This is a genomic window from Paenibacillus sp. B2(2019), assembly GCF_008370385.1.
GTDB lineage: Bacteria > Bacillota > Bacilli > Paenibacillales > Paenibacillaceae > Paenibacillus_AQ.
The window spans coordinates 346,030-461,372 of sequence record NZ_VTZR01000013.1 but is presented as its reverse complement, the minus strand read 5'-3'; the positions used below and the strand labels follow the sequence as shown (position 1 = coordinate 461,372).

106 protein-coding genes and 2 riboswitches (1 of these 108 running past the window's edge) are annotated in these 115,343 nt (G+C 43.6%); of the genes, 72 read left to right on the top strand and 34 right to left on the bottom strand.

The annotated features are described in order from the left end of the window. Positions 1–152: 152 nt before the first annotated feature. Both PAENI_RS12800 and PAENI_RS12795 read right to left on the bottom strand, forming a co-directional pair. Positions 153–767: a LysE/ArgO family amino acid transporter gene (locus PAENI_RS12800; protein WP_149645494.1), complete on the bottom strand. Its 615-nt coding sequence runs from the start codon at positions 765–767 to the stop codon at positions 153–155. Between the two features lie 29 nt (positions 768–796). Beyond that, positions 797–1,258, bottom strand: a complete 462-nt coding sequence (locus PAENI_RS12795; RefSeq protein WP_262495590.1) for a DinB family protein — start codon at positions 1,256–1,258, stop codon at positions 797–799. Positions 1,259–1,422: 164 nt separating this feature from the next. Here PAENI_RS12795 and PAENI_RS12790 point away from each other — a divergent pair, with 164 nt between their 5' ends. The 8 genes from PAENI_RS12790 (at position 1,423) to PAENI_RS12755 (ending at position 10,549) form a co-directional block, all read left to right on the top strand. Then, positions 1,423–2,601 (top strand): outer membrane protein assembly factor BamB family protein, encoded by a 1,179-nt coding sequence (locus tag PAENI_RS12790; RefSeq protein WP_149645493.1) that lies wholly within the window; start codon positions 1,423–1,425, stop codon positions 2,599–2,601. Between the two features lie 188 nt (positions 2,602–2,789). After that, entirely contained in the window at positions 2,790–4,577 is a 1,788-nt protein-coding gene (locus PAENI_RS12785; protein ID WP_149645492.1) for a helix-turn-helix transcriptional regulator, read from the top strand. 196 nt (positions 4,578–4,773) lie between these two features. Next, positions 4,774–5,370, top strand: coding sequence for a sensor domain-containing protein (locus tag PAENI_RS12780; protein WP_149645490.1), 597 nt, complete (start codon positions 4,774–4,776; stop codon positions 5,368–5,370). A 29-nt stretch (positions 5,371–5,399) separates the two neighbouring features. Next, positions 5,400–6,002, top strand: a complete 603-nt coding sequence (locus PAENI_RS12775) for a YkoP family protein (protein WP_149645489.1) — start codon at positions 5,400–5,402, stop codon at positions 6,000–6,002. Then, positions 6,002–6,766, top strand: coding sequence for a polysaccharide deacetylase family protein (locus PAENI_RS12770; RefSeq protein ID WP_149645488.1), 765 nt, complete (start codon positions 6,002–6,004; stop codon positions 6,764–6,766). Before PAENI_RS12775 ends, PAENI_RS12770 begins: the two co-directional genes overlap by 1 nt. A 44-nt stretch (positions 6,767–6,810) precedes the next feature. Then, positions 6,811–8,448, top strand: a complete 1,638-nt coding sequence (locus PAENI_RS12765; protein ID WP_149645487.1) for a methyl-accepting chemotaxis protein — start codon at positions 6,811–6,813, stop codon at positions 8,446–8,448. 110 nt (positions 8,449–8,558) lie between these two features. Then, entirely contained in the window at positions 8,559–9,782 is a 1,224-nt protein-coding gene (locus PAENI_RS12760) for an amidohydrolase (RefSeq protein WP_149645486.1), read from the top strand. 20 nt (positions 9,783–9,802) lie between these two features. Continuing rightward, positions 9,803–10,549, top strand: coding sequence for a uracil-DNA glycosylase family protein (locus PAENI_RS12755; protein ID WP_149645485.1), 747 nt, complete (start codon positions 9,803–9,805; stop codon positions 10,547–10,549). A 117-nt stretch (positions 10,550–10,666) separates the two neighbouring features. Here the strand turns inward: PAENI_RS12755 and PAENI_RS12750 are convergent, their stop codons facing one another. Then, positions 10,667–11,581, bottom strand: a complete 915-nt coding sequence (locus tag PAENI_RS12750; RefSeq protein WP_042192888.1) for a phosphatidate cytidylyltransferase — start codon at positions 11,579–11,581, stop codon at positions 10,667–10,669. 95 nt (positions 11,582–11,676) lie between these two features. On the opposite strand from PAENI_RS12750, the gene PAENI_RS12745 reads away from it, so the two are divergent. Together PAENI_RS12745 and PAENI_RS12740 are read left to right on the top strand one after the other, a co-directional pair. Beyond that, positions 11,677–12,219 carry a hypothetical protein gene (locus PAENI_RS12745; protein ID WP_149645484.1) on the top strand — a complete coding sequence of 181 codons (543 nt, stop codon included), beginning with the start codon at positions 11,677–11,679 and terminating at the stop codon, positions 12,217–12,219. 14 nt (positions 12,220–12,233) lie between these two features. Continuing rightward, positions 12,234–12,989: a class I SAM-dependent methyltransferase gene (locus tag PAENI_RS12740; protein WP_149645483.1), complete on the top strand. Its 756-nt coding sequence runs from the start codon at positions 12,234–12,236 to the stop codon at positions 12,987–12,989. Between the two features lie 206 nt (positions 12,990–13,195). Here PAENI_RS12740 and PAENI_RS12735 read toward each other — a convergent pair whose 3' ends face one another. Further along, positions 13,196–13,762, bottom strand: coding sequence for a TetR/AcrR family transcriptional regulator (locus tag PAENI_RS12735; protein ID WP_076285078.1), 567 nt, complete (start codon positions 13,760–13,762; stop codon positions 13,196–13,198). A 266-nt stretch (positions 13,763–14,028) separates the two neighbouring features. Between PAENI_RS12735 and PAENI_RS12730 the strand changes: the two genes are divergently transcribed. The 3 genes from PAENI_RS12730 (at position 14,029) to PAENI_RS12720 (ending at position 16,735) form a co-directional block, all read left to right on the top strand. Beyond that, positions 14,029–14,790, top strand: a complete 762-nt coding sequence (locus PAENI_RS12730; protein WP_042131593.1) for an SDR family oxidoreductase — start codon at positions 14,029–14,031, stop codon at positions 14,788–14,790. A gap of 120 nt (positions 14,791–14,910) precedes the next feature. Continuing rightward, on the top strand, positions 14,911–15,705 hold the full coding sequence (locus PAENI_RS12725) for an alpha/beta fold hydrolase (RefSeq protein ID WP_149645482.1): 795 nt from the start codon (positions 14,911–14,913) through the stop codon (positions 15,703–15,705). A 40-nt stretch (positions 15,706–15,745) separates the two neighbouring features. Continuing rightward, positions 15,746–16,735: a sensor domain-containing diguanylate cyclase gene (locus PAENI_RS12720; RefSeq protein WP_149645481.1), complete on the top strand. Its 990-nt coding sequence runs from the start codon at positions 15,746–15,748 to the stop codon at positions 16,733–16,735. 15 nt (positions 16,736–16,750) lie between these two features. Here the strand turns inward: PAENI_RS12720 and PAENI_RS12715 are convergent, their stop codons facing one another. Beyond that, positions 16,751–17,602, bottom strand: coding sequence for a leucine-rich repeat domain-containing protein (locus tag PAENI_RS12715; RefSeq protein ID WP_149645480.1), 852 nt, complete (start codon positions 17,600–17,602; stop codon positions 16,751–16,753). Between the two features lie 135 nt (positions 17,603–17,737). Between PAENI_RS12715 and PAENI_RS12710 the strand changes: the two genes are divergently transcribed. The 6 genes from PAENI_RS12710 to PAENI_RS12685 all read left to right on the top strand — a co-directional run bounded on the left by PAENI_RS12710 (position 17,738) and on the right by PAENI_RS12685 (position 27,646). Continuing rightward, the gene (locus PAENI_RS12710; protein ID WP_149645479.1) at positions 17,738–18,421 is read left to right on the top strand and encodes a Crp/Fnr family transcriptional regulator; all 684 of its coding nucleotides are present in this window, start codon (positions 17,738–17,740) and stop codon (positions 18,419–18,421) included. Between the two features lie 49 nt (positions 18,422–18,470). Further along, entirely contained in the window at positions 18,471–19,460 is a 990-nt protein-coding gene (locus PAENI_RS12705; protein WP_316502820.1) for an EAL domain-containing protein, read from the top strand. A gap of 115 nt (positions 19,461–19,575) precedes the next feature. Next, positions 19,576–20,142: a hypothetical protein gene (locus tag PAENI_RS12700; RefSeq protein WP_149645574.1), complete on the top strand. Its 567-nt coding sequence runs from the start codon at positions 19,576–19,578 to the stop codon at positions 20,140–20,142. Positions 20,143–20,299: 157 nt separating this feature from the next. Next, a riboswitch (cyclic di-GMP riboswitch) is annotated at positions 20,300–20,386 on the top strand. 258 nt (positions 20,387–20,644) lie between these two features. Continuing rightward, positions 20,645–26,458, top strand: coding sequence for an NPCBM/NEW2 domain-containing protein (locus tag PAENI_RS12695; RefSeq protein ID WP_149645477.1), 5,814 nt, complete (start codon positions 20,645–20,647; stop codon positions 26,456–26,458). Positions 26,459–26,673: 215 nt separating this feature from the next. Further along, the gene (locus PAENI_RS12690; RefSeq protein ID WP_188114543.1) at positions 26,674–26,955 is read left to right on the top strand and encodes a LemA family protein; all 282 of its coding nucleotides are present in this window, start codon (positions 26,674–26,676) and stop codon (positions 26,953–26,955) included. Positions 26,956–27,010: 55 nt separating this feature from the next. Further along, the gene (locus PAENI_RS12685; protein WP_149645475.1) at positions 27,011–27,646 is read left to right on the top strand and encodes a response regulator; all 636 of its coding nucleotides are present in this window, start codon (positions 27,011–27,013) and stop codon (positions 27,644–27,646) included. A 98-nt stretch (positions 27,647–27,744) separates the two neighbouring features. On the opposite strand, the gene PAENI_RS12680 is transcribed toward PAENI_RS12685, so the two are convergent. Then, positions 27,745–29,604, bottom strand: a complete 1,860-nt coding sequence (locus tag PAENI_RS12680) for a patatin-like phospholipase family protein (RefSeq protein WP_149645474.1) — start codon at positions 29,602–29,604, stop codon at positions 27,745–27,747. A gap of 203 nt (positions 29,605–29,807) precedes the next feature. Between PAENI_RS12680 and PAENI_RS12675 the strand changes: the two genes are divergently transcribed. Together PAENI_RS12675 and PAENI_RS12670 are read left to right on the top strand one after the other, a co-directional pair. Next, entirely contained in the window at positions 29,808–34,886 is a 5,079-nt protein-coding gene (locus PAENI_RS12675) for an AAA family ATPase (RefSeq protein WP_149645473.1), read from the top strand. Next, positions 34,883–35,536 carry a response regulator transcription factor gene (locus PAENI_RS12670; protein WP_149645472.1) on the top strand — a complete coding sequence of 218 codons (654 nt, stop codon included), beginning with the start codon at positions 34,883–34,885 and terminating at the stop codon, positions 35,534–35,536. The genes PAENI_RS12675 and PAENI_RS12670 overlap by 4 nt, the downstream gene beginning before the upstream one ends. 12 nt (positions 35,537–35,548) lie before the next feature. On the opposite strand, the gene PAENI_RS12665 is transcribed toward PAENI_RS12670, so the two are convergent. Together PAENI_RS12665 and PAENI_RS12660 are read right to left on the bottom strand one after the other, a co-directional pair. Next, on the bottom strand, positions 35,549–35,854 hold the full coding sequence (locus tag PAENI_RS12665; RefSeq protein WP_262495595.1) for a DUF2752 domain-containing protein: 306 nt from the start codon (positions 35,852–35,854) through the stop codon (positions 35,549–35,551). 85 nt (positions 35,855–35,939) lie between these two features. Then, a complete protein-coding gene (locus PAENI_RS12660) occupies positions 35,940–36,278 on the bottom strand; it encodes a DUF4234 domain-containing protein (RefSeq protein ID WP_052404459.1) in 339 nt (112 codons plus the stop codon). A gap of 219 nt (positions 36,279–36,497) precedes the next feature. Here PAENI_RS12660 and PAENI_RS12655 point away from each other — a divergent pair, with 219 nt between their 5' ends. Next, complete coding sequence (locus PAENI_RS12655) at positions 36,498–36,839, top strand: zinc ribbon domain-containing protein YjdM (protein ID WP_042131582.1); 342 nt, start codon at positions 36,498–36,500, stop codon at positions 36,837–36,839. Between the two features lie 73 nt (positions 36,840–36,912). On the opposite strand, the gene PAENI_RS12650 is transcribed toward PAENI_RS12655, so the two are convergent. Beyond that, the gene (locus PAENI_RS12650) at positions 36,913–38,568 is read right to left on the bottom strand and encodes a histidine kinase N-terminal 7TM domain-containing diguanylate cyclase (protein WP_149645573.1); all 1,656 of its coding nucleotides are present in this window, start codon (positions 38,566–38,568) and stop codon (positions 36,913–36,915) included. 48 nt (positions 38,569–38,616) lie between these two features. After that, a complete protein-coding gene (locus tag PAENI_RS12645; protein ID WP_149645470.1) occupies positions 38,617–40,338 on the bottom strand; it encodes a putative bifunctional diguanylate cyclase/phosphodiesterase in 1,722 nt (573 codons plus the stop codon). A gap of 228 nt (positions 40,339–40,566) precedes the next feature. Between PAENI_RS12645 and PAENI_RS12640 the strand changes: the two genes are divergently transcribed. From PAENI_RS12640 to hmpA, 9 genes are all read left to right on the top strand, one after another. After that, on the top strand, positions 40,567–41,625 hold the full coding sequence (locus tag PAENI_RS12640; protein WP_149645469.1) for an LLM class flavin-dependent oxidoreductase: 1,059 nt from the start codon (positions 40,567–40,569) through the stop codon (positions 41,623–41,625). 76 nt (positions 41,626–41,701) lie between these two features. Beyond that, complete coding sequence (locus PAENI_RS12635; protein ID WP_262495589.1) at positions 41,702–42,157, top strand: RidA family protein; 456 nt, start codon at positions 41,702–41,704, stop codon at positions 42,155–42,157. 153 nt (positions 42,158–42,310) lie between these two features. Further along, a complete protein-coding gene (locus PAENI_RS12630; RefSeq protein WP_149645468.1) occupies positions 42,311–43,345 on the top strand; it encodes a C40 family peptidase in 1,035 nt (344 codons plus the stop codon). A gap of 67 nt (positions 43,346–43,412) precedes the next feature. After that, positions 43,413–44,093, top strand: a complete 681-nt coding sequence (locus PAENI_RS12625; protein ID WP_262495594.1) for a YdeI/OmpD-associated family protein — start codon at positions 43,413–43,415, stop codon at positions 44,091–44,093. Positions 44,094–44,272: 179 nt separating this feature from the next. Beyond that, on the top strand, positions 44,273–44,968 hold the full coding sequence (locus tag PAENI_RS12620) for a response regulator transcription factor (RefSeq protein WP_042192843.1): 696 nt from the start codon (positions 44,273–44,275) through the stop codon (positions 44,966–44,968). Between the two features lie 124 nt (positions 44,969–45,092). Beyond that, positions 45,093–45,947 (top strand): M15 family metallopeptidase, encoded by an 855-nt coding sequence (locus PAENI_RS12615; protein WP_149645466.1) that lies wholly within the window; start codon positions 45,093–45,095, stop codon positions 45,945–45,947. 29 nt (positions 45,948–45,976) lie between these two features. Continuing rightward, positions 45,977–46,468, top strand: coding sequence for a VanZ family protein (locus PAENI_RS12610; RefSeq protein WP_188114542.1), 492 nt, complete (start codon positions 45,977–45,979; stop codon positions 46,466–46,468). A 45-nt stretch (positions 46,469–46,513) separates the two neighbouring features. After that, positions 46,514–47,350, top strand: a complete 837-nt coding sequence (locus PAENI_RS12605) for a YitT family protein (RefSeq protein ID WP_042192837.1) — start codon at positions 46,514–46,516, stop codon at positions 47,348–47,350. Positions 47,351–47,556: 206 nt separating this feature from the next. Then, positions 47,557–48,762 (top strand): NO-inducible flavohemoprotein, encoded by a 1,206-nt coding sequence (gene hmpA, locus PAENI_RS12600; protein WP_149645464.1) that lies wholly within the window; start codon positions 47,557–47,559, stop codon positions 48,760–48,762. Between the two features lie 61 nt (positions 48,763–48,823). On the opposite strand, the gene PAENI_RS12595 is transcribed toward hmpA, so the two are convergent. Both PAENI_RS12595 and PAENI_RS12590 read right to left on the bottom strand, forming a co-directional pair. Next, positions 48,824–49,930, bottom strand: a complete 1,107-nt coding sequence (locus PAENI_RS12595) for a PdaC/SigV domain-containing protein (protein ID WP_149645463.1) — start codon at positions 49,928–49,930, stop codon at positions 48,824–48,826. Between the two features lie 182 nt (positions 49,931–50,112). Further along, positions 50,113–50,964 (bottom strand): metallophosphoesterase, encoded by an 852-nt coding sequence (locus PAENI_RS12590; protein ID WP_076298020.1) that lies wholly within the window; start codon positions 50,962–50,964, stop codon positions 50,113–50,115. A 91-nt stretch (positions 50,965–51,055) separates the two neighbouring features. Here PAENI_RS12590 and PAENI_RS32945 point away from each other — a divergent pair, with 91 nt between their 5' ends. From PAENI_RS32945 to PAENI_RS12575, 3 genes are all read left to right on the top strand, one after another. Beyond that, positions 51,056–51,892 (top strand): methyl-accepting chemotaxis protein, encoded by an 837-nt coding sequence (locus tag PAENI_RS32945; RefSeq protein ID WP_443189833.1) that lies wholly within the window; start codon positions 51,056–51,058, stop codon positions 51,890–51,892. A gap of 78 nt (positions 51,893–51,970) precedes the next feature. Next, positions 51,971–52,249: a hypothetical protein gene (locus PAENI_RS12580; RefSeq protein ID WP_076284951.1), complete on the top strand. Its 279-nt coding sequence runs from the start codon at positions 51,971–51,973 to the stop codon at positions 52,247–52,249. A gap of 148 nt (positions 52,250–52,397) precedes the next feature. Beyond that, positions 52,398–53,510 (top strand): nitric oxide synthase oxygenase, encoded by a 1,113-nt coding sequence (locus PAENI_RS12575; RefSeq protein WP_076285075.1) that lies wholly within the window; start codon positions 52,398–52,400, stop codon positions 53,508–53,510. A 58-nt stretch (positions 53,511–53,568) separates the two neighbouring features. On the opposite strand, the gene PAENI_RS12570 is transcribed toward PAENI_RS12575, so the two are convergent. Next, positions 53,569–54,210: a TetR/AcrR family transcriptional regulator gene (locus PAENI_RS12570; protein ID WP_081382675.1), complete on the bottom strand. Its 642-nt coding sequence runs from the start codon at positions 54,208–54,210 to the stop codon at positions 53,569–53,571. 188 nt (positions 54,211–54,398) lie between these two features. Between PAENI_RS12570 and PAENI_RS12565 the strand changes: the two genes are divergently transcribed. Together PAENI_RS12565 and PAENI_RS12560 are read left to right on the top strand one after the other, a co-directional pair. Next, positions 54,399–55,151 carry an SDR family NAD(P)-dependent oxidoreductase gene (locus PAENI_RS12565; protein ID WP_149645462.1) on the top strand — a complete coding sequence of 251 codons (753 nt, stop codon included), beginning with the start codon at positions 54,399–54,401 and terminating at the stop codon, positions 55,149–55,151. Between the two features lie 200 nt (positions 55,152–55,351). Next, on the top strand, positions 55,352–56,767 hold the full coding sequence (locus PAENI_RS12560; protein WP_149645461.1) for a hypothetical protein: 1,416 nt from the start codon (positions 55,352–55,354) through the stop codon (positions 56,765–56,767). A 62-nt stretch (positions 56,768–56,829) separates the two neighbouring features. On the opposite strand, the gene PAENI_RS12555 is transcribed toward PAENI_RS12560, so the two are convergent. Next, positions 56,830–58,320, bottom strand: coding sequence for a peptide MFS transporter (locus tag PAENI_RS12555; RefSeq protein WP_149645460.1), 1,491 nt, complete (start codon positions 58,318–58,320; stop codon positions 56,830–56,832). A gap of 361 nt (positions 58,321–58,681) precedes the next feature. Here PAENI_RS12555 and PAENI_RS12550 point away from each other — a divergent pair, with 361 nt between their 5' ends. The 4 genes from PAENI_RS12550 to PAENI_RS12535 all read left to right on the top strand — a co-directional run bounded on the left by PAENI_RS12550 (position 58,682) and on the right by PAENI_RS12535 (position 62,029). Next, on the top strand, positions 58,682–59,038 hold the full coding sequence (locus PAENI_RS12550; protein WP_042192814.1) for a nucleotide excision repair endonuclease: 357 nt from the start codon (positions 58,682–58,684) through the stop codon (positions 59,036–59,038). A gap of 127 nt (positions 59,039–59,165) precedes the next feature. Further along, positions 59,166–59,828 carry a glycosyltransferase gene (locus PAENI_RS12545; protein ID WP_143759242.1) on the top strand — a complete coding sequence of 221 codons (663 nt, stop codon included), beginning with the start codon at positions 59,166–59,168 and terminating at the stop codon, positions 59,826–59,828. A gap of 177 nt (positions 59,829–60,005) precedes the next feature. Then, entirely contained in the window at positions 60,006–60,728 is a 723-nt protein-coding gene (locus PAENI_RS12540) for a hypothetical protein (RefSeq protein ID WP_042192810.1), read from the top strand. 5 nt (positions 60,729–60,733) lie between these two features. Then, a complete protein-coding gene (locus PAENI_RS12535) occupies positions 60,734–62,029 on the top strand; it encodes a polysaccharide deacetylase family protein (protein WP_149645459.1) in 1,296 nt (431 codons plus the stop codon). A gap of 23 nt (positions 62,030–62,052) precedes the next feature. On the opposite strand, the gene PAENI_RS12530 is transcribed toward PAENI_RS12535, so the two are convergent. Then, on the bottom strand, positions 62,053–63,114 hold the full coding sequence (locus tag PAENI_RS12530; RefSeq protein ID WP_149645458.1) for an endonuclease/exonuclease/phosphatase family protein: 1,062 nt from the start codon (positions 63,112–63,114) through the stop codon (positions 62,053–62,055). Positions 63,115–63,270: 156 nt separating this feature from the next. Here PAENI_RS12530 and rlmN point away from each other — a divergent pair, with 156 nt between their 5' ends. The 4 genes from rlmN to PAENI_RS12510 all read left to right on the top strand — a co-directional run bounded on the left by rlmN (position 63,271) and on the right by PAENI_RS12510 (position 66,484). After that, a complete protein-coding gene (gene rlmN / locus PAENI_RS12525; RefSeq protein WP_042192804.1) occupies positions 63,271–64,341 on the top strand; it encodes a dual-specificity RNA methyltransferase RlmN in 1,071 nt (356 codons plus the stop codon). 77 nt (positions 64,342–64,418) lie between these two features. Next, positions 64,419–64,706, top strand: coding sequence for a DUF6509 family protein (locus tag PAENI_RS12520; RefSeq protein ID WP_042192802.1), 288 nt, complete (start codon positions 64,419–64,421; stop codon positions 64,704–64,706). Between the two features lie 217 nt (positions 64,707–64,923). Further along, on the top strand, positions 64,924–65,403 hold the full coding sequence (gene greA, locus PAENI_RS12515; protein WP_149645457.1) for a transcription elongation factor GreA: 480 nt from the start codon (positions 64,924–64,926) through the stop codon (positions 65,401–65,403). Positions 65,404–65,554: 151 nt separating this feature from the next. Further along, a complete protein-coding gene (locus PAENI_RS12510; protein ID WP_149645456.1) occupies positions 65,555–66,484 on the top strand; it encodes an AEC family transporter in 930 nt (309 codons plus the stop codon). A gap of 76 nt (positions 66,485–66,560) precedes the next feature. Here PAENI_RS12510 and PAENI_RS12505 read toward each other — a convergent pair whose 3' ends face one another. The 4 genes from PAENI_RS12505 to rpiA all read right to left on the bottom strand — a co-directional run bounded on the left by PAENI_RS12505 (position 66,561) and on the right by rpiA (position 70,575). Continuing rightward, positions 66,561–67,403 carry an aldo/keto reductase gene (locus tag PAENI_RS12505; RefSeq protein ID WP_149645455.1) on the bottom strand — a complete coding sequence of 281 codons (843 nt, stop codon included), beginning with the start codon at positions 67,401–67,403 and terminating at the stop codon, positions 66,561–66,563. A gap of 57 nt (positions 67,404–67,460) precedes the next feature. Next, the gene (locus PAENI_RS12500) at positions 67,461–68,669 is read right to left on the bottom strand and encodes an MFS transporter (protein ID WP_076284942.1); all 1,209 of its coding nucleotides are present in this window, start codon (positions 68,667–68,669) and stop codon (positions 67,461–67,463) included. Between the two features lie 235 nt (positions 68,670–68,904). Beyond that, positions 68,905–69,873 (bottom strand): Gfo/Idh/MocA family protein, encoded by a 969-nt coding sequence (locus PAENI_RS12495; protein ID WP_149645454.1) that lies wholly within the window; start codon positions 69,871–69,873, stop codon positions 68,905–68,907. Between the two features lie 33 nt (positions 69,874–69,906). Further along, positions 69,907–70,575, bottom strand: coding sequence for a ribose 5-phosphate isomerase A (gene rpiA / locus PAENI_RS12490; RefSeq protein WP_149645571.1), 669 nt, complete (start codon positions 70,573–70,575; stop codon positions 69,907–69,909). Positions 70,576–70,717: 142 nt separating this feature from the next. Here rpiA and PAENI_RS12485 point away from each other — a divergent pair, with 142 nt between their 5' ends. From PAENI_RS12485 to PAENI_RS12475, 3 genes are all read left to right on the top strand, one after another. Beyond that, a complete protein-coding gene (locus PAENI_RS12485) occupies positions 70,718–71,665 on the top strand; it encodes a sugar-binding transcriptional regulator (protein WP_149645453.1) in 948 nt (315 codons plus the stop codon). Positions 71,666–71,781: 116 nt separating this feature from the next. Next, positions 71,782–71,885: riboswitch (purine riboswitch) on the top strand. Between the two features lie 171 nt (positions 71,886–72,056). Beyond that, positions 72,057–72,671: a xanthine phosphoribosyltransferase gene (locus tag PAENI_RS12480; protein ID WP_076284939.1), complete on the top strand. Its 615-nt coding sequence runs from the start codon at positions 72,057–72,059 to the stop codon at positions 72,669–72,671. Further along, positions 72,665–73,984: a nucleobase:cation symporter-2 family protein gene (locus tag PAENI_RS12475; RefSeq protein ID WP_042192787.1), complete on the top strand. Its 1,320-nt coding sequence runs from the start codon at positions 72,665–72,667 to the stop codon at positions 73,982–73,984. Before PAENI_RS12480 ends, PAENI_RS12475 begins: the two co-directional genes overlap by 7 nt. A gap of 126 nt (positions 73,985–74,110) precedes the next feature. Here PAENI_RS12475 and PAENI_RS12470 read toward each other — a convergent pair whose 3' ends face one another. The 3 genes from PAENI_RS12470 to PAENI_RS12460 all read right to left on the bottom strand — a co-directional run bounded on the left by PAENI_RS12470 (position 74,111) and on the right by PAENI_RS12460 (position 77,881). Beyond that, complete coding sequence (locus tag PAENI_RS12470) at positions 74,111–75,247, bottom strand: glycerate kinase (RefSeq protein ID WP_149645452.1); 1,137 nt, start codon at positions 75,245–75,247, stop codon at positions 74,111–74,113. Positions 75,248–75,285: 38 nt separating this feature from the next. Next, positions 75,286–76,554, bottom strand: coding sequence for a GntP family permease (locus PAENI_RS12465; protein WP_076284937.1), 1,269 nt, complete (start codon positions 76,552–76,554; stop codon positions 75,286–75,288). Between the two features lie 160 nt (positions 76,555–76,714). Next, positions 76,715–77,881, bottom strand: coding sequence for a sugar diacid recognition domain-containing protein (locus PAENI_RS12460; protein WP_149645451.1), 1,167 nt, complete (start codon positions 77,879–77,881; stop codon positions 76,715–76,717). A 282-nt stretch (positions 77,882–78,163) separates the two neighbouring features. Between PAENI_RS12460 and PAENI_RS12455 the strand changes: the two genes are divergently transcribed. The 17 genes from PAENI_RS12455 to PAENI_RS12375 all read left to right on the top strand — a co-directional run bounded on the left by PAENI_RS12455 (position 78,164) and on the right by PAENI_RS12375 (position 96,326). Next, positions 78,164–79,519, top strand: a complete 1,356-nt coding sequence (locus PAENI_RS12455) for an MFS transporter (protein ID WP_262495588.1) — start codon at positions 78,164–78,166, stop codon at positions 79,517–79,519. 67 nt (positions 79,520–79,586) lie between these two features. Continuing rightward, positions 79,587–79,802: a hypothetical protein gene (locus tag PAENI_RS12450; RefSeq protein WP_042192779.1), complete on the top strand. Its 216-nt coding sequence runs from the start codon at positions 79,587–79,589 to the stop codon at positions 79,800–79,802. Positions 79,803–79,829: 27 nt separating this feature from the next. After that, on the top strand, positions 79,830–80,516 hold the full coding sequence (locus PAENI_RS12445) for a hypothetical protein (RefSeq protein WP_149645450.1): 687 nt from the start codon (positions 79,830–79,832) through the stop codon (positions 80,514–80,516). Then, entirely contained in the window at positions 80,513–81,715 is a 1,203-nt protein-coding gene (locus PAENI_RS12440; RefSeq protein ID WP_149645449.1) for a glutathionylspermidine synthase family protein, read from the top strand. Before PAENI_RS12445 ends, PAENI_RS12440 begins: the two co-directional genes overlap by 4 nt. Positions 81,716–81,754: 39 nt before the next feature. Continuing rightward, positions 81,755–82,348: a hypothetical protein gene (locus tag PAENI_RS12435; protein WP_188114552.1), complete on the top strand. Its 594-nt coding sequence runs from the start codon at positions 81,755–81,757 to the stop codon at positions 82,346–82,348. Then, positions 82,345–82,737: a DUF350 domain-containing protein gene (locus tag PAENI_RS12430; protein WP_149645447.1), complete on the top strand. Its 393-nt coding sequence runs from the start codon at positions 82,345–82,347 to the stop codon at positions 82,735–82,737. Before PAENI_RS12435 ends, PAENI_RS12430 begins: the two co-directional genes overlap by 4 nt. Before the next feature lie 153 nt (positions 82,738–82,890). Beyond that, entirely contained in the window at positions 82,891–83,874 is a 984-nt protein-coding gene (locus PAENI_RS12425) for a potassium channel family protein (protein WP_316502819.1), read from the top strand. 384 nt (positions 83,875–84,258) lie between these two features. Beyond that, entirely contained in the window at positions 84,259–85,416 is a 1,158-nt protein-coding gene (locus PAENI_RS12420) for a glycosyl hydrolase family 8 (protein ID WP_262495587.1), read from the top strand. A gap of 31 nt (positions 85,417–85,447) precedes the next feature. Then, a complete protein-coding gene (gene wsfD, locus PAENI_RS12415; RefSeq protein WP_188114541.1) occupies positions 85,448–86,998 on the top strand; it encodes a glycan biosynthesis hexose transferase WsfD in 1,551 nt (516 codons plus the stop codon). Next, a complete protein-coding gene (locus tag PAENI_RS12410; RefSeq protein ID WP_149645445.1) occupies positions 86,995–88,551 on the top strand; it encodes a hypothetical protein in 1,557 nt (518 codons plus the stop codon). The genes wsfD and PAENI_RS12410 overlap by 4 nt, the downstream gene beginning before the upstream one ends. Positions 88,552–88,579: 28 nt before the next feature. Then, positions 88,580–89,830 carry a glycosyltransferase family 2 protein gene (locus tag PAENI_RS12405; RefSeq protein ID WP_149645444.1) on the top strand — a complete coding sequence of 417 codons (1,251 nt, stop codon included), beginning with the start codon at positions 88,580–88,582 and terminating at the stop codon, positions 89,828–89,830. Positions 89,831–89,882: 52 nt separating this feature from the next. Continuing rightward, positions 89,883–91,979, top strand: a complete 2,097-nt coding sequence (locus PAENI_RS12400) for a cellulose biosynthesis cyclic di-GMP-binding regulatory protein BcsB (protein WP_149645443.1) — start codon at positions 89,883–89,885, stop codon at positions 91,977–91,979. Beyond that, positions 91,969–92,823, top strand: coding sequence for a diguanylate cyclase domain-containing protein (locus PAENI_RS12395; protein WP_149645442.1), 855 nt, complete (start codon positions 91,969–91,971; stop codon positions 92,821–92,823). The genes PAENI_RS12400 and PAENI_RS12395 overlap by 11 nt, the downstream gene beginning before the upstream one ends. A 207-nt stretch (positions 92,824–93,030) precedes the next feature. Then, positions 93,031–93,279 carry a type B 50S ribosomal protein L31 gene (locus tag PAENI_RS12390; RefSeq protein WP_042131530.1) on the top strand — a complete coding sequence of 83 codons (249 nt, stop codon included), beginning with the start codon at positions 93,031–93,033 and terminating at the stop codon, positions 93,277–93,279. 132 nt (positions 93,280–93,411) lie between these two features. Next, positions 93,412–93,933 carry a YcxB family protein gene (locus tag PAENI_RS12385; protein WP_042192757.1) on the top strand — a complete coding sequence of 174 codons (522 nt, stop codon included), beginning with the start codon at positions 93,412–93,414 and terminating at the stop codon, positions 93,931–93,933. A 92-nt stretch (positions 93,934–94,025) separates the two neighbouring features. Further along, positions 94,026–95,600, top strand: a complete 1,575-nt coding sequence (locus tag PAENI_RS12380) for a sensor domain-containing diguanylate cyclase (protein WP_149645441.1) — start codon at positions 94,026–94,028, stop codon at positions 95,598–95,600. A gap of 18 nt (positions 95,601–95,618) precedes the next feature. Beyond that, positions 95,619–96,326 carry a DNA alkylation repair protein gene (locus tag PAENI_RS12375; RefSeq protein WP_081382694.1) on the top strand — a complete coding sequence of 236 codons (708 nt, stop codon included), beginning with the start codon at positions 95,619–95,621 and terminating at the stop codon, positions 96,324–96,326. 76 nt (positions 96,327–96,402) lie between these two features. On the opposite strand, the gene PAENI_RS12370 is transcribed toward PAENI_RS12375, so the two are convergent. Then, positions 96,403–97,443 carry a copper amine oxidase N-terminal domain-containing protein gene (locus tag PAENI_RS12370; protein ID WP_149645440.1) on the bottom strand — a complete coding sequence of 347 codons (1,041 nt, stop codon included), beginning with the start codon at positions 97,441–97,443 and terminating at the stop codon, positions 96,403–96,405. A 158-nt stretch (positions 97,444–97,601) separates the two neighbouring features. Between PAENI_RS12370 and PAENI_RS12365 the strand changes: the two genes are divergently transcribed. Beyond that, positions 97,602–100,169 carry a DUF2339 domain-containing protein gene (locus PAENI_RS12365; protein ID WP_149645439.1) on the top strand — a complete coding sequence of 856 codons (2,568 nt, stop codon included), beginning with the start codon at positions 97,602–97,604 and terminating at the stop codon, positions 100,167–100,169. 15 nt (positions 100,170–100,184) lie between these two features. Further along, complete coding sequence (locus tag PAENI_RS12360; protein ID WP_262495586.1) at positions 100,185–100,916, top strand: HAD family hydrolase; 732 nt, start codon at positions 100,185–100,187, stop codon at positions 100,914–100,916. 86 nt (positions 100,917–101,002) lie between these two features. On the opposite strand, the gene gdhA is transcribed toward PAENI_RS12360, so the two are convergent. Next, positions 101,003–102,388, bottom strand: a complete 1,386-nt coding sequence (gene gdhA / locus PAENI_RS12355; protein WP_042192743.1) for an NADP-specific glutamate dehydrogenase — start codon at positions 102,386–102,388, stop codon at positions 101,003–101,005. Between the two features lie 239 nt (positions 102,389–102,627). Between gdhA and PAENI_RS12350 the strand changes: the two genes are divergently transcribed. From PAENI_RS12350 to PAENI_RS12340, 3 genes are all read left to right on the top strand, one after another. Then, positions 102,628–102,906, top strand: coding sequence for a hypothetical protein (locus PAENI_RS12350; RefSeq protein ID WP_042192741.1), 279 nt, complete (start codon positions 102,628–102,630; stop codon positions 102,904–102,906). 257 nt (positions 102,907–103,163) lie between these two features. Next, a complete protein-coding gene (locus PAENI_RS12345) occupies positions 103,164–103,364 on the top strand; it encodes a cold-shock protein (RefSeq protein WP_019914790.1) in 201 nt (66 codons plus the stop codon). Between the two features lie 118 nt (positions 103,365–103,482). After that, on the top strand, positions 103,483–103,713 hold the full coding sequence (locus PAENI_RS12340; RefSeq protein WP_042131520.1) for a cold-shock protein: 231 nt from the start codon (positions 103,483–103,485) through the stop codon (positions 103,711–103,713). Between the two features lie 104 nt (positions 103,714–103,817). Here the strand turns inward: PAENI_RS12340 and PAENI_RS12335 are convergent, their stop codons facing one another. From PAENI_RS12335 to PAENI_RS12310, 6 genes are all read right to left on the bottom strand, one after another. Beyond that, on the bottom strand, positions 103,818–104,279 hold the full coding sequence (locus PAENI_RS12335) for a VOC family protein (protein WP_076297992.1): 462 nt from the start codon (positions 104,277–104,279) through the stop codon (positions 103,818–103,820). 44 nt (positions 104,280–104,323) lie between these two features. Beyond that, positions 104,324–104,791, bottom strand: a complete 468-nt coding sequence (locus tag PAENI_RS12330; RefSeq protein WP_076297991.1) for a VOC family protein — start codon at positions 104,789–104,791, stop codon at positions 104,324–104,326. Beyond that, positions 104,788–105,351: an NADPH-dependent FMN reductase gene (locus PAENI_RS12325; protein ID WP_149645437.1), complete on the bottom strand. Its 564-nt coding sequence runs from the start codon at positions 105,349–105,351 to the stop codon at positions 104,788–104,790. The genes PAENI_RS12330 and PAENI_RS12325 overlap by 4 nt, the downstream gene beginning before the upstream one ends. 151 nt (positions 105,352–105,502) lie before the next feature. Then, on the bottom strand, positions 105,503–106,195 hold the full coding sequence (locus PAENI_RS12320) for a response regulator (protein ID WP_149645436.1): 693 nt from the start codon (positions 106,193–106,195) through the stop codon (positions 105,503–105,505). A 16-nt stretch (positions 106,196–106,211) separates the two neighbouring features. After that, the gene (locus PAENI_RS12315; protein ID WP_149645435.1) at positions 106,212–107,888 is read right to left on the bottom strand and encodes a GAF domain-containing sensor histidine kinase; all 1,677 of its coding nucleotides are present in this window, start codon (positions 107,886–107,888) and stop codon (positions 106,212–106,214) included. Between the two features lie 147 nt (positions 107,889–108,035). After that, a complete protein-coding gene (locus PAENI_RS12310) occupies positions 108,036–109,427 on the bottom strand; it encodes an MATE family efflux transporter (protein WP_149645434.1) in 1,392 nt (463 codons plus the stop codon). Positions 109,428–109,690: 263 nt separating this feature from the next. On the opposite strand from PAENI_RS12310, the gene hxlA reads away from it, so the two are divergent. The 3 genes from hxlA to PAENI_RS12295 all read left to right on the top strand — a co-directional run bounded on the left by hxlA (position 109,691) and on the right by PAENI_RS12295 (position 111,351). Beyond that, the gene (gene hxlA / locus PAENI_RS12305) at positions 109,691–110,323 is read left to right on the top strand and encodes a 3-hexulose-6-phosphate synthase (protein WP_149645433.1); all 633 of its coding nucleotides are present in this window, start codon (positions 109,691–109,693) and stop codon (positions 110,321–110,323) included. Positions 110,324–110,330: 7 nt separating this feature from the next. Continuing rightward, positions 110,331–110,888, top strand: coding sequence for a 6-phospho-3-hexuloisomerase (hxlB, locus tag PAENI_RS12300; RefSeq protein ID WP_076284915.1), 558 nt, complete (start codon positions 110,331–110,333; stop codon positions 110,886–110,888). Positions 110,889–110,973: 85 nt separating this feature from the next. Continuing rightward, entirely contained in the window at positions 110,974–111,351 is a 378-nt protein-coding gene (locus tag PAENI_RS12295; RefSeq protein WP_036682121.1) for a winged helix-turn-helix transcriptional regulator, read from the top strand. Positions 111,352–111,446: 95 nt separating this feature from the next. Here PAENI_RS12295 and pepT read toward each other — a convergent pair whose 3' ends face one another. The 4 genes from pepT to PAENI_RS12275 form a co-directional block, all read right to left on the bottom strand. Beyond that, positions 111,447–112,679, bottom strand: a complete 1,233-nt coding sequence (pepT, locus tag PAENI_RS12290; RefSeq protein WP_042192723.1) for a peptidase T — start codon at positions 112,677–112,679, stop codon at positions 111,447–111,449. A gap of 96 nt (positions 112,680–112,775) precedes the next feature. Continuing rightward, the gene (locus tag PAENI_RS12285) at positions 112,776–113,429 is read right to left on the bottom strand and encodes a sortase (RefSeq protein ID WP_149645432.1); all 654 of its coding nucleotides are present in this window, start codon (positions 113,427–113,429) and stop codon (positions 112,776–112,778) included. Positions 113,430–113,460: 31 nt separating this feature from the next. Then, positions 113,461–114,564: a hypothetical protein gene (locus PAENI_RS12280; RefSeq protein WP_149645431.1), complete on the bottom strand. Its 1,104-nt coding sequence runs from the start codon at positions 114,562–114,564 to the stop codon at positions 113,461–113,463. Between the two features lie 475 nt (positions 114,565–115,039). Then, positions 115,040–115,343 carry the 3' end of an LLM class flavin-dependent oxidoreductase gene (locus PAENI_RS12275; RefSeq protein WP_149645430.1) on the bottom strand. 710 nt of this gene lie beyond the right edge of the window, so only the last 304 of its 1,014 coding nucleotides appear in the window; its start codon lies beyond the right edge, outside the window; it ends in the stop codon at positions 115,040–115,042.

Sequence of the window (115,343 nt, the reverse complement as noted above, 5' to 3'; positions counted from 1 at the left end):
TCAAAATTCTAGTACATTATGGTGTAAATTGGACTTAATTATACGACGATTTGGTGTACGGGTAATGATTCATATAGTGAACTGAATGTAGGGACAAGAATATGTATAGATATTAACAAAAGGCCATCCCTATAGGGATGGCCTTTCTTCTATTACATCTGAAAAAGCTTGTAAGCAATATATGCTGCAACGACCCAAATGATAATCGCAGAGATCTTATTAATGATCAGCATGATTTTGCCGCTTGAATCTATTTGTCCTACGGTCTTTCCTGCTACAGCAAGCCCAAAGAACCAAATCCAAGAAACAAGGATAGTCGAAACGGCGAATGTAACTTTGTCTATGCCCGTGTAACTAAGGGAGCTGGTGCCGATAACCCCAATCGTATCCAGGATCGCGTGTGGATTTAATAAAGAAACGGACATCGCCAATAAGATCTGTTTTTTTGAAGATAGAGGTGCTGCGTCTTGGGATGAAGAGGTAGGTGTGCTTCTCCAGATGGACCATCCCATATACAAAAGGAATACAAGTCCTACTGCAAATAAAGCGGTCTGCAGAACAGGGATGGCAAACACAAGAACGGAAACACCTAACACGGCTAATAAAATAAGAAGGGTGTCACATAAAGCAGCCGTAATAATAACTGGGAGGGCCTTTTTAAATTGTGGCTGTGAAGCTCCTTGGTTAAATACAAAAACATTTTGTGCGCCAAGCGGAAGAATTAATCCAAAGGCTAAGGCGATTCCGTGAAGTAGTGCGGCTAACATAGTTGTGTCCTCCGATGATGAGTAATGCGTTATAAAATTTGCTTTTGAATATGGTGCTCCATATGTTCTAGATAGTCTTGAATCAACCATTCAAAAGTCATTAGTTGGTGATTTCCTAGATCACAGAGGTAGCTCAGTTTGTCGTTAGGAATCGTGGCAATGACTTTGACGATTCGTTTATTTAAGCTGCTCCATAAAAGCACGATTTCTTCGATAGAGGTATTCTGATAATCCTGTAGATCAACCCACTTCTCTTGATTATATTTCTGCAGGACGTATGGTTGCTCCTCATATTGAATTTTGATGAATCGTTCAAGATTATTGATCGCGGAGTCACATAGATGGCCTAATATTTCTTTTCGTGACCATTTATGCGGCTGGGGCCGTTCTGACACTTCTGCTTCTGACATAATGTTGAACTCTTGAGGTAATTTAATGAGCCATTTGTTTAATTGATCCATTACATTTTGTATCTGGATATTCTCGCCCATTGGTTATCGACCCCTTCATCTATAATTTCTGGCTAAATAATATGTACTATCATACAATTTATGCCTTTATAAAAAAAGATGATTAATATAATCTTGTTGTCCCTTAAAAAAGGTAGTAAAGTAACATGATACATACTATTTATGGAAAGAAAGGTTGATATTTTTTGAAAAAAGGAATATTTACAGGTCTTCTTGCGCTCTTGCTGATTACCGCCAGTACGCTATCTTTTAATGTCGTAGAGGCCGCTGGAACAGTAACGAAATTACCTAGCCCCCAATGGAGTCAGCTGAATGTTGTGGGAGCATTAGAAAGCATAGAAGGGGGTCCCGTGGAACTTCCATCATTAAATACAGTCTATCTCCACACTAAGGAAGAGCATGCTACCCAAACTAAGGTATGGTTGGTTGATACGCTGAAATCTTATGATACACAGACAGGGAAGCTAAAGTGGTCAGTTAATTTTGCAGATCCTGGCACAGCGATGTTTCGTGAATCGAAAGATTATTTAGTGGCGCCGGATGGAACGGTATACATAACCTTTACAGATAATCTTTCAACTGACGCAACTCAGATCTATGCGGTGGGACCAGACGGAAGACGGAAATGGAAAGTGAATTTGTCTCAGACAGAGGGATACTTATATAGACTTGATAACGGGAGTTTAGTCTTTGCATCCCAAGGTAATTTTGATAACAATGGGAATTATAACGGGTCACTAACTTTAATTAATAAAAGTGGTACCAAAGTAAAAAATATTTCTTATAAAGGAACGGTATTGGCGCAAGGAAATCGTGTCTTAATTCAAACGAATTACGGTGGTGGGAAAGGCTCACGTATCCAGGCACTCGATTCTTCCTTAAATTCAGTGTTTACATATCAAATGCCAGCCGATTCGTACACTGAAGTGTCTTACAATCAGGTGCTTTCCGATGGAACAGTATTAATCCGTACTAATATACCAAAGACAGGGAATCGGTTATTCGGATTCAACTCTAAAGGTAATCTACTGTGGGGAAGAGATATCGCAGGTGATGCTGTCGTATCCTCACTTGGTGAAGTTTATGGGGTTTATGCCAATGGCAAGCTGTCTCTATATAATGTCAAAGGATTGGTTAAGTCGGTAGTTCTTAAAGATGAGACAGAATTTTTTGTATCGTTGGACCGATTACAGGATGGTAATATTGAGCTTGGCTTCCCGGGTTCCGCCACATATGTTTTAAATCCTAAAACGCTCGCAGTAGATTATACTTTTAAGCTGAAGGATGATTTTAATTTCAACTATGTAGGCAATGGCGTGGGGTATGTAATGACAGACAATGGATTTTCACGAATTAAGTTTTAATTTGTGATATGAATAGAGGATGGATCAAGGGATGCTGCCCCTAAAGGGATGGTATCTTTTTTTCTATTCTGTAATTACACCCCTAACATAAATGTCATCCCATCTCATGACCTTTTGTAACTAGTAAGGCCTCAGGGGGTTACACTATAATAAGGGTCTAGTCAGCAGAATTTATAGGGGGCAATGTCTTGTTTAATCTGGTCAAACAGTGGTTCTGGTACGATTGGCTCGTCCTCCTGTTTCGGATTTGTTTTTCTACTTCTTTTATAGTTACGATGTGTTACCTCTCGGAGGATTTTACGATTCCTTTCTGGATCGTGTTTGTTTGGGGTGTGATCTCTTTTTCAGTGCCTTGGTTTTGTTTGCAGCTGCATTATAAGTATTATCTGATGGCGGAGATCCTCCTTTCAGGTGGTCTGTGCTTATATTTGGCTGCTCTGTTTCCTGATTCGTATGTAACTTTTCTGCCAATTGCTTTTATGATTGCCAGCAATAGTGCACAGAAGTCCTATCGTTGGTCAGCTCCGATCACGGTGATCTTTATTCCAATAATGCTATCTAGATTGTCACAACAAATGGATGCTATATCGATGATTGTGAACTTTGGCTTGGTGTATACGATTGGCTTCGCTTTTCACTTGCTGGTGGTGAATCATAAGCAGAACGGGATTATTAAGAACCAGAATGCTGTCCTGGAGCAGTATATCTCACAAGTCGAGCGTATGACCCTTCTGGAGGAAAGAGATCGATTATCCAAAGATTTGCATGACACTGTCGGGCATTCTTATACTTCCATTCTTATGGGGCTAGAGACTTTACGTACGGAGGTGAATACCTCTGAAGGAGAGCAAAAGATAGATTCCTTATTAAAGCTAACTCGCAATGGCTTGGATGATGTGCGTAAATATTTGCACCATGTGGGCTCTTCGCAGGATTCATTGACGCTTATGCAGTCCCTGCAGAAATTAGTAGATGATTTCCAGACCTTTTCGAAGGTTAAGGTTCGTCTAAGAACGTTCGGAGAGGCTTATACAATATCCAAGCAGGCTAAAATGACCTTATATAGATGTTTGCAAGAGTCGATAACCAACGCTGTTCGTCATGGTCAAGCCAGTGAAATTGTCATCACCCTGCATTACGAAGAGAAGTTAATTCGACTGGAAGTGCAGGATAATGGATTAGGCACTGAAGATTTAAAAGCAGGATTTGGTGTGAACGCGATGAAGGAACGTGCTTCTAACCTGCAAGGCCAAGTGTATCTCTACTCTAAGCCAGGGGAAGGAACCTTAGTGACCTGTAGTTTACCAAGGCTTGAAGAGATACAGGAGGAAATGATTCGCTTATTGCTGGTCGATGATCAACCTTATATCCGGGATAGTCTGCGAATTATTTTAGAGCAGCAGCCCGATTTTGAGATCATTGGGTTAGCTGAGAATGGTGAACAAGCAGTAGGCTTCTGTGAGCAGGAACAGCCTCATGTGGTGCTGATGGACTTAAATATGCCTGACATGGACGGTGCGGAAGCAACGAAGCTTATTAAGCAAAAGTGGCCAGGAGTACGAGTGCTGATCCTGACTACTTTTCAAGAAACGGATTTGGCAGTCGAAGCACTGCAAAACGGGGCAGATGGCTACTTGTTAAAGTCTACTGAACCACAGGAGCTATTCGAAGGGATACGTCTCGTACATCGGGGTGTGAAGATGATAACACCAGCTATTACGAATGTATTAATTGATCATTATGAGATGCATCCAACTTCTGAAGCGCAGACTGAGCAGAGTAATGAGTATGGGCTGACCCCGCGCGAGCTGGAAATTCTAGAATGCCTGTCAAAGGGCATGCGTTATAAATCCATTGCAGCTAAATTGTATTTGTCTGATGGAACGGTGAGAAATTACGCTTCTACCATCTATGCTAAGCTGGGTGTACGGAATCGCGAAGAGGCTGTTGAGAAAGCCTTTGGCACTTTGGAATAACTAAAACCGAATGATCTGAAATTGTAGAGCGAGCACCTTGTTGTCTATTTTCCCTTGTGGGAGTAGGCGAAAGGTGCTTTTTTGTATGAAATAACTGTCATATGACATTATGGCACTGGTCGATTTTACATCAGGAGCATTAGCATAAGAGCTGCGTAGATGAACAAATTTTTAGTGCAGAGAGGAAGAGGAGAATATGAGTCAAATGATCCGGAAGCATGTGAGGAATTTCTGTTTCTTATTAATTACTTTTGCCACAGGGCTATTTTACTTTTGCTTTTATTTGGTAGGCATCACTTTTGGGATCGCGATGTCCTTCACCATAGTAGGGATTCCGATCCTTTATTATGTTTTGCGTTCTACCGAAACCTTTTTACAACATGAGCGAATTCGAACGAAAGTCTATACGGATATCTCCGTTCGGACGCTTCCAACTCGATCTCAAGAAGAAGGAAACATATGGGAAAAGGTTAAGGTGGAGTTGTTCGATGAGCATAACTGGAGAGCAATTATAGGGTTGATGCTGCAACTTGGAATTGGAATGCTCAGTCTCATATGTGCAACTCTTTTTTATTTGTCCCCTATTATTCTCTTGTTGTCACCTATCTTGTATTTCATCGATATCTCTTCTATATCGTTATTCGGGATTGAAAATAAAACACTCAACACCTCACTTCTGTTCATGCTGTTAGGCGCGGTATCTCTTTGGATAGGTGCTTATCTTGGCAACAGTTTAGTAAAGATGATCGGCAGGTATACGCGGCGTTTAGTGAAAGATTTTGCTAGAAGATAAAATATTTTTACACGAAAGAAGGAAGATTAATGGTAGCCTCAGTTTCATTTATAAAATTATTCTCTCAATCCCTTTGGATGATGTGGGAGAGCCTATTTGCTGTTGTCACCAAATTCCGCAGCCAGTCCGTGTGGAGATACGGGATATGTAAATTGGTCGTGTTAAAGTATCACGGTGAAAGTATAGTCTGCCAAGATGGACATCAGATTCTTCCCGGAGATTGGGTGGGGGAGCTTCATCTGGATAATCGTCAGGTAGTGCAGCTTACGCGTACCCTGGGCGCTGATCGGGCCGGAATTCGAACTGCACGTATGCTTCGCGAGGCCATGAAGGAGATTAGTCGTGAACTAGATAGCAATCCAGAACTAAGCAAAGTGCAGGCGTTAACGGGGATTACGCTACTTCACCGCGGGATCATTCATGGAATAGGGTTTGAGCAGCATCCTATCAAGTCCAAATGGCAGCGGCGATGGTTCGGAATCTATCTTCGGTTCTTACTTCGGATGCTGCATCCGGAGGGGAAACATCGCGTTGAGGACAGCACGGAGAAGTTGTCTCCTAAGATGCTCGTGCTTAGTAAGCAGTCTTTGAAAGCGCGGTTTGCTCCTCGAAGGAAAGAGGCGGTTTCCTAATGTGGACGCTCCTTGTTTTAGCTATAGATGCGATTATTCTTTATATGATTGTTCCGTTTGTGATTACTCGAATATTGGGATGGGGTGTTGTATCCAGAGGAAATGCCGCGAAGGAAGTTGCCTTTACTTTCGATGACGGACCAGATCCATGCTATACCCCTGAATTATTGGACTTGCTGCATGAACATGACGTTAAGGCAACTTTCTTCGTATTAGGCAAAAGGGCTGAGCAATACCCGGATTTAATCCAGCGAATGCACCGTGAAGGACATCAGATCGGCATTCATAATTATACACATACGCCTAACTGGATTTACTCTCCATGGACGAATAGACGGAAGCAAGTAGATCGAACAGCTGATATTGTCGAGCGGATTACAGGAGAGCGGCCTATCTTGTATCGACCACCATGGGGGCTCCTTAATTTAGGCGATCTTGTCTTTCTTAGACGTTCTTATCGGGTAGTGTTGTGGTCTGTAATGGTGGGAGACTGGAAGGCGTCTGTTAGCGCAGCCCAAATAAAGCATGACTTATTGAAAAAGATAAAACCCGGTTCTATCATCGTTCTGCACGACAATGGTGATACACCGGGGGCAGATCGAGAAGCGCCGCTGAACATGATCACCGGACTGGAAGAGGTCTTAAAGGAGATTCCTAGAAGGGGGCTGAAGAGCCAGCGATTGTATGAGCTACTGAACAAGGAAGCTAGTCGCATTGGTGAAGCTAGGTCCAGCGTCAAACATCACGGTCAGATTAATCTGTAGCTATGGATGACATGATGTCACTAGATTGGAAGGGAATTTAGACATTGAAAAAGAAAACCGTTCGAACCATCGTTATGACCGTTTCTGTAGTATACATGGTGTTAATTTTTGCAGGTCTATGTATGTACACATTTTCTAAGTTTAATGAAATTCTCAGTCATGAAGTTGAACAAAAGCTTAACTATAAGGTGGAGCTTACTTCTACTAAACTGAATAGTCGATTGTCGAATGATTTTCAGAAGAGCTTGGCTGAAATGAGTGAGGAGGATGCAGGTTATTATTTTGTCATAGATAAAGCTGGTCGATATGTAGCAAGCCAGAACCCTAAGCACGATATAGGTAAAGCTATATTTGATGAACCGGACATACAGTTGCAAAAGGTTGGTCAGGTCATAGCACAATCTTCGGGAACTAGTGGTACGGAGGACTCGAAGAATGTTTATGCCTTTACAAGGATCGGCGAGACAGATTATAACTTAGTGCTGGTGATGCCTGTAGAACAGATCTTGGAGCCTATGATGGACAACCAATATTTAATTATAAGCGGTTTTGTTATCGCTCTGATTATTTTTATTGTCTTGCTCTTCATTATCTTAACCCGCCTTATTGTACGACCGCTTCGCAGAATCAATGAGCATGTAATGGAGCTTGTTGAACACGGAGGCGATCTGACCAAGAAGCTGGACATGAAGCGAAATGATGAGATTGGGATGTTGGCGTATTCCATGAATCAGTTTCTGGATAACATTCGGGCCATCGTCGGGAATGTCACTTTACAGGCCAATCATCTGAATGAAAATGCAGGAATACTTCAAGTTTCAGCAGAGCAGACAAATGAGACATCCAAGCAAATTACCACGATTATTACGGATATGGCTGTGAGGTCGACGGAGCAAGCAGAACATGTGCGGCAAGTACTCACGATGATGGAACGGACAGGGGAAATCTCTGAGGAAATTATGCAGGAAACGGTAAAGACAGTTCACGATTCCAATCATTTAATAAAAGCGGTGCAAACTGGCCAGCGTGCAAACCGGGCATCTGTAGATCACTTGGAAACTATGGTTAGTTCCATTGAGCGCTCAACAGAAACCATTGCACAGCTGAACAGCCGATCCAGCCAAATCGGTGAGATCATTAACGTGATTTCAGAATTGGCTAGTCAGACGAATCTACTCGCGCTAAATGCAGCCATTGAAGCGGCCCGCGCTGGAGAGCAAGGGAAAGGTTTTGCAGTAGTTGCAGGAGAGATCCGTAAGCTTGCGGAAGGTTCCGAAAGAGCAGCCGAGCAGATTGCCGAGCTTGTTGGCGCAATTCAAGCGGATACGAATGCAGCGGTCAAAACGATGGAATCGAGTCAACAAGTGGTCAATCAACAGAATGATTTAGTATTACAAGGGCAACAATCCCTGGAGGAAATCGTTCAGAAGGTTGATCTAACAACCCAAAGCACGCTGCGCATTCAAAGCATATTTGGTGAGTTGTCTACAATGTCACATCAATCATTGAAGGCTCTAGTGCAATCTTCGCAACTCATTGATCAGTCGGCATCGTCCTCACAGGAAGTAGCAGCTTCCACGGAGGAGCAACTTGCGACTATCGATGAGATGACGATCAAACTTAGAGAACTCAGCGAGTTATCTGTATTTTTAAAGTTAGAAGTTGGGATATTTACGATATAGTCTTATGCTAAAAACCTTTCAAACATTTTTTATATAGGAAGGGCTATGGTACCATTTAGGATAAAGTGGTTCGCACCTATATTAAATCGTTGAGAAAAGGATGGGGTAGCATGTTGAATGCTTCTTACTGGTTAACCAATATAAGATTAGAGCAGGGTTATGTTATTGAAGATGGACAAGTGGTTGGTACGGATACGAAGGTTTGTCATATCCGAATTGACGGGGATAAGATTTCAGAAGTGGTTGGAGTGGACGTAGAGCTTCAGAGTCATCTACCTAAATATGACTGCAAAGGGTTATTGATGCTTCCTTCTTTTGAGGAGGCGCATATCCATTTAGATAAAACATATTTCGCTGGACCATGGAAAGCGGTAAAGCCTGCTGCCGGTGTCTTCGAACGCATTGAGGAAGAGAAGGTATTATTGCCTAAGCTGCTGCCTATGGCGAGACAACAAGCGGAGAGCATCTTGACGCTTATACAGCGTTTCGGTGCCACACATGTGCGTAGTCATTGTAATATTGAGCCTGTCAGCGGTCTGAAGCGTTTAGAGGCAACCCTGCAAGCATTGGATACCTTCTCCGGCAAAATTTCATCTGAAATTGTAGCCTTTCCGCAGCATGGTCTGCTTCGCTCTAATTCTGTTGAATTAGTAAAGCAATCCCTGGCAGAGGGGGCAACCTATGTAGGTGGTGTCGATCCATACTCAGTGGATGGAGATATAGAGAAGTCACTCCAGACCATGGTCAAGCTAGCGGTAATGAATAATGCTGGCATTGATCTTCACTTACATGATGGAAAAGAAGCAGGAAAGCAGACGCTGTCGCGTTTGGCTGATCTCACAGAAGAAGCTGGCTTACAGGGCAAGGTGACCGTTAGTCACGCATTCTGGTTCGCAGGTGCATCGCAGCAGGAAGCAGAAGAAATGGCTACACGGATGGCATCACTTGGTATGGGTATTGCATCCACAGTACCTATTGGAAGAATGATGATGCCACTACCGATGCTGCACAGCCAAGGTGTACAAGTGAAACTGGCAACAGACAGCCTTACGGATCACTGGTCTCCTTTTGGAAATGGAGATCAATTGGAGAAGGCGGGACGGTACGCAGAGTTATATGGGTGTAGTGATGAACGGTCATTATCGCAATCCCTTAGATTCATAACAGGAGGGATAACGCCTCTTAATCTAAAAGGTGAACAGGTATGGCCAAAAGTAGGAGACACGGCAAGCTTTGTGCTACTGCATGCCAGCTGCTCGGCCGAAGCAGTAGCAAGAAGAGCGGACCGTCAAGCGGTATGGTTCGAAGGGCGTCTCGTGAGTGGATCATTATAGGGACATGAGAGGTGGATGACATGCTCATCTCTAACCATTTACAACAGTATAAAGCAGCGATGCTCTCTCTTCCGAAGGGAACCGCGCTATCGAAAGATGATCTGCAGGTGGATGAGCTTCTAATGAAGCGAAGCGGGAAGCTTGAAATGTACTATGCACCGCACAATGAATACATTAATCCATCTGCAAAGGTGATTATTATCGGACTAACACCCGGTTTTACACAAATGAGAATAGCCATACAAGAAGCAGTTATTGGGTTGAAAGCCGGGCTTTCAGATGAAGAGGTATGCAGAAAAGCAAAAGAAGCGGCGAGATTCGCAGGCTCCATGAGGAGTACGTTAATTCACATGCTAGATACACTTGGGCTTCATCATTACTTGAACCTTACCTCTTGTGACCAATTGTTTCAGAAGCAGCAAACGAACCTGCATACCACATCTTTATTGCGTTTTCCTATATTCGTAGAGAAGAAAAATTATAATGGGGCACATCCTAAGCTACGTTCAGATCCGTTCCTTAGAGAATGTGCGCTATTGTCGTTAGAGCAGGAGTTGGGCATCTTGAGCCAAGCTTTAATTATTCCTTTAGGAAAAACGGTGGAGGGAATGCTCCAGCTTTTGGTTTCTGAGGGTAAGCTCGATCATCGGCGCTGTTTATGGGGATTTCCTCATCCATCTGGAGCGAACGGACATAGATTTAAGCAGTTTTCCAGCCAGCAAGAGAACATGACAAAGACGCTCCAAGATCATTTATGGAACGCCTGAACGGCTATCTATTGCGACATTTTTCCTGAACCTCACGTTAAGATACGATTAATTCTAAGGAGCAAGGCAGTGGAGAACCTATCGGCCAAGCGACCAAAATCGTTGTAGAAAACTAATTTACATGAAATCGAAGAAATAACGGATGACATGGAAAAAGACCGGCGAGGTGTAGGTCAAGCTATCCACACGGCTTAAATAGCTTTCTTTTAAAGCTACGAATTTATCGCCATCACCGATGAGCAAATCTCGCTTCAGCACGGAAACCGTTAAGCTACCCAAGAAGCCGCTCAAACTGATTAGCATGCCTGACAGGAAACCGAAGATCGGGTTTAGCGGCGTCAGGTAGGGATAGATCAAATAGGAGACCCCGGTTGTTACGACAAACGCACAGGCAAAACCTTCCCAGGTCAAATACGGGTTGGCGGTTGGGACCACTTTGCGCTTTCCCATATAAAGGGATGCGAGATAGTGGACCACATCATTCAGCTGTGTCAGCACTACTAGGAATAATACAAGCCCCGCTCCATACTCCGGTGTAGCAAATTGAAAATAAGCTAAGTGACTAAGTCCGAAAACCATCAGCATTAATCCCCACTGGGTTGAACTAACACTACGCAGGAAGCCAACTGTCCCTTTATTAATGAGCCTAGGTAGCGGTAGGAGTAAGAATACATAGACTGGAATAAACACAATAAACATCCCGTACCATTCAATATAAATCCAGTAGAACTGTAGAGGAATGGATAAGTACGCCCACAGAAATAGTCTGCGGTCGGATTTTCGTGACTTTATCATGGAGAAATATTCTTTGAGTGCGAAGAAGGTCAGCACCATTAGCGCCAATAGTGAGACGACTGGATTAAAGAGAGTAGCCAAACAAAAGATAAAAAGCATTCCCCACCAGGTTTTGATGCGGAAGCCGATTCCCGTATAGTCTTTACTGGGTTGTAATTTGCCTATAACTACATACATCAAGTGAATGGCCGATAAGGCCGCAAAAATCAGGATTACCGTTAAAAGAGAGCGGTCGATAGCTAATCACCAACTTGTCGTAGAGTAGATTCCATTAATGGGTTCATATGTTATTATGAAGGAAACGTTCAATCTTGATAAGGGGAAAATTGTAAATGACAGATGATCCATCGGTCTTTATCTTGCTTACGAATACCGGAACGCTCTTTACGAAGCTTATTCAAGGCTACACGAGAGCTCCTTATAATCATGCCTCGATCTCCTTTAATCGGGAGCTTTCCGAGTTATATAGCTTTGGCAGAAAGCACCCGAGCAACCCTCTAAACGGAGGATTCGTGAAGGAGGATATTAAGACAGGCACGTTCAGCAAATATCCAAATACGACGTGTGTTCTATATGAACTTCAAGTTACAGCCCGTGAAGTGGAGAAAATGGAGCGGGTACTCAAAGTCTTTATCCGAAGCCGGCAAAAGTATCTCTATAATATTCTCGGCGTGATTGGTATCGCTCTGAAGGAACCTGTTGAATTCAGCAACTCTTATTTCTGCTCACAATTTGTAGCGGAAATTCTGGAGAGGTCCGGCATTAAGCTATGGAACAAGCTGCCTGCGCTCGTAACGCCGGATGATTTTCGGCAAAGCGATCGGCTGAAGCTGATCTATCAAGGCAAATTAAGTGAGTACGAACCTAAAAGCTAAGGGAGAGTATTTGGATGAATAACAAAGAACGGTTCTCAAATCGGGTAGATTCGTATGTGAAATATCGCCCGAGTTATCCTAAAGAAGCCATTGATTATTTATACAATACGATTGGGCTAAAATCGTATTGTGATATTGCGGATATTGGCGCAGGAACAGGAATATTCTCAGCACTGCTTCTGGAGCGCGGGTGTCGCGTGACTGCCGTTGAACCAAATCCGGAAATGCGTACAGCTGCGGAGGAGAAGTTCGCAAAGGATAACCATTTCCGCGCATTGCCTGGGTCTGCCGAGAAGACAGAATTGCCAGACCAGTCTGTAGACTTTATCGTGTGTGCCCAGGCGTTTCACTGGTTTGATAGGGATGCAGCGCAATTGGAATTCAAGCGGATTCTTAAACCGGGTGGAAAGGCAGTTCTGATATGGAATTCTCGGCGTACTTACGGTACCCCATTTCTGGAGGAATATGAGCAGCTCGTGCAAACCTTCGGCACCGACTACACTCAAGTTAATCATAAGAATATTACCCCTGAAATCCTTAGCTCCCTTTTTAAGGCAGGGCAGATGCAAGTAGCGCACTTTTGCAATCAGCAGGTGTTTGATTTCGAGGGATTAAGCGGACGGGCGAGATCATCTTCCTACATTCCGGCCCCCGGAGATCCACGTTACGAGAATATGATGACGGAGCTGAGGAACCTATTTGAACGAAATAAACAGGATGATAAAGTATTTTTTGAATATGAGACCGAGGTCTATTGGGGCGAAGTTTAGTAAATGATCAGCATATTAAAAAGACTCAAATCCTAGTGATAACTGGGATTGAGTCTTTTTTTACTTTTAGTTACGAAAGATGAACGTAAAAGGTGGTGGATTCGCCCACCGTGCTTTTGGCGTAAATTTTTCCTTTATGAGGTTCAACGCTGTATCTATCTTCAGCATAAATGAGACTGACCGTTCTGGAGGTTGTTAGAAGTAATCTAGTTTCTATTCACTGGGGTGGAACCCAACTCAATCGGTTTATTAGAAGTGTTGATAACTACATTGTGTGAATTAAAAGACAGAATTTGAATCAGCTGCTCTGCCATATGGTTCGCAGTATATTTGAACCCTCCCTTCACCCATTCCATGATTAATCCAAATAGAGCATAGGCCGTATAGCTAGAAAATAATTCGATATTTATATTGTTATTAGTATTATTAACCGCGACTAAGTCCTGCTTGGTTAGCTCCTTTAAGATGTCACAAATCTTATTTTGAAACCCGGGCAGAACATTGGAATTTACAATGATGGTATAAAAATTAGAGTAGGAAACGACATGCTCAAAAATTTTGATGCTAGAGGTAGTAAGCTCACTCAACATGAATTTATCTGTATGGAGATAGGGATCTTTATAAGCCTTAATTAAATCCTCCAGCACATCATCAATCAGCTCATTCAGAAGTTCTTCTTTGGTTTGATAATGCTTATAGAAGGTTCCACGGTTTAAATCGGCTAGGGTAACAATATCGGTTATCGTAATGGTGCGGAAATTCTTTTTTTCCATGAGTAATATCAATGCATTTTTTAGTTCTTTCTTCGATTTACTCGTTCTTCGATTTTTAAGCAACTGAAGACCACCTAACTGTCTATTTTCTATTCCTATTTCAACACAATTCCAAGTTATATATATTTATGAACATTTGATGTCTCATTTGTATATTGATAGTTAAATTGCAGAAGATTAAACTTGAGTAGAATAAATTTTAAGTGATTTAGAGATTTTATAAATTGATACTTACATTATAGATAAACGTAAAGGAGACTTCCAACATGAAACTTCAAGACAGAGTTGCAGTTGTTACCGGAGCAGCCTCGGGTATGGGGAAATCTATCGCAGAGTTGTACGCTAAAGAAGGTGCTAAAGTAATAGTAGCCGATCTTAACCTCGAAGGTGCGGAACAAGTCGCAGCAGGAATCGTTAGTAATGGTGGAGTAGCTAAGGCGTTGAAAGTAAATGTTGCTCTAGTCGAAGATATCAATAACATGATTGATACCGCAGTAAATGAATATGGAACGCTAGATATACTAGTGAATAATGCGGGTATTATGGACGGCTTTGAGCCAGTTGGTGATATTAATGATGAGAGATGGGATCTTATCTTTGACATCAATACCAAAAGTGTAATGCGGTCCACACGTAAAGCGCTACCTATTTTCCTCGAAAAAGGAAAGGGCGTTATTGTGAATACCGCTTCTACCGGTGGCGTAAGTGGTGCTCATGCTGGAGCAACTTATACTGCCTCCAAACATGCAGTAGTAGGCTTGACGAAAAATACAGCTTTTATGTATGCCAACAAAGGCATTCGTTGTAATGCCATCGCACCAGGAGCTACTGCCACTAACATTAGTGCTTCTATGAAAAATATTAATGAGTTCGGCATGAGCCGCACTCAACTAACACAGGCTGTAATTCCTCGTGTAGGTTCACCTGAAGAAATCGCACAAGTTGCGTTATTCCTGGCTTCAGATGACTCCAGTTTTGTAAACGGAGCAGTCCTCGCTGCCGATGCGGGATGGACTTCAGCATTCTAAAATTAGATATCATAAAAACTCCGCTAGAGATTACTCTAGCGGAGTTTTTTATGCTCTTGATATTTCCAGGTTAACCCTTCAAAATAGAGAGAATGCTAACTATAGAGGGAGTTATATGAAATGAACGATGTTAAGGCGCGGAATCATGTAAAAGTGATTGGAGAAGGAGAAAGAACCATCCTTTTTGCACATGGATTTGGGTGTGACCAGAGCATGTGGCAGTTTATCACGCCTTCTTTTGAGAAGAAATATCGAATCGTTCTATTTGATTATGTAGGTTCAGGTAACTCAGATTTAAGTGCATATACAACAGATAAATATCATACGCTCCACGGCTATGTACAGGATGTATTGGATGTCATCGAAACGTTGGAACTCAAAGATATTATTTTTATAGGTCATTCGATTAGTTCTATGATCGGGATGCTTGCTTCGATTGAGCGGCCGGATTATTTTGATAAAATGATTATGATTGGTCCTTCTTCATGTTATTTAAATGAGGGGGATACTTATTTCGGAGGCTTCGAGAAGAGCGATATTACTGAGCTTCTGGAGATGATGGAGATGAATTTTGCTGGCTGGGCTAGCTTTATGGCACCTCTTGCTATGAACAACCCTGACCCGATGTTAACGAAAGAGCTGGAGCGCAGCTTTATCTCGGCAGATCCTGTTATTGCAAGAGAATTTGCAGAAGTTACGTTCTTTTCAGATCATCGGGAAGATCTACCTAAGGCTACAATCCCTACACTTATTCTACAATGCTCGGATGACAGTATCGTACCTTTAGCGGCTGGAGAATATCTACATAAACACTTGAATAATAGCATCTTTCGGTTAATGGAGGCTAAAGGGCATTACCCGCATATAAGCCATCCTGAGGAGACCATCACTTTAATTAATGAATATCTTACGTAAGCTAGATGAGATTATGCTGTGTTGAAAGGATATTTAGATCATGGATGACCGATTAAGATATGCGCCTTGTGGCTATGTTTCTATTACCCATGAAGGAATAATCAAGGATGTAAATCAGACATTTTTGGACCGTATGGGGTATAAGCAGGTTGATTTGGTGCATAAGCATTTTGAATCTATCATGTCTACGGCAAACAAGCTTATTTTTCATTCATACTTCTATCCTTTTATCAATCTGAATGGACACGTAGAAGAGCTATTTATCAATTTGAAGGACAGCAAGGGACAAGCCGTCCCTTACTTGTTAAATGGCAGACGCCTTGAGTGTGAAGGTGTAGAGGTCATTGATTGTATTTTAGTACAGATGGGCAAACGTATTGATTATGAGCTAGAGTTACGATCTGCGAAGAAGCAAATAGAAGAGGCTTATTGGGAAAAAGATCAGGCGCTGGCAAAGCTCAAACAAATTCACCTGGAAATCGAGCAAAAGCAAGCTGAATTGCTGGAGATAAATGCCGTTTTAGTAGAATTATCTAATACAGATAAGCTGACTGGGCTGAAGAATAGAAGGTTTCTTCAAGAGAAGCTGGAAGAGCAGATTGCAGGGTATGGCCAAGTTCAAGCAGCATTTTCGCTGTGTATTATAGATATTGATCATTTTAAAAAAGTGAACGACACCTATGGGCATCAGACAGGTGACTATGTACTGGAGAAAATGGCGAGTATCTTGAAACTGCAATCTCGTAAAGAGGATATGGCGGTTAGATATGGCGGTGAGGAATTCATACTTCTTTTACCTAATACAGACATCTCGGAGTCAAAGACTATAGCTGAGAATTTACGGCAATCTATCGCGTATTCAACTTGGGAAATGGGCCGGATTACGGTGAGTATTGGTATAGCAACATTTATTCCAGCTGATTCAGAAACCACCCTTCTGCAAAAAGCTGATCAAGCGCTCTATGCCTCTAAAGAAAAGGGGAGAAACCGCGTCACGCATAGCATAGATTTGAATGAAAAGCTTCTTTAACAGGGGGCTTTTTTGTTATTTATAAACGATACATCCTCTTTGCTCTAATTGCTCTAAAATGTCTGTTCTTCTCAAACTGTGATTCCATCTGAGATCCAGTTTCTCTAATCGTTCTAGTTGTAGAAGGGAGCTCGGGATTTCTTGCAGGTTATTATCTCTTAAATCAAGCTCAACAAGGCTGCATAATTGACCTATTTCCTCAGGCAGCTTATTCAGTTTATTTTTTCGAAAGTTAAGTCTTCTTAACTTGCTTAGTTTACCGATGGATGAGGGAAGTTCAGTGATTCGATTATCACTCATATCGAGTATCCGCAGTTCTTCTAAAGCACCCAAATGCTCTGGCAATACGACCAGTTGATTACCGTAAAGATGAATCTCTCTTAACCCTTTTATTTGTGTGATCGAATCAGGTAGACGTTCTAGCTGATTATAATAAAGCCGCAATTCAATTAGACTGCTCATTTCGCCTATACGGGTAGGCAATTGCTTGAGATGATTATCTGTTACGTTCAGATACTTGAGTTTCTGGAGATTACAAAGCTGCTCCGGCAGCTGTTCGAACTGATTATTGCTTAGGTATAGAAAAGAATCTAACCCCTGTAGTTCGCCAATTTTCTCCGGCAACACCTTTAGTCGATTATGGCCTAAATCCAACATTCTTAGGTGAACTAAGCGACCGATGTTCTCGGATAACTGTTCGATTTCATTACCCGCATAATTAAGTACCTCTAATTCGTCATGAAGGAAGAGCTTGTCGGGGATTTCTTTAAGATGGTTGTTGTACATGCTCAGTTCTAGTAGAGGATTGCTCTCAAACACGACTTCTGGCGTTTCGGTAAGCCCTTTTCCGTCAAAATTATATCTCATCAATGGATCTCCTTTTTAATTCGTATTGGCATCGAGCCTATGTGACAACGTTACGATAGAATATAACAGGGTGATGATTTATTATCAGTATGTTGGCATACAAAACTATGGAATGTGTTAGAAAGGAATAATGAGATGGAAGCTTCTTTTTGGACTGGCATTCGCTTTTTTCAGGGTTTACCCTCGGAGAAGATCGAGGCGGTCTCAGGATTATTCACTTATAAGGCATATTCTAAGGGGACCCTGGTGTTTGCAGAATCAGATCCGGGGGATCATGCCTACATTATCTATTCGGGGATTATAAGGGTGTACGCTACCACGAAAGGGAAAGAGCATACCGTAGATCTTTTTGGGAAAGGCGATTTCTTTGGCGATCTGGAAGTGATCCATCCCTCCAATATAAGAGTGCTGTCTGCGGTGGCTATGAATGATACAGTATTATTTGAGATTAAACGTGAGCCTTTTGAGCAGATGCTTGCCGATTACCCGTTGATTAAGGAACAATTGATGCTGCTGCAAATGGACCGTTTATTTTTATCGAATCGGTTATTACATGAAATGAAATTTCATGATGCGAGAGCGCGTGCGATATTTACACTAAGAAGACTATACCAAAGATTCGGAGTAGAGGAGCAAGGCAAACAGAGGATTGATCTTCGATTGACCCATCAGCAGTTCGCGGATATGATCGGAACGTTAAGGGAGACGGCTACCCTTGTGCTTAAAGATCTGCAAGAGCAAAAGATTATTGATATTCAACATCAGCAGATCACCGTGTTAGACCCGACGTATTTACTAGAGTATACGGATTTCGATTGAGAAGAGCAGTTCCGGGATCTTTTTCAGAGAATTGATTATTAAAGGGGTTATGAATGTGGCATGTAATCATTGTGTAGTAAGAGAGTTGAATTTTGAAATCAAGGCTCATGGTGAGCTTAATCTAAGGATTTTACCTGAGGTTATTCATCACTTGAGTAGAAGTAATACGATACATAAGGTAGAAGAAAATGTGATTACGATTAAGGAGGCTGGGGTGCGGGATTTTCTAGATTTCTGTAATGACCATATGGAGTCGGAGCAGTTTGAATTCCGTATAGATGACCAAACATGGAGACCTCTATCCGAATTACCCACTGTACTTGATATGGAGTGGATTGATGAGGTTATAACTAAGGGCTTAGTTACTTGTCACTTCCAACCGATTGTGAACGTACGGGAAGAGATTTTTGCATACGAGCTCCTATCCAGATTTAAAAAAGAAGATGGGTCCCTTATCTATCCTAATGAGATTTTTGCGGCGGCACGGAATCGTGGGCGTTTATATGCTTTAGACCGGTTATGTAGAATGACTGCTGTAAAATATGCTGCACCCTTAAATAAAAAAACGTTTATTAATTTTATCCCAACGTCGATCTACGCGCCAGAGTTCTGCTTAAGATCAACCGTTGAACTGGCCAATCAATTAGGCGTCGATCCCTCTCTTTTTGTCTTTGAAGTTGTTGAGACGGAGAAAGTGGATGATCTCGCTCATTTGAAAGCTATTTTGACATATTACAAGGATCGGGGATTTGAATACGCTTTAGATGATGTTGGCGAGGGCTTCAGCACGATCGAGATGTTGTTGGAGCTTAAACCCCATTACATGAAACTGGATATGAAATATGTTCAGGGTGTGTCCAGCGATCTGAACAAACAGAAAATATCTAAACAATTTTTAGAAAAAGCTTTAGAAATCCAATCCGTTCCTTTAGCAGAAGGTGTGGAGTTTAGAGAGGACTTTGAATGGCTTAAGCAGAGTGGTTATCAGTTGTTTCAGGGATATTTATTTGGAAAGCCTGATCCTATTCCCAAACAGTGATCCTAATGAGTATAACTCCGTCTAGAGGATGAGATGAATTTCAGGTCAGAGTCTGAGTACAGCCAACCCCCGGGGTTGTATAATTAAGGTAATTGAGAAGGGGGACGGGATGGATATGAAATGGCATAAGTACATCACACGCTGGGCGGATTCTAGAGGGTTAGGTGGACGAGAAATTGATTATCAATGGCCGTCTCCATCATTTCCGGTGGTAAGTATTCGCAGCAATTTGGGTCGATACTCAGGTCAGGGGTATGGTCACGGAAGCAAGCCACAAGTGAAGACAGCTGTTGGATTAATTGCTATTGGAGATGTAGCTGTAGGCTTGATTTCCATAGGTGCGATAAGCGTAGGGGTTCTATCCGTGGGTGCAATATCACTAGGAATGTGGTTAGCCCTTGGAGCGATAGCAATTAGCTGGCTTGGCTTCGCAGTTGGGGCGATTGCCATTGCAGGAGTGGCTGTAGGAGCGATCGCGATAGCCGAAAAAGCGTTGGGAGCTGTTGCCATAGGTGATACGGCATTTGGGGCGGTAGCCATAGGACGAATTGCTGGGGGAGCAGTAGCTATTGGCCAATGGGCATATGGTCTAATCGCAGTTGGCGAGCATGGCTTCGGATTAATTCCCATCACGGGCGATGTGTGGAATTGGTTCCGGCGTTTGTTTGGTGCAGGGAGTTAAGTAGACCTCCAGTCCTAAAGTGTCCTCTCTCTTCCGGGATACTCGATAAAGAATATCTATCACGATAGAAAAAGTAATTGCAATTACCTATTCGGATTTCATACCAATTAATCATGCGATCAGATGTAGCGTTATGTTACTCTTTGTAATGTATTCGAAACTTCATAGGCAAACCTATGGAAATGTAGGGACGCAAAGCTATAGGGACTAAGGTTATCATAACTATTGTCAGCCAGCTGCCAAAGAGTGTATTACGCTTTTTGTTAAAATATAAGAAAGGTTAAGTTATACACCTATACTTAATGTCTTATATTTCTTGCCTAAACCCTTATCGTCCTTATAAAGACGCCGAAGGCGTTTATGCTTGTTAAAGTTTAATGAAAATTAAGTCTTAGTTTTTGTGCGACTTTATACGCAATCAAGCTACTCTTTTGGGGTAGTTTTTTTTGTGCCTATTTTTAGGCACGGAAGAGATTCATATTACATCTGGGGGGTAGAAAAGATGAAAAAAATGATTGCGATCGCTACATCGGCAGCCATGTTAGCTAGTTTTTCGAGTGAGGCAGGTTATGCTTTAGCAAGTGATGTAAGCAAGGTAAGTGTAGTGAACACTGTAGTACAAAGCAAGGCTGACCTATTAAGCAATGCTTCAGTTATTCCGTTTGATCTGTACGGCAAGGCTATCCTAGGCGCTTATAATGATGTTTTTAGAATGAATCCTGCGAATATTAAATCCATTACCAATAACGGTGGTAACTACTCAGGTTCACCTATAGCTAAGGCTATGGATGGCGATATGAGTACGCATTGGGAAACGGGCAAACCGAATAGTTCAACGTTTACGAATGAGGTTGTCTTTGTTTTCAATGAGTCCACTGAATTAAATAGAATCGTATATGCTGCAAGACAATCCAGTGCAAAGGGTAAGGGGTTTGCTCAGGAATTTGATATTTATGGTTCAACAACGGATGCAGGCGATTTTACGCTAGTATCCTCTGGAGAATATAAAGGCGGAGCAGGTGACGTAGTAGAGATTCAGTTTGCACCCACAGCCTTCAAGAGACTTAAATTTGTCTTCAAAAAAGCTAACCAAGATTGGGCGAGTGCGGCTGAGTTTTCTTTTTACAAAGAAGATACCGTATCCGCTAAAATGAAAAATTTATTTACAGATGATACCTTGAGTCAAGTTAGCGTAGCATTTAATACGGTGGAGAAATTAACGGCTTTAGAACAAGAAGTGCAGACACATCCACTGTACGCGCAGTTTCAAGCAGATATAGAGAATGCAAAAGTACTTCTGGAGAATCATCAAATAGAGGCAACAGCGGCTAAGGTTTCGAAGCTAAAAGGCTATGGTACAGCATACGAAAATGCCTATAGCGAAGCTTATAGAATGCCCAACTCAAACGTATCAAAAGTAACGGTGAACGGTGGGAGCTATCCAGGTACGAAACCGGAATACATGCTCGATGACCAGCCGAATACACACTGGGAAACGAACAAAAACAATGATGACAGCTTCACGAATGAAGTCGTGTTTGAATTAGCGCAAGCGAAAGTACTAGATAGATTGGCTTTTCTGGCTAGAGATAATCGTAAAGGCTTCCCAGAGGCTTTTGAAATTTATGCATCAGAAACAAGTAAGGGAGAAACCTTCCAGCTCGTATCTAGCGGAACCGCGACTAGTACGAATGACTTTCTGGAGTTTAAATTCGAACCTACGAAGTTTAAAAGATTGAAATTCAAGTTCACAAAGGCCAATATCAACAGACCTTTTGCGGCTGAATTTAGATTTTATACAGAGGATAAAGTAAGCGAAGCTGTAAATGGTATTTTCACAGATGGCACGATGAGTGCGGTTGTTCCTGCTTATAATAGCGTCGAAGCAATCAATGAATTAGAAGAAGCGGCAAAAGTACATCCGCTCTATCCAATCCTGAAAGATTCTTTGGATTTAGCTAAGAAGCTAGTGAATGGTGAAGTTCAAACCGAAGGCACCATCATTGAGGCGGAACAACGTGGAGATATGAAAAAGCATGCGCAGGAAAACCTGAGAATTGGTTTCGGTACGAACAACCAGCCTACAGGTCTCGTTGCAATGCCTGGAGATACAATCAACGTTTATGTGGACGCAGCTTCGAGCGATAAACTACCTTCTTTAGTCTTTTCTCAACAAGAGGCGGCTTGGAATGTTTGGGCTAGAGGTGTGCAATTGCGTCCAGGTAAGAACATTATAACCGTTCCTGAATTTGCTACGAATAGTTATTATGCACATGAAGTGACTAAAGGCGGTACAGTGTATATCGTCAATCCATATACAGCAGAGGAACAAGGTAAAGCACCTATGATCCGGTTCGAGGGGCTTACCAAGATCCCTATGATGACCAAGACTACAGATCCTGAACAATTTAAAGCCTTCTTAACCACCTATAAACAAAAATTAGATGAAGATAAGGCAGCGCATCCGAATGTTCAAGATCGCGAGCTCATCGATGTGGTGGAAATGGTCAGCGATCATGTTATTTTCACAGGAACTGCGACAGAAGCTTATAACAAGTTTATTACGCAAGGAAATGATCCGCTGGGTACCGTCACCGGCTATGATACTTGGATGAAGACGATCTTTGACTTCTATGGCTTGGATGGCAGTAGTGTGATTCATGATGCGAAGCTAATTCGTGAGAACATCCGATTGATGCAGCCTTATGGTGCGATGTATGCAGCGGGAGATCATACAGGGATACAAATTGGGACCGTAGGGACGATGTTAGGTGATTTTAACAAAGTCTATCCAGGCTGGGGATTGAATCATGAAATAGGGCATCGCTTGGCGATGGGTGAACGAGAATATGGTGAAGTAACCAATAATATGGTGTCTATGCTGATGTCAGTCTATGCGGACTCGATGGATACTCGTATTCCTTTTGAAAGTGATATTTATAAATATGTAATCGAAGAAAATAAAGTGGTTATGAATCAGCAGGGCTTATTTGCACAGCTCGGTGCCTATTGGCAGTTAGAATTGGCGCATCCGGGTTACTGGACAGAACTGACCAAGCTGTACCGCGAGCGGAAGGTCTCCCTTCCGAACGGCGACAATTCCAAGCAGCAGTATTTGGTGGAGTTCTCCTCTGAAGTGCTGGGGTTAGACTTAAGTAGCTATTTTGCCAGACATGGCTTCACTGTGAATCCTGAAACGAAAGAGAAGTTAGATAAATACCCAGCACCGAAAAAGCTCTGGTATTTAAACAATTCAGTGGTTCATTATGAGGGAACAGGAATAGCAGATAAGAGTGTTGCGATAAAGGTTAATATCACGCCTAACACTACTGCTAAATCGAACACATTAAGCTTCAGTATGGATAAGGATCTTAAGAAAGATTTCTTAGGTTATGAGGTGTATAGAGACGATAAGTTAGTAGGGTTTACAGGGACTGACCAGTTCGTGGACACGAATGTAGATAACAGCATCAATTATACGTACAAGATCGTTGGTTATGATAAGAAGCTGAGCCCACTGAAGCCGGTACAGGTTAAAGCCTTCAAGCCAGCGTTATCTGTTGAAGATCAAATCACGTTAAAGCTTAATCAAGCTTTTGATCCGATGAGCTATGTAAAAGCGACTAACTATCAAGGAAACGATATTACTGCTAATGTCACCCTGAAAGCAAATACCGTTAATGTAACGCAAAAAGGCGACTACGAAGTGGTATATGAAGTGAAGAACGAAGGGGTTACAGAAACCAAAACTACACTGGTTACGGTAACGAGTGACTATGCTTATCTTTCGGATCTTAATGCCAAGTCAGTCGTTGTTGGTTGGGGTGAATTAAAGAAAGACAAAGCCGTTTCTGGTGGAATCATCACCCTTGTTCGACAAGGGTTAGCTGCGACCTATACCAAGGGAATCGGTGTACATGCGAACTCTGAAGTTGTTTATGATATTGAGGGTAAAGGTTATGACTTCTTTGAAAGCTACATCGGGATCGATCAAGCGATGAAAGGAAAGCCATCCTCTGCAACCTTTGAAGTGTATGTGGATGGGGAGAAGAAATTCGGGAGCGATGTTTTCCGGTCAGGGACAGAGCATGAATTTGTCAAAATACCTGTGACAGGCGTGCGCGAAGTGAAGCTGGTTACCACAGATGCTACAGACGGCAATGCTTCAGATCATACGGTATGGGCGGATGCGAAGTTTACGAATACTTCAAGCAAGCCTACTATCACAGTGCCTGAAGAGACAACGTTTATTAAGCTGAACAGTGAATTTGATGTTTTGACCGATGTTACAGCCGTTGATAAGGAAGATGGTAACTTGATTGGAGCCGTTGAGGTAAGTCCGAATGGTTTCACTTCAAGCAAAACAGGCACTTACAACGTCGAACTGTCAGTTACAGACCGGGATGGGAATACAGCTGTGCAGACCAGAACAATCGTTGTGTATAGCGCTAGTAAATACTTGAGTGATACAGCTTGGCAGTCGGCGAGAACGGATTATAATGTTGTTCGTAAGGATAAGGCAAGTTCTAACAATCCGATTAAGCTACTCGTAAATGGCGTAACCAAAGAGTTCGCTAAGGGTTTAGGAACGCATGCTAACTCCGAGATCGTGTATAATCTGGCGGGTGCTAATTTCGAATATTTTGAAACATATGTAGGGGTTGACCGAAATATCCCAGAGCAAAATAATTCTAGTGTGATCTTCAAAATCTTCGCCGATGGGGTAGAAGTGTATAATAGCGGACTGATGAAATTTGGCACGGAAGCTAAATTAGCTCGGATCCCTGTGAAGGGTGTAAGTGAATTAAAGTTGGTACTAGATAATGCCGGCAACGGAAATGCTTCAGACCACGGTGATTTCGCTGATGCGAAGTTTATGATTCTAAACAGTACGCCGGAGCTTACCATAGCTAAATCTGTATCCACCAAAGTGGGGCAAGCCATAGCAGTAAGTGCGGACTATTCAGCAATGGATTCAGAAGATGGTGACTTGACGGCTCAAGTAAAGGTTACGGGTGAAGATCAAGTTAAATTCAACAGAGCTGGAAAGTATCCGATTACTTATACAGTAACGGATAGTGATGGAAATACGACCACGAAGACTAGAACCATTGCCGTTGTAGACATGACGGACTTTACGTATCTGACGGATTACGACTGGAATTCTACTCAGAACAGCTATACTGCGCCTTTGAAGGATAAATCTATTAGTGCCAATACGCTGAGATTAACCGATGAGAGCAATCAAGTAGTGTCCTATGAGAGAGGGATTGGAGCACACTCTAACTCGACGATTGTATACGATCTAAGCGATAAGAACGCGGACTACTTCACTTCCTATGTGGGTGTAGATCGACAAATGTATGGTACGGTCGGTTTGGTGAGCTTTGAAGTGTTTGTCGATGGAGAGAAGAAATTCGATAGTGGGGTTATGGGCTCCAGAGATCCGCAGAAGTTCATCGAATTGGATATTAACGGAGCTAAAGAGCTGAAATTAGTCGTTACAGACGGCGGAAATGGCAACGGATCTGACCATGCTACATGGGGAGGAACCAAACTACATTTTGCGAATGGAGATCACCTATTCACTGGAGATCTGGAGCAAGCCATTGCAGCGGCAAAAGCAATTTCTCTAGAAGGCTTCACGGCTGAGAGTATTGCGGTATTTACGGCAAGCCTTTCGAGTGCAGAAGCGGCTTTGACTAATCCTTCTGTCACACAAAGTGAAGTAGATGCAGCTGTAGTAGCATTACAACAAGCAACTGAAGGTCTGACTGAAATAGACCTTACGCAAGTCATTACCATTGCGGACAACTATTTAAGTGCTTCGATCAAGACTACGTTAGGCGTAACTGGAGAACTAACGCTAGGGGATATGTATAACCTTACAACGTTAACGAGCGAGACCGGAAGAGCTAGATCCTTGGAAGGTCTACAGTATGCTAAGAACCTAGAGACACTTGATATTACTGGAAATGAAATCACTGATTTCTCCCCACTACAAGGGTTAACTAAACTAACGAGCTTATTGGCTGACCCTCAAGTGGTAGAGGTGGGAGGATTAAAGGGACCTGTGGTTGAATGGACCAATCCGGTGAAAGGGCTCGATGGCAGTAAAGTGATCCCTAATTCAGCAGGGGTCAGAAACACTGGAACATCTAAAGAAATCATGTTTGATATGAATGAATGGGCAGCTAATCCTGATGTGTTCACTATAGACCTATCGAACGAGGAGAAGGGAACTTACATGCTGGGGTTAACTTACCAAGTCGCAGGTAATCTCGTGCAATTAATTTCTTTTATTGATAACAATTAAATCCTATAGGCAGAAGAAAACAGGCGAATTGTGGTGTATTCCACCATGATTCGCCTGTTTTTATATTGGGCTTACGTAATATGAGACTCGTATTATGTAAAAAAAATCCATTTTGTAATATGACAGAAGTGATGACAACGCTCACTATAACCAGACAAGTCTATTAATTATAATGAATCAGATGGTTCAACTCTTCCAGCCTACGAATGTTCAGCATGAGTAATCGTGTGAGAGAATCTTTTGCTAATGTTCAGGCAGACTATTATCCAGAGTTTAAGGCCAGCGATCCGTATATCAAATTGCAACAAAGGATTAATATTTTAGAGGAAAATCTATCTGCTAGTAGACGTATCTATAACGAAAATGTGACCAGCTATAATACGATGATAAGTACTTTTCCTAATCTTTTATTTGCAGGGGCTATTGGATTTAAGTCGGAATTCCTGCTCAAGATGGAAGGGGCCAAACGGGCAGACGTTAATTGGACGGTATCCTAAGTGGACTTGATATAGAGAATTAAGATTGTCATGAGATTTAGAGGGAGGCGTTTCTATGAAAATCGTTATTGTGGATGATCATCCTTTAGTTAGAAGAGGGCTGGCATCTGTCATTTCAATGCAGCCAGGTGTGCAATTTGCTGGTGAAGCTACGAATGGTCAAGAAGCATTTGATGTGATTGAAGCGACAAAGCCAGATATTGTTCTCATTGATCTTAAGCTTGTTGATGAATCGGGCTTGGATATCATTAAGACAGCACGTGCTCGCGGCATGGTTAGTAAGTTCATTCTGTTGACTTCCTCTGCGAGCAGAGAGGATTTTTTGAGGGCTGAAGAAGTACTAGTAGATGGATATGTCCTAAAAGAGGCACTGCCGGAGGAGTTACTCTTTGCTATCCAGTTGGTGCATAAAGGGAGAAAGTACTATGATCCTGGTCTAATGGAAGAAAAGATGCGTATTAGCGGCAGCAGTCCGGCGGATGAATTAACACCGAAAGAGAAGGAAGTACTGATTGAACTTGGACAAGGTGCTTGCAACAGAACGATTGCTACACGTCTATATATCAGTGAATTTACGGTGAAGAAGCATGTCAGCCAGATTTTAGCGAAGCTGCAGGTTAATGATCGGACACAGGCAGCATTGTACGCAAACGCGATAGGGCTAACGAAATATGAAATGTGTTATGAGTAGAAATATAACATTAGCATTAAATACAAGGAGGTGTACCAGTAGCAGTTCATAGCTCTTGGGACACCTCCTGAATTTTTCTTTTTTTGTATGCAATGTATTTAGGAAGCGGATATTTTTTGGCGGATTTGGGTAATCGCTTCTCTTGTTACCACTTCTCCGGCGGCTATGTAATCGTCCGCATCCTTAAAGCTGATTTGATTGAAGCCAAGATCGGGACGCAAGATTACATCCGCTAATTGCAGCTCTTCCTTTATCAGCTTTGCGCTCATGATGTCAATTGTATTCATTAAGGAATCTATTAGATGTCTGGCTGCTCCCTTCGTGAAGGATTCAGGGGAAACGTTAACTGCTATCACAATATCAGCTCCCATGCTTCTTACTAGCGCAGCTGGCACAGGATGAACAAGGGCTCCATCGGCTAAGTGCTTTCCTTGATAGTTGACAGGTCGCATGGCTACGGGAACGGCTGTACTTGCGGCAATGGCATGTGCAAGCGAACCCGTCCTCATGATATGAGCCTCACCGGTGGAGACGTCTGAGGCTATCGCGCCAAAGGGTATCGGCAGCTCCTCAATTAGACGCTTACCGACATGCTTTTCGATAAAGCTGATGATGGGCGCGTTATGAACAAGGGACCGCATAGGGAAGGTTGGACGCACCAGTTGTCCCCAACTGATCGTAGAAAGAACCTTCATACATTCTTTTACAGACATTCCGGCTGCATAGGCTCCTCCGACCATAGATCCGACGCTTGTTCCTGCGATCATGTCTATGGGAATGCCCTCCTGCTCCAGAATGTTTAACACCCCAAGGTGAGCCATGCCTCTGGCTGCACCGCTTCCTAACGCCAGACCAATAACGGGGCGGTCTCCTACTTTACGGACTCGGCCGAAGCGGAGATGGTGACTGTAGATCATACGTCCTTCGCTCCGAATATAGGCTTCCCTCACGATATTTCGTAACTCCTCTACATTATTGTCGAGGTAAGGGAACAGGGACAGCATGCTCAGGGCATCTTGAGAGAGGACTTCTCGCGCATTGCCCGCTCCTTCTTTCTCTAGAAAGTATTGCGCAAGCAGCGGTATATCTTCAGTTCGCTCACGAAGAGGAGGCACGGGCAAGACCGCTAAGGGGGAAACAATCTTCAAGGGACAAGTGCTAGTCAGGATGATTCGAATCTGTGCAGCTGCCTCCAGCAGCTGTAGTAGCTTCTCAGAGGGACAGGATTCTGCTTCCTCGATGACAATGGTTCCTCCTTTTGCCGCAATAACCTTGGTCTCCCAATCAACGAGGCTCATGTCTGCTACATTTAACACCAGTAGCGGGTATTGTCCGTTCGTTGCTCGGTAATGAAGTGCTCTTGCTACATTTACCTTCCCTGTACCGGATTCACCTATCACGACAACATGGACCCGCTCCGTCGACAGATGTTCAATCGACCTGAGAAGTGTGCGCATTTCGGCGCTTTCTCCGATCAGTTCACCATAACGCTCTTGTTCCTCGGATTCATGAAGTTTCATGATGATCTGACTTTTCGAGTGCTCTTCCAGTACACGTTCGTTGGAATTTTGGATTCTCTTGATCATGGATTGGATGATCTGGCTCCGGAACTCGCGATTTTTGTCCATCAACAGCAGCATGCCACTTCTGGATACGGATATTACATGAACGTTATCGATCGCTTCTACATGTGCACTGATGGGGTCTCCGGTAAGACAGGACATTTCCCCGAAGAACTGGCCTTTCGAGAGTATAGCCAATTCTACCTTTATTTCCGTACTAATAAATACTTGTACCTGACCGGATACCAAAATATAAACCCGCTGGCTGACCTCGCCCTTTTGCATGATAAGCTTGCCGGGTTCATAATGCGCTTCTTGCATTTCTGGAGCTAACTGCTGTAATTCTTCATCGGACAGGTGCTCAAGCATAGGGTAGTCTATGTAGGAAAGATGCAATTTGAATCCTCCTTATGTGGGGATGATTGAGTATTTTTTCCTATATTATCACAATGGAATTTTATAGATGTCATATGACAAAATAGATGACAAAGTTAATTACAACATAGGATTCTATGGCGAGATCAGATGATATAATGAGTATAATTGCTTTGCGAGATTGCTTATTCTGTCTACCTAATTGTAACTAGGGAGTGCTGTTCATGTTTGAGTTGCAAGGATACCAAACTTTAGATCTGATAGAGACTACCTCAGATATCAGGCTGTACAGACTCCTACGTCAAGAAGATGGCCTTAGGGTTATTGCCAAGACAACTACAGGCGAGTACCCGGGATCTACTATGGTTGATGCTTTTCGTCATGAGTATGACATGCTTAAGCGACTTAGCGGTCGTGGAGCAATCGAGGCATATAGCCTGGAAATCACGCCGGATCGGCCAGTCCTTCTCCTAAAAGATATAGAGGGGAGTACGCTGGATCAGATACTGCGTACACCTGATTCACTGGAGCTTCCAGTGCTGCTTCGGATCGCCATAGCTGTTGCTGATTGCCTTATGCAAATTCATCGTGAAAAAATAACACTAAATGAACTGACCCCCGCTCATCTAATCGTCAATCCAATTACTTTTGAAGTGAAATTTATTGATATACGAATGTGCTCCGCTGAAAATGATACCAGTCCATTGTCACCCTTAAGCGGGCGGCCGGATGCCTTGCTTCCTTATATATCGCCAGAGCAAACGGGTCGAACTGGGTTGAACCCGGACTATCGTTCTGACTTTTATTCGCTTGGAATCATTATGTATGAATGTCTCTCAGGCAGTCGCCCCTTTGAGCTTCATGATGTTGTTGATATTGTATATCGTCATCTTGCAGATACACCTGAGCCTTTACATCGCAGGTTTCCCGCTATCCCTCTATCTGTCTCTGACATTGTTTCTAAATGCATGGAGAAAATGCCTGATGCGAGATATGCCAGCGCCTTTGGAATCAAGTCGGATCTTGAGGAATGTCTAACCCACCTACAACAATACGGGTACATCGAGTCCTTCCTGTTAGGAAGCTGGGATATTCCGGAACGCTGGATGGTATCGGAACGATTCTACGGAAGACATTTTGAGAAACTAAGCTTACGAGAAGCACTGAAACGAGCATCACAAGGTGCTGTAAAGACGGTCTGGCTTAGTGGTGAGAGTGGTATCGGCAAAACAACCTTTCTAAAAGAAACGCTTAGAAATTCGATTTCTTTGGATGGTTTTTTCGCCAGAGGCAAATTCGAATCTCTACATACCTCACTCCCTTATGGTATCTGGCATCAAGTTATAGAAGAATTGGTCAGTCAACTGCTGATGGAAACGAAGCTGCAGGTGGAGGTTTGGAAGCTGCGTATTTTACAGGCAGTGGACAGTTACGGGCAATTATTGATCGAACTTGTCCCTAAGCTTGAGCTCTTGATTGGCCCCCAACCTTCCGTGCCTCCGTTGCCGCCGCTGGAAGCTCAGCATCGATTTCAATTAATTATGAGCCGATTTATTCAACTCTTTCCCCATGAAGATCATCCCTTGATCTTGATATTGGACAATCTGCAATGGGCGGATGAAACATCGCTGCAATATCTCACTTCACTTATAGAGGACACGGCCACGAGTCATCTGCTAATCGTTCTTTCCTATCGTGATCGGGAAATCACGAGGCTGCACCCACTCAGTAGGCTGGAAAAGCATTTGATAGACCGCAACGTAGTGATGAGTAGAATATCTCTACAAGCGCTTGAACTCAGCGATTTAAAACAACTGCTACTGGATGTTATGCGTTACGAGGCTGCTGACTTGGACGAGTTAGCGCGGGTACTTCTGCATAAGACAGATGGGAATCCACTATTTATTAAGCAATTCCTTCAGGATTTGATTGATGATCAGCGAGTGGAATTTGACGAGGATCTTCGAAGCTGGAAATGGGACCTCCAGCGCATTACTGAATTGAATGTTCCTGATAATGCAGCAGCCTATCTTTCAAGTAAGTTACAGCAATTTCCTGATCAGACGGTGTATGCACTTAGTAGAGCTGCATTACTGGGCAGCATATTTGATGTGGGTACGCTTGCCGAAATTACGGAGATTCCGGTAGAGACATTGACTGAAGCGTTGGAAGTCGCTGTAAATGGACGTGTGCTACAACCTGTTAACGGGGAGGAATATACGCATTTTAAATTCCAGCACAACCGCATTCATCGGGCGGCTTATGCTCTTGTTCCCGAAGAGCTGCGCCCAGAGCTACATTGGAGGATTGGCATGCTATTGCTAGGCCGTAGCTCTCTTAGTGAAGGAACGATTCTATTTGAAGCGGTCCATCATTTCAATCAGGCACTTACATGGATAGATCGCCCCGAACAGAGGCTTCAACTGGTAGAGCTGAACTTACAGGCAGGGATAAAAGCGAAGCAAACGACTGCACATGAGACAGCCTTACAATATATGCTTCAGGCAACAGCGATACTAGAGGAGCAGAGCTGGGAGGAGCATTATGGGCTAACCTTCCGGGTATTTCGTGAGAGGGCCGAGCTTGAATACTTATGTTCACATTTTGATAAGGCTAATGAATTATTTCATCTGTTAATCCATAAGGCTGCGACAAATACGGATAAGGCTTACATCTACGCGATGAAGGTTCAATTGGAAGCAAGTAATGATAACCATGAAGAGGTTATCTCCTTAGGTCGGCATACATTATCGCTATTGAAAGTGAGCCATCAATTTGATCCTAGCTATGTTCAATTGACGCTTCAATGGTTAAGATTGCGGCGCAGACTACAGAAGGTTTCACTCGAATCGCTTAATCTTTTACCGCCGATGACCGACGAGGCTCGTAGAGTCGCAATGACCACTTTAGATCATACGAGCAATGCCTGCTTCTATGTCAACCGAGATGGGTGGCTCGCTTCTTCCTTCACCATGATTGAATTGACGCTCGATTATGGGATGACTCCGGAGGCTTCCATTGGATTCATAGGCTATGCAATGTTTCAATACTATTACTTCCGTAATGATGAAGAAACATTTAAATGGGCCATGCTGGCGTGCAGCTTATCGGAACCCTATCCGAAAGTGCATATGACAACCTTAGCTGCGTTCGCAATGTGCTACGATAGCTGGCGGCATTATGATCCAACTATGCTCCGTATGTTTACCGAGAAAGCAGGTAAAGTGGGACTGGAATCAGGTGACTTATGGAAAGGCAACCAGAGTGTGCTAATCAACTGTGCCTCCCTTTTGCAATTTGGCCATCCGTTAGGCGATATCTATGATCGGTTAATTGCTCATTCCGGTGATTTGCTGCGCCATAACAACAGTCTTCACTGTAAGCAGGCTATCATAGCTGCAGCTACTCTAGTTCGATTGACAGGTTATCGCTCACTAGATGATCCATTTAACATCGCAGAGATTAGCGAACCTGATTTTGCACAGTCGGTTCATGGAGATACCTTTGATTTTATACAAGAAATGGTCTGGATACACCGATATTTGACAGGTTATGTATTTGGGGAGTACCGCGAAGCCAGTGAGGCATTAGCGAAATCAGCTGTCATTATAAAATCACGTGAAGATGGCTTAGACAGTCCTATGCAGACCGTGTATGAATGTTTAGTCTGGGCTCAGTTGTATGAGGAATATAACGCTGAAGAGCAACGTGTATACCGGGTAAAAATGCACAGTCGGCTGAAGAAAATGAAAAAGTTTGCTAAGCGTTGCCCGGAAAATTATGAGCATAAATATTTGTTGATGAAGGCTGAGCTGACTCGCCTATCGCGAGATCCACGACAAGCTGAAGCCTTGTATGAGCAGTCTATTGAGGCTGCTCGTATCAATGGCCATATTCACGATTTAGCGATGGCGGCGGAATGCTACGGCAAATATGGACTTCGTCATGGCAAATTACATCTAGCAAGAATCTATATGACTGAGGCCTACGAGGCTTATCTGCAATGGGGCGCAAAGGCTAAAGCGGCTGACCTTGAGCAGCAGCATAGCCATTTGCTGCATATTAAACGGGAGCCCGGGCTCGATCGAGTCGATTCCCTTTCTGTAGTTATGTCTGCTCAAGCTTTATCGGGCGAGATGGAGATGAGTCGATTATTGGCCACGCTGATGCGGATCATGCTCCACAATGCTGGGGCCGAATATGGGGCAGTTATTTTTGATCAAGATGGCAAATGGATGGTTGAAGCTTATGGTACCTCAGAAGCTCAGCATATCGAATCTGTTCCTCTCGGGGAAGAGTCAGATCTTGTTCCGGCAGCGATTATAGCCTATGCAGCAAGAACACAGGAGCAGGTTGTATTACATGATGCGCTCAGTGAGGGGATATTTACGCGTAACGTTTACGTTAGGAATAATAGACTGAAATCAGTTCTTTGTCTTCCTATCATGAATCAGAATAAATTGGTTTGCTTGCTCTATTTGGAGAATAACCTATCCCCAGGTGTATTTACGCCAAGTAGACTCGATGTGCTCAAGCTGCTTGGTTCACAATGCGCAATCTCAATCGCTAACGCCAAGCTGTATTCGGGAATCCAATATCTTAAAAAAAATCTAGAGGACCAAGTTGTAGAAAGAACTCGTAGTCTGGAGCGTTCGATGCGAGAAACATCTGCGGCTTTGGCCGAAGCTACCGTCTTTGAGGAACGCAATCGTATTGCCCAAGAGATTCATGATATTGTTGGGCATACACTTACATCGACGATTCTGCAGATTGAAGCTGGCAAGCGGCTGCTTCAGAAAAAAGATATAGATAGTGGTTTTCAGCGACTGGTTGAAGCACAGGATCTTGTTCGGCATAGCTTGAATGAAATCCGCGGCTCTGTCCATATGCTGAAGGAGGACAAGTATTCGGACCTCACGGTCATGTTGAAGCAACTGATACGCGATACTGAACGTAATGCGGGCGTTGTCGTCCATGCCATTATTTATGATCTGCCGGAGGCCATGTCAACAGCCTATAAAAAGGCCATCTATCATGCTTTGCAGGAGGGCCTAACGAACGGAATCAGACACGGTAAGAGTACGGAGTTTCATTTTAGTCTGGAGTCTGTCGGAGCAAATTTACAGTTCAGGCTCAAAGATCGTGGGTCAGGAGATAGTCATATAGTGATGGGGTTTGGACTTAGGACGATGAAAGAACGGGTGGAGCAACTGGGAGGTAGCTTATCCATCGATTCAGAAATGAATGAGGGATGTCTACTGGAAATCGATCTGCCAATGCGAAGGGTTGGGAATAGAAAATGAGTAAGATAAAGATTGTAATTGCCGATGATCAATTGTTGACGCGTGAAGGACTTCGTACCATTCTGGATCTGGAGGATGATATGGAGGTGGTCGGCGCTGCCAAGAACGGGGAAGAGGCCTGCGAGATGGTGGAAGCATTCCAACCCGATCTGGTACTGCTTGATGTTCAAATGCCGATCATGAATGGGATCAGTGCACTAAAACGGATCAAGCAGATTCGTCCGGATATATTCATTCTGATTTTAACCACTTTTATAGAGACCGATTATATTGTTGAGGGTATGGCATTTGGAGCAAGCGGCTATATGCTGAAGGATATGGATGCTGATAAAATGATTTCTTCGATCCGTGATACGATATCCGGGCAATTTATTCTGCCAGCTCCGGTAGCAGCCAAATTGGCGACGAGGATGAATAGATTGACGGAGGAGTACGAACATTGGCAAAGATCCAATTTAGATCGTATGAGTCTGACAGAACGGGAAGAGGAGCTGGCGCAGCTCATTATCCGGGGACTTAACAATCGCGAAATTGCCGATACACTGCATATTGCGGAGGGGACAGCCCGTAACTATATTAGTAATCTTTATAGCAAATTAGAGGTGGTTGACCGGGCTCAAGCGATTGTGCGCCTTCAAGCTATTATGTAGACATAGTTGATGCTAACGAATTACTGTAGGGGCCAAGTAATCAAACATTGGAAAATTTCTCAGTACTCCAAATGTAACGGTTAGGATCAACATCACAGCCATAATTCCATGGCTAAGTGGTTGGATACGTTTCTTTTCAGTAATTAAGTACAACATATACAGAGGCGCTAGAATAAATAGCAACGGGTTAAATCTAAACGCCTGAACGAAGTCGAACTTTAACAAGGATAGAATAACTCTTGTGATTCCACATCCCGGACAATAAAATCCAGTCCATTCATGAAATAGACAAGGTATACCTAGATTGGTTAAAGGCATCCATACAGTGAAATACAGTAAGCCAAGGAGACTTAAGGACACACTCCAAAATAGTTTAGGGTGTGTCCTTCTATGAATCGTAAAATTATACCAATTTGTTAACATCAGATTGCACCAAAGCGTATGTGACAATACCAAAACTAAAGATTGTGAGGATCACGTACAGAGCTGAATTATCGGATACGAGATAGCCGCGTTGTCTTTGAGCTTCTGCAACATGTTTACCGATCTGGTAGGCCCAAACCAGGCTCCATATCCCGCAAGTAATCAATGTTAGAAGAAAATGCTTTCCTCCTGTGAATGTGTAGTCTCCACTTAGCTTTCCTACGTCATTCGTTAGAACAATAAACCAAAATATTCCGTATATTCCACATGTAATTAATGACAGTATAATGGAAAATGCGACACTCCTTTGACTAATCATTGTTCACTCTCCTACGTATTTATATGAAAATTTTACATTATTATCATAGACAATTGTGAAAATATATACAAGATAATATTTAGTAGTTTGTTTTTTTAAGAAACGTGGAACAAGCTTACTATCTGGATATAGTGGATTCCTTCATGAATATGAAATATACTTTTAAAGATTAGCCGCAAGACAGCTAGAATTTGAACTACGATTGGAGAAAATGAAACAATGTCTAATTTACCGAACTGCCCGAAATGTAATTCTGAGTACACTTATGAAGATGGAAGTCTACTAGTCTGCCCGGAATGCGCACACGAGTGGACATTAGAATCAGAGTCTGAGAATAGTGAAGATCAAAAGGTTATCAAAGATGCCAATGGCAATGTATTAAACGACGGCGACTCAGTAACTGTAATCAAAGACCTTAAGGTAAAAGGAAGCTCATCTGTTCTGAAGATAGGTACCAAAGTCAAAAACATCCGTTTAGTGGACGGAGATCATGATATTGATTGCAAAATTGATGGATTTGGGGCTATGAAATTAAAATCCGAATTTGTTAAAAAGATATAAAAGAAAGAATCAGCTTACCTTCGATAGAAGTAGGGCTGATTCTTTCTTTTTTTAGGTAATATTTAAAGGCGTGTCATCTTATGATTTCAACAATTTGGTTTCGTCCTGCATTTTTGGCTTGATATAAAGCTTTGTCCACAGATTCGAATAAATCATTTAGTTGATTGGTCGGGCTTTCTGCATACTGCTCTGCAAAATTATTAATGGACAGTAGTCCCATGCTTACAGTGATGGATACAGAATGAGCAACCTCATCCACATGTACTTTATTGGCCTCTATCATGAATTTGATATGCTCTGCCCAGAGGTTTGCTTGTGTGTGGTTCGTATTTGGTAAATAAACGATAAACTCTTCCCCGCCATAGCGTGCCAGAATATCCGTCTCCCTTAGCGATTGCTTAATGACCTCTACCGTGCTGCAAATTACAACATCGCCCACTAAATGGCCGTAATTGTCATTCACCGTTTTGAAAAAGTCGATATCCAGTAGAATGATGGCAAAAGGCTGCTTCAATATCATATTTTCTATAATCTCTTGTTCTAAGTACTGCGTTAAGTAATGACGGTTATAACAACCTGTTAAGCTGTCGGTTATGGCCATCTGCTTGAGTTTTTGGTTGGTCTGAGAAAGCTCATTCTGGATTTCAATTAATGCCAGATTACGCTCTTGCAGGATCTCGTTCTGCTGATTAGTCTCAGCAATGAGGCGATGCAGCTCGCTTCTATCCTGAAAGGTGAGAATCCGTCCAACCATGATCTCGCCTACGACAATGGGTTCCGCTGTAATATTGATGTACGCTTGGAGCGAGGTGTAGAATACTTCAACTTCGCTTCTCTCCATGGGCTGTTTAAGATATGTATGTTGAAACAATCGGAAAGCGCTGGCAGTCTGCTCCAGGGGGGTTAGCGCCGATAAGTCGAAGCGATCACCGATCTGTAGGTTGATTTTTGGCAAAAGCGATCGATTGATCTCTACCACAGTCTCGTTATCATCCAGTACAAGAATACCTAGTGTGAGTGTGTCAATGATATCCTGATGAGCGATGGTTACGAGATCAAATATTTTATCGCGATGGATGGCAATGACGAAAAAGATGGCAGAGATTAGTATCCCCAGAGAGGTCATCCCCGGAATCACCGGCTGAGATTTAAACAGTACCACATTAAGAAAGACATCCAGTAATACAAATACAGTCAGCACTAGCACACCTTTGAGTACATGAGTAACCTGTTTTTTGATCCGCTGTGTGGCGTTCGATATAAGCGCTGAATAGATGATATACAGAGAAATAATAATGGTGCAGATCAAGAAGAGAATAAACAGCCAAAAAAGCGGACCATAAGATCTTTCAACATATCCACCATGCATTGGCAGTACAAAGCTTTGCTTTGGATTGACGATCACTCCAATTAAGATCAATGCTGCGACAATGTATAGGATCAGCGTTTTCTTTTTTCGGAGGAGATATGATTTTCCAGTGAGAAATATCGTAAAAAGAAGCCATCCAATCGTTAACAGTATCGAGTCAATAAAAGCGAGCTTCACATAAAACAATTGAACATCGGGATCCGCTGTAGTTTTGAGAGCAAATTGACAGAAGGGCCATAACATCATCGTGAAATGGAAAGTCAAGTAAACCTTATGTAAGTTAGTGATTGTTACAGTAACAAATATGTAGATGAATAGAACGAAAAGAACGAAGAATAATGATAAGTCAATCCATGTCATGACATTCAATTCGGTAACACCTTCTTATATAAAAAAATAGGTTCATCTTTATTCATTTAAGCTCGAAACCTTCTCCCACTCGGTTAGCAGCTCTTTTACGCTCTGTGCGGACTGTGGCTTACTGAACAAGTAACCTTGAATTTTATCGCAGCCTTGCTCCTGTAGGTAATCGAGTTGTACAGTTCGCTCCACACCTTCTGCAATAACACACATATTCATGCGTTTACCAATCATAATAATTTGTTCGACAAGAACGGCTTGATGTGTCCCTGTTCGAATGGAATCAATGAAGGACTTGTCTATTTTTAAAGTCGAAATCGGCATATGAGTAAGATAGCTTAAGGAGGAATAACCGGTACCAAAGTCATCCAAGGCAATTTTGATGTTGTGAGCTCTGAGTTCAGTCAGTTTACTGCTCACATATTCGTAAGATTCAACCAGAACACTCTCTGTAATCTCTAGCTCTAAGTATTCAGGATCTAGTCCGGAGGCTTGCAAGGTGTCTAGAACTAACTCATTGAAGTCGCTTTGCAGTAGCTGAAGCATTGAAATATTAACAGACATCGTCAGATGTGATAATCCTTGCTCATGAAGGCTTTTTAAAAAGGCACAGGCTGTTCTGAGCACCCACGCCCCGAGAGGAATAATGAGGTGGGAATCTTCTGCTATTTTGATAAACTTATCCGGAGGGACCATGCCTAGTATAGGGTTGTTCCAGCGCATAAGAGCCTCTAGTCCCGTCACTCTGTTCTGAGTCAGATCAATCTGGGGTTGATAGAATACCTCTAGCTCATTTTTCTCTAAAGCATTATACAACTGCTTCTCAATGTTCATTCGCTCAGTAAAGGTATCATTGAGCGGTTGATCAAAGACAATAATTTGACCCTTGCCAGCGTCTTTGGCTTTATACATAGCGATGTCTGCGCATTTAAGGAGTTCCATAATATTACTTCCATGTTCGGGGTGAGCACTGATTCCGATGCTTAGGCTAACATGTAGCAGACTGTCATCCATCTCAATCGCATCTTTAAAACCGGCAATAATGTGAGAGGCTACACTAGTTATACACTGACTGTTCTCAATAGAATATAAAAGAACGATGAACTCATCCCCGGCGAAACGATACACTTCCCCACTACTCCCAACCAGGGACACCAATCTCTCACTAACCTTAACAATTAGCCGGTCACCAAATTCATGGCCCATCGTATCATTTACATATTTGAAGTAATCAATGTCGATGAACATTAAGGCTGCAATGTTATTCAGTTCCAAGATGTGAGGCCCATTCTCATAAAAAGCTAATTTGTTGGGCAAGCCGGTTAATAGATCATGATACGCCAGGTAATGCATCCTTTCTTCATTCATGGCTAGCTTCTCTTGATTCTCAATGAGCTGATCATATTGCTGTCTGAGTTCTTCTTCCGTAGCTGTGATTTCCTCATAGGCGGCCTCTAGATTTTCGTGGGCGCTCACCCTATCCCTATAGGCAAGATCCAGTTTCTTCTCGATTCTTTTAATCCGTTTCAGAGTACCTAGAATTAATGCAAAGATAAGCAAAGCTGTTATGAGGATAAAGAACCAGCCTTTAATTATATTAATAAGTCTTATCCACTCCGGATCTTGCGTAAAAGTGGAAACGGCCTTATCTGTTAAAGGGATCCATAAGCACCCAACAATAAAATATATTACGGCGATTTTTAAGGAGCCCCGAACAGGATTGAAGGTTTGTTTGGATATGGAATTTTTGTGTTTATTTCTTTGAAGCATATGTCCCTCCTATATCAAGCATGAGATGCATGAGAGCTACTTGTTTTAGATCATTTCAACATATTTCATCAAAATCCTCTATTTGTCAGTGATGTTCTGCAAATTTTAAAAATGAGTTTTTGGACAAGTTGGAGCTAGGCATTAATGCCTAGCTATGCTTGAACGTAACTTGTGTTATAATCAAACAAACAACTCGAAGAGAAAATTATAGTTAAGGGGGAATCGTAAGTGGAAATAGGTATCAGTACGTTCGTAGAAACAACACCGGATGTTCAATCGGGGGAGTTAATAAGTCATGCACAGCGATTGCGCGAGGTAGTAGAGGAGATTGTTCTTGCAGATAAGGTGGGCTTAGATATATTCGGTGTGGGTGAGCATCATCGAAAAGATTATGCCGCATCTTCTCCAGCAGTTTTGCTGGCTGCGGCTGCCTCACAGACGACACGAATTCGGCTGACCAGTGCGGTAACCGTGCTGTCCTCTGCTGATCCAGTACGTGTATTTCAGGATTTTGCAACACTTGATGGAATCTCAAATGGACGGGCAGAAATCATGGCAGGCCGGGGTTCTTTTATCGAATCTTTCCCGCTCTTTGGATACGATTTAAATGACTACGATGAGTTATTCGATGAGAAGCTGGACCTGTTGTTAAAAATAACGGCATCCGAAAAAGTAACCTGGAGTGGAAATCACCGACCAGCCATTAATAATCTGGGGATTTATCCGCGCCCCGTTCAGAATCCTTTGCCCGTATGGATTGGCAGTGGAGGCAATACGGAATCTGTGATTCGTGCTGGCCTTCTCGGGCTACCACTTGTGCTCGCAATTATTGGAGGAAGTCCGTTGCAATTTGCTCCACTGGTGAAGCTCTATAAGAAAGCGGCGGCCCAAGCAGGACATGATGTGTCGATGCTTCCGGTTGCCTCACACTCGCACGGCTTTATTGCAGAGGATAATCAGCTTGCGGCCGATATGTTCTTCCCCTCTACACAGGCTAGCATGAATGTGATTGGTCGTGAGCGTGGCTGGGGTCATTATAGTCGGGCGAGCTTTGATGCGGCACGTAGATTTGAAGGTGCCTTGTATGTAGGAGATCCAGACACTGTTGCTGAGAAGATTATTCACCTACGCAAACACGTAGGAATTACACGCTTTATGCTGCATGTACCGCTAGGTACGATGCCTCATAAGGATGTATTGAGAGCCATTGAACTATTGGGTACTGAAGTAGCGCCAATTGTTCGAGCTGAGATATCGAGATGGGAAGCAGAGGTCGAAGCAAAATAGGATTGACCCTTTCTGGATTAATCAGTATAATCTTACCAATTTATTGAGGTTGTACTGATTGGAGGAGGGTACTGAAGTGGCGGATCGAATCATAGCGGATAGACTTGAGGAATTAGGTATTGTCCTGCCTAGTGCTAGTGAACCGGCGGCAAAATATGCTAACTACGTTATTGTTAATGGATTATGTTTTGTATCGGGAAAAGGACCTACCGGGCATCCCAAAGGCAAGCTGGGACAAGACTTCACCACCGAAGAAGGTTATCATTTTGCACGTCAGACTGGTATAGAGATCCTTGCCGTCCTTGAGTCAGCTTTAGGCTCCTTGGATAAAGTGAAGAGAGTGGTCAAAATTCAAGGATTTGTGAATGCAGATCCCTTATTCGAAGAACATCATAAAGTGCTCAATGGCTGTTCGGATTTAATGCTGGAGGTATTCGGAGACAAGGGCAGTCATGCTCGTTCGGTATTGGGCGCTGTTTCTGTAAGGGATAATCTTCCGATCATTATCGATTCTATTTTTGAAGTGGATTAAAAAGAGGGCTGTGGCACCGAAAGGTGACCGCAGTCCTCTTTTTCACATGGTTTGAGAAGTAGTTAGACAGCAACCCCAATAATTGTAACAAAACTAATTACCCTTTTTTTAGTAATAATAATTGAACATATCAATCAACGAGGTGATGACATCATGAGGATTCATAAGAAAGCCACACTACTTGTACTGCTTACATCTATACTCTATACAGCTCCAGCCCATGCGGCGGTGACGCCTCAGAATCAGGTTACAGGCGTTTTTCTGGATGATCGGCAGCTTGAATTAGAGGTTCAGCCCTTGCTCATAAACGGTACAACGCTTATTCCCATGCGCAAGCTGTTTGAAGAACAGGGAGCAAAGATTTCATGGAACAACGATACCAAAACAGTTAAGGCCACTAAGGGAGCGCTGGTACTGACTTATCAAATAGGAGATTTAACCGCGAACAAAAATGGACAAGCCTTAAGCTTAACCGTTCCGGGTCAGGTTGTCGGTGGTAATACGATGATGCCGCTGCGTTTTGTCAGCGAGGCTCTAGGCAGCACCGTGAAGTGGGAGGCTAATACTCGGACCGTCCGCATCTATTCAGCACTGAATTACGATACAACGATTCGTTATGGGGTTAACCTGCGCAGTTCGCCGAATTCATCGGATCAATCAGGTGTCCAGCAAATGTTGTCCGTAGGCGATAAAGTCCATATCGTTAGAGAAGTGGATGCTTTGTGGTTAGAAGTGCGAACGCAAGACAACAAGACGGGGTACATATCTGCTAAACCGAAATATAGCGATTATACTAGTGAGTCGCTCGCTGAGAAGCAGGGAAGCGCGTTGCTTGCTTATGGAGAAAAGTATCTGGGAACCCCTTATGAATTCGGTGCAGCGACGAACCAGACGTCTACCTTTGACTGTTCTTCTTTCGTAGCACATTTATTAGAGAACGTGTTGTCGGTGGATCTGCCACGCGCCTCTTATAATCAAGCCAAAGAAGGGAAGGAAGTTGGGATCAGCGAACTGCGTAAAGGAGATCTACTGTTCTTTAGTGCACGGGGTCTCGACATTGGTCATGTTGCTATGTATGCGGGAAATAATCAGATATTGCATACGTATTCTAAGGAGCAAGGCGTCCATTATGAAGCCCTGAGTGAGAAATGGAAGAAGCGTTTTGTGACGGCCCGTAGAATGTTTTAGATTGGGTAGCGATTAGGCTATAATGATCACGATGAAGAAGCATCCGAATACATTTGGGGGATGAAGCATAGTGACTAAAACCATCGTAGAAAAGCTGAACTTACAAAAATACAACCAAGTAGCGATATTGAGTAAACCAGAAGGCTCCGATTATTTAGCGGAATTGACGGATTATGATACTTTGCTAAATGGGGCGTATGATCTTATATTTGCCTTTGTACTAGACATGGCGTCGTTACAGGAACTAGTGAACCGTGTGATTGAGCAACAGCATCTTCATAAGAATGGCTATCTCTTTGTGGCGTATCCTAAAAAGGGAAAAAAAGTGTATCCGACCTATATTCATCGTGACGACTTACTAGAGGGTCTGGGCAGTGATGAGAATGGCTACATCGGGACAAGCAATATTAAATTTGCACGCATGGTAGGTTTGGATGATGTCTTTACAGTTGTGGGGTTAAAAGAGGACGCTAAGGGGAAAGGTCAGCTTTCCAATACCCCAAGTCAATCTGTGGATGACTATATTTCTTTCATTCCAAATGTGGAAGAAGATCTGAAAGATACACCGGAGCTTCTAGCCATCTATCAATCGCTTACCCCGGGATACCGCAAAGACTGGGCTCGATATGTCTATAGTGCCAAACAAGAGGCAACAAGAGCTAAGCGTAAAGAGGAAATGAAGAAGATTCTACAGGCTGGTTATAAGAGTCGTGAGCTGTATCGGCAAGCCAGTAGTACTGAACTCTAACTAGACATTTCTTCATCAAAAAGATTATTTGCAGACATAAAGATAATAAATAATATTACAACAGTTCTATTTATTCCTCATAGATTTCATCGAAACCACTCCATCCTAGGAGTGGTTTTTAAGTTTGGGGTATAATGGATGTAGATTATATAGCACAAACCTACAGGGGTGAAATATAGATGAAGCGCATTACGATTTTAATTGCGGATGATGAGGCGGAGATTGCGGATCTGGTGGCTTTGCATTTGCAAAAAGAAGGGTATCATATCATTAAAGTATCCGATGGGCGTGCAGCGGTACAAGCTATTGAGTCCCAAACGATAGATTTGGCGATTCTGGATATTATGATGCCAGGGCTGGATGGCTATGAGGTAACCCGTCACATTCGGGAGCAGCATCATCTGCCGATTATTTTTTTAAGTGCGAAGACTTCTGATCTGGATAAGATCACGGGACTTGTCATGGGCGCAGATGATTATATGACCAAGCCGTTCAATCCCATGGAGTTAGTCGCCCGCGTTAATTCTCAACTACGGCGCTCTATACAATTCAGTCAGCCCGCAGCCGTTCTTAAGTCGGTCCTTGAAGTTGGTGGGTTGACGATTTCACCAGATGAACATACCGTCACTCTTTACGGCGAGGTAATAGACCTAACTCCAAAAGAGTTTGATATTCTGCATTTATTGGCGAGCCATCCTAAGCAGGTGTTTAGCGCGGAGAGTATCTTCCAGCAGGTATGGGGAGAAGCCTATTATGAGAGTGGCAACACGGTTATGGTGCATATCCGTACCTTGCGCAAAAAGCTCGGTGAAGACATCAATAAGAACAAATTTATTAAGACAATCTGGGGTGTAGGATATACCTTTACTGGGTAAGGCTAGTGAGCTCTTATACATTTTAAGAAAAACTTTATAATTGTCCTGCTTTTTCTTTAAAGTGTCTTCGTTATTCTATTCCTATCAAGCATAAACGCCTTAAGGAAATGGGAGGACATTACGGATGAAAAAGTGGGTTTTTTTGGTGATCGTTGTATTATTTCTTGGTTACGCAGCCGCTCAATATTTACCGGATACGGGTAATTTAGCTGATAAGAATGATAAGATCCAGAAGGGATCGATTAGAGATAGCGATAGTTTAAAGGTGGTTACGCAAGATCAGGTATATCAAGGGGATTTATTGCTGGTGAACAAACAATATCCGGTACATGAGGACAGCGTGAAGTCTGATATTGTGACCTTATTTGATCAGAAGGATCTAGTTCAGGGCTATGGATTACTAGATACCTCGATTCGGTTGTCTGAAAGTGTAGCACATAAATTCATTAAGATGATCAAGGCTGCTGAGAAGGATGGCGTGAATCATTTTTTAATTAGCAGTGGGTACAGGGACTTTGAGGAGCAAGAGCAATTGTATGCCGAAAAAGGTTCAGACTATGCTCTGCCAGCACAATATAGCGAGCATAATCTAGGATTATCGCTGGACATCGGATCGTCTCAATCGGAAATGAGCAAAGCACCTGAAGGCAAATGGCTGGAAAAGAATGCGTGGAAATACGGCTTTATTCTACGCTATCCGAAAGACAAAACGGAGATTACGGGGATTAAATATGAACCTTGGCACTTCCGTTATGTCGGCTTGCCGCACAGTGCGATCATTCAGGAGAAGGGGATCGTGCTGGAACAATATTTAGATCTTTTGAAGGAGAATAGTGAAATTTCAACGGTTGTAGACGGCAAAACATATACGGTGAACTATTATCCAGTATCAGGATATACAAGTATTAAGATTCCAAAGGAAGGGCAATATAAAACGTCGGGCGATAATATGGATGGCGTAATTGTCACTACATTTTGATGAGTACGAAGCCTAAGAGCGAGTCTACTATGAAATTATTGCTGGCAGCCGTATTTATTGTCTATATGTATTTCTTGATTCGAATTATCGTATTTAAAGGCGCACCTTTTAGCTTGCAATCACTTTGGGAACAGGCAGGGCGTATGCTCGAGCATCCCGACAGAATTTTTAAGCGACAGGGCAACTATGTACCCTTTAAAGAGATCTCGCGGGGGATAGAGCATCTGTCACTTTCAGATCCTTTTTCATCACTTAATTTAGTGGGCAATCTTCTTGCGTTTATTCCGTTTGGAGTCTTTGTTCCTATGCTGTTGTCGCAAAAAGTAAGGTTATTTCAAAAGGTCTTCATGCTCTCTTTTGCGCTGAGTCTGAGCTTTGAAGTTACACAATTAGTATTGTATATCGGCACCTTTGACGTGGATGATCTGATCTTAAACACTTGCGGTGGGGTAGTCGGTTACGCCATATATAGAATGCTGGTTTCTTCTGGATTGTTTACAACTATATCGAAGCGGTGTTAGTATTTGTGGATGGTAGATATAGACAGAGGATAGAAGGGGCATGGTATGAAAAAGCGTATTTCGGATATTGTTTCCATCATTGTAGGAGCATTGCTGTTTTCCTTGGCCGTTAACTTGTTTGTGATTCCGAACGAGTTCGGTGAAGGCGGGGTAACGGGACTGACTATGATTACATACTATTTGTATCAGTGGTCACCAGGTATTGTTAGCTTAATTCTTAATGCTTTATTATTGATTGTGGGTTATAAATTTCTGGACAAAACGACGACAGTATACACGATTATTGCGGTGTTTTTTAACTCGTTATTCCTGATTCTTACGAAGAATTGGCATATCGCCAGCGATGAGTTGATCATCAATGCAATATTTGGAGGCATCTTGTCTGGTGTGGGTATCGGAATGATCATACGTGTGGGTGGAACGACCGCAGGGTCAACCATTATCGCCAGAATCCTGCATAAATTTTTGGATTGGAACGTTAGCTACGCTCTTCTTCTAGTCGATTTAGTTGTAGTATTTGCTTCGTATTTCATCATTGGTGTTCAAAGTCTGATGTTTACGATTGTGATGCTCTATGTAGCGACTAAGGTGATGGACTTCATTATTGAGGGAGTGAATCCTAAGAAGGCCGTTACGATTGTATCCAAGGAGCAGGACAAAATTGCTGAACAAGTTAATGGAATCATGGATAGAGGGGTCACAGTCATATATGGCCGAGGGTATTATACTAAAGAACCCAAAGAGCTGCTCTATATTGTCATTAGCAAACAGGAAGTAACCATGCTTAAGAAAATCGTAAGATCGATTGATAAAGAGGCTTTTATCGCGATTCACGATGTAAGAGATGTGTTCGGAGAAGGCTTTGTGGAGCTGGCAAAATAAGAGTGAAAGTGCTGTCCGGTAGCTACCTGAGCTGCTTGGACAGCTTTTTTTTGGATTGGACATTCGAATGTGATGGATATCATTGCATTTTCTGTTTGTTCACATTTTATTAAATTTTAAAGTGATTCAGCGCACACTCGCTCATTTGCAGCTTCTATATGCTTTTTATAGAGGCATTATCTAATTGCAGGAGAGAGGGTATTCATATGTTAGATCAACAAACGATTGCTATTATAAAATCAACAGTTCCTGTATTACAGGTTCATGGAACAACCATTACTACGACGTTCTATGGCATGTTATTTGAAAACCATCCAGAGCTATTAAATATATTTAATCATGCCAATCAGCGGCAAGGCAGACAGCAGACAGCGCTTGCTAACGCAGTCCTAGCAGCGGCTATGAATATTGATCAACTAGGGAATATCTTACCGGTGGTAAAACAGATTGCAGAGAAGCATCGAGCACTGGGTGTATTGCCTGAGCATTATCCGATCGTGGGTGAGACCTTGTTAGCTGCAATTGGGCAAGTGCTTGGTGATGCGGCAACACCAGAAATTATAGATGCATGGGCCAGGGCTTATGGTGTGATTGCAGATGCTTTCATTGGTGTGGAAGCAGAAAAGTATCGTGAAGCTGCGGAAGCTCCGGGGGGCTGGAGTGGATTCAGAAACTTTGTCGTCACTCGGAAGGTTAGTGAAAGTGAGCATATTACTTCCTTTTACCTGTCTCCAGAGGATGGAGGGGCGATCTCCTCTTATTCCCCGGGTCAGTACATCACGGTTCGTGTTCAGCCCGAGGGGGAAGAATATTCCCATATTCGCCACTACAGTTTGTCCAGTGCTCCGGGACAGGCGTATTACCGTATCACTGTTAAACGGGAAGGTGAAGGGATAGGCAGACCTGCGGGCGTCGTATCCACTTATCTGCATGATTTCTTCCAAGTGGGCTCTATATTAGAAGTGGGCTCTCCAGCGGGCGATTTCGCACTGGATCAGCGCAGTGACACTCCGGTGGTTCTAATCAGTGGGGGGGTGGGCTTAACCCCAATGGTAAGTATGCTGGAGACAATAATTACTGCACAGCCAGAACGCGAGGTAACCTATATTCATGCAGCCATCAATGGAAGTCTGCATGCTATGAAAGATAGGGTGGCAGAGTTAGCACAATCTCATTCTTCTCTTCGGTCCTATGTATGTTATGAATCTCCAGGAGAAGGCGACAAGTGCAATAGATCTGGTTATATTGATCTTTCTTGGCTTCAAGAAATAGCAGATGTGAACTCTGAATTCTATTTCTGTGGGCCGACCCCATTTATGAAGGTCATATATAAGGCGCTCAAGGAATGGCGGGTACCTGATGACAGAATTCATTTTGAATTTTTTGGACCTGCCGGCAGTTTAGAAGAATAATATAGATAACAAAAAGCGCCTCAGCCGATTGGCTGAAGCGCTTTTTGTTTTGCGTTAGTGTTTATTTGAAAGAAGCAAATGGATCGGTGCCTTTAGGCAGTATTGAGCTGAAATTAAAGGTGTAGGTAGGAATTCCAGCTGCATAAGGTGCGATTTCATATTGTTGATAGAAGATAGCTAAGCCACTTTCACTGACGTAGAAGGCTGGTTTATCTGTGAGTCCACCAGTTGACTCCGGAAAAGCAATATCCTTGGTGCTTTCCTTCAACATTTTATCTAGTTTTTGTTTGTAGTTTGGTTCTGCCTTTAGCAGGTCTTTAAGCTCTATCTTCTTACCATCCTTCAGCGAGAAGGTATGTCCCTCGCGCATGGTACCGCCGTGTGCTCCACCGCTGTAACCATATTGATCGACTACAATACTAAGTACGCCTTCACGGTTAAAGGTGACAACATAAGTTTGAGAGTAGTCATATTTATTCTCTATTGTACCATCTCTGCGGCTAGCCTCTTTTTCACTTTCTGATGCGAATAGTTCAGCCTCTTTTTTGAAGGCAGCATTAATCGTGTTTTGTACTTCATCCGTCAGACCGCTGATCTTTGGATATTGTACTTTAATACTAGCATTCTTATTGCTCTTGTCTAAGGTAACAGAGGTGATCTTGATGTCATTCATCACCTTTTTGCTAAGTTCAAGTGATTTCTGGGCTGGATTATATACGCCTTGAACACCTAAATAATCATTCAACAGTTTGAATGGAACATATAAGCGGTCGTTGATCATCTTCACTTCATGATTTCCGGTCATGCTATAAATGTAATATCCGTTCAAATCGGTACTGACGCCATAGTCAGAGACCTCCATGTTAAGCTTCACCGAGTCACTACTTACACTGTAAGTCTTTGTGGTTGAATTGTATTGAATAGCAAGGCCGAAGGCATCACGCAATACAGTTAAAGGGATCATCGTATTTCCGTCTACGATTTTTCCTTGCTGCGTTAAGACTTGGCCTTTATATTTAAGCACCACAGAAGGCTGCTGAACGGCTTGTTTGACTGTTTTTGTACCGGTAGTTGCAGCTTGAACAGAATTCCCTCCGATGAGTCCAGTACCTCCAAATAATACTCCAGTTGCTAATACAGCAGACGTCCATTTCATAGTTTTGTTCATGATTTAATTTCTCCTCTCCAATGATGGGCTTATGTAGTTCATTATGATTTTTGATGTTATCTATCACTCCTACAATTATACCTAGGCCCCAAATAGATTTGATTACAAACACGGTTACAGTGTTGTTGCATAGACGTGCAAAAGGTATATACTTTTTAACCATTTATTAATTTTTGACACAATCATGAGGACTTTAAAGTAATTACGGTAAGCTCGGGACGACAATTAAAACGTACAGGCATACGAGTCACTCCAATTCCGCGTGTGGTGTAGACCTGGAGTCGACTATCTGGGAGCTGGTATAATCCACTTGAATATTTACTGCCGTGCGGCGGGGTATACAAGGCACCTACAAATGGGAGACGCACCTGTCCTCCATGACTATGGCCGGACAATTGCAGATCTATGGGAAGATCACTGTATTCATCGGCAAAATCAGGCTCGTGCGCAAGGAGTAGAGTACATGCCTTATCAGGGATATGGCGTAGCGCCTGATGAATATCTGCTTTGCCGACCCACGGATCATCCACTCCAGCTAGATAAAGCGCCTCCGCATCTTTTTTTAAGACAATATGTTCATTATGAAGTACGTGGAATCCAGATTGCGTTAACCCTTTCGTCACAGCTTTCCTAGTGCCAAAAGCATCGTGGTTACCTAACACAGCATATTGTCCAAAGGGTGCCCGCAACTGTGAACAGATGTCCACAGCCTCAGAAATATAATCGACAGAATGATCTAGTAGATCCCCTGTGAAGCAGATCAGATCTGGATTTACATGTTGAATTTGCTGTACTAACTCTGTTAAGGCTTCGGACTTCGTATACACGCCTAAGTGTAAATCACTGAAATGAACGATACGAAATCTATCGAATGCTGGAGGGAGTAGAGGAAGCTTTATATCTATATGTTTAACTTCAAGCCAGTAGGGTTCAACCCAGTGTGAATAAATGCCGGATGCACTTGCGGTTCCAAGCAGCCCGAGCGACACTTGAGCACTTTTCTTCAGAAATTGGCGTCTGCTAATAGTATTCATAAACAAATCATACGTGGGGATTGTTACTCTACTATGACAATATTCATTTAATAACCCATTGTGACGATAAAACTACATATACATTTTTTATATGGGAGATGAAGAGATGAGTATTATCGATGCCTTAGTCCTCGCAGCACCTTATTTCAAAAAGATTCACTCGCAGGATATTATGATTGGAATCACGGACAGGGAGATCTTCCATTATTACGCACCAAGTAAAGTTATTGATCTCGGATTGGTTAAGGGTAACCCTATCCCTCCTGAAGATCTGTCGCTTTCAAATGGACTGAAAGGTATAGCAAGCTCTAACCGAATCCCAGCAGAAATTTATGGAGCTCCTGTAATCTCAACATGTGTACCTATCTACGGAACGGATGATGATGTAATCGGGGTTTTTGCCATTGCCTATACACTAGAGAACGAGAATAAGCTTGAAGGATTCACAGATGAGATTAATGAGATAAGCAGTCATCTAATGGAGATGGTGCAGAGCGTAGCTGCCCAATCTCAGGAATTATCAGCTACTTCGCAGCAAATATTAGATAATACGCGTAGAGCCGTAACGGAATCACAAGAAGTGAATAAGGTTGCCGGCTTCATTCGTGAGATTTCTGAGCAGACGAACCTGCTTGGGCTGAATGCGGCAATCGAAGCCGCGCGTGTAGGAGAGCAAGGGGCAGGTTTTGGGGTGGTTGCTACGGAAGTGCGCAAACTGTCCGTTAACACTAAAGAAGCAACCCATAATATTGAAAAATCACTGAGTGATGTTCAAAAGTCCATTAAGCAAATGGAGCAAGAAATTGAAGCGATCTCTGCTTCTTCACACGCACAAGCAGAATTGGTCACTGAATTCAGCGGGGTAATTGAGCGCTTGAATAAGGCCAGCAAAGAAATGACTACTTTCATGCAATCCATCATCCAGTAGGGTGTATGCATAAAGTTACTTATCCTAAACCATGCTAGAAGAGAACAGGCGCATTTCAGAAGGGAGCGAATTTCATTTATGAAACAACCCGATTCCAGTCTGCAAGCGAACGACAATGTAACTCAAGCCAAAAATGCTTTAGGCAAGCTTCATTTCTCTGTCTCTCAGGCGCTTAGTCATCCAACAGAACAGACTTTGGCACAGGCTGAGAACCGTTTGGCGCATACCGAACAGGCGGTAGAGCAAGCTCGTGCCTCGTTAGGTCCTCAAGGTGTGGAGTTGGCTGAAGAACTGCTGGCCGAGGATAAGAGCAGGCTTGCTGCATTGAAGACGCAAGGGAAACGTTCAGAACGCTAGATGTTCCTGCTACAACCCGTGAAGCGAATAAGCTTCACGGGTTGTTCTCATGTGCTATTCCCCTAAGGATGTAGCTTAGGAGTGTGGGTGGTATACTGGAACGAGAGTTCTAGCATGGCTTAGATGGAGGATAAAGGATATGAATGGCATGCACATAGAAGAGTTAACCCGGCAGGCGGAGGCTTTCATTCGACAATGTTACGCTGAACTTGATAAGACTGAAGCTGAGATGGATCAACGCATCCAAGCCGTACGAGAAGAAATTAATCAATCCGGGAGTTACACACATACAACGGAAGAGCTGGCTCATGGGGCGAGAATGGCTTGGCGAAATAATAGCCGCTGCATTGGCCGCCTCTTTTGGCAATCCATTGAGCTGATGGATGAACGTCTGGCAGAGACCGAGGAGGATATTGCTGAAGCTTTGCTGCGACATCTGGAAAAGGCGAATAATGGAGGACGTATTCGTCCACTTATCACGGTCTTCCGCAGCGGGGAAGCTCCTGATCGGAGAATCCGGATTTGGAACCATCAATTGATTCGTTACGCGGGATATCCTGGTGATGCTGAACATGAACGCGCTGGTGATCCGGCATCGGATGAATTTACGAAAGTGTGCCAACAACTAGGCTGGCAGGGAACAAGGGGCAATTATGATGTATTGCCGCTAGTGATCAGCATAGGTAATGGGCACCCCCATGTATTTCCTATTCCTCAACACCTCATTCAAGAGGTACCGTTAACTCATCCTGAAATTGAACGTTTTGCAGAGCTTCAGCTTCGCTGGTATTCTGTACCGATCATTTCGGACATGCAGTTGGAGATTGGCGGGATTCTATACCCCGCGGCTCCTTTTAACGGCTGGTACATGGAGACCGAAATTGGCTCACGTAACTTAGGGGATACTGGAAGATATAACACTTTGCCGGCTGTAGCTGATCTGATGGGACTTGACCGCTCCAGTAACACAACGCTTTGGAAGGATCGGGCGCTTCTTGAGTTGAATCGTGCAGTACTGCATTCCTTTAAGCAAGCTGGGGTCAGTATCGTTGATCACCATACAGCAGCTGATCAATTTGTGAGATTTCAAGAGCAGGAGCAGGGACATGGACGTCAGGTTTCAGGACGCTGGTCATGGCTGATCCCCCCTATGTCTCCGTCGTCTACACCGATTTGGCATGACAGTAAGCTGAAAGAATATGATTACAGCCCTCGTTTCCTTTATCAGCGATCACCTGTGGCCACCTGTCCTTTTCACTAGCAATCGAATTTATGATCAAAAAAGCGCCAAGTTCCCCTCATAAGGAAACTGGCGCTTTTTAGGCTTTTAAATGCTCTAGAAAGATTTGTTTAAGAAGCTCAAGCTGCTTGTCGGAGTCTAAATCCGATTCTAGCAGGAGGATGTTCTCTTTCATCGTTAGCTTTCTGGAAAAGAGAGCAAAGCTGTTCATCAGCGTGATTAAGGTCTCTTTCACAGGGAGATCGGCGCGAATAGAACCGTCTTCTACCCCATTTTGAATGATCCTGGAGTACTCATGCCAAATCTTGCGGTTTAATGCATTGAAATCCAGAACGTCCTCAACAGGCTCATTTAAGTGAGAGGCGTAGCTTTCAAAATTGACCATAAAAATAATGCTTAAATGATTTTGATCCTGAATAAAGAAGTCAAATAACATCTCGATCTTTTCGAGACAGGTAAGTGGCAAGTCAGCTACATGCTTAAAGTAATCGAGCATTGGCTCTAGCATCCGGGTGGCCACCGCCACGATGAGCTTTTCTTTTCTGGGAAAATATCGAAACAGCGTCGCAATCCCTATATTTGCTTCGCTTGCGACATCCTGCATCGTCGACTTTTCAATTCCTTTTTGCGAGAATATTCGTTCTGCGGATTCGAGAATCGTATATAATCGCTGCTGTTTACCGTCAGATCGTTCTTTTTCATAGCGTGCTTTAGGATTCATGAGGGATAGACCCTTCCATTTTTTAATTAGGTTCTTTAATTATTAGTATTATATCCACCGTTTATTGGATTAAGCAAGGAGAGGTTGTAGTTATTTCGTAAAAATGATATGATTAATATCACAGTGATAGTGTGACTATCATCACTCGAATTATTATATCACAATACGATTATAGAGGAGACTTAATTATGAATCGTCTAACTAATAAAGTAGCAATTATTACAGGTGCAGGCAGTGGCATGGGTCGTGAAGAAGCCCTTTTATTATCCAAAGAAGGTGCTACAGTTGTAGCAACTGATATTAACGAAGCTGCTGTACAAGCAGTTGTAAAAGAAATCGAAGCCAATGGTGGACAAGCCGCAGCTTATGCACATAATGTAGCTTCCGAAGAAGACTGGGTCAAAGTTGTAGAAGATGTGATTAGCAAATTTGGAAAAATCGACATCCTGGTAAATAACGCAGGGATCTCGTTCCCAGTTCAATTGCTTGAATCCACTGTTGATCAATGGAACAAAGTAATGAACATTAATGTAAGCAGCGTATTCCTTGGGATGAAACATGTTGTTCCTCAAATGAAGAACAATAAAGGTGGTTCCATCGTCAATATCTCCTCCATCGCAGGTTTGACTGGCAGCAGCGGTGCCGGCGCTTATACAGCTTCTAAAGGTGCCGTTCGTATGCTGAGTAAAGCAGCAGCTGTAGACTTTGGTAAAGATAACATTCGCGTGAACTCTGTTCACCCAGGCTTTATCGAAACTCCAATGAGTGCTGAATTTGTAAATGATGAAAGAATGCATAGCTTCTTTATGTCCCAGACTGCATTGCCACGCGTTGGACGTGCTTCTGAAGTAGCTGAAGCTGTATTGTTCTTGGCTTCCGATGAAGCTTCATACATTACAGGTGTTGAGCTGCCAGTTGATGGCGGAGTCGTGGCTAAATAATAAATTTCTAATAGGCAATACTAAGAAAGCCGTCTCATGCGTAGATGTTATCTACGCGTGGGGCGGCTTTTTTTACATTAGCAAAAGCGTCTCTTTCTATTTAAATGATAAACATTTAATGGCCCATTTCTACCGAACATTAGCCTACAATTCTGCATAACATATAGCACTTGTAAGCAGGAGAAGGGTGTGGTTCAGAGATGGGCATCCAATTAACAGCGCTCCATTATGTATATTTGGCATTCATCGTGTTCATTATGGCACTTCTGATTAAGCGGCGGGATACAACGATGATCTGTATTGCAGGCATCTTTGTATTAGGCTGGCTCGCGACAGAAACGATTAGTGGTTCAGTCACAGGCGTATTCAACTCTTTTGTATATGCAACTAAGGAGCTAATGGGTACGATTATGATTATTTCGATCATTGTAGCCATGAGCAGAGTATTAACACGTACCGGAATAAACGAGACGATGGTTGCCCCACTTACCCGTTTTTTACGTACGCCGTTTATGGCATTTTGGGGCATTGGCTTGATTATGATGGTGACATCATGGTTCTTCTGGCCTTCGCCAGCAGTGGCCCTGATAGGGGTTGTGCTGCTGCCCGTTGCTATTCGTGTAGGATTGCCTGCACTTGGAGCAGCGATTGCGATGAATCTATTCGGTCATGGGATTGCGCTGTCGAGTGATTATATTATTCAAGGTGCACCTAAATTGACGGCAGATGCGGCAGGACTTCCGGTAAGCAGTGTCATGGAAGCGAGTATTCCGCTTGTTATAGTGATGGGTGTAGTCACTACGGTAACAGCTTATTGGATGATGCGACGAGATCAGAAGAACGGTACTTGGCGAGACGGACTTATTTCCGGGAAAAATGCCGCGAATGCGCTAGCTGCAGACAGTGACGCGGTCGAGGGTCAAGCGGTGATTCCTCCCACACTGAAGAAATGGCTGGCGATCGTTATCCCACTCCTGTTTCTAGCTGATGTAGCAGGCATGTTTCTGCTGGATTTACAGGGCGGAGACGCAACGGCCTTAGTTGGCGGGACTGCTGTATTTATCTTGGTTGTAGTTACGTTGCTCGCACATCGTAATAAGGGACTGGAGCAAGTCACCTCATATCTAATCGATGGACTTACATTTGGCTTTAAAGTATTCGGTCCAGTGATTCCAATTGCGGCATTCTTCTATTTGGGAGATTCGGCCTTTGCTGAATTGTTTGGCAAAGTCTTACCTGCTGCATCTCAGGGGATTGTTAATGATCTAGGGGTTGCTCTGGCGCATAATGTACCTCTAAATGGTGCTGTAGGTGCTGTGACCGCTACCATAACAGGGGCCATTACGGGCCTTGATGGTTCGGGGTTCTCGGGAATCTCACTTGCGGGGTCCATCGGAAAATTGTTCGCTGTTGCCACACATTCCGACGCAGCTACTTTAACTGCACTCGGTCAGGTATCTGCCATTTGGGTTGGCGGGGGAACGCTAATCCCATGGGCATTGATTCCAGCCGCCGCCATTTGCGGCGTAAGTCCATTTGAGCTCGCTAGACGCAATGTGAAACCGGTGCTGATTGGGCTGATAGTTACAACGATTGTTGCTATGTTTCTGGTGTAGACCTGGCTTAGAATATTGATTCAAAAAAAGGCTGCCGGGAATATCCCGGCAGCCTTATATATTTATCGTATACCCTTCATGAAATTTTGAATCTTAGAAGAGAACAGGAAGAGAATTAACGCGAGCACAATGGCGACTCCGCCGATGACTCCGAAGTACAGCATTTCGGTATCCGGGGTATAGAACTTCACAATCTGAGCATTAATAGCTTGTGCAGCAGCATTGGACAAGAACCACATGCTCATCATCTGAGCAGTAAAAGCAGCTGGCGCCAGTTTGGTTGTTGCTGATAAGCCAACAGGCGACAAGCATAGTTCCCCAATGACGACGATAAAGTAGCTGAGAACCAGCCATAATGGATTCACCAGTGAATTGGCTCCACCGAAGTAAGCCGGTACCAGAATCACTAGGAAGGACAGACCGGCAAACAATAAACCAAGCGAGAACTTTTGTGGAATCGTTGGTTGGCGGTTACCGAGCTTTAACCAAAGCCATGCAAATGCAGGTGCAAGGGCGATAATAAATAGCGGGTTAAGCGATTGGAACCAAGCTGGAGAAATGTGTATGCCTGCAAAGTCCAACTGGGTACGCTTATCAGCAAAGCTTGCTAGAACTGTTGAAGTTTGTTCCTGAATCGCCCAGAACATAATCGAAGCAATAAATAAAGGGATGTACGCGAGAATCCGTGATCGCTCTACAGCTGTTGTTTGGGGACTGCGGTACATCACAATGAAGTACATTGTAGGAATAAGTAGCCCTAACACCCCTACGATTTTAATGAATGTCTCAAAGGTGAGTATTCCAGTAAGAATGCCGACCGTAACTAATACAGCAAGCACAACTAGTCCAATGCCAATCCAAGTAAATAATTTTTTCTTTTGTTCGGCTGGAATCGGGTTGCGTACAATCGTACCTGCCAGACCTAGATTTTTGGTGCGAGTCACTACGTAAACAACTAATCCAATAAACATGCCCACCGCGGCAATCGAGAAACCGAGATGGAAATTATTCATACCTACAGCGCCTACAATCAGTGGAGAGATGAATCCGCCGAGATTAATACCCATATAAAAAATGCTGAAAGCAGCGTCGCGGCGGTTATCTTGTTCGCTGTAGATTTCGCCTACAATACTTGATACATTGGGCTTGAGAAGTCCGGTTCCGAGCACGATCATAATCATCGAAGCAAAGAATAGTGTGGCATTCCCCGGTATGGCCAATAAAATATGCCCAAGCATAATTAGAACGCCGCCGTAAAAGACTGCCTTCGAAGTCCCGAAAATTCGATCCGCAAGCCATCCACCTATAATTCCAGACATATATACGAGTGATCCATAGATAGACATAATCGAAAGGGCCATATCCTCTGGAAATCCGAGCCCGCCTTTGCTTACTTCATAATACATGTAGTAAACAAGGATCGCTCTCATGCCATAATAGGAAAAACGTTCCCAAAATTCAGTAAAGAAGAGTGTGAATAGTCCCTTAGGATGTCCGAAAAATCCGGTTTGCGGGACACTATCTACAATTTTTTGCCTGTCTGTTGCTGACATGAATCAAATCCTCCTAGATGCTAATTGCTCTTTTCATGAAGTTAACACAACTCTACACTACCTTAATATTTATAATACCCTCATGAGGAAAATCACAACCCTTTGGTGAGAAGGTTCTGAATAATGTCATATTTTTTAGTAATATTTCCAGTGAGGATTTATAATTAACTTTTATTGTATTTTTCATCCAGGATGTGACGCTGTATTTAACCAAAGAACCTGTGATCCTAAACGGTTGTAAATACGAGCGTTATTTGGGTTCAATTCCCACTAATCCATTTGAACAAGGGTGTGAAAGATAGAATAAAAGGCAAACTTATGATACTATTTACTCCTATATAGAAAGAGGACGTGAGCTAAAATGATCAACATAACTATGCCCAATGTGGATGTTAGTATTACTAAACAAATCAACCCGCAGTTAAGCAATATCTACGGATTCACTGATTTCCATCTGATTCCTAGAGATTACGGCGGTATCTTTATGTTCTACAATGACCAAGATGAGTTGTTGTTTGTAGGTAAAGCGAGAAAGCTAAGACCCAGAATCAAAAAACATTTTGAAGATACCGTATCTGATATTAAGCTGCATCGGGACGAGGTCACCAGAATTGATGTAAGTTTAATCGAGAGCCCCGTTCATAGAGAGATCTACGAAACGTATATCATTAATGAATTGAAGTCTAAATACAATGTAGATAAAGTGATGTTCAGATAAGTTTAAGGAAGAGGCGCCGTCTAATGACGGTGCTTTTTTTTATGTAAAAGAAGATAGGAATGAAATAAGAGCATCGGTACACACTATACAAGATTGTTAATAGATGCTTAAAAGGAGATAGGTCATATTGAAGCCTAAGTTTTTGATTGCGAAGTTAGTTTTTGTGTGTATGTTCCTTGTTGTTAGTGTAATGCCTGTAACTGCCGATGCTGCAGCCAAAGAGAAAAAGAGTTCACACAAGCAATGCTTTACGCCCTCTGTAATAGAGCTTAAGGATAATCTTAGGAAACTATGGAGCGACCATGTGATATGGACGAAAAACTACATAGTTAGTGCCTTTGCGAATTCCGAGGACAAAGAGAAGGTACTGGCAAGGTTGCTACAGAATCAGCAGGAGATAGGGAATGTTTATAAGCCGTATTACGGTGAGGCAGTAGGTGATAAGCTAGCTCAATTATTGCGGGAGCATATCCTTATTGCCGGAAAGGTAGTTGCTGCTGCACTAGCAGGTAATCAGGCAGATTTGGAAAAATACAATAAAGAGTGGTATGACAACGCTGACGACATTGCTAAGTTCCTTAGCGCACAGAATCCCAAATATTCGTATGAACAATTGAAAGAGATGCTTCATGAACATTTGGAGCTAATAACGGATGATGTGACAGCTAGAGCTAAAAAGGATTGGGATGCCGAGATCGTCGCTTTCGATAAAGGGCTCGAGCATATGATTATGTTTGGAGATATACTAACCGAAGGTATTGTTAAACAATTCCCCGATAAATTTAATTAAAACCAGAGCACCCGCAAGGGTGCTTTTTTCTTGTTATTGGCAAGAATTTAGGTCTTTTGATCCAATTCAAAAAGTTAGATATAAAGGCTCACTTACAGACAAGACAAGTAAACTATAATAGACTCGTGGGCACTCGACATTTTTTGACATTTTTTTATAATTGAGGTGATAAGATCAATGATTTCTCCCTTTTTTAAAAAGAAAGATTCAGTGGATAAGCAGTCCAAACCGGGTATGGTTCAAAAGGTGCAATTATCAGAAGAGCAGGGCGAGGAAGTAGAGGAACAGATTGCTGGCGAGACTTTAGCAGGAGTGGTTACTACAGGGAAAGCGCCGCTTGATAAAAAATCACTCGATTTGATCTTCTCCGTGGAGCAGATCATTCAGGCCAGACAGCATGCTGAGACGAATATTAATGAACTTCAGGATCGGTTGACTCATTCCAGCAGCCATGTTGAACGTTTGAACCGGGACATGAAGAATCTCAATAAAGTGATTGAGGAAAGAGAGAAGAACGTTCGAGAGCTTGAGCATAAATTGATTGAGAAGAATCTGAAAGTCGATCAAGTGCTGGAAGATTATCGGGAGCTTCAGACTACCCTCACTGCAGAGATTGAAGAATTAAAGAGTACGATCGATCTGGAGCATCAAAAGTATGTAAATCTGATCCAAAAGCATAACGAAGCTCATGCAGAGAAGCTCAAGAAGATGAATGATCTGGAAGAGAAGCTTGGACGGATTGAAACTGAGAACGCGCATTTAAGACAGAAATACGATACGATCCGCCAAGAAAAAGCATATCTCTCCGGTATGATCAGCGATTTTACCAATCGTATGACCGTTCCTTTTGGGAATGGAAGCACACTGGCGGGACGAAATGACGAAAACGGAGATACATAAGATTCATGGCAATGAATGAACCGAGCACTGTTCTAATGATTGAGTTGCTGTCGCTTGAGCATGAACAGGCCGGTTATCAGATTGAAGTAGGTTTAACCCGTGATATTGGGTATGCCAGACGCATGCTAAACATAGACGAATTTACATATGAACAACTAAACGCGCTGGCTCCCTTTTTCGGGGAAAGAATGAGATTGTCATTGTATCCGAAGTGGGATCCATTTCGCAACAGTTATTACAGCACACTGATTATTATGAACCAAACCTTCAGCGAAACCATGTATTTTGCCTGCTCTGAATATTATGTGTCTCAGCTTCTTCAATTAAAGCAAGTGAACGATCCCCATGTACAGGAAGAGATTACTGTTGAAACTACGCCACCCTCTATACCTCCAGCACGCAGGCTAAGAAAGAAGAGCAAAAAACGGGTTGGAAGACTTAGACTGCAGAGTATCATGTTCGCTTGTTTAGTAGTTATATTGTTGTCTCTTCGAATGGGTGGTCAAGATATGGACCGTGCAGAAGGATTGGAAGGTCCCTCACTAGGCGCCAGCGCTGAGGGGATCGAGAAAATAGTCTCGCTACCGTTCATTCCTCCTATTGGTAAGATAGAAGCGAGCCCTAGCCAGCAAGAGGAGTCTGAGCCTACGCCAGAACCTTCTAAACCTACACCAGAACCTACAGAGCCTCCTCAAGAACAAACACAGCGGTATGAGGAGATTAAATTAACCGGGAATAAATACACCTATAGCCTGCCGAAGGGTTACGTGGCCTTGTCATTTGATGATGGTCCGTCGAAGTATACGAAAGAAATCGTAGATATTCTAGTAGAACATGAGGTGGCAGCCACCTTTTTATTTGTTGGGAATAAGGTCGCTCATAATGTGGAAGCGGTTAAGTATGCTAGTGAACATCAGATGTCGATTGGAAGTCATTCGTGGGATCATAGCAAGATGACCGACAATGGAGCTAACCAGAATCAGAATAATTTGGCGAAGGCTAACCAGGCATTGGAGCAAATCATTCAATCGCCGATTACTGTTTTTCGGCCGCCATATGGTGCGATTAATGATAAGTTAGCAGCCAAAGTGACAGAACAGCAGATGAAAGTATTGTTATGGAATCGTGATTCCGAGGATTGGAGACGCAAGACCCCGGAAGACGTCATTCAATTTGTTCATCATACTGATCCGTCCGGTGCTGTATATCTTTTTCACGAAAAGAAGATTACCGTAGAGGCATTGCCTGCTATCATTCAGTATCTAAAAGGGAAAAACATGAAATTCGTCATTTTTAAATAACATCAATGATCCATGATTGGGTCTTATCTTAGAATAAGAGTAGCTGTTACAGGGTTATGATCGCTGTGTTCAAAAGATAGGTCATGGCCCTGTACGCCACTTATTGTGATATTCGGTGAAACTAGGAAGCCATCAATTACAGCCCGGAAATTCACACCTTCTGAATAAGCTACATCAAGTGTCCGGACGGACGGCACTTTAGCATCGACAGCCCATTGAAAGCCCTCCGGTTTGAAATCTTCAGGGAACTGCTGCAGCCATTCTGGCCAAGCTTGTGTAGTCTCAAAGGCCTCAGGGGTTGTGCCCGGTAAAGAATGATTCCAGTCTCCGCCTAAGATGAGGTAATTGCCTTTATCATTCTCTCTCTGAATATAAGTAGAAAGATATTCTAATTGCTGCTTGCGAATCGTTCCCCCTTGGTCAAAGGCTGATAAATGAAGGTTGATCAGGATCAGTTCTTTCCCGTTATCGACGGGGAATCTGCTCTCCAAAAAGGCGCGGTCAAGTTCAAACAGTTGACGAGGCCAGCTTTCTTTTCCCGGAAGATCATATCTAACGTTACTTGTGCTACCGAATTTAGATAAGGTTAATAAACCGCTATTTACTGAGCCCATCGGATCAAGAACGGGAATCGGTACCCAAGGCACCTTGTAGTTCGTTGCGAATACGTTGCTGTAATCAGAGAAGGTATTCGATAACAAGGAGACCTCATCTATATGGTTGCTACGAGAAGAATCGAGATCTACCTCCTGCAACATAAATAAATCCGAACCTGAAGTGGTCATTAGAGAGGCTATTGCCTCAAGATTTGTCTTCGTTTGTTCCTCGCTGCTTGAACGTGATTTGGTCCCGCCATCCATAAAGAAATCCTGATCCTTATCCAGCCCAGCATAGCCAATATTAAAGGTTGTTATTGCAAAAGGTTCTCCCTGCTTCATCATTTGTTCCTGATTATGGTTTACCGTTAGTGGAGTAGTCTCCTTCGGCTTATAATCGGTAATGGTAATATACAGTAAAAAGCCACCAAAGATTAGAACGGCAGCTAGAAGGGCAAAACCGATGATTTTTATTGTGGTTGAGCTCATTTGATTCGATCTCTCCTCAGATGTAATTTCATAGAACGGACTTCTAATGGTGTAAACTTCGACGCTTCGCTACAACTCCCCTTGTTTAAATAAAAAAAATTTGAGACAATGAGTAGTGATGGACTGAACTTTAATGTTTTGAAAAGAGGATAACGAATGAATATGGAATCCATTTATGGATTAACTTTTGATCAACTGGCGGCATGGCTGTTAGAACGTGGACATAAAAAATTTCGAGCTACGCAGGTCTGGGATTGGCTTTATCGGAAGCGGATTACAGAATTCTCAGAAATGCTCGATGTAAATAAAGATTGTGTAGAATTATTGGAGCAGCACTATGTGATCCATACGCTGGAAGAACATGTGAAGCAGGAGTCTGCGGATGGGACGATCAAGTTCCTGTTCCGTTTGAAGGATGGCAACCTGATCGAGACGGTGCTCATGAGACAGAAATACGGTTTGTCCGTATGTGTCACTACTCAGGTTGGATGTAATATCGGCTGCAGCTTTTGCGCTAGTGGACTGTTAGCGAAGAGTCGTGATCTTTCCAGCGGTGAAATTGTAGAGCAGATTATGAAGGTTCAGCAGCATTTGGATGCAGCAAACCTCGAACAAAAGGTTAGTCACGTTGTAGTCATGGGAATTGGCGAACCGTTCGACAACTTTAAGAACCTGCTCAATTTCTTATCGATTATTAAGGACCACAAGGGATTAGCCATCGCAGGAAGAGGTATTACTGTATCGACGAGTGGGCTTGCTAACAAAATCGTAGAATTTGCCGATGCGAATACACAGGTGAACTTGGCAGTATCGCTTCACGCGCCTAATAATGAGCTGCGGACGAAGATTATGAAGATTAACAAGGCCATTCCAATTGAGAAGCTAATGGAGTCCATAGATTATTATTTGGAAAAAACAAATCGCAGAATTACGTTAGAATACATTCTGATGAAGGATGTAAATGACGGCAAGGAGCATGCGCTTGAGCTGACCGAGCTAATCGGCGACCGGCGCCAGCTCGTCAATGTGAACTTGATTCCTTATAATCCAGTCGATGAGCACAGTCAATATCAAAGAAGCGAGCGGGAGACCGTACGAGCCTTTTTTGATACCTTGAAGAAGCAGGGCGTCAGCGTAAGCACTCGTCTGGAGCATGGTGTAGATATTGATGCTGCTTGCGGACAATTGCGAAGCAAGCAGATCAAGAAGTCGAAAGCTATGGCTTGAGGGACGGGCGACCCCTTCATGCAGCTTTTTGTGATACAATGACGTGGCAGGTATTAGGAAAAGAGGTTGATTGAGCAATGTTGACATTTACAAGCTACAACGTGGAGAATGTTAAAGATCCTTTTGGTATACTAACCGGTAAACGGTATGAATTCGTGGTTCAACTGGATGTTCCAGAAGATGATGAGCTCTATGTAGAGAACGGAGTATCCGCTAGAGCGATTATTAAAGTGGATGAAGATCAAGTTAGCATCGTGAGTTATGATCTACAGGAGACAACAACAGGTCAGTTGCTTGACTTTGATATGGAAGAGGACGAGGAAGCAGCATTACTCCTTTTCTGTAAAGAGCATTTGCCAGAATAATGATGCAGCATTGACATCCTTGCCCAATGTTCAATTGTGGCAGGGATTTTTATTTAAATATAAGAAAGTATAGGTTTTGCACCTATACTTTAATTTTTATATTTCTCGCTTAAACGCTTACCGTCCTTACAAGGACGCCGAAGGCGTTTATGCTTGTCGCATGAATGTGAAATATAGGTTAAAATATTAAAAAGCATCCAAAATAGGAGTTGTATACATGTCTAATGAAGAAGTGTTCTTGACCAAAGAAGGATTGGCTCAATTAGAGGAAGAACTGAAGGGATTGAAGGGCCCAGGGCGCAAGGAATTGGCAGCACGGCTCAAATTGGCGATCAGCTATGGAGACTTGAAGGAAAATAGCGAGTACCATTCGGCCAAGGACGACCAATCGTTCATGGAGACTCGTATTATGATTTTGGAGAAAATGCTGACCAAAGCCAAGATCGTAGATGAGAGTCAGATGGATCTGTCAAAGGTTAGTATGGGTTGTATCGTTACCCTGAACGATATCGAATACTCAGAGAAGATTGAATATAGAATTGTAGGGGCTGCTGAAGCAGATGTCCTAAACAACAAGATTTCCTATGAAAGTCCGCTGGGCAAGGAATTGCTGGGTAAAAAAGTCGGGGATATCGTTAGTGTAAACGCACCAATGGGTATCATCAAATATGAATTGCTTGAAATCAAAATGATGTAACACATGATAAAAAGGTCTCAACCCCGTTATAGGGGTTGAGACCTTTTTTAATTATAGGTAATGGCTATTGTGTATATTGATTTCATATCTTAGACGTCTTGCTCTGTTGCGCTTATAGTTTAGAGTAACTTAGAGCAGAGGAGTACTGTTCATGATCCAGAGCGTGTTATCAACGTTGTATCAAGTCATCGTGCCATTATCCATTCCGGTGATCGTCGGTGCACTGCTTGGACGGTTTAAGAATTTGGATACCAAGCCGTTATTGACGCTCTATTTATACTTTTTAACGCCGGCTATTATTCTTAATACACTGGCTACGGCCGAGATTTCTATGGATGATATTTACAAGACGCTCGCTTTTTCGCTGCTAAATCTGTGCTTTTTATGGGCGATTGCAAATATCATCGGAAAGTTATTGAAGCTCGGCCCCTCTGAAATATCGGGATTGACTCTGGTCTCGACATTTACGAATAGTGTGAATTATGGACTTCCCTTGGTGTTGCTGGCTTTCGGACAGCTTGGGCTCGATAAGGCTTCTGTGTATGTGATTGGGCAGATGATTATCGTGAATACTGTGGGCGTTTATTTTGCGGCTAGATCGCAGTTCTCGGTGAAAAATGCGGTAAAGTCCGTGTTCTCTCTCCCTGCCATCTATGCAGCTATGCTAGCACTTTTTCTTAGAATATTTGACCTGCATTTACCTTCTGAGCTTGCTACAGGGGTCTCCATGGTTGCCGGAGGTTATTCACCAGTCGTACTGGCGATTCTGGGTGCACAGATGGTCAAAGTACGAACCATGTCATCTGAACGTAAGGGTCAGTCTACTTTTTGGACAGGGATGATCATTCGATTAATCTTAGCTCCACTAGTAGCATACCTCGGATTATCTATTCTGCATATTGATGGTATTTTATTCTCTGTGCTGCTGATTCTGGCCTCCATGCCAGTTGCCGTCAACGCGGTGGTATTAGCGGAACGATTTGACGCCTCTCCAGAGCTGGTATCCAAATGTATTTTATGGACGACGCTTGCTTCCTTTCTTGTGTTGCCGATCCTTATTGTGCTAGTGCAAGGGGCGTAAAGACAAAAAGGACCCCTCTTTCATTTCTGAAAGATAGGGTCTTTTTTTACTGTTACTTAACCTAGCGGTTAATCTCTTAGAAGTCGAAATTATCAGGGTCAGGACCTACCCGTTGATCTTGGTTCAGAGCGTTGATTAGATTCATATCCTCTTCTGTTAACAGAAAATCAAACACATCTACGTTTTCGATGATCCGGTGCTCTTTAGTAGACTTTGGAATGGTAATAATTCCACGCTGCAGGTCCCAACGGATAATCACTTGAGCTACGGATTTACTGTGTTTAGCTGCAATTTGTTTCAGTACAGGCTGATCCAACAATTGCCCTTGCATTAATGGAGACCAAGCCTCCAGTTGAATTCCTTGTTTCTGGCAGAAGCTAAGCAGTGCTTGCTGACTCAAATAAGGATGGAGCTCCACTTGGTTTACCATCGGCTTAATTTCCGCATCCTTCATCACATCTTCAAGATGATGGATCTGGAAATTGCTGACCCCAATCGCTTTTACGCGTCCCTCTTTATACAAGGTTTCAAGTGCTCTCCAAGTCTCTTTATATTTTCCTTTTACAGGCCAGTGGATAAGATATAGATCAAGGTATTCAAGTCCAAGCTTAGCTAGGCTAGCTTCGTAGGCGGCAATGGTTTCTTCGTAGCCCATATCTGCAGTCCAGACCTTTGAAGTTACGAAGAGCTCTTCTCTGGACAGGTTGTTGTCCTGCAAAGCTTCTTTGATCGCTTGACCTACGCCAGTCTCATTCTGATAGATCGCTGCTGTATCGATGCTGCGGTAGCCATGTGCAATAGCAGATTTAACCGCTTGGATCAGCTCAGAGCCTTCTTCGACTTGAAATACACCAAGTCCAAGCCAAGGCATGTTTACCCCGTTGTGTAATGCAGTTGTATCCTGTAGATGTTGAGCCATAATAAAATTACCTCCTGAGATATTTAAAAGTTTATTGGTATGTTAAGGCAAGGCTGATTAAGCAGCCTCAGACTGGAGAAGAGTCTCATCTTTCTTCTCCAGCGCACGACTCCAAGCGGTTAGGAATACAGCGGATAGAACCATTATAGCACCCACCCAAGTGGTATGAATCAGTCCCATATGATCCGTGACGATACCACCAAGATAAGCCCCGATGGCAATACCAGCGTTAAAAGCAGCAATATTCAGCGCAGATGCCACATCTCGCGCACTCGGAGCATATCGATCTGCAAGTGTAACTACGTGTACTTGTAGACCAGGTACGTTCATGAAGGCTAACAATCCCATAAAGAAGATCGTAAGTAGTGCAGCCACTTTGAAGGGTGCGGTAAAGGTTAAGACGAACAGTACAACAGCTTGTATAGCAAACATGTAGAACAGGGCATTCATAGGGTTACGGTTGGCTAATTTGCCTCCAATGACGTTGCCGATGGCGATCGCTATGCCATAAACAAGAAGGATGATGGCAACGGTACTCTCTTTGAAACCGCTGATTTCATGGAGAAGTGGAGATAAATAAGTAAAGACTACAAAGGTACCTCCATACCCTAAAGCAGTGATTGCGAAGGCAAGCAGTAACCGTCCGTTCTTCACGAGTTTGACTTGTTCGCGAAGCGGTGTTCGGGTTCCTTTGCGCAGCCCTGTGGCAGGGACCAAGATCAGATTACCGATGAGCGCTATAAGCCCGATGGCAATAATGGCGATGAATGCAGCTCTCCAGCCTAACTGTTGCCCTAGGAAGGTACCCAGTGGCACACCGGTAACAGTAGCTACGGTTAGCCCTGTGAACATGATCGCAATAGCGCTGGCTTTACGATTCTCAGGCACAAGGTCGGCGGCAATGGTCGAAGCAATCGACATGAACAGACCATGCGAAAGGGCAGATATTACTCTAGCTATTAGCAGAATTGTAATACTGTCCGCAGCCGCGGCAAGGCTATTGCCGATAATAAATACAATCATAATGATAAGCAATAATGTTTTGCGCGATATCGCCGTGGTCAGCGACGTTAAGATTGGGGCGCCAAAGGTTACCCCTAAAGCGTACAAAGTAACAGTTAATCCAGCTGTGGTCAGCGGTATATTCAGGTCATCAGCGATTAAAGGCAGCAGCCCTACACTGATAAACTCGGTGGTTCCGATCGCAAAGGCGCTAATGGCTAAAGCCAGGAGTGCCAGGGTGCTTCTTTTTTGGTTTAACAACATGTCTCTCACTCCTACACTCTGATAATCACCGGCCGGTAAGTGCAATTATGAAGGCATGAGTCATTTAAGTATAGTACGTACTTTAAAGTGCTATAGGTACTAAAAAGTACCTATAAGAAATCACCTAAGGATATTGTCATCCATTCCTAGAAAATTATCCGCAAAAAAGCGTTGGGTCTCCTTCAGTTGAAGGGAATGCCAACGCTTTGATGATTGATCTATTATGTTCAGTATGTTATTCGAAGCTGTATTTGATTCCCCATTGTTCTCTAACATTACTCATAATGTCCATGACATCTAAAGAGAGATTAAGGGTTTCCTGGTTGCCTTTTGCCGCGATATAGCGCTGCATATCTTCAATTTCGTATTGCAGCGCTTTGGAAGTATCGCCGGCTTCAATCCTTTCTAGCGTGCCATCTAAATATTGAATCGTAGCTTTGGAGGCCCGTGGGAAATTATCTACGGTAATAAAGCCAAGTTCTCCAGCAACGACGCCGCGTTTAGGCATTTTGGAGCGCATGGTAAGGGAGATGACCGCCATTTCATCCGCATCGTTGTTCAGAATGATTCCGGATTGTTCATCGACGCCTGTCTCAAAACGTTTCACTGTCGTTAGAATTTCCTGTGGCTGTTTGGACAGGAAGAATCTTGTGAAGGACAAGGCATACGTCCCAATATCCAGCAGCGCCCCTCCAGCCAAATCTTTGCTGAAGAAACGGTTGTTCACATCATATTCTTTATGGCTGCCAAAGGAGACCTGCACCATTTTGAGGCGTCCGATCTTACCTTCATCCACGATTTTCCGTAGCTTTTTGTACAGTGGCATATGGTAGATGGTCATAGCCTCTGCGACGACTAAGCTTTTTTGTTTAGCAAGCTCGGCGATTTCCTGCAGTTGTTTGCTATTTATGGTGATCGCCTTTTCACAGAGGACATGTTTGTTATTCTGCAAGCTTTCTATGATGTATTCGTAGTGGTTACTATGTGGTGTTGAGATGTAGACGACATCAATTTCTGGATCTTGCAGCATTTCGCTGTAATTTCCATAAGCCTTCTCCGCTCCATATTGGCTCGCGAACGCCTGTGCTTTCTCTAAGGTCCGTGATCCTACCGCATGTAAAGTTCCGCCGATGTCATCTAGAGCAGCCGCAAATTCAGTAGCGATACTTCCCGGGCCGATGATTGCCCACTTCAGATTGTTCATGGTTAGCACCTCGCCTGTTTTGATTGTTTGAGCTTACTTAGAGATTACCTTGATTCCACTTGAACCAGCCACAAGTGCTGAGGTAACTTCTTTCGTGAATAGGGAGGTCTCAATGACCCCGTTAATGGCTTTGAGTTCAGTTTGAAGAGCAGTGCTATCCTCTACCTTTTCAAAAAAGACATCCAGCAGCACATTGCCGTGATCACTGACCGTATACCCATCCTTACTTGCGCTTGTTCGAATCTCAGGCTTGCCGCCCAGCGATTTCACGGAATGTTGAACATAACTAAGAGCATCCATAAGAATTTCCAATACTACGGGATGCTTGAAGGTTAGCTTGTTCACAAGTTTAGTTTCATCTACCAGCAATATATAATGATCCGCCATACTAGCAATCAGTTTTTCTTTCGTATGAATGCCGCCACCACTCTTAAGCGCATGCAGTTGCTCATCCACCTCATCACAGCCGTCAAAAGCAACAGCTATTCGGTCAACGGACCAGGTGGGTACAACCTGCAGTCCATTTTGGACACAGAGTGAAGCTGTAGTGAAGGAGGGGGTCACTACCTTTACCCGAAGATCTGCTTTTTTAATATTGCCGATTAAATAGGAAATCGTACTACCCCCACCTAAACCAATGGTTGTGTCATTCTCAATATACTTTAGAGCTTCTGCGGCACAACTTTTCTTTCTAAAGTCCATATTCAAAGCCGATCATCTCCATTAAAAAATTGATAATCTGCACATTTGTGCAATATAATAAAAAAAGTGCAAAATAATCGTCTACAGTATAGCTAGGGGTTATGGATTCGTCAAATCCTTGAAAAAAGCGAGGAGTTCTATCATGGATCGAAAAGAAGACAGAAAGCTGCTCATTAAGATTGCACAAATGTATTATGAACAGAATTTAACGCAAAGTGAAATTTCTAATGAACTTGGCATATATCGCACCACCATAAGTAGGATGCTGAAGAGAGTCCGTGAAGAGGGCATCGTTACAATCACCATCAATTACGATATTGGAGATCATTGTACACTGGAGCAGGAATTGAAAGAACGGTTCGGGCTGAAGGAAGCCATTGTTGTAGAGGTAGACCCAGCCCAGTCCGGGGTGATCAAGCGTAAAGCTATTGGACAGGCTTGTGCAAGATGGCTGGAGCAAGTGGTTCAGCCGAAAGATACGATTGGGTTCTCTTGGGGAAGCAGCTTAGCTGCCGTTGTAGACAATCTGACCCTCGGACAGAGGCCTTTTGTAACCTGTGTTCCTACGGTGGGTGGTCCATCTGGAAAGATGGAGAGCGGATACCATGTCAATAATATCTGCTACCAAGCTGCCTTAAAGTGGGGTGCGCGCTCATTAATGATTGACGTGCCAGCGATCACGGAGCAAAAGGAAACCAGAGATCAACTGATGCGTTCGCAGTATTACCAGACCATTGCCAAGGCATGGGATCGGCTGGATATCGCTATATTCGGCATTGGATCACCGGAAATTAAAGGTGAAGAGGCATGGCGCGGATTTTATGGCGATGCTGTGATTGATGAGCTGGAGGACGGGAAAGTAGCTGGTGATATTTGCTCGCGTTTTTATGACGGCAATGGATTGCCTGTACGCACAGCAATATCGGACCGAACGTTGACCATTGAGCTGGAGCAGATCAGACGAGCGAGGTACGCTATTGGTGTAGCGGAATCGCTGGAGAAGGTTTCGGGGATCTTGGGCGCTCTAAATGGCGGGTATATGAATGTGCTCGTAACGACCGAAGAAACGGCGCAGAAGATCTTGGAGTAACCCCTACTAAATGTAAACAATTGAATTTCGTGAAAATAACCTGAAAATGGTATGCAAAACACTAAAAATTTTGCTTGTAAGCACCAGACAGAGCGTGTAAGATATACAAGGTATTCATATCGAACATTAATAAAACTCATATAATCTTGGGGATATGGCCCATAAGTTTCTACCGGATAACCATCGTAATTATCCGACTATGAGTGAAATAGCGCATCTAGGGTTCCGCTTTCTTCTTTGGAGGAAAGGTCTGGACCGAGCGATGCGGACACTATGTAGTGTTACACCACTAAGGGACAAAAGCCCAGAAGGACAGATTCACTTGAGAGAAACGACTCAAGGGATTTGTCCTTTTTTTGTTTTTTTAATGAAGAGGAGAGATTAGTTCACGATGAAAGTACTTCAAGAGCGCATTAGACAAGAGGGTCTTATTTTATCAGATACGGTACTGAAGGTAGATTCATTTCTGAATCATCAGGTCGATACGGAGCTAGCGCTGCAAATCGGTCAAGAGTTCAAAAAGTTGTTCGGTCATCAACCGATCACGAAAGTAATTACTATTGAGGCTAGCGGGATTCAGTTTGCCATGGCTACTGCGATTGCATTAGGTGTACCGTTTGTTTATGCGAAGAAAAAGAAAGCAGTAACGCTCTCAGAGGCTGTCTACTCAGCGCCTGTACATTCCTTTACTCGCCAAGAGGATTATCTGGTCAGCGTCTCCCAGAAATATCTTGGGCCGGATGACAAGGTGCTTATTGTGGATGATTTCCTCGCTACTGGTGCTGCTCTTGTAGGACTGGTTGATATCGTAAAAGAGGCGGGAGCAGAGCTCCTTGGCGTCGGTTGTGTCATTGAGAAGAGCTTCCAGGAAGGCCGAAGCCTTCTGGAGAACAGAGGCATAGAAGTCCATGCCTTGGCCCGTATTGCATCTATGTCACCAGGTGAAATTCACTTCATTGATAATGAAAGCTCATTAGAGAAAATCAAGGAGAGTGCGGGATGTTAAGCAAGCAAAAGGTATTTACGTTAGGTCTTCAGCATGTCCTAGCCATGTATGCAGGAGCAGTAATTGTACCGCTGATTGTTGGGGGTGCCTTGAAGCTAAATGGGACTCAAATGGCTTACCTCATCGCAGCCGATTTGTTCACTTGCGGATTGGCTACATTGCTGCAAATAATGGGCACCAAGTATTTTGGTAGCAGGCTCCCAGTTATTCTTGGATGTACCTTTACAGCCGTTGGCCCGATTATTGCGATTGCCTCGACACATAATCTGGCGACTGCGTACGGTGCGATCATTATTTCCGGTTTGTTCGTTGTTCTTGCGGCCCCGCTTTATGGGAAGCTGCTGAAGTTCTTCCCGACCATTGTAACGGGTTCTGTCGTGACCATTATCGGGTTATCTCTTATTCCAGTAGCCATGAATAACGTTGCTGGCGGAGAAGGCAGCGCTGATTTTGGACAACCCCGCAATTTATTGCTTGCACTGATTACACTACTTGTCATTTTAGCAGTTAACCGTTTCGCCACTGGATTCCTGCGCTCGATCTCAGTTCTGGTAGGTCTTGTGGTGGGTACAGCGATTGCTTATGGAATGGGTATCGTTAACTTTTCTACGGTAGGTGACGCTTCTTGGGTAAGCATCGCACAACCGTTCTACTTCGGATGGCCTGAGTTCAGTCTTACTGCAATCTTCACTATGATCATCGTTAACATTGTTAGTATGGTGGAGTCTACTGGGGTTTATTTTGCAGTTGGTAAAGTAATTGATCAGAAAGTTGAACAGAAGCAGATCGTAAACGGACTGCGTTCCGAGGGAGTAGCAATTATGCTGGGCGGAATTTTTAATGCCTTCCCATACACTGCTTTTTCTCAAAATGTGGGTTTGATTTCGTTGTCTCGCATTAAGACCCGTAATGTTATTTTTGCCGCTGGCGGGATCATGATTGTACTAGGACTCCTGCCTAAGCTGGCTGCCTTGACGACGATTGTACCGAATGCCGTACTTGGTGGAGCCATGATTGTCATGTTCGGATCGGTTGCCGTTTCCGGGATATCCATTCTATCCGATGTGGATCTCCGTAAGGATGGTAATCTACTGATTGCTGCTTGCAGTATTGCTGTTGGCTTAGGTTCAGCGACACTTCCTGCAATGTTCGCAGAGCTGCCTGAATTTGCGCGGATGCTGCTACAGAACGGTATCGTATCCGGTTCGCTTACAGCGATTGTACTGAACATTGTCCTCTCTAAGACAAAGGATGATGTGCAGGTAGAGGATAACACCGTACCTGTTCTTGCTAAGGAATCTCAAGTGTCCTAAACTTAAGCTTAGATTAGCTTGCAAAAACGAAATAAAAGATCTGACTCAGCTTCATGGCATGAGTCAGATCTTTTTTTTAATATAATAATTAATTCCACGCGACGCAGAAGGCGTCTATACTTGCGATTAACGTTTACTATGTTTGATTAATGTACCTATATTGCGCGCGGTGCGCTCCATGTTGAAGGAAGCATCGGTGAGCGCTTTATCTAACGTACATACTCCAGGCACGATGGAGAAGAACATATCGATACCATGCTCGTACACGGCTTCTACGCCAGTACCGAGGGAACCCGCTAAGGCAATAACAGGTACACCGGCGGCTTGTGCTACTTTGGCAACACCAATCGGTGTTTTACCATAGACGGTTTGGCTATCCATACCCCCTTCGCCTGTGATGACATAATCCGCATCTTTCACTTTATCCGCAAGCTTCATGGCATCGACGACGATGTTCACGCCTCGCTTCAACCTGGCTCCCAGGAAGGCCATTACGCCAGCACCAAGTCCACCTGCTGCACCCGCACCTGCTGTATCATTCACTTCTTTTCCGAGATCGCGCTCAATGATGTTTGCTAAACGTGCAAGATTTGCATCCAATTGCTTCACCATGTCGGGTGTTGCACCTTTTTGCGGACCGAAGATGGCGGATGCCCCGCGCTCGCCAGTTAACGGATTGTCTACGTCACATGCGGCTACCACTTGTACACCTTGGAGTCTCGGATCTACATGATCACTATCAATACGGGTAACTTCACTTAGCGATCCTCCACCGTATCCAATCTCCGTTCCATCTTCTCGCAGGAAGCGGAATCCAAGCGCTTGTGCCATGCCTACACCGCCATCGTTGGTTGCACTGCCACCAAGACCCATAATAATAGAACGTACGCCTGCATTCAGCGCATGAACGATAAGCTCTCCTGTACCCTTTGTCGTGGTGATCAACGGATTACGCTCTTCCTTCGGCACAAGTCCAAGTCCAGAAGCAGCTGCCATCTCAATAATCGCGGTCTTTCCATCTCCCATAATTCCATAAAATGCATTCACAGGCTGACCGAGCGGCCCTGTTACGTCACAATGTACAATTCGTCCGCCTGTCGCATCGACGAGTGACTGAACCGTACCTTCGCCGCCATCTGCCATCGGAACTTTAATATATTCTGCATCGGGAAAAGAGGAACGAAGTCCTCGTTCTATGGCCTCACAGGCTTCCATTGCTGTCATACTTTCTTTGAATGAATCTGGTGCCAATACAAACTTCATGCTCTTCACATCCTTTTGTGTTGTTCATACTTCAATAGTTATAGGAACCATTGGAATACACCGAATACTAATGTCGAAACGATCGCTAGTGTTAGACCAACTGCGGTTTCATAAGGAATCAATTTCAGACGCTCTTTCATCTGCATGTTCACACTGCCACCAGTTGCGTGGAAGAAGCTGCCGTGAGGCATGTGGTCTAATACAGTCGCACCAGAGTGAATCATTGCCCCTGCTCCTAGCGAAGCTACGCCAAGTCCCATGATGGTGGAGCCGAACACAGAGCTTGCTACGGCTGTGCCTGCTGTTGTCGATGCTGTTGCAAGAGACATTAACGCACCACTGATTGGAGCAAGCAAGTATGCCGGTAGGCCAGATGCAGTAAGGCCGTCGATAATAACATCCTTTAATTGCGAATTTGCAATGATACCAGCTAGTGTACCTGTCCCGATTAACATGACGGCTACACCCGTCATTTTACCAAGACCAAATACAGCGAACTCATTTAACTTCTTAAATCTTCCCATTGCAATGGCGCCTACGATACCTCCTACTGGAAGCGCGATAACTGGATCAATTACGATGCCTGCAATTGGACGAAGGGATAACAAGATAATGGCTACAAGTGGAGCTAGAAAGGCTGTAAAGAAGCTTGGAAGCTGCTCATTCGGATTATTCGTTACCTCAGAAGCTTCTACTTTGCTGCCTTTATTGTTTAAACGCTTTGCGATGAAGTACGTTACGATAATCCCGAATACGGCTGGGATTATACCTGCTGCCATCAACGAAGTTAATGGAATGTGAAATGCATCTGATGCGGCAATCGCATTCGGGTTTGGTGACATGATGTTACCGGCTTTACCGCCGCCGATCATAGCGATCAGAATTGCCAATTTCGATAGATTCGCACGTTGTGCAATAGCTAATGCAATGGGTGCTACAGTAATAACAGCCACATCCACGAATACGCCGACCGCTGTAAGCACCATTGTTGCTAAGGCTAATGCGAGTAATGCCCGTGTCTCGCCGGCCTTCTGAACCAACGTCTCTGCAATCTTTTTCGCCGCGCCTGATTCAATCAATACACCTGCTAACACACCTGCTGCCAAGATGCGAAGCACGGCAGGAATCATCCCTTTAGCACCATCCATCATCAGCGTAATGGTATCCACCATACTCACGCCACCGATTAAACCACCTACTAACGCACCGATCATCATGCCGTAGGCTGGCGGTACTTTTTTCAATATTAGAACGATTGCCACAACCAATGCAGCTAAAGCACCTAAAACGCTTACACTCACTGTCATGAGTTATTCCTCCCCAGTTTTACACAGAGTTGTATATATCGATATGTGGTTTGAGCTCATACCTATACTTTAGCGAATTTTTGTAAGCGTTTCATTAGGCGGAGAAATAAATATTTCGCATCGATTGATGTTTTTTTTGTGCATATGCACATATAACCTCTTATTCATCACAAGACATAGCAGAATGCTCCAACAAATATAACCAACGCGCACTCATGAGTAGGAACAGCTCCTGATAATTTCTTGGATCTTTCCCTGTGAGCTCGGTTATACGCTGGAGTCGGTAGCGTAACGTATTCCGATGAATGCGCAGTCGTTCAGCGATATGCTGTTGCTCCCCACTTTCGAAGTAAAATAGATCTAATGTCTGCTGAAGCTCACCACTACGATCCTCCTCCACAAAATGCGCCCATAGCTGCAGCAAATCCTCCGACATCCAATGATGTACACTCGGAACGACCATCGTCTCCAGTTGCAGATCCGTTGCATAATAAACCGGCTCATCCGGATATATTGCATAGCCTGCACGCATCGTATCTTCTGTGGATTGAATGGACTTCATCATCCCTTGAATCCCTGTAAAAGGTTTGCCTACCGCGATACGTAGTGGAGAAATCTCCTTTACATCTAACCAACGTCTTATCTGGTGAATTCCTTCACATATATCCGTATGCGGCTTCCGCTCATGGAGATGCTCCTTGACCAGAACAACTTGTCTGGCATTACGAATGGTAATCAATTGAACAGCCGGGCGTCCTTCTAATACATCAGTTACCCGCTTCATTGTTGCCATTAGATCCTCTTCATTACGATTAATTAATTCAATGATGCATGCGATATGAGGCTTATCCACCTGAAAATGAATCTGCTGTGCTTGATGTCGCAATGTTTGTACGTTCCCCTCATCGCCATTCATCACCGCGAGCAGGAAATTCTCCTTCATTCGTTTGTCCCATTGAGCCTGCTCTAACAGCTTCATATGCTCAAGATACATTTCCGCCGTCATCTTCACCAATTCACCATACTTCGTTACTTCATTGGGATCACCAGTAATCCCAATAACACCAACAATCTCATTCTCAAACTCAATAACAAGGTTCGTGCCGGGCAATACCCCCTGCAATCTAGCGGCGCTCTCCTGATCAATCTCGAATCTGCCACGACGCTCTATCGCGAGTAATGCACCCTCATGTGATTGCCCTAACCGCTTACCATCTCCAGACCCAATAATTCGTCCTCGCTTGTCCATAACATTGACGTTGTACCCAATCACATGCATCGTACGTCGAACAATTTCCATCGCAACTTCTTTTGTCAAACCCCTCATGGCTATTACCTCCTATTTAGAAATTCTCTATGCGAACTCTTGTGAACACTCTTTTCCTAGTTCACGCGCGATATAATATACTTCTAAGATCTTATCATTATCACAAGCCGGGTCTGATTGAAACACTACAAGTATATATTGCGGAGAATGGAGATCATAATCGAACTGGTATGTGGAATGATGTAGCGCAAGTAATCCTCCTCTTCTAATTGCCAACCTCTTTTTATAGGCATAAAATTAGTTGAGCATGTATAGATAAATTAGGACAGGGATGGAGTAGGAATGAATGAGAAAGTAGGAATGAATGATAAAATTGTCATGCCATTATGGACGATGTGCCTCTTTATTGTAGTGATGAACACAACGATGTTTAATGTATCGCTTCCAACCATTATTCAGGATCTCCAAATTTCTGCTGACCTAGGCTCATGGGTCATTTCCAGCTATTCGATTGGATATGCGTTGTCGACGGTTATTTATAGCCGGTTATCCGACTTGGTGCCGATTCGCAAGCTCTTGACCATTGGCTTAATTACGCTTGGGACAGCATCAGTGTTTGGATTGTTCGCACATGACTTTAATATGCTATTGATTACAAGAATCCTACAATCTGCGGGCGCCGGATCTATGGCTGGATTGGGGCTTGTACTCGCCAGTCGCTATGTTCCGATTGAAAGACGCGGCGCTGCTATTGCGATGATCTCGGCGGGTAGTGCAATGGCCTTTGGTTTGGGCCCTATTGTCGGTGGTGTCATCAGCCAGTACTTTGGCTGGAACGGATTGTTCGGCATAACTTGCCTTGTGCTTATCGTGCTGCCGGTACTGCTGCGGTTATTGCCTAAGGAACAGCCACAGCCTGCAAGCTTTGACATCCTGGGGGCGGCGCTGACCGTTGTAAATGCGGCAAGTTTACTGGTAGCTGTAACTACCCAGTCGCTTGTATGGCTAGCGGTGGGTGTAGTGTCTATTATCGTTCATGCCGTACATCTGAAGAAGGCAAAGGAATCATTCATTAATCCGCAGCTGCTTACCATGCCGGGTTACTTGAAATTGGTTGCCGTAGGCTTTTGTATTCTGGTGCTGAACTTAGGGAACTTGTTCCTGATGCCGCTTGCGCTCGCTAATCTGTTCGATAAATCAGCGCTGATGATTGGATTGTATATCGCACCGGGAGCGTTATTATCTGCATTTCTGACCCGTTATGTGGGACGTTTTATTGATCGGTACGGTAATATACGCTTCTTAGTGATTGGACATTGTATACTTGCAGCCGTTATGGCTGTGTTTGCCCTGAATCTTTCTGTATCACCTGTAGTACTACTGCTAGGTTATCTATGCTTCTCTCCCGCTTTCTCAGCTACGATGGCATCCTTAAACAATGAAACTTCTATAGTTCTTCCAAGGACTTGGATTGGTTCTGGTATGGGGCTTTTACAACTGGTTCAATTCTTCGGAGGCTCTGCATCTGTTGCAGTCTGCGGGCTTTTGCTGCATGCTCAGCGTGATATCTCCCCTGCAAAAGCATATCAGCATGTATACGGCGTGTTGCTCCTCGTTTGCTTGTGCTCGTTAGGAATTCTTCTTTTATATAGACGTTCTAACGCCAAGAGTAAGGTTGGGCAGTCTATGCACACCTAGAACTGAAACGAAAAGGTAATAAAGACGTATCAGATGCTATAGCAGAACTAAGGAAGGAATGGTAATAATGGACAATGGGATGAATGTAATCTTATTTGAAAAAATGCCGGAAGGCGGGCTGCGAGTCATTGAGGAACGCACGTGGAGCATGAATATGATCGCAGCGCTAGAGCATGTCAATTATATTGTGGTTGGCAGTGTTGAATATGAAACGGTTGAAGGACGGCTGAATGTAGATGAAGGCAAGCTGGAGCTTTTACTTGTTCCGATGCACAACGAATGATTGAGATAAGGGAAGGAGAACCTTACGATGTCTAAAGATGAAAAGGATAAGGAATTAGCGGTATCCAAATTATTCACTTCTGATGGTAAGCCCATTCGAGTATTATCTACTTCGCTAGGCATAGCTTTGTTAGCGAATGCTATGTTTATTCCTGGCGGCGCAGGGGCTAGTGCAAATACTTCTGGAGATGAACCACAGCTAGTGTCCTGGTCTACCGAAGAGGTTAAAGCCTATTTTGACAAAAATGTGGATTGGAATATTCCATATCCGGAAGGTGCACAAGAGGTAGAACAGGAAGGTCAAGGTGTTGTAACCAATAATGGAACGACGGTAGTGAATAACTATGGTGGATATCATTCAGGTTTTGGTTGGGATGACTTGCTGCTATATCACATGCTGTTTAACAGTGGTGGCAATTACTCTTCCAGAGGATGGTCTAAGGACCGTCCAACTTATTATGGAGGCACGAGAACAACTTATAAGCCGCCTACCTATAGCAGTGAGAAATTCCAGAATAAGAAGGTTCCCGGTTCTGTTGTAAAGCCCAAAACATCGACTTCCTCCACAGGCTCCATTACGAGAAGAGGTTCTTCCTCAAAAAATGGAATCGGTGGCACTTCCAGCGGATTAAACTCTTCGAAGAACTCTAAATCTAGCTCAGGCTCGAAGTCCTCTTCGAGATCAGGCTCAAGTAAGAGTGGTTTTGGCGGATGAGTGAGCAGCAGAGTGTATTTGAAATTCTAGATCAGTCTGAGCTTGAAAGAGGTCCACGGGTCAAAACGTTATATGAACTCGGGTTCACTTGGGCTGATCTTGAGGATGAAGAGTACTGGTTGGATGCAATTGCTCTAATGCACAGGGACACTTATAAGGAGCTTGAAGAAGCCTCATCAAAACTCTGGGCCATCCTCGATAAAGCGGTTCGCTATGTTCATCTAAAGCGCGATTTGTATGAACTGCTTGGGATTCCCCCTGTACTTTGGGAGATGCTTGACGGGTGTCCTATGCCAGAAGAAGGATTCATTAGTCGGTATGCCAGATTCGACTTTGCCATAGCCCATGATGGGACGATTAAGCTGCTCGAACTGAATGCGGATACCCCAACAGGTTATGTGGAAGCCTCGATAGCTACACCATGGATCTGTGAGCAAGCTGGAATGCAGAGTCCAAATCAAGGGATGAAGGCACAAGTTGCGGCAGCTTGGCAGGTAGAACGTCCGGATACCGCAGCTTGTGTGGCTTATGGATCTCATCTTGAAGATTCAGGTACGATAGAAGCATTAGTGAAGCACAGTGGTCTCGATATCCAGTGTGTGGATTGTCTTGATCTGTGGGTCGACAACGGAATTCTCAAGGATGGGGAGGACCGTGTGATCGAGCGGATGTTCGCTCTATATCCTAAAGAGTGGATGGCTGTGGATGAAGGTGGCGATGCCCTCGCCTATGCGGTAGAGCAAGGCAATCTTCAGCTCTTTAATGGTCCTCACAGTATATTGCTCCAATCCAAGGGGCTGGTTGCAGCGGTGTGGGGAATGTATGAGCTGGGCCTGCTATTCGACAAGGAAGAGCGAGAGACGATCTCGCGCTATATTTTGCCTACTTATAATAAGCCTGTATTCTCAGGGAACTTTGTGTCCAAATCTGTTTTTGGTCGTGAAGGGGGTTCGGTGCGCATGTTTGATGATAGCGGTGCGTTAGAGCTTGAAGATGAAGACGGTTATGACAGTAGTCAGCTCTTCCCCACTGTGTATCAAAAAAGAGCCGATTTAGCACGGATAACGACATCAGAGGGTGAATTTCATCTACTGACAGGCATGTTCGTGATTAACGGGAAGCCTTGTGGTATGCTCGGCCGAGCGGGCGGATTGATTACAGGCAATGCCAGTCATTTTATTGCGTTGGGAGTGAGATAATTGGATAAGAGCAAGAAAGCCCGAATCGGAGTCTTATGTATGATGCTTTTGACGGTACTGTTGCTAAGCGCATGTTCCAGTAATCAGGGCAGTGTATTTGATTCAGGAACAGCTGAAACTTCAGATAGTGTAGCACGGGTACCGTGGGACTATCGGGTGGTAGAGAGTACTGTAGGGGATTTAATTGGGAGTGACATGACGGTTTTGCCGGATAATGAACTGCTCCCGAATGATGGGAATTATGCTACTGGCGATAAAATTTGGACACTTCAGTTCATGGACGCCGAGTTAATCACGGATGCTGATCAGAAGAATGAAGTCCGCCTGTCTTCATGGAGCACGATTAAGTCTTATGCAGATGAAAAAACGGCAGCAGAGGATCTTACCAATCTTAAAGTATCGGTAACCACTGATGTTGATATTGTAGGAGTATACAAGACTAAGTATAAGGATAAAACAAGAAACTTTGCGGTGCTTGAGCTCCCTTCAGGTAATCGGATTAAGCAGCCGATTGATGATGAACGCTATACCGCATTAGAAAAAAAGAAGACCGCTTCCGTAGTCCTTGAGGAAGTACATGATTTTGCCGACTATGATTCGGCTTATGCGAAATTTCGGGGGTGGGCGAAGTGACGATGGTGGTTAATTTGGTAGTGAGTGTGTTTGTGATTATTCTTTTGCAATTGTTAGGCATGGTGATCTTTGGTTTGATGACTCCGTTTAAAGATATGGAGGAGCTGAAGAAAGGCAATGTGGCTGTAGCCTTGGCTTTAGGCGGCAAGTTTCTGGCAACGGCTATTATTATTGGCGTAGCGGCATATACGAATACCTCCATTCTGCACATGATCATTTGGTTTGCGGTAGGTTATGTGTGCTTGATTGCGGCTTATTGGATCTTTGAATTGGCAACCCCAACCTTTAAGATTTCAGAGCATCTGGAGAAGGGAAATGTGGCAGTAGGCACTATGCTTTGCTTGGTGTTTATTGGGACAGCATTTGCGATTAGCAGTTTGATTGTTTAGTTCGAGTATGAAATAGGGTTGAGACAAAGGTTGCCCCGATCCATCCGTCGAGTGGCAGCCTTATTGAAAATCTAAGAAAGTATAAGTTTTACTTTTAGCTTGATGTGAAGAAGGGGTGGGCAGATGCATCTGTTTCTGAGAATTTCCACCAAGATGATGCGGTTGCGTAAACGGACTATAGGGTTAATTATTCTGATCTTTATAGTTCTTAGTGCGTCGATTGCTTACCTGATTGAGCCGGGTACGTTTCACAGTTGGTTTAATGCATTCTATTGGGTTATGACAACGATGGCGACAGTGGGGTATGGGGATTATTTTGCAGAGACCGTAGTTGGAAAGCTGTTTACCATGTTTCTATATATCTTTGGTATCGGCCTCCTCAGCTTGGTTATTGGTAAGGTCATTGACTCCATTGCGGAGGTGCAGAGAAGGAGGGGAGCGGGAACGTTGAGCTTTCGGGGAAAGGATCATGTGATTCTGATTAATTGGAGTAAGAAAGCACAAGCTGCCGTAGAGGAGATTCTATGCTATTCGCCGAAATGCCACATTGTCATCATTGATGAGACAGGAAGTCATCCTCTGGAGCATATGGATCAAGTTCACTTTATAAGTGGCGATGCCTCCAGTGATGAGATTCTTCTTAAGGCTAACATCCATGAAGCAAGAGCAGCCATTGTGTTCGGGGACACAAGGATTGATGAAGCATCGCTGATCGACGGCAAATCTTTGTTAATTGCCTCTAGCATTGAGCGCATTGCGCCACAAGTACATACGACTGTAGAAATAATGCAAGAGAAGAATATACAGAATTTCAGGCATGTCCAAGTAAACGAGTTCGTTCTTTCGCATGATGCCATCTCCAGACTGGCTGTTCGTTCTGCGCTGCAAGAGGGCAACTCTGAGGTGATAACGCAGCTGCTGAGCCGTAAATATGGTGATGATATTTATGAGATTCCAGTGAGTGCTACGTGGAAGACTTATGGGGATGCGTTTCAGAGCTTGCTCTTGCAAGGTGCAACCTTATTGGCGGATCGTAGCGATCTAAGTATCAATCGAAAGCTGGATCAGGCTATTCCTAAGGATGCTAAATTGTATGTTGTTTCCGATGAAGAGACGTATCGTAGGATTAAGGGTTAGGCCAGAAGTAGCTGGATTAGGCGGATTTTCGGAAGCTGAGGCTTCGCGGGAATCCGCCTTTTTTGATAAAACGTGACTTATTTCACTGTTAAAATTGTTTTCTGTTCAGATTTTGTTCAGATCCCTTCCTTATTATGGTATATTATGTCCTAAGAACTATAATGGGGAGGATAAAAGCCACTAGGGTTTCGGTGATGTGCAGGAAGCGACGTTCTCTCATGAAGCGATTCGTATTGAGGATGGAAGCGAGAAAGAGGCGTAAGGAGAGCTCTTTTTTTTCGACAAAAAGATACAAGATGTTACATTTGAGTTTAAGTATATGTTGTATATTACCGTTATAGATAATACTAGGTAGCATAACGCAATGCTAAAGGAAGTGATCATTTGAGGAAAATAATCGCTGCTGCACTGTCGATTCTAGTAGGTATCACAGGTCTAACCGCTTGTGAAAATACGCCAGCTCCAACAGCGACATCAACACCGACTACATCCGTCACTACTCCTACGAAGTTACCCGTTCGCGAAGATTCAAATCATGATTCTACGGTAGCCCAGACGCAGGAAGTAACTAACTTAGAGCAGTTTATTACCTCGAAACTCACAGGTGAGTACGGTATATATACTAATTTTATTGAAACAGATCAGTCGGCGGAAGCGGCGAGTGGACACGAAGTTCTGAGTGAATCGGCATCTCTCCGGATGCTGGCAGCTGTGCGTAGCGGCCAACAAGAGAGATTTGCAGAGCAATGGCAACTAGCTAAGCAAACCTTTGATATCAACAGCGGTTTCAGCTACCGTTACAGTCCTAAACAGCAGAAGCTATACCCCTTGAATGCTGCCGTTGATGATTTGCGTATGATTCAAGCTCTTTATGAGGCAGGGGAGAAGTTCGGCGATAAACGTTATACAGCTGAAGCGGATAAATATGGCGAAAGATTTTATGATTATAATGTAAAAGACGGAAAACTTTATGATTTCTACGATATGGAATATTCTTCAACAAACACATTCGTCACTTTGTGTTATATTAATTTGGGCACTTTGCGAAAAATGTCGATTCCTAGCCAATTTAGTAAGAAACTGACGAATGATTTGAACGGAATATTGGAAAACGGATATTTATCGGATGAATTCCCCTTTTATGAGACACGGTTTAATTATGAGACCGGAAAATATAGTTCGGAAAACATCAATACAGTAGAGTCGCTTTTATCCATTCTAACCTTAGCTGAGGTGGGCCAGCAGAAAGCCACCAGCATTGATTTTATCAAGCAACAGGTTGAAGCTGGAACGTTGTATGGGCAATATTCGAGAGAAGGTAAGCCGCTGAACGATATCCGCTCCACAGCCATTTATGCCATTACGGCTATGATCGGCGCAGAAATCGGCGATGAATCTCTCCACCATAAAAGCATTGAAAGAATGAACGAGTTCAGAGTAACAGATGTGGATAGCCCACTGTACGGAGGATTCGGTGATGTCGCTAGCGGCCAAGCTTATTCTTTTGACAACCTGATGGCATTACTGGCCTATGTCTATTAACTTAAACTTATTGTATTGAAGGTGAACCTGCATGATGGACAACACGGTGAAAACGCCTCTAAGGCAGGGGATAGCACTTGCTAATTTATCGGTTTCTCCTGCATTTCTTGCTGCATTTGGAGTGATGCTTATTACCATCATCGCGCTGTTCACAGCTCCGTATGTCGGAGTGGCGGATAACGGTGACTTTTTCCGTAGCATTTATAGTAATGGACTCTATTTCAATCTGCCGGATTATGATAGTCAGTACTTTGGTTATTTTGTGAAGCAATATGGGATCTTTCAATATTTTAATGAGAATGGTGCAATGTTATTTTCCTCTCAGTCCTTATTTATCAAGCTGGCTATAGGACTTAACAAGTTGTTCTTCAGTAGTGAGGTATTCGACATCCGCTTTCAAGCGGCGATTTATACGATTCTATATGTAATCGCAATTTACTTATTAATAGAGGCTATTACATGGAAGATGTCCCGAAAACAGGGATTCATCATTGCAGGTATTGCTATTTTTATATTCGGAGATACCGGTTATACGGCTTATTTTAACTCCTTTTACGGCGAAAGCGTTGTGATGATCACGATGATCTTCATGTTCGCTTCATGGCTGATGTTATATCGAAAAAGATTCAATGACTACGCGATGCTGGCCTTATTCGTAATTAGCACGCTGATCCTGACTACTTCTAAGCAGCAGAATGCGCCAGTGGGTATGATCATTGCTGTTCTGGCATGTTCACTGCTTTGGATTCGTAGAGACAAGATATTTCGGATTCTGACAATGGCGTCTCTTGCTCTGATGCTGTTCGCAGGTGTGTTCACGTATTTGAATATCTCAAATGAGTTCGTAAACATTAACCAGTTCCATGCCATGACCCGAGGGGTGCTGAAGGAATCACCTGATCCAGAAGCCGCTTTAAAAGCGTTAGGGATGGACGAGCAATTCGCCATTCTGAAGAACAGCATTCACTATGAGAAGTACGTGACCATAGACGTGAATTCACCACTTCTCGAGGAGAATTTCTACAGTCGTTATGGATTTGTATCCATCCTTAAATATTATTTAACGAACCCTGACCAGCTTAATTCGATTCTTAATGTAGCTGCTCAAAGTGCATTCTCGATTAAGCCTGCGGCTATGGGGAATTTTGAGCATTCCGTTGGTAAGGAGTTTCGAGCACAGAGTCACTTTTTCACCGGATACAGCCAACTGAAACAAACGCTGGCCCCGCGAACATTCGGGTTCATCTTCCTCTGGATGGTGCTTGTCATCGGTCTCTATATGCCTTCCTTTGTAAAAGCGATCAAGTCCCGTGATTTCAGAGGTATGCAGCGAATGGTATTGATTGTCGCTTCGATTGGCATTGGGCTTTCAGGTATTTTTGTATCGATTATCGGGGCAGGCGATGCCGATATTTCCAAGCATGAGTTCTTATTTACATTATCCTTTGATTTAGTCACTTTTCTGACCCTATCCAGTGTGATTGGGCGTAGAGTTTCTAAAAACAGCAATCGGGTTAAGCGGGTTAGCAAGAGCACCCCTTCTAGCCCGTATACAAAGCCTCAAAAGGATGTGAGTGTGTGAGCATCAGAGGAGTTTTAAACGGTATATTGCTACTGACGTTGACCCTAACAGCCCTTCTGATTCCGGTCACACCTGTCCAATCTGCTGCTTCGCCACAGCAGGTCCTACTACTCTACGACAGTATCGCTAAGGGGACGACGAAGGAAGGCAACGTGACTGAACTCCAGCGACTGCTGGCGGCCTATTCCATGAAGGTCACACTTAGAAGTCTGGATCAATATGAACAAGGGATGCTGAATCATTACTCTAAAGTGATTATGGTCCGTAATGCAGCGGATATTTTGATTACTAATAAATTTTATGTAGAGGATTGGGAGCATTATCAGGGACAGTATTTGCACATCGGGTACAGTCCTCCAGCCTCGCTGAAAAAGAAACTACAGTTAACCACAGATGTTATGTATGACGCGAATCCAGATCTCCAGATCGGACAGTTCTCGGGAATTTCACTTCAGGTACAGGATATGCTCTATATAGCCGGAAGTCAGGGAACCCAGTCCCTTGGAAAGCTGATCTTCCAGGATGATAGCCTGCAAGCACCTTATGCTGTGAGTAAAGAGGATGCTGCTTATGTTCCGTATTTTGAACAAGGGAATGTCAGTGCACTAGCAATGGGGTATGTTCTGAAGGATTGGCTTCATATCAAGGCAACGCCTAAAGTGTATCTTGCGATCAAAGAGATCTATCCCTTCTCTGATCTGGGACTGCTGACAGAGACTGCGGAGCGGCTGTATCAAGTGGGGATTCCTTTTCTCGCAAGTGTGCGGCCAGTGTTCAGCAATACCGATTATCCGGCAATGCAGCGTTATTTGGTAGCCATCAAAAGAGTGCAATCGAATAATGGCAGCATTCTAGTCAATGCCCCTATTGCGATGCATTCAACGAGTACTAGTAATATGGATCATTCACTTCAGGTGAAGATGAACGCGTTCATTAATCTGCTGGTGCACAACAAGATTGGGCCGCTTGGAATCGGAGCACAAATGCACTGGGCGTATGACAAGGAATACTCGGAGGCGGGGATGGGGTTTTTCAATTCTGTGACACTGTATCCGGATGAAAATGTTGATTATATGGAGCAGAGCGACACCTCCAAGTCCTTTCCATCCTCTTTGTATAGTGTGCCGATTGATTTTTTGCAGGATCTGCAAACATCCAATACTGTGATGCCAGAACTGCCGATGGATACGGTAATCACTGTGGATATGCCTAAGGATAAGGAAGAACTTGAGGAAATGCTGAAGATGCTGGAACAATACTGGGTTTCTTTTGCGGATTATAAACAAGAAAGGCATGAGGTTGTTACAGACGTCAATACGATCACTTCATCAGAAGGAGTGATTTCTATTAATGGACAACCCCTGAGTCTGAATTATACGCCAGAAACAGTGAATAGCGATTATCGGTATACAGAAGAGCAGAAGAAGAGCTTTACGACGCTTTTTAATATACAGAATCAGTTCTTTATAGTTGCGATAATGATTTCTCTGTTGCTATTTGGCGGATTAATGATCATCGGATACCGATTGTATAGGAAAAAGTATTTGAAATGAGACAACTAATCGTGATTTGGAGGATCCTATGACGATTTCAGACATACTGATGGTAATTGCAGTGATCTGTATCTGGTCTCTATTGCTGGTGAATGTGACCCTCATTATCGCAGGCTATTTATATTACATTAAATCTGAAAATGAGGACATACCAGAGATAGAGGGCGAATATCCTTTGGTTTCAATTATGGTTCCTGCTCACAATGAGGGGGTAGTAATCTGTAAGACGGTGGAGTCTCTGCTAGCGCTTGATTATCCGGAAGATCGATATGAGATTATTGTGATTAATGATAATTCCTCTGACAATAGTGCTGAACTGCTGGCTGATATCCAAAACCGAAATCCGGGGCGGCAGCTGATCGTTATTAATACGGATGCGATTACTGGTGGCAAAGGGAAATCGAATGCGCTGAATATAGGCTTCACCCATTGCAAAGGGCAGTTAATTGCGATTTATGATGCAGACAACACTCCTGAAAAAACAGCTTTACGATATCTGGTCGCTGAGATCATGAATGATTCCAGCCTAGGCGCAGTAATCGGTAAGTTTAGAACCCGTAACCGTAACGCAAGCCTACTTACCCGGTTTATTAATATTGAGACGTTGTCCTTTCAATGGATGGCGCAAGCGGGACGCTGGAAGCTGTTCAAGTTATGCACCATTCCCGGCACTAATTTTATTATGCGCAGGTCTATCGTAGAAAGTATCGGTGGCTGGGATGTTAAAGCGATAGCCGAAGATACAGAAATCAGCTTCAGAATATATATGATGGGTTATCGGATCAAGTTCCAGCCGAAATCGGTCACATGGGAGCAAGAGCCACAGACCTTAAAAGTCTGGTTCAAGCAGCGAACGCGCTGGGCTAAGGGCAACATTTATGTCATTGTCAAAAATATCCCCCTGCTGTTCGATAAATCCGCCGCAAAAGTCCGATTCGATATTCTTTATTTTTTAGCGATTTACTTCTTATTGCTGATTTCGTTAATTACCTCGGATGTGCTGCTCATCCTGCATGCTTTGGGCTATGTACATACTACTATTGCTGGGCTTAGCAATTTTCTCTGGCTGCTTGCCATCATACTGTTCGTTGTAGGTACTTTCATAACGTTGACGACAGAGAAGGGCGAGATGAGCTTGTCCAATTTAGGGATCGTAATGTTGATGTACGTCTCTTATTGTCAGCTGTGGATGGTTGTCGCGGCTTACGGATTATATCTTTATGCCAAAGATCTCATCTTCAAAAGAGAAGCAAAGTGGTATAAGACTGAACGCTATTAATACTGAACAAAGAAGTAATATGAGAAATATGTGATCACAGGAGAAACAGAACATGATGATGAAGAAACAAATGGTTATACTGTTAACCTGCCTCTCTCTTTTTCTAATTCAATTGAATGTTGCAGCCGCCGAGGCTCCGCCTCAGGATACTAGATTAACCTACACAACGTCTTTCACAGGAACAGATACTGCGTTAAAGGGTTCGAGTGCCCAGCAGCAATATTTTGAGGTCATGGATTATTGGAATGTGGATGAGATCAGAATTAACCTGCACTTTCAAATTTCGCAAATTACCAAGGAGCAGATTTCTAGCGTTACCTTAACGTTAAACGGCAGCCCATTCTATACATTTAGACCCTCTCTAAAAGATAATGGCGAACAACAGCTGGTCCTTCAGGCACCTAAAGGGTTTCTAAAAAAAGGAACCAATACGCTTGGAATTCAGGGCTATTTGCAGTCGAACTATACAGATGAACAATCTTGTTCTGTCGATTATGATTTTGATAATTGGCTGCATCTGTTTAATACATCCAGTATTAGCGTGATGTATACGCCGAAGCCCTTGACTGGAGGGATTAGTGACTTTAGCGAGCGCTTCTCTGGCGTTGATACCTTAACGAAGAATCATAGTGTGCTGACCGTACCGGATAAAAGCACAGGGGCAGAATTGGAGTCGGCTACTTATGCGCTCTCCGGGCTTGTGAAGGGGAATACATTGGACAATAGAACGATTCCAATGCTTCCCTACCGGTCAGATGCGGTGAAGAATAAAGCTGCGGTTGTACTGGTAGCTATGTATGACCGAGTACCAAGTGGGCTAAAGGCTCAGCTAAGCACCTCTGAAGATTTAAGTACACATGCACTGCTGCAGTTAGTGAATAAGGATACTCAGCCGACACTTGTCGTAACCTCGAAGGATGAGAACTTACTGATTAAAGCAGGCCGTTTTGTTGCGAATGAAGAGTTATTGGGTCAAATCAGCAGTGATTTAAAGGTGGTCGATGATGCTACAGAAGTATCTGCACCCCCACTTTCGATTAGCTCCAATATTACGCTTACTGAAACGGGTGATAAACTCACTGGGGCACGTCATCAGGAGCAGACATACTTTGTTGCACTGCCCTCTAACCGCTCGATTGCAGATTCAGGCAGAATCAGATTGGATTTCCGTTATGCACAGAATTTAGATTTCGACCGTTCATTAGTGACTGTCAGCATCAACAACACACCCATTGGCAGCAAGAAGCTGACCAAAGAGCTGGCGAATGGCGATAAGCTGGATCTTCCAGTTCCCCAAAGCCTGAATATCTCAGGTAATTTCACGGTAACTGTAGCCTTTGATTTGGAGCTGAAGGGAGCCGAATGTACTTTAGATAAGGAACAAATGCCGTGGGCGTATATCAGCAAAGATTCTGTAATGCGTCTTAATACTAAGGATCGTACGGATCTTTTGTTTAATAACTATCCGTATCCGTTTATACGTGACGGGCTTTACAATCAAGTAGCAGTTGTTTTGCCGCAAGAAATGGATGATTACTCATATTTGAGTTTAGCTAATGTGTTTAATCTACTGGGAAAATACGCTAGCGGAAATATAGGCAACATTCAGTTCTACACGGATAACATTAGCGCTGATCATTTAAAGAATAATAATGTCATCGCCATAGGCACGTATAAGAATAATAAGATCATCCGTGATCATAATGATAAGCTCTATTTTCAATATAACGGGAACGGAACAGCGATTCGCTCCAATGAGAAGATGAGTATTGAAGATCATTACGGATCTCAAATTGGAACACTGCAGCTGATTGAATCACCATTTGAGGCGGGACGGGGATTGCTTGCTGTTACGGGAGCCCACCCTGAAGAGTACTATTTGGCGTCGAAGTTGATCGCAACAGAGCGGGACAAATGGAAGGTGTTTGGCGATGGGGTAATCGTTGATAAGGACGGTAATGTCAATGCGCACCGTTTCAAGATCATTACTGGAGCAGCAGAGGATTCCGTGGTTAAAAAAATAGCGGAACGAACGGACGTGCTGAGTTTCATTATCGTAATTGTGCTGGTGCTGACACTGGTGATTCTATCGCTGATCCTGCTGCTTCGTAAACATATGAAGAAACGTGGTGATAAGCGTGAGACGTAATCGCAGCGGTTTAGTTTCGGATATCGCTCTCTTATCGTTCCTGGTGCTTCTTTTTATTTGTATTGTCTTCATTTCAGGGGCACCCGATGATTATATCCAGAATATTATCATTTTAAATGTGGCTTTTATTCTGGCGATTGTTACGTATTTTACAACGGTGACTGCAGGGTTGGTCTTGAACCTGATGTTTATATTTGCTTACGGCTTCTACACGATGTATCAGACGATATCTTTGGGAGAGACAATTGGACTGAATACTTACTTCTGGCTAATTATGACCCCATTGTTAACAGTGGTACTGTGGATATTTACACTAAGCAATCGTGAGCTGCAGGCTGAGAATCAGCGTTTGGAGAATAAGACTGCCAATATGGCCATCATCGACGAGAACACAGATTTGCGTAATAGTATTTCTTTTCAGAAGGATGCCGCTTTATTTACAGGCATTTCTACTCGATATCAGATTCCACTCACACTGCTTGTAGTGAAAGTGAAATACTGGAATGAGATTAGACGTATTATTCCCGAAGATAAGCTGGCTGAGGCCATTCACGACGTATCTCAGCTCAGTCAGGCCAGCATTCGTACCAATGATGCATTGTATTTACTGGACAAAGATGACGCAACATGGGGCCTTCTGCTGTTCACCGACAACGATGGAGCAAAAATCGTGATCGAGCGGATTAAATTGAAGCTTCAAGAGCTTAATGACACTGAATTTGTCAAAAAGTATAAAGTTAGCCTCGGTCTCAAAATAGGTGCTGTAGAATATCAATCCAGCACTATTGAGAACCCGTTAGATTTTATTGTTCAGGCTAAAAAACAACTGGAGTATGATGTATAAGTCAGTTGAACGTAAGGGAATATAAGGAATATCGGATAGTAGTTGACTTTACATGTCGATTTCACGTATGATGGAGTGGTGGTCTAAATCGTAAGATTTACGAATTTTCCTACGTTTATTAGGTTATACTTATAGATAAACCTACAGATCATTTGGTTAATTTACCATAAAGGCTCCACTAATTTGTTCAGAAGGAGGACGATCAGAATGAGAGAAGGCATACATCCAAAGTACAACAAGGTTATTTTCATGGATGCAAGCGTAGGCTTCAAATTCTTGAGTGCATCTACAAAATCATCCAATGAAACAATGGAATGGGAAGATGGTAACACTTATCCTGTTATCCGCGTGGACGCAAGTTCCGCATCCCACCCATTTTACACTGGTAAACAAAGAGATACAGAACAAGGCGGCCGTGTTGACAAGTTCAAACAACGTCTTGCACAAAAGAAATAAGAATCCTTACGGATTAAAAAGGGACAACCCATTTAGAAGCGATCGCTTCAGGGATGTCCCTTTTTTGTGTTCAGACATGTTAGAATGAAATGGAATTGACAAATTTCGATAGTGGCAGGGGAGCGATTAGTAGTGGAAAATGAAATAAAAGTAGATACCGTCCTTAAGAGTGAGGACGTTCAGGAGTTTAACCTATGGTTCAGCTTGAATAGCCGTATTATACTTAGCTCTTTCAGTGTGGTTGCTTATTTTGTGATTTTGCTGTTAATTACTAAGGATTACAGTATTAAAAATATTTCAATCCTTGCTGTGACTGCTGTGATTCTTGCCGCTGTTTTATGGTATATGACCAAATCAAGTTTGACCAAAAAATCTAAAAAAGCCTTCGCAACAGACAGTTTAGCCCAGCAGCCTCAGAGCTATTCCGTATCAGATGAGGGGATAAAGTACGTATCTGAGGCAGGTTCCGGGCAAGTGAAATGGGAAGAGATACATAAAATAGGTGAAACGATGAACTTGTTCGTGTTTTTTGTGTCTTCTAATCGAGCGCTGATTATCCCTAAACGGTACTTTCAGTCGGTACAAGATAAAGATGCATTTAAGGACTTGGCCAGAAAGTATATGTTCTCCCATCGAGTAAAGTTCAAATCGTAAGATGTACAGATGTGCTGGTATTTGTTGATTCATTTGTAGGATTGATTAGGATATAATGATAGGAGCGACTTGAAAAATAGGAGAAATATGGCATGCCGTGGATTCAAGGATATCCGTATTACTTATTAATGGGCAGTGTTCTAAGCTTTTACATGGGCATCAGCTCCTATCGACATCGAAAGTCGGCAGGAAGACGCTATTTATGGATCTTAATGCTGCTGGTCAGCCTCATATTTATTGCGACGGCGGGAGAGATCATGTCATCCTCTTTTCAGGCTAAGCTGTGGTGGAAGAATATGCAGCAGGCTCCGCTTTTTTTAAGTGCGTTATTTACTTATGCTGTCGTTAAAGAATATGTGTCTCCTTCTGAGGAACGCCTACCTGTAAAACTTGCTATTTTCTCGATTCCAATTGCTTTGGACGTACTGCTTATTTTTACGGATACCTATCATCATCTAATGCGTAGTGAAGTGGGCATGGCCACTGTTGCGGGTGTTAGTGGAATTACTGTAAAGCCTACGCTTCTTAGCATGGCTTTTATTGCTTATGATCAGCTATTTGGTCTATATGCGGTCTGCTTGCTAGCTGTTTCCTTAATGAATAGACCGAGAGCTTTTTTGCGACGTGCGTTCTTATTATTTGCCGGGTTACTGGTTCCGGTCGTTTCTGTTTTTCTGCTTCCGTTATTGAAGATCACGCTTACAGGCTTTACGGCCTTCACTTATCTACCCGCAATTATAGCGGCTTATTTGTGTTTATTCATTGACTCTAAATCTACGATCTATCCTTTAACTAAAATTAAAATCCTGGAGCATATGAAAGACGGCGTAGTTTTGACAGACCGGAATGATAGTATTATTGGTATAAATGAGGCTGCAACCTCCATTTTGTTTGAGATTACCGGGATATCGAATGAGACCTGGATGGGGAAAAATATTGATCTTTTTATGAGGCATCACAAGGACATTGGCGCTCATTATAGTCAAAGGACCGAAGGACAGTTTGAGATTGTATGTACTGGAATAAGAGAGGTTTGTTATGGGGTTTCCTTGATAGCGACTGAACATCAGGCAACAGAGAACAAGGGGATGCTAATTGTTTTTAGTGACCATAGTGAAAAGAAGCGGTATGAACGTGAATTGGTCTATCAAGCAACGATAGATGATTTGACGGGACTTTATAATCGCAGGCACTTTATGCAAAGGGTGCAAAATCAAACGATTCCGGACGGACTAGGACTGGCGCTGTTGTTATTTGATATCGATGATTTTAAGTTAATTAATGATACCTATGGTCATTTAGCAGGAGATCAGGCATTAGTTGATTTCTCGAATAAAATACTTCAGGTGTACCAAAACAAAGGCATTGCCGGAAGAGTCGGGGGCGAGGAGTTTGCTGTATGCTTTTTTGCTGAGGATAAACGTGCAGCCTTGATGGAAGCAGAGGATTTTCGCACTACGATGAGTGATTATAAAATAATTTTGAACGAACACGATAGCATTCAGCTTACCGCTAGCATCGGAATTTCTTTTACAGAGCGCAGAGAGGTGACTTTCGAAGATTTATATCGGGAAGCGGATGAAGCGTTATATCGTTCCAAGAATTCGGGCAAGAATAGAGTAACGCTGGGTCGTGAGCCCATTTTAAGAGAAGTGATGAAGGGATAAAGAGGTGTTCTAATGAATCTGACAATTAATGAAGTGATGAGTAAGCTTGAGGAAATGGGTACAGAGCAGACGAAGCGTACCTTCATACGACATGGTGCTAAGGAGCCTTTATTTGGAGTAAGGATAGGGGACATGAAGAAGCTGGTAAAGGATATCAAGAAAGACCAAGGTCTAGCTCGCGCTTTGTATCAGACGGGGAATTATGATGCGATGTATTTGGCAGGGCTTACAGTTGACCCCAAGACGCTCACGAAGGAAGAGCTTCAAAGCTGGGTAGTGGCAGCTTATTGCTCTGGAATAGCGGAATATACAGTAGCGTCTGTCGCTGCAGAGAGCCCTTACGCACTAGAACTTGCAAGAGAATGGATTTCTTCATCGGATGAAATGGTGGCAACCTGTGGCTGGAGTACTTATGGGAATTACATTTCAGTTACGCCGGATGATCTGCTAGACATCGCTGAGATCAGAAAGCTACTACAGCAAATACAATCTACCATTCATCAGGAACGGAATCGAGTTCGTTACACGATGAATATGTTTGTAATTATCGCCGCCAGCAGCGTAACCGAACTGCATGATGAGGCAACGCAGATTGCTGCAAGCATTGGAAAGGTCCAGGTACAAATGGGACAAACCGCATGTAAAGTACCGCTGGCAGTAGATTATATTGCTAAGGTTGAACAGGCTGGAAAGCTTGGTGTGAAGAAGAAGACTTGTATTTGTTAGCAGAGTTCTCAGGCTGAAAATAATCAAACAAAAAGCCAGTTCCCGTAATCCGAGAACTGGCCTTTCTTATATGCTCTTATTGTTGAACGGAATCTACTACGACTTTAGCAGCTGTGCCGATTGGTGGCAGGCTCTTAGTCAGCATAGGGCTGTAGAATCCTATAACTTTTGCGCCTTTTACAAGCTCGCTGCTGTTTACAGCTTTGCCATCGGTATTAATTAGCGCGGTATCTTTGCTAATGCGAAGTACTACTTCTTGTTGTGACTGTTCGTTCAGGCCACTGCCTTTAACGGTGATGCTGATGTTTCCTTCATCGTCTTTTTTAACTTCTTCAATGGTACCTGCAGTACCCAAAAGATCATTTTGTTTCTGCTCATCTAGAACAGTGATCTTGTAAGTTGGAGTTTGCGGTGGCAGGCTCATGGTCATGATCATGGAATGCTCTGCTTTTACGGTCATACCGATATGAAGATCTTTTAGAGCAAGCTTAGTACCGTCTGCCATTTCGATAGTCGTATCTTCACCTACATTCAGTACGATGCCATCTGTGCCTACACCCTGGATCTGAACGGATTGGTATTTGCCCTCATTATTGACAGCTGTAATCACGCCAGTCTTGGTCATATGCTCTTCCTGATTAGCAGCAGTGATCACGATGGAATCTCCCTTCACTGTCATGTTGTGGTGGATGATTTCACTTACAAAGGAAGCTGGAACGTACAAAATGGAGTCAACCAATTGTGGTACAGTTCCAAGCGTAGTATTCATTTTATTAATGCTATAGCGATCTTCTCCGGCTTTCACTGTAGTGAACACAGCACCATTGATAAGATCAACGGATTTAGTTTGTCCATTCCAAGTTAATTCAAAGCCAAGTGCTTCAGTAACCGAACGAAGTGGCACCATAGGCTCTTTGCCATTTGTAGTTTGGAAGCCTGTTTCTTTCAGAGCGGAACCGTTGATTTCAATCGAAAATGTTTTTTGGTTAGCGCTAACGGTAGTTTGAGCAGCATCATTTTTGGCAGAAGTTGTTGTTGGTGCGGCATAGGCTGCTCCTGTTGAAAGTGCTAGGGACAAAGTTAAAAGAACTGTACTTGTTTTTAAAATGTTGTTCATAGTTGTGAGCTCCTTTTTAAGTTCATTTGTTAGTGTTGTTATTATCTAGACGGGACATCCCTCAAATATGTTGCAGTTTTTTGCATAAAAAAGAGTAAGAGTTCCTTCCGTTTGTAGTAAAATGGAAATATTAACAATCGCTCACATTAGGAGGCGCTATGGAGTCATTCAAAGATCGACTTAGATTCATGAAGGTCCAGCAGGACGGGCTTATTAAGGAATATGAAGCTCTGATTGCGGAATATGAAGGTCACGATCTGGTCAACGAGAATGAACACTTAAAGAAGCAATATGAGAAACATAAGCTTGCTTTAGTGGAGTTAAAGACTCAGGTAGGGAAGCTTCAAGAAGAGAATACAGAGCTAAAAGTTACGCTAACGGAACAAATTTTAGATGAGAAGCTTGGCATTCTTAGTCTGTCGAGACAGAAGCTGCAGACTTATTTTGCCTCTAAAAGCCTTGCCCATACGGACCGGCTGACGGCTTTTGAGATGGACACAAAGCGGCATATTCAGCAGCTGTACCAAACAGCCGCGAGGCAGCTCGGTGAGGATAAAGTGGAGTTATCCAGTCGACTTGGAGCGTTGTCGGCGGAGTTAAATGAGTGTGTACTGGCGCAGCGACAAAGACTGAGGGAATCCGAAATTGCTCTGAACTCCAGAATGGATAACGGATTACATGATTTTGCCTCAGAAGAGATCAGTGAAGAAGTATTGGAGCGTCGAAGAAAACAAAATCAGATCGAAATGAAAATTGGACTAGGCTGGATTAACAAGCTTGGGATCTTGTTGCTGATCTTGGCCGTGGGAGCAGCATTCAGATACTCCTATTCCAATTGGTTCACCGGTTATATGAAGGGAGGAGCCTTTTTCCTACTGGGTTTACTGATGTTAGGGGGCGGGGAGTGGTTATACCGCAAAGGAAAAGGAACGTTCGCTTTAGGGCTACTTGGCGGCGGGATTTCAGTGCTGTACGGCTCTATTTTCTATAGCTATTTTTTACTGGATATTATCAGTATTTATGTAGGGCTGTCCTTATCCGTGCTCGTCACTTTGACTGCGGTGCTCCTGTCTTTAAGGTATGAATCAAGAAGTATTTGTGCTTTGGGCTTAATCGGAGGGTACCTGCCACTATATTCTTATCTTGGGGCTTTCGGGCTTTCAGGCAACGCAGTTTATGTGGCAATGGGCTACTTGTTTCTTCTGAATTTATTCATTCTACTAATCTCCTTCCGTAAACGCTGGAACGTGGTCAATTACATCAGCTACTTATTTAATACACCCTCCATGCTGATATTAATAGCGTTATCGGATAGCAACGGAATGAATATGATTTATGCGGTGCTGACTTTTGCGATGTATTTGGGCATTACGTTATGGTACCCGTTCAAGTATCGCTCCAAGTTGTCTTGGTGGGATTTCTCTCTACTGGGATGCAACACGTTTATTAGCTGTCTTACCTTGTATCTTCTATTTCTGGATGCAGGGCTCAAGGATTACAATGGTGCGCTGGCGCTGCTCTTCTGTCTGCTGTATCTAGGGCTTGGACGAGGGCTTGAAAAACTGATGCCACAAGAAAAAGAAAGCATGCTGCTGTTCTACGCTACTTCGCTGACCTTTGGTATTCTGATGATTCCGTTCCAATTCGGAGCGGCTTGGTGGTCCATTGGCTGGTTGGTTGAAGGCGTTGTGCTTACCTTGTTTGGTAATCTGAATCGGTTTAAAGGGATGGAAAGGGCAGGCTGGGGTATTTTAACGCTTTGCCTTGCGGTGTTCTTCGGATTAAATGTACCAATGCAGCTCAGTATAGCCAATGAATGGTTGAATTCCGCAGACGTCTATTTTCCGCTAAAATATGTCTTCATTACTGCAGGCATGCTGATTATTGCCGTATGGTACGCCGTTCAGCATAATCGAAAGGATGTCCTACAGCGCAGTGAGCCTTACGAAATCACCTTAGCCCTGTGGTTTAAATACGCGGCATTATTGAATTTTTGGATCTATGGTTTGTATGAATCGAGAAGATTGTATCGTCTGGCTGTACCGGAGGATTTCTCGCATAGAACCTTCTATAATTTGCTGCTGTCCGCTCTGTTAACTATTGTTCTGGCCTATGTTTTGCCAAAGGTGAAGGTGCTTTATGACACGATAGTTAAGTATTTTGTGAGACTTCTCTTTGGGATCGGCTACGCTATTTGTTTGGTGATTACAGTAGGCTTGCCAAGCCTGCAAAATGATCTTTCACGTAATATCGGGGCTGATTATATCGCACTGGGTATACTCATTATCTTCAATATTTTCGTGTGGTTTAGTGGACGTGATCTGCTGATCACCTTGATTAAACGTGAGTATAAAAGTATGGAAATCTATCCTGTCTTCATGGGAGTGTATCTACTCGGAATCATCACCGCTTTTCTAGGGGTACAGCTGCAATTAAGCGATGCGGGATTAATATTTAGTCTTGTGTATCTGTTGATAGCAGTTCTGTTCATCATGTACGGCTTCCGCAAAAGATATGTGTATATCCGGCGCTTCGGCCTTGGACTAACGCTTCTGGCGACAGGTAAGCTGCTGCTATACGATCTGGGACTACTGAATACCGGAAGTAAAATTATCGCTTATGCCAGCTTTGGGATTTGCCTGCTCGGGATCTCCTATCTCTATCAAAAGGTGTCAAACAAAATGGAGGAGGGGCAGGCAGCGACGGAGAATGTGACTAAGGGGTAACTTACAATGTGAATCATGGGAAGGAAGACGGGGATGTATCAGACTTATATTTTCGATCTGTACGGTACACTGATTGATATTGAGACAGATGAGGAGCAATCTCAGGTATGGGAAAGGTTAGCTCTCCATTTCGGATATCAGGGACTCTCTCTATCAGGTGGTGAACTGCAAGAACGGTTTTTGCGGGAGCGGGATCTTCAACTTGGTGAAGCCGCACGGAGCTGCGAGTATCCGGATTTCGTAATGGAGGAAGTGTTTCGGTCTGTGGCCCGTCAATTAGGTGGAGAACCGGATCAAGCGTGGTTATATGAAACCGTGAGGTGGCTACGGACGTTATCAATGGTCCATATCTCTCTATATGAGGGTGTGACTGAAATTCTACAAACGTTAAGAGAACGTGGCAAAAAAGTATTCTTGCTCTCCAACGGGCAGAAGACATTTATTGAGGCAGAGTTAACTATGCTCGGAATCATACATCTATTTGATGGCATTGCGATCTCTTCGGAAGCAGGGGTAAGCAAGCCTGATCCGCTATTTTATCGCTATTTAGTTGAAAGGTATGGAGCGGATTTGAGCTCAGCCATTATGATTGGAAATGATCCTCGTACGGATATTGAGGGTGCTCTGAAGGCAGGGATTGATTCCTGTTACATTCACACGGCTTCTTCGCCGTCCGATATGGTTGTGAAGAGTACGTATTCTATATGGGATGGTGGTTTGCGGCAAATCCCAGGTTGGAACTCATAGTTGAATTAAAAAGTCCCCGTCCCCGGCTTCTTACTCACCGGTTACGGGGACTTCGTATGATCACAACGCCGTTTGTTTATGCTTGATTAGATTACGCCTTCAGCCAACATAGCATCGGCTACTTTCTTGAATCCAGCGATGTTCGCTCCTGCAACGAGGTTGCCGGACTGTCCATACTGCTCGGATGCATCTACAGACTGTTGATAGATGGAAACCATGATCTCATGCAGCTTCGTATCAACTTCTTCAAAGCTCCAGGACATACGCATGCTGTTTTGGGCCATTTCAAGCGCAGATACAGCTACGCCGCCAGCATTAGCAGCTTTGGCAGGCGCGAATAGCACGCCAGCTTGTTGGAACTGGTGAATAGCTTCAAGGGTGGATGGCATGTTGGCGCCTTCGCCTACTGCTTTAACACCATTCTCAATCAGTTTCAAAGCCATAGCTTCATCAATCTCATTCTGAGTAGCACTCGGAAGGGCGATATCACAAGGAATAGTCCAAATTTGTGTGGAATCTTCGGTATACACTGCGTTAGGGTGTTCATTCACATATTCACTAATCCGTTTTCTTTCGACTTCTTTCAGGCGGCGGACAGTTTCGAGGTTAATGCCGTTTTCGTCATAGATATATCCAGCGGAGTCACTACAAGCTACGACTGTTGCACCTAGCTGTACAGCTTTTTCAATCGCATAGATCGCTACGTTACCAGAACCGGAAACAACAACGCGACTTCCTTCAAAGGAAAGGCCTTTTGCTTTCAGCATCTCGTTTACGAAATAAACTGTACCGTAACCAGTAGCCTCTGTCCGAGCCTGACTTCCACCGTAACCAATACCTTTACCAGTCAATACGCCAGCCGGATATCCTCCGCGGATCCGCTTGTATTGTCCGTACATGTAACCAATCTCACGACCACCTACACCGATATCTCCTGCAGGAACGTCTTGGTCAGGACCGATGTAATTTTGCAATTCAGTCATGAAGCTTTGTGCAAAACGCATGATTTCGCCTTCGGATTTTCCTTTAGGATCAAAGTCGGATCCGCCTTTACCTCCGCCGATGTGTTGGCCGGTAAGAGCGTTTTTGAAGATTTGCTCGAAGCCGAGGAATTTGATAATACTAGCATTAACGGAAGGGTGAAAGCGAAGTCCACCTTTGTAAGGTCCAATGGCACTGCTGAACTGTACACGATATCCACGGTTAACTCTGACCTTGCCTTGATCATCTGTCCAAGGAACACGGAACATAATCAAACGTTCTGGCTCAACCAATCTTTCCAGAATGGCATTTTCCTGATACTTAGGTTCAGCAGCCAGGATTGGAAGCAAAGATTCAAGGATTTCCTTTACAGCCTGATGGAATTCGGGCTCGAAAGGATTACGCGCAACAACCTGTGCGTATACGTCTTCGATATAACGATGTGCCTTGTTGCTGTTTGTGTCTAATTGCTGGGAAGATACAGAGCTCATGAATTCAACCGCCTTTTCTAGTATTCAATTTGGTCCAACACTTTTTTTATATTTTGGCACAAGTCAATGTTCCTCACAACTGTTTTTATTAAATAACTTACCTGAAGTGGAATGTTGCAGAGCCTGTGATAGCAAGAAAAGTGTGAACAAACCGCGGTATACTTCGCGTAATGACGCGTTAAAGCGTGAAATATGCTACAATGGAGATGTAATAATTGTAGGGAGATGAAATTTGAAAAATGAGTGACAAATTAAACGAGCAGGAATTAGTAACCGTATTATCTGCCAAAACCAAAGTAGATCCTAAATTAATTCGTTTAGTATTGAAGCATGAACAGACCTTTATCAATAACGCCAAGGCCAATGCCAAAGGCGAGGTAGACATCGACAATGATGATCTGGTTGATTATGTTGTTGGCCAGCGTGATGTGAAGCTGGATGAAATCACAGTGGAGACGATTCTTGATGCGGAGATGGATTACTTAATGGATAAAGGGTTGGCAGGATACATCGATTAACCCGTGCACATTTCCGGCTCTAAAGCCTTTAATATAGAGGATATTGAGCCGGAATGAAAAAAGTAGGCATTTACATTGCATTCAATGATTTAGTGTGGTACAATGAAGTTAATCATAAATTTAACCCTTAATTCACATATTGTAAAAGGTTATCATTTGTGCGTATGAGTCCTTTTCCAATGTGTGAATTTTTATTTGTTCGTACACTACGTAGGAATAAAAGGACATGTGTTAAATAAAATATTGGAGGTAATATCATGCAAACAGGTACAGTTAAATGGTTTAATGCAGACAAAGGATTTGGTTTTATCGAGGTTGAAGGTGGAAGCGACGTATTCGTACACTTCTCCGCAATCACAGGCGACGGATTTAAATCTTTGGACGAAGGCCAACGCGTTGAGTTCAACGTAACTCAAGGCGCTCGTGGACCACAAGCCGAAAACGTTGTAAAACTGTAATTCGAAAATTAGGCTGCCCTTAACACAAGTTGAGGGCAGCTTTTTTATTTTTCATCTTATGAATCTGCCCCTAATAGGGTGGCGAAATCGTCTCGATTCGATCCAAGGAGGGGTACTTATGTATTTTCGTAAAAAAGCACTGGAGGATCTTCCGCAGGAAGACACAGCCATTTGGTCTTGTACCAAGGAAGGTTGCACCGGTTGGATGCGCGATAACTTTGCATTTCAGTACGTACCTACCTGCTGGCAATGTAACTCTCCCATGACGAGAAGTATGAAGATACTGCCAATGCTTGTGAACACGAATTCAGATATGAAGGCTATGAAGAAAGGCATCACGATTAAGTAACAGCCTTTACTAAAACCATGCTAGAGATGGTTAAATAGAAGCAGCTAACATACTCAAACAGCTGGACCCTTGATGGTGGGCAGCTGTTTTTTTGTTGGAGTATTTTATTTCTGTTCGAGCAATTTCTCCCACTCGGTTAAGATGATGTTCTCTGAGAGATGCTTCAAATGTTCAGGAACCTCTACATGGCACATCAATTCCAGGCTGTTGCCGTCCGGGTCGTTGAAGTACACAGAAGCATTCCCTTGATAAGCTCGAATAAAAGGCTCAACGGAAGTTCGATTACGGAACGGAACAGCGTCTACCCCAATGGATTCCAGCCATTGCAGTGATTGCTTTAGATCCTCATAAGTTACGCGGAAGGCAATATGCCGTAAAGATGGGTGGTATGGCGTTTCTACTTCCTTTCCTTCCCAAATGCCGATCCAACTCCGACCTTCCTCAATCCAGAAGAATGCAGTTTCCTCATCCCGCCAGGCCATTTTTAATCCCAATTTCTCATAAAATTCGATAGATACCTCAAGATTGCTTACTGGTAAATGTGCTTCGTATAGTCCTTTTATCATATTCTCGTCTCCTCGTGCAGGCTTAGCCTGAATTTTATCAATAACTACCAGGTTCTTCCATGTATTAGTTCCCATTCTTTCCAGGGTACCATTCCTAGCTCAGGTCTGGGTGAATCAGACAGTACAGCTAGGAACTCTAAGGAATGACCATCTGGATCACTGAAATACACGGATACGGCTGGCATCCAGCCAAATACATACAATTGTCCCTTATCATCATCGAGGAAGTTGGAGGCTTCAATCCCCTTGGCCTTCAGGTAGGATACTGACTGCTTCAAATCCTCAAGCGTTACTTGAAAAGCAAAGTGCTGACGCACAACCTCGGAAGGTGCCTTCTCCCAAATCCCCAGCATGGCCTGATTACGTTCTTCTCCAATCCAGTAAAAGCGCCGCTTGCGGCCTTCAGTATTCTCCGAATGTGCTAAGGGTAGTCCCAGAACATGTTCATAGAAATGAGCAGATTGTTCAAGGTTAGTCACGTTCAGATGGGTTTCAAACAGTCCTTTGATCATAGGGCGGCACCTGCCGGGCTATTGATTTTGCGGGCTAAATTTAGGAATGATTCTAAGACTAGGCGAATGCGATCTTCAATTTCTTGACCGCCCTCGTACCCGTCGTATTCAACCTCGAACCGCTTGCGCTGCATCCCACCGATGGAGATCCAGTCTGGCGTATTAATCCCATGTAGATTTCGTACAACCGCCTGCAATTGAAGCAATGAGCTTACACCTACAGCTCCACCTGCAGAGCTAGCAGACAATACCACTTTGCCGTTGAAGTGCGTCTGGCCTAGATGGTCGAGAGCATTTTTCATCAAGCCGCTCATGGAACCGTGGTATTCCGGGGTAATCAGGATGATTGCGTTCGCAGTTAGCATCTCTTGATGGAGGGCGCTTAGATGCTCATGCTCCGCGTAAGACTCATCTGGTGAATAAAAGGGCAGCGGGCGTTTATGGAGATTAAACAGGGTGACTTGTTCGCCTTGCTGATTAATAAAATGTGCGGCATGCTCTGCCAACTTCGTGCTGGTCGCTTCTTTTCGATTGCTGCCTGTCAGGATTATGACTTTCATCTGTATCCACTCCTATAAGGTCGATTGCTATAAACCAATGATAGCTGAATCGACATTTGTTGACGTCAGCACATGGAATGAACCTGCATAATAAAAACGCTCAGCCATTGTGCTGAGCGTCTAAGACTATAGTTGTAGATGAGCTGTGGCGCTATGAGTTGTAGCCGCTTTTCAATGCAAAAATGGCAGCTTGAGTCCGATCCGATAAGTTCAGCTTTCCCAGTACATGACTGACATGTGTCTTAACAGTCTTCTCGGTGATGACCAGCTTACTGGCAATCTCTTTGTTGCTCATACCTAGTGCAATGAGGTCTAACACTTCCTGCTCTCGCGGAGTAAGAAGCTCAGATCCGGTGATTGTAACCGATGTAGTACTGGATCCATTCAGATCTGAGTTGCTAACATTCAGTTGTTCTGGTGTAGAAGCTGCCATTAGATCCATCAGTTGGCTGGCAGCTGCGGAATGCAGCTCAACTTGACCACTGTGTACCTTGCGGATGGCGACTACCAGCGCTTCTGGTTCTATGTCTTTTAGCAAATATCCTTTGATCCCTACGCGGATAGCAGGGAGTACATGATCCTGATCTGAAAAGGAGGTCAACACAATGATTTTGACCTGTGGATGGGAGACCCGCAGCTGTTTAGCCGTCTCGATGCCGTCCATAACGGGCATGTGCAAATCCATTAATATGATATCCGGCTGGAGCTCAGCCGTTCTCTCTAGTGCCTCGCGGCCGTTCGATGCTTCTCCGATAACCTTGATGTCCGGTTGTGTCGAGAGAAACACTTGTAGCCCTCGACGAACCATTGCATGATCGTCAACCAGTAATAAACCTATTGTCATTTGTGATCACCCGACTTCATGTGGATTGGAGGGGCAAAGGGATGGTTACCTCAACCGTTGTGCCTTGGTGCTCCTCACTTTGAATATGAATATGGCCGTAGAGCGCCTCAGCTCTTTCCTTCATAATATGCAGGCCGAGAGATTCATTGGTGTCTGTGTTACAGCGCCGTTTGGCACCGCCCTTACCCTGATCGGCAATGCTCAGTATCACCTCGGTAGCGTTCAAAAGTAGAGATACTTTAGCTTTAGAAGCTCCGGAGTGCTTACGTACATTATTAAGTGCTTCTTGACCAATGCGCAGTAGTCCTTCTTCCACATTGCGGGGAAGTTCGAGTACACCGCTGCGTTGAGTCTGTATCAACAGCCCTAGTTGCTGACCATGAGCCTGCAGCGCGGTCAATAACCCGGCTTCCAGTCCTGCAGGACGAAGCTGCATGATTAAAGCACGCATTTCTTTGAGTGCAGATTGAGACAACTCTTGAATATCGCGGACAGCCTCAGCTGCCGGATGGGAGGTGTGCTCTTGCTGCAGCATGCTTTCCACACCTTTGGCCGTCATCGAGAGGGAGAACAGAATCTGGTTCACCGAGTCGTGGAGGTCACGGGCCAGTCGATTCCGCTCGTCCAGACGCGCGATTTCGCGGCGCTTCTCTCCGAGCTGTAGACTTTCCAGTGTAGCTGAAATGTGCTCAGCAATCGCTTCGAGTACTTCTCCATCTGCGGTTGCGGAGGCGAGTGCTTTAGGCGAGGTGATGAGTAGAATGGCTGAACCATGTGCACTAATTTGCCGAAAGGGGACGGCAAGCATTACAACTCGCTCTGTGACAGGCTGTTCGGAACAGCATGAGTTGGTAATTTCCTGTTCTTCGTCAGAGGTTAATGTTGCGAAGCGCTGTCCCTTCGCAATATCCCTTAGACGATTCTTAAAGGAGTCCGAGAGCTCAAAAGGAGCTAATTCAGGTGTTATATTAGCTGCATGAGCGGCTGCATGTACTTCGAATTTGCCCTCATGTTGTCCAATGATCGCTGCAAAAGGCCAATCGAAATATTGGCCAATCAGGGCGCTGGTTTTCTCCACCAGAATGCTTGGGGAGATGCATTCACTAGCCGTTATATTCAAAGCAGCGCTGAATTCCCCTAATTTGGCGTACAGATTGGCACGGCGCTGCTCGGTGCTATATAACTGCATGCGTTCAATGGCACTGCCAATTTGCAGGGCCACGGATTGTAGCAGAGCCAGCTCACTGTCGGGGTAATGTGCTTTGCCTGGTGCAGCTACATTCATAAGCCCTAAGTAGCGTTCGCCTGAATGCAATGGGATAGTGGCGTGGTGGGTGATCCCCAACGTATCGCCCCAGTTATATTGCCTGGCATTACTCAGCCGCTTGCAGTTTAGAATGTTAACAGCATGCTCTAGCCGTCCGTCCCATAGGCGGTCTAAGCACCAGCAGCTTCCACACTGCATCGGCTGTTTATCGTCCCGTTGCAGTGCTGGCGGTAAACCTTGATCTGCGGCGAATTCATACTCCATATTCTCTTCACTCAGGAAGATCCAGCCTGCCGTATTTCCTGTTAGATCTAACAGCTTGCCCATAACTGTATCGAGCATCGGTTTGAGCTCGTTGGAACTGTTTAAGGTCTCCGCAATCGTCTTGAGCGTCAATAACTCGTGGATTCCGGTTTCTTCCGGCATGAGGTTCTCCCCTTTAGATTAATTACGTTCTATCTATTGTAACGTAGAATGCAACATTCATTCTAATATTTATGTAATCATGAAGCGACAAAAAAGGTGGACCCTTAAGATCTGGTATGACCTTAGAGAACCACCTAAATAAATTCGTTAATTTACAGCTGCAGGGGTAGTGGAAGGCGCGCTGTGTTCTACATCATCGTGCTGAATCAGTCCATGTTTCTCCCAAGCTCGACTCTTCCAGCGGAAATACATAATGACAGCTCTTGTCCACTCATCAGCCGCAGTGGCAATCCACACACCGGCTAATCCTAGGTTAAGCTGGAATACCAGAAAATAGCCAAGGGGTAAGCTCATGCAGACCATGGAGATCAGTCCCATATATACTGGGAACTTCGCATCGCCCGAGGCGCGTAGTGAGTTAATGATGACCAAATTAGTTGTGCGCCCGGTCTCTAGGAAGAAACTAAGCAGTATAACCTGAGCCCCCATCAGAATAATGTTCTCGTTGTCTGTGAAGAGGCCGAATAGCGGTACCCGGAAGACGATCACAAGCACATCTATTACTACTGTGACCAGAAGTGCCCACTTCACACTGGTGAATACACGCGTATAGGCCTCCTTGGGGCGTCTAGCTCCCACCAGATGTCCTACGATAATGGAGGTTCCCATGGAGACAGCTACACTGAATAAATAAATATAATTGGAAATGTTGAGCGCGTATTGACGAGTGGCCATAGCCTCGGCGCCCAGATAGGTAATATACAGCGTGAATACGAGCTGACAAGATTGATAAATAATCGATTCAAACGCGGACGGGATGCCGATTTTGAGAATTTGCTGTACATATTTTTTGGAAAGATGAATGTAATAGGTTAACTTCACCCGTACCTCCATCACTCTGTAGAGCAGTAAGAAGAAAATAATAAGACAGATAAACCGACTGACAACCGTTGAGATAGCTGCACCTTCGACACCTAACGCTGGAAGTCCAAAATGACCATAGATGAGTAAGTAGTTACCCACCACGTGAATGATGTTCATCAGCAAGGATACGACCATCGTCTGTTTAGTGAAACCGTGCGTACGGATTGTGGTCGCCAGAGCATTGATTAATGCTTGGAGAAAAATACCGCCCCCGACAATATGTATATAGGATTTAGCGTAAACGAGAATATCCCCTTTTACATTCAGGGCAGTTAGTAGAGTCCCTCCGAATATCAGCAAAAACGTACTTAGGAGAATTCCTACTAACAGGTTTAGGGTAATGGCATTGCCGGTCACTTGAGCGGCTTCCAGAGGTTTTTTGGAACCGAGGTATTGGGAGACCACAATCGCTGCGCCGTTACCAATTACACTGAGAACTAAAATAGCCATCGCGATAATCTGATTCGCTGCGCCAACACCCGATACGGCATCGTCCGATACAGAGCTGATCATAAAAGTATCCACACTGCCCATGAGCATAAATAGGAACAGCTCCAGGAATATCGGCCAAGTTAGTTTTACAAGGTTAAATTCTTGGTGATTATTGTGCTTCATTGTACACCTTCTTACATCATGATTAAATTCCTGTTATTCCATAAACAAACTGTAATGTTAGCACAGCTTTCATGAAAATGCAGTACTTCTACAAAAATATGACAAAAGGTTATTAATGTCTGCAAAAATAAAGCTGGCAGCAGCACATTAGTATCCTCCAGGTAACTACATTACAATAAAGTGCCTACTTCCCATAAAGGATGTAAGGATCTAAAATTTGTACATGACTTACTAAAATATATTAACAAGGAGTGCAAATAAATATGAAATTGCAATTAGCATTGGATCTAGTGGATATTGCGGGAGCGAAAGCGATTGTCTCAGAGGTTGCTGAATATATAGATATCGTTGAAATTGGAACGCCTATCGTTATTAATGAAGGCTTGCATGCGGTGAAAGCAATAAAGGAAGCTTTTCCTGCTTTGACAGTATTGGCTGATTTGAAAATCATGGATGCTGGCGGATATGAAGTGATGAAGGCGGTAGAGGCTGGTGCTGATATCGTTACTGTGCTTGGTGTATCTGATGATGCTACCATTCGAGGTGCGGTGGAGGAAGCTAAGAAGACGAATAAAGAGGTTCTGGTTGACCTGATCAATGTGAAGGATATCAAAGCAAGAGCGGCTGAAGTGGACGCACTTGGCGTAGACTATATCTGCGTACATTCTGGATATGACCATCAGGCGGAAGGGAAAAATTCTTTTGCAGATTTGAATGCAATTAAAAGTGTGGTTAAACAGGCTAAAACCGCTATCGCTGGGGGGATCAAGCTAAGTACGCTTCCGGAAGTTATCGCAGCGAATCCAGATCTTGTTATCGTTGGCGGAGGCATTACGGGTGAGGCTGATCAAAAGGCCGCAGCAGCAGAAATGAAACGTCTAGTTAACCAGGCTTAAGATTACAATGGACACATTGAAATATGCGCAGCAAATTATAGAGGAGCTTCAGCGCTCCATTTCTCAGCTTGATCATCAAGAGGCTGAACGAATGGCTGAACTGCTTCTTCAGTCGAATAAGGTATTTGTGGCCGGGGCTGGTAGATCAGGATTGATGGGACGTGCTTTTGCAATGCGACTCATGCATGTCGGTAAAGAAGCGTACGTCGTGGGAGAAACGGTAACTCCGGGTATTGAGCCTGGTGATGTGCTTGTGCTCGGTTCGGGTTCAGGAGAGACGAAGGGGCTGATCTCTATGGCAGAGAAGGCCAAAGGAGTAGGTGCAGAGGTTATTGCCGTTACGATTGCGCCGGACTCGACCGTCGGACGTTTAGCGAGCTATGTAGTGAAGCTGCCGGGGTCTACAAAAGATCAGACCAGCGGAGGCTACAGCACGATTCAGCCAATGGCTTCTTTATTCGAACAGACGATGTTAGTCTTTTACGATGCAGTGATTCTGCGGATGATGGAGAAGACGGGGCAGACGACTAAGCAGATGTTCGGCAAGCATGCTAATTTAGAGTGAGAGTATAGAAACGAATGCCTTCCTAGTAAGGAGGTTATTCGTTTTTGTGTTAGTATGACAACAGGAGAGAGGAGGCGCTTTAGTTATGGCAACCGAGATTAAAGATCGCATCAACTTGAAGGAAATTAACTGCGAGAAGGAACTGACGCTTGCGGTGATTGGAGGCAAATGGAAGCTGATAATCCTGTGGCATCTTGGGCTTGAAGGGACAAAGCGGTTCAGTGAGCTGAAGAAGCTAATTCCTCATATCACGCAAAAAATGTTGACCAATCAGCTTCGAGAGCTTGAAGAAGATCAGTTGGTTCTTCGGAAAGTGTATGCCGAGGTTCCTCCAAAAGTAGAGTATTCTCTGACTTCATATGGACAGAGTCTGCTTCCCGTCCTTCGATTGATGTATGATTGGGGTAAGAATTACGGGGAAAACGTGATCTGGAAAGACACGCCGCCGGAAGAAAGATGCTAATCGAATAGACTTTGAACATTAATAATCCCTGAGAGGTCTGAATCGACCTTTTCAGGGATTTTTTGTGTTCAATATGGAGTGACGTGAATTACGATTTAGGCTTTTTGTTCGAACAGCTTGGCGATCTCGACGATTACGTTTACCGCTTTTTCCATGTTGTCAGCAGAGGCGTATTCGAATTTTCCGTGAAAATTTTCGCCCCCCGTGAAAATATTAGGTGTAGGTAAACCCATGTAGGAAAGCTGTGAGCCATCTGTTCCCCCACGAATCGGGCGGATGATCGGCGTGATGTTCAGATTCTCCATCGCCTCATGGGCAATATCGACAATATGACGCACCGGTTCGATTTTTTCGCGCATGTTGTAATATTGGTCTTTCATTTCAAGCACGATGTTCTCTTCACCATGGATGCTCTTGAATTCATCTACGATGGCAGAAAGAAAGGCTTTACGTGCCTCGAATTTCTCGCGGTCGAAGTCACGAATGATATATTGAAGCTTGCTGAATTCCGGTGTGCCTTCTATGGAGCTAAGGTGGTAGAAGCCATCATAACCGTCTGTGAATTCTGGGGCTTCCTCAGCAGGGAGTCTAAGATGGAGCGCCATAGCGATTTTTGCGGAATGAATCATTTTTCCTTTGGCAGTACCAGGATGTACATTGACGCCGTAAACCGAGATTTTGGCTGATGCAGCATTAAAGCTTTCATACTCTAGTTCACCGAGTGGGCCTCCGTCCACAGTGTAAGCATAGGAAGCATTAAAAGCAGCTACGTCAAATTTATGAGGTCCGCGGCCAATTTCTTCATCCGGTGTGAAGGCGACTCTAATCTTGCCATGTTTGATTTCAGGATGCTGAAGAAGGTAATTCATAGCTGTCATAATCTCGGCAATACCGGCTTTATTGTCTGCGCCAAGCAGGGTGGTACCATCGGTTGTAATTAATGTATGGCCTTTATATTCTGCCAGCTCTGGGAAGCTCGCTTTAGACAATACAACATTTAATTCTTTGTTCAAAAGAATATCTTTGCCATCGTAGTTCTCCACGATCTGTGGCTTTACATTTGTTCCTGTGAAATCAGTTGCTGTATCGAGATGCGCCAAAAAACCAATGGTCGGAACATCCTTCTCCGTATTGGCTGGGAGTGTAGCCATGACATACCCATGCTCGTCCACCTGCACTTCATCCATGCCGATCTCCTTGAGCTCTTCGACCAGCTTGTGGGCCAGCACCATCTGCCCCGGAGTGGACGGACAAGTTTCATTATCCTCGTTCGATTGGGTATCCATTTGAGCATACGAAATAAACCGTTCTATAACCTCTTTTTTCACTGTGGGTCATCTCCTCATTACTGTTGTATCTATATAGTATCACTTTCCATATCCGGTCTCATCCCTGAGGAGGAAGATTAAGAGTTAAGATTAGCTTTAATGAGGCAATATTTCTTGCTTCACTAGCTTCGCTGTAAGTAAATACCGGTCCGGTGCTGATCCCACGTATGAAAAAGGATAACAGGTGATCAAGGTAAGAATAGCCTTATCGCTTGGTTTTATTGCGCCGCGTTCATTCCCATCTACAATCGTGCTGCCTGTGACTTCATAGGTGAACGTACCGTCCATGCTTTCCAGTTCGATCAGATCTCCTGCGACAAGTTCTCCTAGATTGCGGAATACGGTATCACGGTGTCCAGCAAGCACGCTATTACCGACGGCACCGATGGCTGCGCTACCTATATAGTGTCCAGCTCCTTTTTTTAATTCAGGGCTTTCCGTACCCTCCAGAATAGCCACCTTCTTATTTAAGGTGGGGAAGCGGATTTCTCCAATCACTTCACCCTCTTTATAGGAGGGAGAAGAAGATGGTTGTTCTTTTGGAGAACTGACCATTCCCTTGGGGAGAGGGTTCTCTTCATTTGGAAGGGGGCGGGCGATAGCTTCCTCCCTCTTTTTTGCCCAATCATTTAGGGCCTGCTTGGCCTCGATGGGTGCTTTGACGACTTGGACGATCGAATAAATCAGCACAACTAAAGAGAGTATGAAGATTAGCTTCACGGTTAATAAGACACCATTACGCTTCTTCATACTCTCTCCTCCAGACTTAAATTACTAAACGTTATTCTTTCTTCGATTTCAATCTGCGCATGATGATCACGCTGAGTACCGCAATAGCTAAGCTGGCCAGAATTAAGTTATACCAAGGCTCGGCGGTATTTGGAAGCTCGTTGCCTGCCTCTGGTGCTCCCAAAGGAATGTCGCCGTCAGGTAAGGCTACCTCATCGCTTGGCTGAGGTGTTGCACTGGTGGTTTGACTACCAGCACCTGGTGACGCTGCAGGTGTAGGCTCATTACTGCTTCCGCCCATTGGAATCGGTTCTTCAGTAACGCTTATTTCATCGACTGCAGGCGGTGAAGCCGTAGGTGTAGGCGATGGTGTTGCTGTTGGTGGCACTGACTGACCTGGTGTTACGACAGCTGTAGGTGAAGCAGTAGTCGTTGGTGAATCCGTAGGTGTAGCAGTATTCGTTGGTGGATCTGTAGGTGTTGTGGTTGGTGCAACCGTAGGTGTCGGTGAAGCTTCAGGTGTAGCTGCTGGTGTTTCAGTAGGTGTTTCAGTAGGTGTTTCAGTAGGTGTTGTAGTAGGTTCAGTTGTTGCTGTTGCTGTTGCTGTTGCTGTTGCTGTAGGTGATGGATCAGGTGTAGGTGCAACCGTCGCTGTTGGCGTTGAAGTAGGCTCGGTGGTTGGACCTGGTTCTCCGGAAGCGGAGAATTCAAAAGCTACGGTCGTGGCCTTCCCTTGATATTCGTTGCCGGCTTCCCATGGGAAGGTTACATCCATTTGAATTACACTCTTCTCTCCTCCAGCAAGTGAACCGATGGTTACTCTGCCAGCAGCCTCACTCATCACTCCCGAATAGATGATTACTCCCTCTTTTTCGAGTGTCATTTGGAGAATATTGTACAACTCTACGTCTCCAGAGATGAATTTAAAGTCCACAAAGTAATCAAAGCCTTCTGTGCCATCATTAATAATCGTGTACTCTGAGCTCATTTCGTCACCGGGCTTCATATTGTTCATGGTGGCTGTGCTCGTGGTATGAGAATTCACAGTAAGCTTAATGGTATCCTGAGCGCTTACCCCTCCAGCGTGCCATATTACTCCTACCAGAATAATCAGAACGTAAGCAGCTATGAAGACCGAATGGTATTTCTTCTTCACTTTCTTTGCTCCTTTCTCCTGAGCCCATTGTAGCTGTTGAAAAACAAAATCTGCGGGCTTCCGGCAAAATCCTCCGTTTTAAACGATTATTCCATTCTACATTGTCGAAATAAGTGGTATTGTAAAGTACCACTCTTTCATTCGTGGGCGGAATCTTTCTGAATGAACGGAGAAAGAGGGCATAGCCAAAATACAAATCGTTCGTTATAGCGAATATATAAAGTATAATCAAAATGATATCCAAAGAAAAATGATGTATTACAACTAATTAGATCATATTTGCTTAAATAATAAGTATATGGTCTGTTTATCTGTTGATTTCTCTCTATATCTCTTTATTTTTATGTTTTTTAATATCTTATTAGTGTTTTATTAAGAACGGTTTCGAAAACAAAACAAAAAAGGCAAGACGCATATCTGAAACGGGAGAATTCCCGATACTCAGATAACGTCCTGCCTTGTTAAGACTGCAATCTTACAGTTCTTTCATAGCCTCAGCTACAATTTCATAGGAACGAAGACGAGCTTCATGATCATAAATCCCTGCGGAGATAATCAATTCATCTGCTTGTGTCTCTTTCAGAATGTCTTGAAGTCGTTCTTTAATCACTGCTTTATCGCCAGAGAAAGAATAACGCTGCTTATCGAGCATGATTGCTTTTTCTTGTACCGTCCATAGCCCATCCATACTCTCAACGGGTGGTTGTAGCTTGCCTGTACGCCCGCGGATGATATTGAGGAACTGCTGCTGCTGCGAGGTAGCTAGCTTTCTTGCCTCA

Bases quoted from the DNA above. Each gene is read 5' to 3' on its own strand.
- PAENI_RS12800 (WP_149645494.1), bottom strand. From the start codon at position 767: ATGTTAGCCGCACTACTTCACGGAATCGCCTTAGCCTTTGGATTAATT.
- PAENI_RS12795 (WP_262495590.1), bottom strand. From the start codon at position 1,258: ATGGGCGAGAATATCCAGATACAAAATGTAATGGATCAATTAAACAAA.
- PAENI_RS12780 (WP_149645490.1), top strand. From the start codon at position 4,774: ATGAGTCAAATGATCCGGAAGCATGTGAGGAATTTCTGTTTCTTATTA.
- PAENI_RS12775 (WP_149645489.1), top strand. From the start codon at position 5,400: ATGGTAGCCTCAGTTTCATTTATAAAATTATTCTCTCAATCCCTTTGG.
- PAENI_RS12770 (WP_149645488.1), top strand. From the start codon at position 6,002: ATGTGGACGCTCCTTGTTTTAGCTATAGATGCGATTATTCTTTATATG.
- PAENI_RS12760 (WP_149645486.1), top strand. From the start codon at position 8,559: ATGTTGAATGCTTCTTACTGGTTAACCAATATAAGATTAGAGCAGGGT.
- PAENI_RS12755 (WP_149645485.1), top strand. From the start codon at position 9,803: ATGCTCATCTCTAACCATTTACAACAGTATAAAGCAGCGATGCTCTCT.
- PAENI_RS12745 (WP_149645484.1), top strand. From the start codon at position 11,677: ATGACAGATGATCCATCGGTCTTTATCTTGCTTACGAATACCGGAACG.
- PAENI_RS12740 (WP_149645483.1), top strand. From the start codon at position 12,234: ATGAATAACAAAGAACGGTTCTCAAATCGGGTAGATTCGTATGTGAAA.
- PAENI_RS12735 (WP_076285078.1), bottom strand. From the start codon at position 13,762: ATGGAAAAAAAGAATTTCCGCACCATTACGATAACCGATATTGTTACC.
- PAENI_RS12730 (WP_042131593.1), top strand. From the start codon at position 14,029: ATGAAACTTCAAGACAGAGTTGCAGTTGTTACCGGAGCAGCCTCGGGT.
- PAENI_RS12725 (WP_149645482.1), top strand. From the start codon at position 14,911: ATGAACGATGTTAAGGCGCGGAATCATGTAAAAGTGATTGGAGAAGGA.
- PAENI_RS12720 (WP_149645481.1), top strand. From the start codon at position 15,746: ATGGATGACCGATTAAGATATGCGCCTTGTGGCTATGTTTCTATTACC.
- PAENI_RS12715 (WP_149645480.1), bottom strand. From the start codon at position 17,602: ATGAGATATAATTTTGACGGAAAAGGGCTTACCGAAACGCCAGAAGTC.
- PAENI_RS12710 (WP_149645479.1), top strand. From the start codon at position 17,738: ATGGAAGCTTCTTTTTGGACTGGCATTCGCTTTTTTCAGGGTTTACCC.
- PAENI_RS12705 (WP_316502820.1), top strand. From the start codon at position 18,471: ATGAATGTGGCATGTAATCATTGTGTAGTAAGAGAGTTGAATTTTGAA.
- PAENI_RS12700 (WP_149645574.1), top strand. From the start codon at position 19,576: ATGAAATGGCATAAGTACATCACACGCTGGGCGGATTCTAGAGGGTTA.
- PAENI_RS12695 (WP_149645477.1), top strand. From the start codon at position 20,645: ATGAAAAAAATGATTGCGATCGCTACATCGGCAGCCATGTTAGCTAGT.
- PAENI_RS12690 (WP_188114543.1), top strand. From the start codon at position 26,674: ATGAGTAATCGTGTGAGAGAATCTTTTGCTAATGTTCAGGCAGACTAT.
- PAENI_RS12685 (WP_149645475.1), top strand. From the start codon at position 27,011: ATGAAAATCGTTATTGTGGATGATCATCCTTTAGTTAGAAGAGGGCTG.
- PAENI_RS12675 (WP_149645473.1), top strand. From the start codon at position 29,808: ATGTTTGAGTTGCAAGGATACCAAACTTTAGATCTGATAGAGACTACC.
- PAENI_RS12670 (WP_149645472.1), top strand. From the start codon at position 34,883: ATGAGTAAGATAAAGATTGTAATTGCCGATGATCAATTGTTGACGCGT.
- PAENI_RS12665 (WP_262495595.1), bottom strand. From the start codon at position 35,854: ATGCCTTTAACCAATCTAGGTATACCTTGTCTATTTCATGAATGGACT.
- PAENI_RS12660 (WP_052404459.1), bottom strand. From the start codon at position 36,278: ATGATTAGTCAAAGGAGTGTCGCATTTTCCATTATACTGTCATTAATT.
- PAENI_RS12655 (WP_042131582.1), top strand. From the start codon at position 36,498: ATGTCTAATTTACCGAACTGCCCGAAATGTAATTCTGAGTACACTTAT.
- PAENI_RS12650 (WP_149645573.1), bottom strand. From the start codon at position 38,568: ATGACATGGATTGACTTATCATTATTCTTCGTTCTTTTCGTTCTATTC.
- PAENI_RS12645 (WP_149645470.1), bottom strand. From the start codon at position 40,338: ATGCTTCAAAGAAATAAACACAAAAATTCCATATCCAAACAAACCTTC.
- PAENI_RS12630 (WP_149645468.1), top strand. From the start codon at position 42,311: ATGAGGATTCATAAGAAAGCCACACTACTTGTACTGCTTACATCTATA.
- PAENI_RS12620 (WP_042192843.1), top strand. From the start codon at position 44,273: ATGAAGCGCATTACGATTTTAATTGCGGATGATGAGGCGGAGATTGCG.
- PAENI_RS12615 (WP_149645466.1), top strand. From the start codon at position 45,093: ATGAAAAAGTGGGTTTTTTTGGTGATCGTTGTATTATTTCTTGGTTAC.
- PAENI_RS12610 (WP_188114542.1), top strand. From the start codon at position 45,977: ATGAAATTATTGCTGGCAGCCGTATTTATTGTCTATATGTATTTCTTG.
- PAENI_RS12605 (WP_042192837.1), top strand. From the start codon at position 46,514: ATGAAAAAGCGTATTTCGGATATTGTTTCCATCATTGTAGGAGCATTG.
- hmpA (WP_149645464.1), top strand. From the start codon at position 47,557: ATGTTAGATCAACAAACGATTGCTATTATAAAATCAACAGTTCCTGTA.
- PAENI_RS12595 (WP_149645463.1), bottom strand. From the start codon at position 49,930: ATGAACAAAACTATGAAATGGACGTCTGCTGTATTAGCAACTGGAGTA.
- PAENI_RS12590 (WP_076298020.1), bottom strand. From the start codon at position 50,964: ATGAATACTATTAGCAGACGCCAATTTCTGAAGAAAAGTGCTCAAGTG.
- PAENI_RS32945 (WP_443189833.1), top strand. From the start codon at position 51,056: ATGGGAGATGAAGAGATGAGTATTATCGATGCCTTAGTCCTCGCAGCA.
- PAENI_RS12580 (WP_076284951.1), top strand. From the start codon at position 51,971: ATGAAACAACCCGATTCCAGTCTGCAAGCGAACGACAATGTAACTCAA.
- PAENI_RS12575 (WP_076285075.1), top strand. From the start codon at position 52,398: ATGCACATAGAAGAGTTAACCCGGCAGGCGGAGGCTTTCATTCGACAA.
- PAENI_RS12570 (WP_081382675.1), bottom strand. From the start codon at position 54,210: ATGAATCCTAAAGCACGCTATGAAAAAGAACGATCTGACGGTAAACAG.
- PAENI_RS12565 (WP_149645462.1), top strand. From the start codon at position 54,399: ATGAATCGTCTAACTAATAAAGTAGCAATTATTACAGGTGCAGGCAGT.
- PAENI_RS12560 (WP_149645461.1), top strand. From the start codon at position 55,352: ATGGGCATCCAATTAACAGCGCTCCATTATGTATATTTGGCATTCATC.
- PAENI_RS12555 (WP_149645460.1), bottom strand. From the start codon at position 58,320: ATGTCAGCAACAGACAGGCAAAAAATTGTAGATAGTGTCCCGCAAACC.
- PAENI_RS12550 (WP_042192814.1), top strand. From the start codon at position 58,682: ATGATCAACATAACTATGCCCAATGTGGATGTTAGTATTACTAAACAA.
- PAENI_RS12540 (WP_042192810.1), top strand. From the start codon at position 60,006: ATGATTTCTCCCTTTTTTAAAAAGAAAGATTCAGTGGATAAGCAGTCC.
- PAENI_RS12535 (WP_149645459.1), top strand. From the start codon at position 60,734: ATGGCAATGAATGAACCGAGCACTGTTCTAATGATTGAGTTGCTGTCG.
- PAENI_RS12530 (WP_149645458.1), bottom strand. From the start codon at position 63,114: ATGAGCTCAACCACAATAAAAATCATCGGTTTTGCCCTTCTAGCTGCC.
- rlmN (WP_042192804.1), top strand. From the start codon at position 63,271: ATGAATATGGAATCCATTTATGGATTAACTTTTGATCAACTGGCGGCA.
- PAENI_RS12520 (WP_042192802.1), top strand. From the start codon at position 64,419: ATGTTGACATTTACAAGCTACAACGTGGAGAATGTTAAAGATCCTTTT.
- greA (WP_149645457.1), top strand. From the start codon at position 64,924: ATGTCTAATGAAGAAGTGTTCTTGACCAAAGAAGGATTGGCTCAATTA.
- PAENI_RS12510 (WP_149645456.1), top strand. From the start codon at position 65,555: ATGATCCAGAGCGTGTTATCAACGTTGTATCAAGTCATCGTGCCATTA.
- PAENI_RS12505 (WP_149645455.1), bottom strand. From the start codon at position 67,403: ATGGCTCAACATCTACAGGATACAACTGCATTACACAACGGGGTAAAC.
- PAENI_RS12500 (WP_076284942.1), bottom strand. From the start codon at position 68,669: ATGTTGTTAAACCAAAAAAGAAGCACCCTGGCACTCCTGGCTTTAGCC.
- PAENI_RS12495 (WP_149645454.1), bottom strand. From the start codon at position 69,873: ATGAACAATCTGAAGTGGGCAATCATCGGCCCGGGAAGTATCGCTACT.
- rpiA (WP_149645571.1), bottom strand. From the start codon at position 70,575: ATGGACTTTAGAAAGAAAAGTTGTGCCGCAGAAGCTCTAAAGTATATT.
- PAENI_RS12485 (WP_149645453.1), top strand. From the start codon at position 70,718: ATGGATCGAAAAGAAGACAGAAAGCTGCTCATTAAGATTGCACAAATG.
- PAENI_RS12480 (WP_076284939.1), top strand. From the start codon at position 72,057: ATGAAAGTACTTCAAGAGCGCATTAGACAAGAGGGTCTTATTTTATCA.
- PAENI_RS12475 (WP_042192787.1), top strand. From the start codon at position 72,665: ATGTTAAGCAAGCAAAAGGTATTTACGTTAGGTCTTCAGCATGTCCTA.
- PAENI_RS12470 (WP_149645452.1), bottom strand. From the start codon at position 75,247: ATGAAGTTTGTATTGGCACCAGATTCATTCAAAGAAAGTATGACAGCA.
- PAENI_RS12465 (WP_076284937.1), bottom strand. From the start codon at position 76,554: ATGACAGTGAGTGTAAGCGTTTTAGGTGCTTTAGCTGCATTGGTTGTG.
- PAENI_RS12460 (WP_149645451.1), bottom strand. From the start codon at position 77,881: ATGAGGGGTTTGACAAAAGAAGTTGCGATGGAAATTGTTCGACGTACG.
- PAENI_RS12455 (WP_262495588.1), top strand. From the start codon at position 78,164: ATGAATGAGAAAGTAGGAATGAATGATAAAATTGTCATGCCATTATGG.
- PAENI_RS12450 (WP_042192779.1), top strand. From the start codon at position 79,587: ATGGACAATGGGATGAATGTAATCTTATTTGAAAAAATGCCGGAAGGC.
- PAENI_RS12445 (WP_149645450.1), top strand. From the start codon at position 79,830: ATGTCTAAAGATGAAAAGGATAAGGAATTAGCGGTATCCAAATTATTC.
- PAENI_RS12440 (WP_149645449.1), top strand. From the start codon at position 80,513: ATGAGTGAGCAGCAGAGTGTATTTGAAATTCTAGATCAGTCTGAGCTT.
- PAENI_RS12435 (WP_188114552.1), top strand. From the start codon at position 81,755: ATGATGCTTTTGACGGTACTGTTGCTAAGCGCATGTTCCAGTAATCAG.
- PAENI_RS12425 (WP_316502819.1), top strand. From the start codon at position 82,891: ATGATGCGGTTGCGTAAACGGACTATAGGGTTAATTATTCTGATCTTT.
- wsfD (WP_188114541.1), top strand. From the start codon at position 85,448: ATGATGGACAACACGGTGAAAACGCCTCTAAGGCAGGGGATAGCACTT.
- PAENI_RS12405 (WP_149645444.1), top strand. From the start codon at position 88,580: ATGACGATTTCAGACATACTGATGGTAATTGCAGTGATCTGTATCTGG.
- PAENI_RS12400 (WP_149645443.1), top strand. From the start codon at position 89,883: ATGATGATGAAGAAACAAATGGTTATACTGTTAACCTGCCTCTCTCTT.
- PAENI_RS12390 (WP_042131530.1), top strand. From the start codon at position 93,031: ATGAGAGAAGGCATACATCCAAAGTACAACAAGGTTATTTTCATGGAT.
- PAENI_RS12380 (WP_149645441.1), top strand. From the start codon at position 94,026: ATGCCGTGGATTCAAGGATATCCGTATTACTTATTAATGGGCAGTGTT.
- PAENI_RS12370 (WP_149645440.1), bottom strand. From the start codon at position 97,443: ATGAACAACATTTTAAAAACAAGTACAGTTCTTTTAACTTTGTCCCTA.
- PAENI_RS12365 (WP_149645439.1), top strand. From the start codon at position 97,602: ATGGAGTCATTCAAAGATCGACTTAGATTCATGAAGGTCCAGCAGGAC.
- PAENI_RS12360 (WP_262495586.1), top strand. From the start codon at position 100,185: ATGGGAAGGAAGACGGGGATGTATCAGACTTATATTTTCGATCTGTAC.
- gdhA (WP_042192743.1), bottom strand. From the start codon at position 102,388: ATGAGCTCTGTATCTTCCCAGCAATTAGACACAAACAGCAACAAGGCA.
- PAENI_RS12350 (WP_042192741.1), top strand. From the start codon at position 102,628: ATGAGTGACAAATTAAACGAGCAGGAATTAGTAACCGTATTATCTGCC.
- PAENI_RS12345 (WP_019914790.1), top strand. From the start codon at position 103,164: ATGCAAACAGGTACAGTTAAATGGTTTAATGCAGACAAAGGATTTGGT.
- PAENI_RS12340 (WP_042131520.1), top strand. From the start codon at position 103,483: ATGTATTTTCGTAAAAAAGCACTGGAGGATCTTCCGCAGGAAGACACA.
- PAENI_RS12335 (WP_076297992.1), bottom strand. From the start codon at position 104,279: ATGATAAAAGGACTATACGAAGCACATTTACCAGTAAGCAATCTTGAG.
- PAENI_RS12330 (WP_076297991.1), bottom strand. From the start codon at position 104,791: ATGATCAAAGGACTGTTTGAAACCCATCTGAACGTGACTAACCTTGAA.
- PAENI_RS12325 (WP_149645437.1), bottom strand. From the start codon at position 105,351: ATGAAAGTCATAATCCTGACAGGCAGCAATCGAAAAGAAGCGACCAGC.
- PAENI_RS12320 (WP_149645436.1), bottom strand. From the start codon at position 106,195: ATGACAATAGGTTTATTACTGGTTGACGATCATGCAATGGTTCGTCGA.
- PAENI_RS12315 (WP_149645435.1), bottom strand. From the start codon at position 107,888: ATGCCGGAAGAAACCGGAATCCACGAGTTATTGACGCTCAAGACGATT.
- PAENI_RS12310 (WP_149645434.1), bottom strand. From the start codon at position 109,427: ATGAAGCACAATAATCACCAAGAATTTAACCTTGTAAAACTAACTTGG.
- hxlA (WP_149645433.1), top strand. From the start codon at position 109,691: ATGAAATTGCAATTAGCATTGGATCTAGTGGATATTGCGGGAGCGAAA.
- hxlB (WP_076284915.1), top strand. From the start codon at position 110,331: ATGGACACATTGAAATATGCGCAGCAAATTATAGAGGAGCTTCAGCGC.
- PAENI_RS12295 (WP_036682121.1), top strand. From the start codon at position 110,974: ATGGCAACCGAGATTAAAGATCGCATCAACTTGAAGGAAATTAACTGC.
- PAENI_RS12285 (WP_149645432.1), bottom strand. From the start codon at position 113,429: ATGAAGAAGCGTAATGGTGTCTTATTAACCGTGAAGCTAATCTTCATA.